Genomic DNA, 115,343 nt, shown 5'->3' on the forward strand with positions numbered 1-115,343 from the left:
GGGAGTGAGGGGGAGAGGGGGACTGCTTGTACACTTTGTCTTCTCGTTCTTTTGTGAGTCTCCATGACTAAACGAAAATTGGTATAACCTCTACCCAACCAATTCAAACCTACAGCCGCAAGTAAAGCAATGAACGGATAGAGGGTGAGGCTGTAGTGAGGTAGGCGAGTTGGGAAAAGAGTGAGTTCGACAAATAAGGTAAGAGGAAAGCCCACAAGGATGAGATGGTAGCGAGGAACGGGACGACGCAGAACGACTCCTAAGCCTAAAAGACTGATAAAGAACCAGGGAAATGCTCGAACGGGTACATTCCAGAAATAAAACTCCAATCCGTTATTATTCCGTTCGCCAGAACTTAAATCAACCACAAAGTGGATGAGTTCTGCAAAACTGTTTTTGCCATAGTGTTGAAAGTTTAGCCAAAGCCAAATGCAAGTGGGAATCAAACCTACGACAAATCCCAAGTACAACATTGGGTTGGTGAGATGACGATGGCGGCGATGCTCCCAAATTAGGTAAGGTAGCAAAGCAACGATGGGTAAGACTATCATGAAGCTTCTGACTAAGAAGCCTAAACCAAAACTTAAACCAGCAAGAAAACTCCAAGCAAAGCGGTATCGGGGATGTAGTTCTGCTTTTAAGAAAGACCAAATAGCCAAAAGTACCAGGAAAATCATAGGTACATCGGGTGTACCCAAGCGACTGTATTGCAACCAAAGGAATTCGACACTTAAAATGGCAGCTGCTAACCAAGCCACTTTTTTCCCTAAGAGAATTCTGCCTATTTCATATAAAAGTAGTATGCTGAGGATGCCTGCGATCGCACTTGGCAGTCGCACGCTGGTTTCATTAATACCGAACAACGTATAAGCACTGGCTATTAACCAGTAGGGACCGGGTGTTTTATGATGGGGCGTTGACCAGGGATGTATCCAGTCCCCTGACTCTACCATGAAACGCGATCGCCAAGCATAAAGCCCTTCATCGTGTGCCATCAAGCTGTCTTGTCCCGAGTTAAACAACAGTATTGGAAGTATCCAAATTAACAAGCTTATATAAGGTAAGCTCGGTAAAATCTCCGTAAAAGCCCTAATTCGATAAATAGACTGTGCTTTATATAACATTTAATCAAAACCAGCCAAATTTTTGTTTGGCTCCTTTAGTTTTTGTATCTATTTATAGAATACGTATTGTGGTATCAAAATTGTTCCAGCCGCAAATAGGGAGTAGAGGGTAGGGGTTAGGGAAAAATACCCAATGCCAATTTTCACCCATTTTGGTGTAAGCATTTCATAAGTAACTACTACCTTGAAAAACATTTATGCCATTAAAACCAGAGCAACGCGATAAGCAAGACAGCACAGATGACAAGCTGTTTTACGAATTCCCCCGCTTCGTCACTCATGTGGATGAAGGCTTTATTCAACAGCTGACTGACTTGTACCGCGAACGACTCAAACCCAGAACCCGCATCTTTGACATGATGAGCAGTTGGGTATCTCATTTACCAGAAGAGATGGAATTTGACCATGTAGAAGGACATGGGCTGAATGCTGAGGAACTAGAACGCAATCGACAATTAAACCATTACTTCGTACAAAATCTCAACGAAAACCCTCAACTTCCTTTACTAGACCGAGATTTTGATGCTGTACTCAACTGTGTTTCCGTTCAGTACTTACAGTATCCAGAGGCAATTTTTTCGGAAATTCACCGCATTCTTAAACCGGGTGGTCTAGCAATTATCAGTTTTTCCAACCGAATGTTTTTCCAAAAAGCAATTCAAGCGTGGCGTGAGGGTAGTGAAGCCAGTCGAGTTGCACTGGTGAAAAGTTACTTCTCTTCTGTACCGGGATTTTCCCCTCCAGAAGTTATTGCACGCCAGTCAACAGCTCCCAATCTACTACAGTGGTTGGGTGTTGGAGGGGGAGACCCATTCTACGCTGTCATAGCACAACGTAACAATTAAAAATGGGCAAGGGGTATTGGGTGTTTGCCCAACCCCTACTCCCTACTTCCTACTCCCTACTCCCTACTTCCTACCTTACGGTAGTTGCGCTCAAAAGTTATTAGAAAGTAAATTTTCCGAGTAAAGACTACAGGAAAGCAGATAATGAATTGCCTGTAGATTAAGCATAGGTCGGAGGCAAATGATGATTTTCCCTCAAGTCCGTAGAGTATTCGTTGCTTTATTGTTATGTTTATTACTAGTAACAACCGGTTGTGCAACGAAAGCACCCAGTCGTTTCGATCAAGTACAGCAAGAAAGTAGCAAGCAAAGAAGCGGTCAAGCTGTTGCTAAAGAAGCAACCCAAGGTAGCGAATTTAACAAATTCTTCCCGTCTGCTGGTGCTGGTTATCAACGAGTCTTTACCCAAGAGAAAAAAGGCTTCGCTGAAGCTAAGTTGAAGCAAGACGGTAAAGATATAGCCATGTTAGCTATTTCTGATACAACGAGTGTTCCAGGCTCGGCTGCTACTTACTCAAATAGCACCACACAAATAGCTGGCTATCCCGCACGGCAATTGGGTAACACTCAAACATCTGTACTGGTAAACAATCGCTACCAAGTCAAAGTGATTTCCCGCGATCCGTCATTTACAGCTAGCGATCGCGAAGCATGGATACAAAAGTTTAACCTGAATGGTTTGGCAAAACTGAAATAAGTGGGCAATGGGCAATGGGCAATGGGCAAGGGGCAATGGGCAATGAATGACTTTAATAATTCCCGATGCCCAATCCCCTATGCCCTATCCCCAAATAGGAATCAAACCTTGAATAACTATATAGCAACAAGGAGTATTTCGTGGCTAAACCTATTTTTGAAATGGTTGACGAACTACCAACTGGCGGTTTGACAGTGTCAATGTTGAACTCCCTGGATTTCGTAGCTCCGGGTCAATGGCACAATGTGGTTGGATTTGTCAATACCATCAAAACTGTAACTGGCGAAACTGATGACAGCCTAATTCAAGCTATTGGTGAAAGAGCAATTTACCTTTACAACGATCGCTCTCAAGGATACCAACGCGCAATGTGGCTCTATCAAACTGTTGACAGTACAGATAGAGCACTTGGTGCAGCAGCATTGGCGAATAAAGTAGGTGAAAAAATTCCTCTTTTTGGCTTTCTTAACAAAGTTACCCCCAAAGCTGATAAAGCCCAAACTATTGATTTGTGTGTTAAGTTAGTTGCCGAGTTAGTCGCTTTCTGTCAAATCAACGGTATTCCCGGAGACAGTATTGGAGATTTTGTTGCTTCTTTGGGTGAATATAGTGGTGAGTCGCTCATCCGCATGGTTGCCTTAGTTTGCGTAGATGGCTTACTACCTCTTGGTCCTGATTTTATCAATCATGCCTTATCCAGCATTAGCCAGACAAACCCTCAAGAATTGGAACAGAATGCGACTTATCAAAACATTCAAGATGCAATTCCTGGTGGTGATTCTCGCGGAAAACTTAACTTTATGGGGGAAAGCTTTGACTCAGTCAAGGGTTGGATGAGCGGTTTGGTTGCTTCTCATGATTTAACACCCCAAAAAGTTGTCCACAACTTGCAAAGCTTCCTTGATGTTGCAGATGATAATCTAGACTATCTAGCTGCATTCCTGGATGTTTCAACCAACTACTACGAGCATACAGGGACGCAAACTTTGGCACGCCGTCTCATTGAACGGGCATTTGCTGAAATTTAATTCTTCCAAGCATTCACCTGAAATCAACCTAATGGCTGGTTTTTCAACACCCATCAGTTACGTATATTGATACAGGTGATGTGCTTGTTCTTTTTCCGTGAAGGCACGGCGCTGCCGTGCCCTTACTTAATTAAGTTGACTCCCTGTACTATTACAGGCAAGTGAGGTTCAAAATTTCGGAAATTTTCCAGGTTCTCAAACTTCCCTGTTGTCGAAGCTGTGTCAAAGGAAGTTGTAATGACGTAAAGAGTTTTGCCGTCAAAAGCAACAAAACCGCGATGTTCTTCATGAGATCCACCTTGTTTTTTCAGCCCTGCAAATCCGTAATACACTCCTTTAAGTGGACCGACTTGCACTGTTTGAGGGGATTGAGATGAGAAGGTAATTTTGTTGCCATACTCCCCCTGACGATCTTTTGCCAAAATACTATATTGGTCAGAAGTCCAAAGTTTCAGTGCTGAGGTTACCTGGTTTTGGTTTTTCTCTTCTTGGTAATCTATTTTGGAATTTTCTGGAATACCAGCCTGTAGCAGCATTTTTTGAAAATTCGGTAGCTTGTCTAAAGCGTATACTCCCATCTCAACCGTACCCAAAACTTTTTCTTGAGAAGATATGCACAGTAAAGGTGCAGTTCCTTCACAAGGTGAAACACTCCAGCCTGATGGAGCACTAGTTTTCCCTAAGATTGTCTTCCAGATATTACCTTGAGTGGGTTGTGAGTTAGCAGCACTCGCTTGTACAACCGGAGGTTGCACCGATTTACGATTGACAGAAAATTTAGATAAAGCTTGTATCAAGCCAAGTGGTGTTAATACTGAAACGACAAGAGCTCCAAGGAGAACGTGATAGAGTCTCAACATAAGTTTTATAAATATAATTTGTAAGATTGCAGATACCATTATCTGCAAGCTTTGTGGATATCTTATGAAGATTCAGCTATTTCTTCTTGTGTTCCGGATTGGTCATTGGTCATTGGTCATTTGTCATTTGTCCTCCTACTCCCTACTCCCTACTCCCTACTCCCTAGGGCAAGTTTTATTAGCAAAATTACATTGATAAATGTAAGGTTCCTGCCAACTTAAGGGAATTTCTAGCAAGTCTCTTGTACCTGTCATACCTTGCCCGATAAATAGTAACAAAGCAATACAATTTAAAATTGTGTGGACTGTGCGCCAACGATTCGATCTATCTTTATAAATATCAGGAACAATTGCTAAAGAAAAAATCATCAGCAAAGCAGCAGTGATTCCATAGTAGTAATGAGACCAGTACCATTCATTGGTGCGGCGAAAGACTCCATCTTGACAGCCAAGAATGACTATACCCGCACCAGTTAAAGTAGCAAATACTCCCCGCCATAACGGTGGTTTGACACGATACAATAAAACTAAACAGGAAATTGTAACCGCAAACATTACAAGAATGAAAGTAATCTGGAACGCATCTTTACTCCACAATTGATTTTTAATAATGTTTTTCCCAATTGGATAAGCAAGCCCTATCAATACTAATCCCACTACTGCGCCTGTTAGCCAATTGCCAAGCTTTCTGTGTTCTACCCCCACTACAGGCGGAATCTTGCTTTTCTGTGAATTTTTAGATTCCAAGCGTCGTTGACGTGTTTGCCATGCAAAGTTAACTACCATGCCAATCAGAGGAAATACGAAAAAGACTGCGATCGCTGGATGGACAAGACCAAGAAAATCTGCTAACTCCATAGAACACCTTTTTACACAAACCTGTTTAGAGCGAACATTGTGATTTCGGTTTTCTTACAATCCTAAAACACAACTTATGGTGTATTTAGCTACTTTAAAGCAAGCTTTCGAGCAACACTCCTCCTGAAATTCATTGCTAAGATCACTTTAAACCGGATTTCCAGCAGTTAAATGAATGCAGGCTGAGAATTTTTTGAAAAATCCCCTGGCTTAAAAGAGTTGATTTCTCATGGCATTTTAATCTAGACAACCCATTTATCTTTTATTTTTGTTACAGAGTCTTCGTAATTTGTTGTAAAATATACATAAATATTTACAATTGTGTTTAACTCAAAAATTCACAAACTTGACCAAGTCGAAAGTCGTACCAGATCCAAAACTTTTTTTATGGAAAAAAGAAGTTGATTCACAAGTATGGGGATTAACTGATCGCTGGTCACTGGTCACTGGTCACTGGTCACTGGTCACTGGTCACTGTTAAGGAATTTCAAAATGATAATTACAAAGTTGAGTAAATACAGCCTCAAACTTGTTCGCCAGAGAGGTTTCCAAGTCCATAGGGCAACATTTTTTCTATTAAGCATCTTTGTCCTATTCGGTATTGTCATTGCAGCATGGTTCGCAGGTGATGATAGAATTAGCCATATTTTTGCCGAGATTCATGAATGGCAAAAGCACCCGCCAATCTGGTTAACAGTGCCAATAGTGCCAAAACAGTATTTACTAGTACCCACTGTGTTGCTATTATTATCTGTCTTGGCAATTATGAAAATTTCTCCCCAACCTCAGGCTTGGTCTCGAAGATTTATAGTAGGAATTTTGCTATGCTTGACTTTGCGTTACGTTCTTTGGCGATCGCTTTCCACTCTAAATTTAGCTAATCCTCTCGTAGGCGTCTTTAGCTTGGGGCTGTTCTTGTTTGAAATGTTCGCGATCCTGAACACCATTATTCAGTTGTTTCTGCTAATGAATTTCAAAGATCGCCGTCAGGAAGCAACGAGAAAATCAGTTGCTGTTGTTGATGAAATTTATAAGCCATCTGTTGATATTTTGATACCAACCTATAGCGAACCTGGTTTTATTTTGCGGCGGACAATTATTGGTTGCCAAGCCCTAGATTACTCTAAGAAAAAAATATATCTTCTGGATGATACCAAGCGTCCGGAAATGCAAAAATTAGCCAAAGAGCTAGGATGTGAATATGTAACACGTCCCGATAATAGATATGCCAAAGCGGGAAATTTAAATCATGCTATCTCTAAAACTAATGGCGAACTGATTGTTGTTTTTGATGCCGATTTTGTCCCGACTACAAATTTTCTTGTCCGCACAGTTGGCTTCTTTCAGGATAAAAATGTAGCACTCGTGCAGACACCTCAAACTTTTTATAATGCCGATCCTATAGGCCGCAACCTTGGCTTAGAAAACATTCTCACTCCAGACGAAGAAGGATTTTATCGGCAAATTCAACCCATTCGTGATGCTGCAGGTGGCGTAGTTTGTTGTGGTACTTCTTTTGTTGTTCGACGGAGTGCATTAGAAAGTGTGGGTGGATTCGTGACAGAATCTTTAAGCGAAGACTATTTCACAGGAATTCGTCTCTCTGCTAAAGGCTATAACGTAATTTATCTCAACGAACAATTGAGTGCAGGTTTAGCTGCGGAAAACATTGCTGCTTACGTGACTCAACGATTGCGTTGGTCGCGAGGTACATTGCAAGCATTTTTTATTAAATCCAATCCTTTAACAATTCCTGGATTGACTCTTATTCAAAGATTGGCTCATTTGGAAGGATTGTTAAACCACTCTAGCAGTATAGCTCGTGTTTACTTCCTCTTGACCCCACTAGCCTATTTATTTTTAGGTGTGATACCCATTCATGCAACCGCCGTTGAAATCATATATTTCTATTTACCTCTTTATATAATAAACCTTGCAGTTTTCTCTTGGTTGAATTATCGATCGCGCTCTGCTTTCCTATCAGATATTTATTCCCTACTTTTGTGTTTTCCCCTGGCATTGAATCAGATAAAAGTGATGATAAATCCTTTTGATACAGGATTTAAAGTCACACCAAAAGGAGAAACAAGTGAAAAATATTACTATAACTGGCAATTAGCAATTCCTTTGATTATTTTATTCATTGCTACCCTTCTTGGCTTGTGTCGAAACTTAGGAATATTTATGTTTGATAGTTCTTGGACTACGACAGTCTCACAAGAACTTGATTTACAAGTCAAAGGGATCGGCATCGGTTGGTATTGGAGTGCTTATAATTTAATAACGATCGGTATTTCTCTCCTGGTTTTACTGGATGCACCCAAATTAGACAGATATGAATGGTTTAATTTGAGACGCGTCGTTCGGTTACAGTTTGGTGAGCAAAGTCTTTGGGGAGTATCCAGAATGATTTCAGAAGGAGGGGTGGAAGTTGCTCTCACTCAAAAACCTCCCTTTAATTTAGTTGAAAATAAACCTGTAAAGTTAGAAATAGCGGAAGAAAACTTACTGCTAGATGCACAGGTTGTTTGCACTGGTTTAAAAGATGAATTTCCGACAGTCAGAGTTATGTTTGAATCAGTCAGTTTGCTCCAACAACGCCAACTTGTAGAAATGTTATTTTGTCGTCCCGGACAGTGGAAGCGCAACAACGTACCTGGAGAGTTAGGTTCGTTGTTGTTGATCTTGAAAATTTTGCTGAAATCGCGATTTCTATTTAATAGAAAACTTGAGCGTACTCCGCTTGCCATTGCTAAAATTTGAAGCAATCCGCTCTGCTGGTAACTCAATGCCATGATCGATGCAGTTACGGACTAAGTGAGTCAAGGGGTCTCGTTCTATTTGATTTAGATTCTCATAGCTCTCAAGTAGAAATGCTTCTATATCATCATCGTCATTTTCTGCTAACTCCATTGCTTTGATATGCTAAAAATTTACTCTTTTGTATTCATTCTAACGTATTGAGTCAGATTCCCGACTTCTTCAAGAAGTCGGGAATCTCAATCCCAATTCCCCAATTCCCCAATCCAAAATCATTTCTTCCCTTTATACCGCCACTTTACCTTCACAAGACGAATTTCATCAAAACTGTAGCGATCGCCAAGATACTCTTTGATAGGTGTGAGAGGAACATCCCCAAGAATTTCTAAAACTTGTATAATTTTTTCCTGCTTCTCTACAGGAACCAATAAATTTAAATCTATTGGCTGCTTCTTCTCAATAAGATTGCAAAGGTGACCGACAATCGTTGTTGGGCGAAGATTGCGTTTTTTCGCAATTTCTTCAAAGCTTAAACCTTGTTGGTGCAATTGCAATGTGTACAGTTCTGTACCTAATGGTAATTCTTCAGAAGGTGTAGAATTCAGTTTCTTTTCCAGCACACCTTGTTTTTGATGATAAGCACGAATTTCTGCCAGAAATTGGTCTCCGTATTGCGAGACTTTATGACTGGCTACCCCAGAGAGCTTACTAAATTCTAATAAACTTTTAGGTTGCATCTGTGCCATCAATTTTAGAGTAGAGTCAGAAAAAATGACGTAAGGCGCAACAGATTGAGAATCTGCTATTTGTTTGCGAAGCGATCGCAATTTATGCAAGAGTAAATCGACCTCTGCTGCTTTTGCATCCCTGTCTGTTAAGGTTACCCTTTGTGCAACTGGAATAGCAAGAGTCACTGTTCGCTGTCGGCGCATTATTTCCCAACTGAGAGCATTCAGTTTTAAGACTGCGTAACCATCGCTTGTTTGTTCTAGAAAACCTTTATGCAACAGAGAACGCCCTAGCATTCGCCATTCATCTAAACCTCTATCTTTACCAATACCATAAGTAGATAGTTTATCATGCTCGTTTTGGATAATTTTCTGGGTTTTTGCACCCCGCAACACATCTATAATATGACCCATCCCATACCTTTCTTTGCATCGAGCCACACAAGATAGAAATTTCATGGCTTCGATAGTCCAATCTTCCTCTGGTTTGGGATACCGACAGTTATCGCAATTTCCACAACTACCAGCAAAACGTTCTCCAAAGTAACCCAATTGAATTGTGCGGCGGCAATCTGTTCCTTCAGCATAATCTATCATTTGCCGCAATTGTTGTTTGGCAATCAATTGTTCTTGAGGCTCGGTTTTTTGATTGATACTCCATTCTATAGTTTTGACATCACTAAAGTTATAAAAAAGCAGACAGCGAGATGTTTCTCCATCTCTTCCTGCTCTACCTGATTCTTGATAATAACTTTCTATATTACGAGGTAAATCAAAGTGAATCACAAACCGGACATCCGGTTTATTTATTCCCATACCAAAGGCAATTGTTGCCACCATAACGCGCACGTCATCGCGAATAAATCGAGTTTGATTTTGACTGCGTTCTTCATCAGTTAATCCAGCATGATATGGTAAAACAGAAACTTTATCGTGTTGGAGTTTAAGAGTGAGTTCATCAACTTTTTTGCGCGTTAAGCAATAGATAATTCCCGAACCATCCGTTTCTCGAATCAGTTCTATCAATTCCGCGTAAGCAGACTTCGTTTTGGAACGGACTTCGTAGTAAAGGTTTGTGCGGTTAAAGCTAGAAATGTGGATACTGGGTTGGTTTAACCCTAGTTGTTGGATTATATCAGCACGGACGCGATCGGTTGCTGTGGCGGTTAGGGCAGAGACAGATATATCTGGGTAGCGTTTGCGTAATAACTTCAGTTGGCGGTACTCTGGGCGAAAGTCATGTCCCCACTCAGAAACACAATGGGCTTCGTCAATTGCAAAGGCAGAAATACCAACTTTGTGATGGACGAGATCGAGTAAAGGCAGAAATCTTTCGCTGACCAAACGTTCTGGGGCAACGTAGAGTAGTTTTATTTTACCCTGGAGCAGTGCTTCTTCACGCGATCGCACTTGATAGGCATTAAGACTGCTGTTCAGAAATGTTGCAAAAACACCGTTATTTCGCAATGCTTCCACTTGATCTTGCATCAAAGCTATGAGTGGCGACACAACAACCGTGACACCTTTTTTCAGGAGTGCGGGAAGTTGAAAACACAATGACTTTCCCCCACCAGTAGGCATAACGATCAGTAAATCCCGATTTTCTAGCGCTTGTTCAATGATTTGCCGTTGTCCGGGACGGAAACTGTCGTAGCCAAAGTAATATTTCAGCGCTTGTTCTAGAGTGGGAGACTGATACATAAGTCACTTTCGTACAAAGAAGGCATCTTGCCTGCACTAAATTGTAACCAATCCTAGCCAAGGAAGAGAAGCTGCAGTATGTATTACCTTGTTTGATTGTCGTGTATTGCGATATGCTTCAATAATACTCGGTTGCTGTGGCCGTTAGCTTATTTCCTGTCCCGAACAATTTTCTCAGAATCCTGAAGCCACAATAATCGTATGAGTAATAACTTCACCGAATCAAGTAAAATCCAAGTATCGACTTGGAAAACTAATCGATGGCAAGGTCGAGCGTCATGCCCCGTTTGGAATCTTCGTTGATATTAATGACGAAAACGTAAGAGGAATTGTTCAAATTACAGACTTTTGCTCGTTAACTGTTTAATCATTTGAATGCAGCACCGACAGTAACAATTTATAAAGCTCCGCAGAAGGGGAAAGGTCAGAAATTTTTGAAGGATGGTTTTCAACCTACCGATTTCCCGTATATGCCTCCTAATGCTGATGGCAAATGCTACTTTGCTGCTCCAAATAGCAGAAGTCTTGCTGAGGAGTACAACAAGTATTACAAGGACGGAGTTTTGGAAGTTACAATTGATCGAGAAATCTATGATGAGTACTTTAAGCCACTTGAAAAACCTTATCAAGGTGGTTCGCAAATAGAACTACCGATTCCTCAAAGCTTATTTCCTGTCCTGAATAAATTTCCCAGAATCCTGAAGCCACAATAATCATATGAGTAACAATTTCTGGAATCAAATAAAATCTAAGTACCGACTTGGAGAATTAATCCATGGCAAGGTCGAGTATCATGCCCCATTTGGAATCTTAGTTGATATTGATGACGAAAACGTAAGAGGAATTGTTCAAATTACAGACTTTGTTGATACGGGAGACATGACACCGGATATGTATCCTGATGTTGGCTCACCGATAGGAGCAGTTGTCATAGGCTATACTGAAGACGAGCGTAACCAAGTTTGGCTGAGTGTAAAGCCTAGCGTATTGCAAAAATCACTTGTACACCTAAAAATTCCGGCTATAAATAAGCACTCATCTCAGTAAACATATTCAACCTGTCCCCACTCAGAAACACAATAGACATCTGGTGAAAAAGATGTAAGGGCGCAATGCCTTGCGCCCCTACCAGTAGGCATAACGATCAGTAAATCCCGATTTAAGAGTGCTTGTTCAATGATTTGCCGCCCATCTGGAAGAGTTGAAATTATTACTCAGCAGTCAGAAAACCTATCTGTCGATCTTGAAATCGTTATTGAGTTTTGCTACTAAAATTGGCATGACCCAAGTGAACGCTGGAGCAGCATTAACCCTAAAATCCCCTCCTGACTCTCTCAGCAAGCGCATACTCAGCGAAACTGAAATAATTCTCCTCACTCATGCCGAAAAAAATCTGGTTCTTGCGTAATTAGCGTGCTAAATTTTTTGAAAAATGAGCTTGAAAGCTTTACGGGACTTCTATTACAGCCATTATTGTCTGCAATGAGCGGATTCGGGCTGAAATTTCGACTGTAAGCGCCTGTAAACCTTGATTTTAAAGCAAAGTTATCGACTGCAATAAAAAATTAGCACGTTAAGTACGAAAGAACCCTTATTTTTGAGATGTTGCTTCTACCATCTGGTTATATTGCTCGATGAGTTTCTGACAATTCCTTCCTGCCTCAACTGCTTTTTTCATTAAGGCTTTACCTTGGGCAAAGTTTTTCACAGCAAAAGCAGAAAGCGCTTCTTGACTCAATTGTGCTGCAGTGCGAGATTCATTTCGTATTTGGGCTTCTAGATCGCTCATATCATTCCTCTTGCTCGGCAATTACCGTTTCCAGATTTTCTACCATTTCATATAGTTTATCCGCTTGACTTTGGAGCAGGCTAGCATCGCTATATTTACGTGTTTCAATCGCGTAGTCCATTTCTGCATACAACTCCCCAACGACTCGTTGCAGCGACAAGTAAGCCTTCATTAAGGCTTCAGTGGTTCTTTTCTCCATTCAAATACTGATTTATAGAGGTAAAATTATAATACCTTGATTGCTGCATTAAGTACTGCATTAAGTACTGCATTAAGTAAAATGCCTGTTATTTCATTTGTCAACGAAAAGGGCGGTGTGGGGAAATCCACTGTTGAATTCGACCAACTTTTTAAGGAAATTATGAAATTACTGAAATGAGTAAAAGAAAACCTTTAGACAACAACGAAGACCTAGCCAAGGATTTTGTGTTTGAATCATCACAATCCCCTACTCCTGACAAAAAACCAAAATCCAAAACCACAATTGAGTCCAAGAATAAAACTGGGTCAATGTCCGAAAAATTCAAAGTAGCACCTAAAGAACCAACTGTCAGGCTAACCGTAGACCTCACTGAAACCCAGCACAGAAAGCTGTCAATCCTTGCTGCAAAGAACGGTAGGAAGAAAGCTGAAATTGTCAGAATGCTCTTAGACGAAGCACTTGCGGATATTGATGATTAATACAAAGTTACCTCACACCAGAAAATTATTACTAATGCGTACAATCTTAATCAATTGACAACTGATATTAAGATGCTCCCATTGCAATCCTAAGTCGCTTAAACTCTGCTATGTAGTACTCAAGCGCACCCGATTTAAAAACACAGGACTACCAACTTTCCCCTATTATTAAGATGTAAAGTAAAGAGCGATCGCCACTTATGCCCAAAGCAATCTGGAATGGAGCTGTTGTAGCCGAAAGTGATGACACTGTAGTTGTGGAAAGCAACCATTACTTCCCCCCAAACGCAGTCAACAAGGAATACCTTAAGGAAAGCGACACCCATACAACCTGCCCCTGGAAAGGTGTTGCTAGTTACTACAGCATTGAAGTTGACGGACAACTCAACAAGGATGCTGCTTGGTACTACCCCAGTGCTAAGGAAAAAGCAAAAAATATTGAAGGTTATATCGCCTTTTGGAGAGGCGTCAAGGTTGAATCATAGTCAAAATACGCAATTTTGACCAAAAATCATTCCAAATAAAAAAGACCTAATCTACTTCTTGTGGGATGGGCATCCTTGCCCGTCCTGATATAATGGACGGGCTGAATTCTATGTAATGTTCCTGACTAAAACTTGTATAAATAATTACAAAAAAACCTCAAGCTTATTCGCTAGCAATAACAATATCGTTAGACTTGATCACAGCATAAGCCTCTTTACCCTCTGTCAGTTCCAACTCATCTGCTGAAACTCTAGTAATAATTGAGGTAAGTTCAACTTTATGAACGATCTCTAGTGTCACCTCAGTATTTACAGCTCCTGTAATAACTCGTTTGACAACTCCTTTTAAAATATTCCGAGAACTGACTTTTAAACGTTTTTTCTGACTTAAAACATCTATCTCAGGGATGGTTTCACTACCCCAGGCATCATCTTTTCCTTTGCGCTGAGTTGGCCGTGATAGGGATACAGAAGGCTGTTGATTGAGACCCCGCACTAATTCTCGTAAGATTTCTGTTTTGGTGCGCTGAGACTGTTGGCAAAATTCATCTAAAATCTTTCTCTCCTCCTCCGAGGTTTGAAACGTAATCCATCCTTGTTCTTTTCTTGGCATAGCTTTACCAAATTAGTTGGTAATCGAGACCGATCTTGATACGATCCTACCAAGCGCAAATACGTTTGAAAATAAAACTTTATTGAGTTAGCACCCATAGCCCCAATTTTTAGTTAATCTAAATTTGCCTAAACTTCATCCATCCCAACTTCCCAAGGAACTCCCTTGTCTACTGGGGGACACAAGCGGATTTTGGCACTATTCGAAAACAGTTTTAATTTTTTAAAAAGATCGGGAACAACATTCGCAATATGCCAGTAACTTTCTAAGTCATAGCAGATAATGAGTAGCGTCAATGTACCAGCATTTATTGTGAAATACCAGTGACAACTCGACAACAAAAATCGCATTATGTGACCGCAAGCTTGGTAAAACTTCTGGCAAATAGCTTCTTCTAGTTGCCTCAGAAGCAACACATCAAGGTGTATGCTTTGGGATGGTTGATCGTCTGGGGGAAGAGGAGGAAGAAAGAATTTACCCATTAAATAAGTCCTCCTAAAAAACAGGATACCTCATCCCTTACTTTGCACTTTAATTTTAGGGAAGTGTTGTTTTCTCTAGGTTTTTTTCCAAATTCATCAGTAAAAGTTTAAATTTAAATTTAAAAGTTTACAATTTAGTACTATAGATGTGTTTAGATCCCCGACTTCTTTAAGAAGTCGGGGATCTAGTCGGGGATCTGGGGAGCATCCCTAGTCTATTCTCTTCTCCAAATACTGACCGATCATAACCTGTTCGCCCGCACGAGAGATAATTGACTGACGCGTGCGGTACTTGGTACCAATAAACTTTAACTCTTCCTCAAAAACTGAACCGTTGTATTCTGTCCTCAAACACAGGGTTTTGGGGTTTGGGAAGTGATACTCTGCGGTAATAGGCTTAGTTGTTGCAAAACCACGATCGCGATACAAAATGTTTCCCAATGCACCAAACAGCGTTGAACCATGAGACTCTTTCCTTCCTGTTACGGAATTGGCACTTTCCCAAGTAACTTCAGTACCACATCTCAAACTTACTGTCTCTGGCAAATCGTGCATTTGAGCTAGTTTTTGCAATTCCTCGCATCCTGCGGTTAAAAACCTTATGGCGATCGTACTTACGACTTCTTTGGTTTCTCCATCTGGGAGTGTGTAGTAACGCCGTTCAGAGCGCCACATCCCCACTGATTCTTGAAAAAATTCAATCAATAGAGATTCATCAGAGCTTTGTGCAAGTTTAAGTAGTGCTGTCACTGGTAGTTTTCCTCTCCAATATAAATGTTTCATCAAGTGTTGGGATTAGATACACTATGTGTGTCCCAAATACCAGATTTCTTGATTTTTTTTAATATTATCTACGGATTTACGAGAATAGCTGATAGCGTTGTTACAATAGCACAAATAAGTATTCCCAGATTTTTAACAACTTTCTTAAGTTAGATTTTCATCACCCCAAGCGTATATTCCACAGTTAGATACCATTTAGCTTGAGAGGAACAGACCGATATGAGGCTAAGTCTTCACTTTAGGTAGATCTGAAAAAATTTTAATAATTGTATAATTTCATTAAGAAACATAAAGTTGATTATGTAAAAAAAACTACAAAAACTATAGTGAAATCACAGGCGCTTAAGAAACCAACATTGAAGCGGCTTGATTAGCATACTACCTAATTTACTTAGTATATAAACTTTTAGAAAAGAAAACTAACGGGTTAAGGAAATTACCCTAGTGGGAGCAATGTCAATGATTTCGGAAGTCCCTAAACGGCTGAAAAAAACACACAAGCAAAATTGTATGCCAGAAAGGCGATCGCAAAAGCCAAACATCACCTCCACTCCAACGCAGGTTGGTAGGAAAAATATTTTGATTGCTTCACTACTGAGTGTAGGACTACTGATAGCAGGTTGTGGTTCATTGCCAAAAGAATCAGCCGAGGCTCAGTCACGACGTCCGGGAAACAATCAAAGAGGGGAAGGCGCAGTACCCGTGGATGTAGCAACCGCTAGGACTGGATTGCTGCGTCAAGAACCAGAGTATACAGGAACGACTGTACCTTTCCGGACTGTATCGCTGCGATCGCGAGTCGAAGGGCAGCTTTTAGCATTAAATGTAGATGTAGGCGATCGCGTCAATCAAGGGCAAGCGATCGGACAAGTAGATGATGCCCTGTTAAGAACCACCCAAAATCAAGCAGAAGCAGAATTAGCAGCTCTCAAATCGGAAGTTGCAAGAGCAAAAGCACAAGTTAGCAATGCGCGTGCTGAAGTCGAAAGATCCAGAGCACAACTACAACAAGCACAAGCAGATTCCACCAGACAGCAGAAGTTATTAAAAGAGGGAGCGATCGCACAACAAGCAGCCGAACAAGCAAGTACTCAAGCTAGGACAACAGCTCAAGTCCTCCGCGCTGCACAAGAGCAAGTGCGTACAGAACAAGAAGCATTAGGCGCAGCGCAAGGTAGAGTTGTCGCACAACAAGCAGTGCTTGCAGAAGCAAAAGAACGGCGTTCCTATGCAAGACTTATCTCTCCAATTACCGGAGTAGTCTTAGAAAAAATTACAGAACCAGGAAATTTTCTTCAAGCTGGCAATGAAGTTTTGAGAATAGGTGACTTCAGCCGCGTAAAAATTGAGGTTCAAGTTTCAGAATTAGAACTGGCAAAAATTCGGGTAGGACAATCTGTAAAAGTGCAATTAGATGCCTTTCCCGATCGAACTTCTGTTGGACAAGTCACGCGTATTTCTCCCGCCGCAGATAGGACAGCTCGTCTAATACCTGTAGAAGTAGTGATACCAAACGGTGAGGGCAGAATTGGCAGTGGATTGTTAGCAAGAGCCAAATTTGAAACTCAAGTACAAGCAAGAGTGCTGATACCTGAGACAGCCCTTCAGGGAAGAGGGGGAGAGGGGGCGAGAGGGAGAGGGGGGGAACAAAATTCCTCATCTCCTAATCCCCAGGGAACAATATTTGTGGTGACGGAAGCAGATAAAAAACCAACAGTGACAGCAAGAGCCGTAACACTAGGGGAAAAAGCTGATGGCAAAGTAGAAATATTATCCGGTTTGCAACCAGGAGAAAGATTTGTAGCTCGCAGTGGCAAACCGTTAAAAGATGGTGCGGCTGTCAGACTTTCTATCCTTTCAGAGAAACAACAGTAAATAGCCCCGAACAAATGAGCATTGGGTTTTTCCCCAGTTCAAAATCCACGCATCCAAAATCCAAAATCTCCACTGATTTATGCAGCAGGTACATCAAAGTAGCGGATTTAGTATTAGCGCCATATCAATCCGTCAGCATATCGGGACACTCATGCTGACGCTAGCAGTTATTGTTTTAGGTGTCTTTTTTATCATCAAGTTGCCAGTGGATTTGCTGCCTTCAATTACCTATCCTCGGATTGGCGTAAGGTTGGAAGCACCTGGAGTTTCACCAGAAGTAGCAATTGATGAAATCACCAGACCTCTAGAAGAAGCTTTTTCTGCCACTGAAGGTGTTATACAAGTCTATTCCCAAACCCGTGAAGGACAGGTCAATGTGGATTTGTACTTTCAGCCTGGGGGAAATATTGACCAAGCCTTAAACGATGCAACAGCAGCTTTCAACAGAGCGAGAAGTGGCTTACCAGACACCATAGAAGAACCTCGTATCTTCAAAGTCGATCCTTCTCAGCTACCTGTTTATGAATTCGCACTCACTTCACCTTCTCTGAGCGGTGTTGACTTGCGGGTTTTTGCTGATGAAGAATTAGCTCGCGAGCTAAGTGTTGTACCGGGGGTAGCAGGAGTCGATGTGTCAGGAGGTCTTCAAGAAGAAGTTAGAGTCAATATTGATTTAGACCGATTGCAGGCTTTAGGTGTAGGTTTAACTAATGTTCTGGATGAACTAAGAGACCGCAACCAAGACATTTCTGGTGGTCGAATCTTGGGGCAAAATACAGAACCGCTCACCCGTACTGTTGGGCGCTTTAAAACAGCCGACGAAATCAAAAACATCTTATTTGAAGTTTCCTCCCCCTCCTCTTCCTCCTCCTCCCCCTCCTCTTCCTCCTCTTCCTCACTCCCCAATAAACGCGTCTACCTGCGAGATTTTGCTGAAGTCGTAGATGGTTCGGAACAACAGCGTATTTTCGTATTGCTCAATCGCCAAGAGTCGGTGAAAGTGAGCGTTCAAAAGCAGCCAGATGCTAACACAATTGAGGTTGTGGATGGAGTCAAAAAGCGACTCGAACAACTCAGGCAATCTGGTCTGATTCAAGAAGGAACAGTTATAACGCCAACTTTAGATGAGTCTCGATTCATTAGCAACTCTATTTCTAACGTCACGAGTTCTGGATTAATTGGATCGTTGCTAGCTGCGATCGCAGTATTACTCTTCCTAGGGTCTTTACGTCAAACTTTTATCATCGTTGTTGCAATTCCCCTAGCGACACTAGCCGCCATTATCTTTATGGGGCTATTTGGCTTATCCCTCAACATTTTTAGCTTGGGTGGTTTAGCACTAGGTGTAGGTATTGTGGTGGATAACTCCATCGTGATGTTGGAGAATATTGCCGAAGGCGCTGGTATGACGCCTGGAAAAAATTCAAAAACTCGCTTGAGTCAAAAGCAACTGATTGACCAATCGGAACAAAGCAGTCGGGAAGTAGAATCGGCGTTGATTGCTTCTACGAGTACCAACTTAGTAGCAGTCTTGCCCTTTTTGCTCATTGGAGGCTTTATCTCATTATTATTTAACGAGTTGATTCTAACAATTAGCTTTTCTGTCGCTGCTTCTATATTGATTGCAGTGACTGTAATACCGATGCTCGCTTCCCGAATGCTAGCATGGCGTTGGTCAAGTCGTCTGACTGAATTTTGGTTTCTTCAAGAATTCAATCGTCGCTTTGAGGCTGCAACTAGAGGATACAGTAGCTTCTTAACTCAAGTTTTGCGCTATCGGTTGTTCGTTATTGGGCTTGCCATCCTAGTCTTTGGTGGTAGTAGTTTGTGGATGGCTCCTCAAATTCCTCAAGAAATTCTACCTCGAATCAATACCGGACAAGCCAGATTATCTGCTCAATTTCCTCCCGGTACGCCGTTAGAAACGAACCGTAAAGTCATGGCTGCAGTTGATGACATTGTTCTCAAGCAACCAGAAACGGAGTATGTTTTCTCGACATCAGGAGGTGCTTTGTTTGGCACTAGTACCAGTGAAAATCCATTGCGGGGTTCTAGCACCATCACCTTAAAATCGGGTACAGATGTAGAAGCTTATGTAGAACGAGTCAGTGCTGAGTTTGAAAAGCTGAATTTAGCAGGAATCCGTTTACGTCTGAGTCCCGGTGAAGTGAGAGGATTAATTCTTAGTAACTCTCCCGCGCGAGGAGCAGATGTCGATGTTATTTTGCAGGGAAATGACGCTGAAAGTTTGCAAAGAGCAGGGCGTCAGGTATTGGCTGCAATGGAAGAGCAAGTGACTTCAGCCAGATTCCGTCCGGACGCAGACCCCCGTCAGCCAGAGATACAGATTCGTCCTGATTGGGAACGAGTAGCGGCTGTAGGGTTGACAACACAAGAGATTGGAGACACGATTCAGACTGCTATTGAAGGAAGTATACCTACGCAATTGCAACGGAGTAACCGTTTGGTGGATGTACGGGTGCAGTTGAATGAAGAATCGGTGCGATCGACTTCCCAATTAGCAAGATTGCCATTATTTGTTGAAAATAATCGTCAAGTGCGCTTGAGTGATGTCGCCAATATTGTAGAAGGTGAAGCACCGGGAGAAATTCAACGGATTAACCAGCGCCAAGTCGTGATTTTGGTAGGAAATTTGACTCAAGGAGCAAATCTTAGTAACGCATTAACACAAGTCAATAACGTATTAAACAGTTTAAAGTTGCCTGAAGGTGTCACTGTATTACCTAGTTCAGCAACAGAAACCAACAAGCAGTTGCAAGACTCCCTCAAATTATTGGGTGGATTGGCTGCTTTTCTTGTATTTGTAGTAATGGCTGTGCAATATAACTCACTTGTAGATCCACTAGTAATTATGTTTACAATCCCGCTAGCACTCGCAGGAGGGATTTTCGGGCTTTACATTACTAAGACAGCAATCGGTGCAACTGTGATAGTCGGTGCAGTGTTACTTGTGGGTATTGTAGTTAACAACGCTATCATTATGGTGGAATTGGCGAATCAAATTCGCGAAAGAGAAGGAGTTGACCGTCAAACCGCTATTTTGAAAGCATCACCCCAACGTTTGCGTCCGGTTTTGATGACCACTATCACAACTGTTTTGGGTATGTTTCCCATGGCATTGGGAATAGGAGAAGGTTCTGAATTTTTGCAACCTTTAGGTGTTGTTGTGTTTGCAGGGTTGTCTTTGGCAACAGTGCTGACATTATTTATCATTCCCTGTTTTTATACTCTGCTACATGATTTGATGGATGGGAAATGGGCAAAGTCTATATTTAGCAGATTGGGTAAATTGAAAACCCGTTTCCAAAAGTTGATGTTTAGAAGGTTTCGTTAGTGGTTAGTGGTTAGTAGGGACGCAAAGACTTGTGGGTGATTGGAAATCACGCCTATACAGGTGAAACCCACTTGCGTGGGTTTTAAAACCTTGACTTTCCGTTAGTCCGCGCAGGCGGACTTCGCCTGTGTAGTAGTGAATTCTATTCGCTCAATACTTTCTTTGAATTTTGAATTGCTTATTGCTATGCTAGTGCAGCAATTTCAAGACTCAGAATCAACAAAACCTTAGTGAGTCTAACGCCTCAACTTAACAAAACCAAACTTTCAGAAAATGTACGGAGTAATGATGCGATCGCAAATGATTGTTTCCCTGGAGCTTTCTCCCAAATTGTTACCAATTTAGTAATGAACTCAATGAGTCACGCCTATCAGCTAGGGGAGGAAGGTCAGTTGTGTTTTGAAGTTATCCATCAAGATGATAGGTTAATCATTCACTACACTGATGATGGATGTGGCATTTCAGAAAAAACGTTAATAAAATTTTTGAACCTTTCTTTACAACTGCTCGAAGTTGTGGAAGAAGTAGGTTAGGATTGCATATCCTATACAATTTAGTCACTCAAAAACTTGAGGGTACTATTTGCTGCGAAAGCGAGCACGTAGAAGTTCTTCCCACATCAATTTAGCACAATATTTATTATTAATTTACCAATCAATAAGACTTTTCAGTAATATGACTGATGTAAGTAAAAACGACAATAGTTTAGTCTATTTAGACGATGATACCTCTCACCAAGAAGTCACTGATGCGTGGAAAGTCATGATTGTGGACGATGATATATACGTTCACCAAGCTACCTATATAGCATTAGAAGATTTTACATTTGAGGGCAAACCTTTAAAACTTATTTCAGCCTTCTCTGGCGTTGAAGCGCAAAAATTGATTCAAGATAACCCCGATACAGCTTTTATTTTATTAGATGTGGTGATGGAAACCCAAGATGCTGGTTTAAAGGTTATACAATATATTCGGGAAGTCTTAAAAAATCAATTAGTCCGTATTATTTTACGCACGGCTCAACCCGGACAAGCCCCAGAAACATCAGTCATCTTAAATTACGATATTAACGACTATAAAACTAAGCTAGAACTTACACAACAAAAGCTCATTACAACCACTATAGTTGCTCTGCGTTCATATCGACAAATTTTCCAAACTCAACAACCTCAATCCAGCACAACGCTAGCTAACATTTTAGTGGTTGATGATAATCTTAGTGACTTACAATTGCTGAGCAAAACTTTATCAAAATCTGGATATAAAGTTCGACCAACACAAAGTGGAAGTTTAGCAATTCGCTCTGCCAATTTATACCAACCAGACCTTATATTGCTAGATATTCATTTGAGAGACCATGATGGTTATACGGTTTGTCAGCAGTTAAAATCTACCGAACCAACAAGTGATATTCCAGTTATTTTTATTAGTGCTTCAAGTGAAATATTTGATAAAATCAAAGCTTTTGAAGTTGGAGGAATTGATTACATCACCAAACCGTTTCAACCAGAGGAGATTATTGCTCGAATTGAAACTCATCTGACAAACCGAAGACTGAAACAACAATTAGAAGAACAAAATCGGCGATTGCAGCAAGAAATTCAGATTCGGACTGCAGCAGAAGAACGTTTGCTGATAGTAGAAAGAGCGATCGCAGCCACTTCTGATGGTATTGTCATTACTACGGCTTCTCCCGATTATGCGTTAGTTTATGTCAATTCAGGGTTTGAAAACCTCACGGGTTACTCTGCTGCAGAAGTTATTGGCAAAAATTGTCGCTTTCTACAGGGAGATGAAACAAATCAACCCGGACTTTTAGAACTTCGCCAAGCTTTGAGAAAAGGGAAAGAGTGTAAGGTTGTCGTGCGGAATTTTCGTAAAGATGGAACTGGCTTTTGGAATGAACTCAAGATTTCTCCAGTTTATGATGCTGCAGGGAACTTGACAAATTTTATCGGCGTAATCACAGATATTTCCGAACGCCTTGCAACTGAACAAGCTCTTGCTGTTGCTAAAGAAGCAGCAGAACAAGGAAGCAAAGCGAAAAGCGCCTTTCTTGCTAACATGAGCCATGAATTAAGAACTCCTTTAAATGCAATCCTTGGTTTTTCTCAATTGATGCTTCGCAGCCCGAACCTTCCTACCGATCAAAAAGAGAATTTACATATTATTCATAGTAGCGGCGAACATTTACTTGCCCTCATCAACCAAATTCTTGATTTTTCTAAAATAGAAGCAGGACGAGTCACCCTTAATTGCAAAATTTTTGATCTTATTGACCTGCTTGATGAAGTTAGACATTTATTTCGCCTCAAAGCAAAAGAAAAAGGCTTGGAATTGATCCTTGATTGTAATGTTGAGGTTCCTCAATATATCCGTACAGATGAAGTCAAATTGCGTCAAGTTTTGATTAACCTGCTATCCAATGCAATCAAGTTTACCGTTCAAGGAAGCGTTACATTCACGGTAGAACTCACTTCCAACTTAGAAACATTAACCAATTCAAATCAAACATTTATAATTTTTTCCATCACAGATACAGGCATTGGTATTGCTCCTAGTGAAATAAATAATCTCTTTCAACCGTTTGTACAAACCTCATCAGGTCAGAAATCTTACGAGGGTACGGGTTTGGGCTTAGCTATTAGCCGCCAATTTGTGCAACTTATGGGAGGTGAGATCGCTGTCCGTAGTACACTTGGGTGTGGCACAACATTTACATTTAAGCTACCCGTGGATGTAAACTTTGAGGCTAACAAACCAGAATCTCAACAGTTGACCCCTCGCGTGATTGCTTTAGAACCGAATCATCCGCCCTATCGCCTCCTCATAGTGGATGACATAGATTACAATCGTCAACTCTTGGTAAAACTCCTTGCACCTCTTGGTTTTGAACTTAAAGAAGCAAATAACGGTCAACAAGCGATTGAAATCTGGGAAGATTGGCAACCTCATTTAATTTGGATGGATTTACGAATGCCCGTTTTAGATGGTTACAAGGCAACCCAGTACATTCGTGCTCAATCCAGAGGATTGTCATGCGCGATTGTTGCTTTGACTGCCAGTACATTACAAGACGTGGAAGCCTCCACTCTTGCTATGGGCTTTAATGCTTTTATCCGCAAACCCGTATCAGAGAAAACTATTTTTGATACTCTCAACAAGTATCTGGGAGTGCATTACATCTACGAACAGACAATATCTGATGCTAACAATTCAATGGAATTAATTGAAATACCAAAACTCTCAGTTCAATGGGTGACTGAGATGAAGCAAGCAATCAACTGCGCCGATTTAGAGTTGATAGATAACCTTATTGCTCAAACCTACGTTGAGAATCCCTCTTTTTCCCAATACCTCCAAGGTCATCTTAACAATTTTGAGTACAAGAAAATTCTCAGTATAATTACAGAAAATCATTCAAAAGAAGAAGAGTTCAACAAATGACTTTTTCTATCTGCTAAAGCTTGCTATATTTAATACCTACACTTTTGAGATGATTTTCAAGGTGCATCACCAGGAACATCTATGAATTTTTCGTTAAACAACAAACAAAAAGCAGAGATTTTAGTAGTATATAATACACCAACTGCTTTGGATTGGTTAGTAAGTGTATTACAGAAAAATAACTACGAAGTTCATCTTGCAAACAATGGCTACTCAGCAATTGAGATTGCTAGAACAAAGATTCCCGATTTAATTCTGCTGGACATTGTCTTATCCGATATGAATGGCTACAGCATTTGTCAGCAACTGAAAGCTTCTCCTCAAACAAGTGAAATTTCCATCATATTTACTAGTGGGTTAAATGAGCGATTAGATATAGCCAAGGCCTTTCAAGTTGGCGGTGCTGACTATATCATTAAACCTTTCCAAGCTGAGGAGGTTTTAGCACGAGTTCATAATCAACTCTCCCAACGTTTTCTTCAGAAGATACTTCAACAACAAACTAAGTTATTGCACCAGCAAAACAAGCAACTTCAAGCAGAAATTACAGAACGCCAACTTCTTCAGCAGAAACTTTTTACATCTGAAAAAAAAATGCGTACTGTTTTAGCTGCGATGACTGATATTGTTATTGTTATTGATATTACAGAAGAACAAATTAATAATATAGAAATTATCCCAACACAAGTAGTAGAAAAACAGAATTCTAATACAGATAGAGTCAGTCAGATATTAGAACAATTTTTTCAAGATGAAACTGCCGAAACTTGGTTAAGTCTGATTCAAAAAGCTCTAGACACAAAGGAGACTGTTAATTTAGATTTCTGCCTTAACGATTTAGAGAAGACAGTGTGGTTGACAGCAGCAATTTCTCCCATGCGCGATCGCTCAGTTATTCTAGTAGCAAGAGATATTAACGACCGCAAACTTGCAGAAGAAGCATTGCGAATAGCAGAAGAACGCTATCACAGCATTGTTGAAAATGCGATCGTCGGTATCTATCAATCAACTCCTGACGGACGCTACATCAGTGCAAACCAAGCACTAGCTAACATGTACGGTTACTCTTGTCCGGAAGAACTGATCGAAAACGTACAATATATTGGTCAGCAGTTATATTTTGATTCCCATCGACGCCAACAATACGTGACTGAGATCGAAACAAATGATGCTGTAACAGGATTCGAGTCAATCATATGCCGTAAAGATGGAACATCCATATGGATTTCAGAAACTGCACGTGGGGTTCGAGATCTAACGGGGAAGTTGCTTTACTACGAAGGTATGGTCACTGAGATTACCGATCGCATGGTAGCACAAGAAGCCTTAAAATTTCAGCAAGCTCAAACTGAAGAACTGCTACTCAACATTTTGCCTCAACCCATTGCCGAACGCCTCCAAGCAGGAGAAAGCCCAATTGCCGATCGATGCGAAGAAGTTAGTGTCTTATTTGCCGATTTGGTAGGGTTTACCTCCTTCTCAACCCAAAAAAATCCAGCAGAAATCGTAGAAGTTTTAAATAAAATTTTTTCTCAATTCGATCGGTTAGCAGAAAAGCACAATTTAGAGAAAATTAAAACAATTGGGGACGCCTACATGGTGGTTGGCGGTTTACCGACACCATGTGGGGATAGTGCTCAAAAAACTGCACAAATGGCACTAGATATGCAAGCTTGTTTAGCTCAATTCAATGCTGAAACAACAGAGACATTTCAAGTGCGAATAGGTATAAACACGGGAGAGGTAGTAGCTGGAGTGATTGGTATGACTAAATTTACTTATGACTTGTGGGGAGATACAGTCAACATTGCATCGCGTATGGAATCCAATGGATTACCTGGTAAGATTCAAGTCAGTGCTGCAACCTATGACCGTTTAAAAGAGCAATTTGAATTTGAAAAGCGTGGAAAAATCGCCATCAAAGGCAAAGGAGAAATGATGACTTACTGGCTTTTGGCAAAAGCAAGAGACGTTGAAACATCCCTATGAATTTTGCTAGCAGTCAAAAATCCAAAGCCACCATTTTGGTAGTTGATGATACACCTGCCAACTTGCGCTTATTAGTTAACGTCTTGCAACAAAATGGCTATAAAGTTCGACCTGTACCGGATGGAAACTTAGCATTACAGGTTGTTCAAACAAGCCCACCCGATTTAATATTACTAGATATTCTCATGCCAGATTTATCAGGGTATGAAGTCTGCCAAAAATTGAAAGCCGATCCAAACACTAAAGATATCCCCATCATTTTCTTAAGTGCTTTGAGTGAAGGGCTTGATAAAGCGAAAGCTTTTCACCTCGGAGGTGCAGACTATATTACAAAACCATTTCAAGTGGAAGAAGTGCTAGCACGGATCGCAAATCAACTGGCTTTACGTAGTTTACAGATACAACTGCAACAAACAAATCAGGAATTATGCCAGCAAAATGCTCAGTTACAATTGCTCCTCACAGCTACTGAAGAAATTAGTTCGGCAACTAGCATTGATTCAGCACTCTCAAACGTTCTTGCTTTAATCTGTCAAACTATTGGTTGGGATTTGGGTGAAGCTTGGATTGTTAATTCTGAAGGAACAGCCCTTGAGTGCAGTCAAGGTTGGTATGCTAGCGATCCTGAATTATCAAAATTTCGTGATGAAAGCCACAAATTAACATTTAGCCCTAATGTAGGGCTTCCCGGTCGAATTTGGGTTTCTAAACAACCCGAGTGGCTTTTTGATGTGTCTGAAGACGAGGATAATCTCTTTTACCACCGTAATCTTGCCGATCAAGTCGGTCTCAAAGCGGCTTTTGGCGTTCCTATTCTTTTTAAGGAAGAGTTTCTGGCAATTCTCGTCTTTCTTTCAAAAAATGCCATAACTCCGCAACCAAGAGTTCTGGAGTTAGTCACTGCGATCGCATCTCAAATTGGGTCATTAATTCAAAGTAAAAAATCTGAGGTTGCACTATACCAAGCCAATCACGAACTAGAACGTTTGATCAATTTAGACGGATTAACTCAAGTTGCCAATCGCCGACGCTTCGACCAAGTTTTAGAATTTGAGTGGTCTAGGCTGCGCCGGGAGCAACTGCCATTATCCCTCATTCTCTGCGATGTAGATTATTTTAAACGCTACAACGACACCTACGGTCACATTGCAGGAGACGTTTGCTTGCAGAAGATTGCCCAAGCGATCGACAATTCTGTTAAGCGTCCCGCCGATTTAGTTGCTCGCTACGGGGGTGAAGAATTTGCCGTTCTTCTACCCAATACAACTCTTGAAGGAGCAATGAAAGTGGCAGAGTTGATTCAGCAACAAATACAAGAACTTTACCTGCTTCATGTTGAATCATATATCAGTCAGTATGTCACATTAAGTCTGGGAATCAGTACTTTGGTTCCCACTCATGAAGAATCAAAGGAAATGTTAATTAGAGTCGCAGATCGAGCACTTTATGAAGCTAAAAAACGGGGTCGCAATTGTATTGTTGCAGAATCAGTGACCAGTGACCAGTGACCAGTGACCAGTGACCAGTGACCAGTGACCAGGTAGAACCTGGGAACGAGAACCGAGCGGAGACACTAAGGCATTGTCCACCCTACACTTTTCCAAGTGTTAAAACTTGCGTTGCTGTAATCTCTAAGCTGGGAAAAGCCACTGATATAATGCGTTCGCGAAGCGGCTGCTTTGCAGCATCGCTACCTTGAAAGACGGCTTCTTCGTATAATCCATCCGTTAAAGTCAACACTGTGATTTTTTCCTTCCCTGGGTCAACAATCCAGTATTCTGCTATACCTCGTGCAGCGTATTCAGAACGCTTGTAACGGTAGTCTCTATCTTCATTGACTTTACCAGGAGAGACAACTTCAACAATCAGTGTTGGGGGTGGCATATCTTGAATAATAGTAGCTCTCCGTCCCCCAATTGCTACTAGTAACTCCTGCGTTAGTATCATCAAGTCAGGTATTCGCACACGTGTGCGCTTTCCCGTGACCACAATTTCCGTATCTTTATGGCGGATCAGCTCGATAGGAACAAATTTAAGAAATACTGAGAGTAGATAAATAGAAATTAAATTATTGCTGTCGCTTTCTGGAGGCATTTCAACAATCTCTCCATCTACTAGTTCATACCGGATATCTGTTCCATTGTCCCAGGCAAGGTACTCTTCAAGAGTTAGCTTTTTAGTTGTGGTTGTCATCTCGCTCGCCTTCACAAACTTATACCATTTTGGATTTTAGATTTTAGATTTTGGATTGAGAAAGCTTTGCTTAGTTTTCATCTCACTCAGCTATCTATCGCATTCTTTTATCAAATTTAGCATTACGAGCCGTAGAAACGGGTTGCGAAATTTTGCGATCGCGTCGGTGACATAGAACGCGCTTTAATAATTGCCGATCCCAACAAAACGTAAGACATTCCACCAACTACCACCAACAATCCTAAAACAAAAACTCCCAAACTGCCTGCAAGCCCTGCACTACTGTTCCACAACCCATGCAACCCTGAGGCACTCAAATATCCTACAAGCAAAATTCGCCAAGCCTGACGTGGTTTGAGAATACTCAAGCCAATACAATAGCCAAACCACCCACTCCAAGCCAAATGCCCTGCGACTTCGCCCAAGATTCTTGGAATCAGCAGTTCCAATCCTGCTAGCAGCCCTGCTTGTTCTCCCATATCTCTCGCAACTTCTGCGACAGTACCAGGCACATATTGACCCAAGGTTTCAAATAGTGTAAAACCCACGGCAGAGGCACTTCCCAGCAAAATTCCATCAAGGGGTTCCCACACACCAATACGTTCCCGTGTTGGAGAAGATACGGTTCTACCTAAAAAATAAAATCCAACGATCGGTAAGGCTTTAAGTAATTCTTCTAATAACCCAGCACCAAAAAAGTAGCGGATAAATAATTGTGGAAAGGGTAGTGTGCTGGGATCGTTTGGCACATTTCCAGGAAGAAGAACCCGAAATACGAATATAAATAAGTGCAGTATGGGGCTTGCCAAAAGGAGTATGGTGAACATCATAGAAGCAATCAGCACCCACCAAGGTTTCGGCTTCCCACACAATCGATAAACAAAGTATAAAACAGCACCAGCTAAATAGGAACCAAGTAAGAATTGATATGTACGTCCTTGTACAAAAAACAACAGCACCACGAAGATGACCGTGATCATTCCCGGTATCAGGTAAGCTTTCCGTGTGAGGTCTTTAGGTGGTGACAGGATAGGAAGCAATTGCGACCAGCTTGCTTCACTGTCTGTATTAGATAATACAACAGATTTGGCGGCTACTTGAGTTGGCGAAATAACAGGCTGTGGTGCTTTTACAGGCGGTTGCTTGTGTTGGTACTCAAAGACAAATTCCGGACCATTGCTACCAAACATAACGCGATCGCCTGCTTGCAATTCCTGACTACCCTGCAAAGTCTCGCCATTCAAAAAAGTTCCATTAGCACTATTCAAATCCCACAGCACATAACTTATCCTGCCATCTGGTGTTTTTGATGGGCGAACAGATGCGTGTCGTCGCGAAACCATTCCATAGAGATTGGAACTGAGTACTATCTGACAGCTGGGGTCGCGCCCAACGATCGCTTCGCCCGTCGTCAACAGCGAGTAAGAATTATTTCCACTCCCGGATACCAAACGCAGAATAGCAATACTCATCTAAGTATATCCTTTACCCGCCTGTTTGAAAATTTGAATTATACAGTACGTATTGTTACTGAAAATAATTAAGTTGCGTAACAACTTAGTCAGCAACACTACATCCTTAATACCATCTCTTTATAGGATATTCCCAAAAAATATAGTTAATTTTTCATTACTTGTCTTGGCGAATGGAATTCGCGTGTATACAGGCAAAACCCACCTACGTGGGTTTCAAAATACTAGTCCGCGTCGGCGGGCGAGGGTTTGTATAGTAGTGAATTATATGAGGCCAAAACTTTTAAAACATCCTCTTAGAAACTTCCAAATCAAAAATTTCCCAAAATTTCTTGTGGGACGGGATGATTTATTTTTGCAGTCTTTCATTTTTGTAGAGACAGGTCACGAGGCGTCTAAAGTTTTATCAATACCAATTTGCGAATATAATTGTACTTCTTTAATCGCCTTGCCAAAATAGCCTCTAACAACAGCCGCCAAGCATTACACGAAAGAATACAAGGATCGACAATTTTAATAAAACTGTTAATGTTTCTACTTTTAAGAGCCACTATAGTCCAATGCAGTTTTAAGTAACTTTTTATATCCCGCAAAGGCAAAATATCTTGACGATACTTTTCATCAACCAAGGCGTGAATTTTTTCCTTCATTAAAATATTAGTATCTAACCTAACTTTTAGAGAAATTTTTTGATCGTAACCCCCAGACCATACAGTACGATAAGCAAGACATTGATTGAGAAAAATCGCATCCCCATGTTGGGCAATACGAATCCAAGAATCAATATCATCACAACTGGTTAATTTGACATCCCACCCTCCAGTTCGCAAGAAAGCCTCACGGCTGCAAGCAACTTGAACGGGTGTACCAAAAGGAACGAGTTCCAGTAACATACCGTAGTGAATATCTGTTTGCGGGATGTAGTATGCTAGTCCCGGACCGACAACAGGCGTGCGGCTCTTTTCAACTCCGTCTATATCTACTTGAGCAGCAATGCAAGAGCAAATGACTGCGCTTTTTTGCAGTGCGATCGCTCTTACCATTTCTTCCAAACAGTTGGGACTCAGGTAATCGTCATCATCCAAAAACTTAATCCAGTCTCCACTGCTTGCCTTGACTCCAGCATTGACTGTTGCCGCATGACCTTGATTCACCTCATTGCGATGATAAACAAGACGTGGTAAATTGTCATGGCATGACAGTTCAACGCTTAAGCTTTTCAAGTAATCTTGGGTGCCATCCAGTGAACAGTCATCGGCAACAACCAGTTCGCAAGGGATGGTCTGGTTGAGCACGGAGTTAATTGCTCGTTGCAACAACGTTAAACGGTTGTAGGTCGTAATAACGACGCTGAATTTCATAGATCGGATTCTCGTGGCTTAGCCCTGTATAGTCCATTTTCTATCTAGCACCGTTATACTTAGTAAGTGCTCCCACTAAAATAACTAGACTGAATGCTAGTTGTCGATTTATTATTGTTGATTGTGAGTTTTTGCACCGAATATGAACGCTCAGGAGATCATCCGCTCTATAGAAGCGGAGCAGCTAAAATCTAATTTGCCCCAAATATTTGTGGGTGACACAGTAAGAGTTGGAGTTAAAATTAAGGAAGGCGACAAGTATCGCGTCCAGCCCTACGAGGGAGTTGTCATTTCTATACGGAATGGTGGCATTAACGAAACTATTACAGTTCGTCGCGTATTCCAAGGTGTAGGCGTCGAACGAGTGTTTCTATTGCATTCCCCACGGATAGACAACATCAAAATACTGCGTCGCGGGAAAGTTAGGCGTGCCAAGCTTTATTATCTACGCGATCGCGTTGGTAAGGCGACCCGGATCAAGCAACGCTTCGATCGTGCTCTGTAATATAAACAGGCAGGAAACTTTGGGAGAAAGCTCAACAAAAAAGCGGCTCGTGCCGCTCTTGAGAGTTTCACCCTTCCAAAGTTAACTGGAAAAGTAGCCAATTTATGTTATCCTAGTGTAAGCTAGAAAAGGTAACTAAATAAGCAGCAGCTTGTGCGCTCTTAGTTCAGTTGGTAGAACGCAGGTCTCCAAAACCTGATGTCGGGGGTTCAAGTCCTCCAGGGCGCGCTGTCAGCTAAGACAATGCCCGAAACTAAAGCAGTATCTGCTAAGTTAGCAGTGTGACTTATAGATTTCGGGTATAGTTTTTGCGTTCGTAGCGAATTGCTTCAAACGAGCTGGCGCTGTTACAAAAGAAAGTAATAGGCAGCGTGTATGTAGTAAATGGGGGAGTCAGCGCTCGTGGCCAAAAAAAATGAAGCAGAAATGACGGAAACAACCAACTCTTTGAAACTTCCGATTTTCTTCCAAGGACTCAAGGAAGAATTTGATAAGGTGGTTTGGCCCAGTCGGCAACAGCTTGTGAGCGAATCAGCCGCTGTTTTGTTAATGATGGCACTCTCAGCATCCCTGATATTTCTAGTAGATAAATTTTTTACTTGGGCAGCACAACAGGTGTTCTGATGACTTATGCAACAGACGGTGAGCGTGATGCAACGCTACAGTCAGATGATACCGCAGATTCAGCGTCGAAAGAAGCTCGCTGGTATGCAGTTCAAGTCGCTTCTGGTTGCGAGAAGCGCGTAAAGACAAATTTAGAGCAGCGCATCCAAACCTTTGATGTAGCTGATAAAATTGTCCAGGTGGAGATCCCACATACACCAGCAGTAAAAATCCGTAAGGATGGTTCTCGCCAGCACACAGAGGAAAAAGTATTTCCCGGCTATGTTCTTGTCAGAATGCTGATGGATGACGACACCTGGCAGGTAGTACGCAACACATCCCACGTGATTAATTTCGTGGGAGCAGAGCAAAAACGTGGAAGTGGCAAAGGTCGCGGTCACGTAAAGCCTGTGCCACTGAGTCATACAGAAGTTGAAAGAATCTTCAAACAGACCAGCGAGCAAGAGGCAGTTGTCAAAATTGACATGGCCGCAGGTGATAAGATAAAAGTGCTTTCAGGTCCGTTTAAAGACTTTGAAGGTGAGGTGATTGAAGTCAGTCCTGAACGGAGTAAGCTTAAAGCTCTGCTTTCGATTTTTGGGCGAGATACACCAGTGGAATTAGAATTTAATCAGGTAGAAAAACAGAGCTAATCAACAAACATGGCGAAAAAAGTAGTTGCGGTCATTAAGTTGGCCCTGAATGCTGGGAAAGCCAACCCAGCACCGCCAGTTGGTCCAGCATTGGGTCAGCATGGCGTGAACATTATGATGTTTTGTAAAGAGTACAACGCCAAGACAGCAGAACAAACTGGAACGGTAATTCCGGTAGAAATTTCGGTATATGAAGACCGGAGTTTTACCTTCGTTCTCAAGACTCCTCCTGCGTCGGTACTCATTACTAAAGCAGCAAAAATTGAAAGAGGCTCAAGCGAACCAAACAAAAAGAAAGTTGGTTCCATTACAACAGAACAGTTGCGTCAAATTGCCCAAACAAAATTGCCCGACCTCAACGCCAACGATATCGACGCGGCGATGAAGATTATTGAAGGCACTGCCAAAAATATGGGTGTGACAGTTAAGGATTAGTTAGTGGTTAGTAGTTAATAGTTAGTGGTAAAGAAAACAACTAACAACTAACAACTAACAACTAACAGCTAAGAAAAATTATCGGGGGAGAGGCGATCGCTTCGTAATAAACCCCAGGAGAGAAAAATGACGAAAAAAGTTTCGCGCCGCTTGCAAGCGCTTCTAGAAAAAGTAGAAGACAAAGATTATCAGCCCTTAGATGCATTAGCTCTGCTCAAGGAAACGGCGACAGCAAAGTTTGCTGAAGCAGCAGAAGCACACATCAGGTTGGGTATTGACCCCAAATATACTGACCAACAACTGCGGACAACAGTGGTATTGCCCAAAGGAACAGGGCAAACAATACGGGTAGCAGTCATTGCCAGAGGGGAAAAAGTTACAGAAGCCAGCAATGCAGGTGCTGATATTGTTGGTTCAGAAGAACTGATAGACGAGATTCAAAAAGGCAGAATGGACTTTGACAAGCTGATAGCGACACCTGATATAATGCCTCAGGTAGCAAAGCTAGGTAAGTTACTCGGTCCTCGCGGTTTGATGCCATCCCCCAAAGGTGGAACAGTCACATTTGATATTGCAAGTGCGATCGGGGAATTTAAAGCAGGTAAATTAGAATTCCGAGCTGACCGTACTGGTATCGTCCATGTTATGTTTGGTAAGGCATCCTTCACACCAGAAGATTTACTGGTAAACTTGAAAGCGTTGCAAGAAACAATCGATCGCAACCGTCCTTCAGGAGCAAAAGGTCGTTACTGGCGAACAATGTACGTATCCGCTACAATGGGACCTTCGATTAAAGTCGATGTCAACGCCCTACGGGATTTGAAACAGGCTGAAGGTGCGTAAGTTAAAAGTTAGTGGTTAGTGGTTAGTGGTTAGTAGAACAAACCTAACAACCAACAACCAAAAATTAACAATTAAATACAGCGACAGCCGGAGACAGCAGGTGCTATTAGCTTAATATCCTGCCTAGGTTTGCGTCCTAATTGCTAAAAGTATACCCTTTGAAAGGGTTTGTGTACTGTGGCATAAAGACGATGAAGTAAAGACGTATTGTTAAAAGCGTATTTACTCTAAAACCCCGGCTGCGAGAGCTGGGGTTTATTGTTTTCTGGGTTAGTGGTTAGTAGGGGCGCGGCGGTCTTGCCCCCGTACAGTGGTTAGTAGAAAAAACCCAACTAACAACCAACAACTAACAAATTTAAGGAGGTGATAAAGATGCCAAGAACGATAGAAGATAAACACGCTATAGTAGCCGATCTCAAAGAAACTTTGAGTCAGTCGCAACTAGCAATAGTCATTGACTATCAAGGGTTAACAGTTGCGGAAATCACAGATTTACGGAGACGCTTGCGTCCTGCTGGAACTGTTTGCAAGGTGACCAAAAACACCCTGATGGGTATTGCCATTAAAGACCAAGAGAAATGGCAACCATTAGAGGAACTGCTCAAAGGTTCTTCTGCCTTTTTGCTAGTCAAAGAGGATTTCTCAGCAGCAATTAAGGCTTATCAAGATTTCCAGAAAGTCACCAAGAAAACAGAAGTTCGTGGCGGCGTCATGGAAGGTCGCCTGCTGAAAGAGCCTGATATCAAAGCTTTGGGAGATTTACCATCCAAAGAGCAACTCATGGCGCAAATTGCTGGAGCGCTCAATGCTTTGACTACCAAGATTGCTGTTGGTATCAACGAAGTCCCAAGTTCTCTCGCACGTGCTTTACAAGCTGTCGCCGATAAGGAAAAAGGCGACGGTGAAACAGAAAGTGCTTCTAGTTAGTGGTTCGTAGTTGGTAGTTAGTAGAAAACAACTAACAACTAACAGCTAATAACTAACAACTAACCAATCAAAATTACAGGAGTTATAACAATGTCTACAGCAACTGATGAAATTTTGGATAAATTAAAAACACTGACTTTGCTGGAAGCAGCTGAGTTAGTCAAGCAAATTGAAGAAGCCTTTGGCGTAAGTGCAGCTGCACCCGCAGGCGGAATGATGATGATGGCTGCGCCCGGTGCTGCTGCTGCTGCTGAACCAGTAGAAGAGAAGACTGAGTTTGACGTTGTTCTCGAAGCAGTTCCTGCTGATAAGAAGATTGCCATACTCAAAGTTGTACGTGAATTGACCGGTTTGGGTCTGAAAGAAGCAAAAGACTTGGTAGAATCTGCGCCTAAGCCAGTTAAGGAAGCGATCGCTAAAGATGCTGCTGAAGCTGCTAAGAAGCAAATCGAAGACGCTGGCGGTAAGGTTAGTATTAAGTAATTTGTAATTCGTAATTCGTAATGGCTGAGTCAATTACAAATTACGAAGCATGAGTTCCAAATTATCCGTAACAAAAGCAGCACCCAAGTTAAAATTTATCATTGGGTGTTGCTTTGTTTTTGCTTCTAAAATAAATTCTTTTGCGTTCTAAGAACGCATTTTGAGACTATGCAAACGAAGTCAAAACTCTCTATCACTCTCAGCCGCCTGTCTCAGTGCTAAAAAAGCTTCTTTTACGGGTTGGCTGATGGCACTCTCTGGTTCTGCGAGCACCAGCTGTTGATACGCTTCTAGAAACTGTACCCGTAACCGATAAAATAAGTACAAAAAGTGCTGTAGAAAGCTGATGCAGTCCAAAATTGCAATCTCTATGCCACCTGTGCTGTCATACATTGTTGCCGCATACTCCCGAACACGCTCCTCAATTACATCTGTTGTAATAAAGATATACTTTTCAACTCGTTTACCTGTGCTGTTGATTTTTTGCAAGGTCAATTTACAGTGTGCCCACCGCCCTTCGCTGGCTGTTTGTGCCAAGCCCGTCCTTACTTGTCGCGCCCGGACAAAAAAGCGCCTAGCTCTTTCTAGACTTGACAAACCCTCTTCCTCTTCCGCGATCGCCACCCGAAATTCTTCACGTGCAAACGGCGTTAGCCCAATCGCTTGAATTAATTCATCTTTGCGATCGCGTAGCACCCGAAAGAAATTTACCACTTCGCCATCAATATCGTTGTAGGTTTCTACAGGCGAAGGCTCTCGGTTTAATAGCACAGCAGCCGATCCGCCAAAGGGTTCGCAGTAGTGGGTTGCTTTAGGCAACAAAGGTAAGAGCCAGTCCAGATGACTATACTTACCGCCATACCAACCAAAGGCAATTTTCTTCGCCATAAAAGCCTACCTTAGACTCAGTAATATATCCGAAAATTAGAATAAAAGTAAAACGTAATTTATAATCCCTTTTGAGTTAAGTGACTTTTTTCTCTAGTGGTTCACCACTAGCATTATCTTTCTTTATATTTGTATAAGCTAAAAAAGCTAGTAGATGTTAATAATACATTCTGATAATACTAATATACTATAGAAATTATAAATGAACGAGGCGACAATTCAATTCCTCGGATCAAATACCAAGATTCAGCCTGAGGATTTCCAAGAAATAAATTCCCAAATCTTGTGGTACGGGCGTCCCCGCCCGTTCTTTCTATACTAGTGACGAAGAGACTTTAGTACCACAAGAGATATTTGAAGACTTTTTTATTTGGAAGTCCCTTAACACAATAAAAGCGCCCCCATTTAAGAGGACGCTTCCATTTACGTAAGAGACGATAGTATCATGTCTCTAAATGAATGATTAACCGTTGATAGCAGGAGCGCTCATTGCAACAGGAGCAACTTCACCAGCAGCTAAATCAAGAGGAAAGTTGTGAGCGTTGCGCTCGTGCATCACTTCCATACCGAGGTTAGCGCGGTTGAGAATGTCTGCCCAGGTGCCAATCGCACGACCTTGCGAGTCAAGTACGGACTGGTTAAAGTTGAAACCGTTGAGGTTGAACGCCATGGTGCTGATGCCCAGTGCGGTGAACCAGATGCCGACTACTGGCCATGCTGCCAAGAAGAAGTGCAAGGAACGGCTGTTGTTGAATGATGCGTATTGGAAAATCAAGCGACCGAAGTAGCCGTGTGCTGCTACGATGTTGTAGGTCTCTTCTTCTTGTCCAAACTTGTAACCGTAGTTCTGTGATTCGGTTTCGGTTGTTTCACGAACCAAGGAGGAGGTTACCAGAGAACCGTGCATTGCGCTAAACAAGCTACCACCGAATACACCTGCTACACCTAACTGGTGGAAGGGGTGCATCAAGATGTTGTGCTCTGCTTGGAACACCAACATGAAGTTGAAAGTTCCAGAGATACCCAAAGGCATACCATCAGAGAAAGAACCTTGACCGATGGGGTAGATCAAGAACACTGCGGTTGCGGAAGCCAAAGGTGCAGAGTAAGCAACGCAGATCCAAGGACGCATACCCAAGCGGTAAGACAATTCCCACTGACGACCCAGATAGCAGAAGCAACCGAGCAAGAAGTGGAAAACCACCAACTGGTAAGGACCACCGTTGTACAACCACTCATCTAAGGAAGCGGCTTCCCAGATGGGGTAGAAGTGAAGACCAATTGCGTTAGAGCTTGGAACAACTGCACCAGAGATGATATTGTTTCCGTAGATCAAAGAACCTGCAACAGGTTCGCGGATACCATCAATGTCTACAGGAGGAGCAGCGATGAAGGCAATGATAAAGCAAATGGTTGCGGAGAGGAGTGTAGGAATCATCAACACGCCGAACCAGCCTACATAAAGGCGGTTTTCGGTAGAGGTGATCCAGTTACAAAACCGCTCCCATACGTTTCCGCTTTCGCGGCGCTGTACAGTTGTGGTCATAATTTTGTTATGAGTGCTTAAGTTTCTTAACTAAGTGCAACACAGGGTAATTACTTTTTTCCCGTGTTATTTTGACTGTACATGAGTTTACTGAATTTTAACTATTAAATGTTATTTAATTTATTTATATATATAATTAGTTTTACTTATAGATTAAACTTGATTTTGATTTGTAAGATGTACGTCAATAGGGTTCACTTAAGGGTCGCGAGGGGAGCACCAAACCCGGTATCTTCAAGATACCGGGTTTCTAAATAACTGCTTAACTGAACTGTAGCGCTCTCAAAATTGTTAAAAATCAAAGTAGATGTACGGTAAACTTCCATCTGGGGCAAGTAGCCAAACGCCGTACAGGCATAAAGGTACAAATACAAGCTTGATGGGCCAGTTGAATTGTAACTTCAAAGTCTGCTTGAAAGCGTAGGCGATCGCCATAACGGTAGCTACAACAGCTAACAGAACCATAAGTTGAAACTGACTGATGTTGAGAACCTCCACGTATACCTTTTCAGCAAATTGGACATCAGATGGGTAACCGAAAAGATGCTGAAAGACAAAAGAAGAGTCATTTAAATTCGGCAAGCGGAACCAAATCCATGATGTGAAAACCATCAGTTGTGTGAGCAGCCAAGCCAAAAATGTACCCAGTGGCTTGTGCCAAAAGTTTTCCAAATTCTCATGGCGATCGCTAATTGCATCAGTTAGACGGTGAACAACCAAAGCTAACCCGTGAAATAAACCCCAAACAACAAAACCCAATGCTGCTCCATGCCAGACACCTGCAATTAACATCACAATAAGTAAATTCATGCAAGTCCGATCTAAACCCTGACGGGAACCTCCCAAAGGGAAGTAGAGGTAATTTCTCAACCAGTCGCCCAAAGTCATGTGCCAGCGCCGCCAAAAATCAGCAATGCTAGTACTGAAATAAGGAGATTTAAAATTTTCTGGTAAAACCAAGCCGAACAGCATAGCACTACCACGGGCGATATCAACATAGCCACTGAAATCTAAGTACAATTGCAAGCCATAAGCAAATGTAGCTAACCATAAATCTAAACTACCCGCCCGTTGTAAATTACCAAAACAGACATCAACAAAAATTCCCAAGTGGTCTGCTAAAATCCGTTTTTTCGCAGCACCTCTAGCAATGAGCCATAATCCTTCTGCAACTAAATCCGGACTTGGAAAGCGAAGATTTTGAAGTTGGTTGCCTAAGGTATGAAAACGAGTAATTGGGCCAGAAATGAGTTTGGCAAAGAAAAACTTATAGACTGTAAATTTTAGAAAATCTTTAGTAGCCGGCGCACCACGATAGACATCAACTAAATAGGAAATACATTCAAAGGTGAAAAAAGAAATTCCTAAAGGAGCAATTAATTTAAAAGAGTCAGCATTAGAATTTGTATTTGCGGAATTCTGAAATAAGAAATTTAAGCTAGGTTGTAAATACTTAAAACTAAATAGTAGCAAAACATTTAAAACTACACCCAACCACAAAAGATTTAAACGACGACGGTTCCAATCAACTTGAGCAAAACGCCAATCTTCATTAGAGACTTGCCAATCCAAATTATGTTGTCCGGGAGAAGTATTTTCACCAATTTCTCGTCCCAAACGAAAGTTAATATAAATTAATGCAAATAATAAAGGAATATACTGCACTTGTGTAGACAACACGGTTGTGCTGGGATTACCTTCGCCTAAAGAAGCATAAAAAACAACACTAGCAATTAGTAAAGTCCACAGTCGTAACTTTTGTTGTCCTACAGACCAGTAGATTCCCAGCACACTGAGTAAAAATAACCCGTATAAAATTGATATTAAATTCATTTTTTGGTTAGTTGTTAGTTGTTAGTTGTTAGTTGTTAGTTGTTAGTTGTTAGTTGTTATTGGTCACTGGTCACTGGTCACTGGTCACCGGTCACTGAGTTGGCCAAGGAATCATTGCGTCTTTGGCTAACTTTTTAGAGACTTCATATGCGCCATAACGATTGAGATGGCTGGGGTCAGAAAAGAAATTATTGGCTTTAGGCCAAAGTTGACTCAAATCCCGGTAGGTGAAGTTTGGGTGTCCGGCTAAGCTCAACATATAGTTCTGAAACTCTTTCTCATGTTTCGATCGCATGGAATCCAGATACTCAGTAGTCAAAGGCATATTCACAAAGACTAGAGAAATTTTATGAGCCTCAGTGAATTCGAGTATCGATCGCAAAGCTGTCTCTTGTTCTCCTTTAAAGCTGAAAGATTTGTAGTCGTTGTCATAACTACCAAGAACTTTTGGGTGTTTGCTGTAGTATTTGCTAGGCTGAAAGCGGATGGACAAAGGTAAAAATCCATCAAAATCAACTGCTTGCTGTAAATTCTCCTCTGGGTCGTCTGTTTTCTTTAATTTTGTGCTAGTTGATACCGAGCTAATGTTTAATCCTGGTAGAGATTTTAGTTGTTGGTTTAAGAGTTGTTTGAGTCGATCTCGTTGTTGGTAGCTAGCGGATAAATTGCCTATTCCTTGATTGAGCCACTCATCAACAGCTTTGTAGCCAATACTACTTTCTTTTTTAGCTATGTTTGTTGTTTCTCTTGGCTGCTTATCAGTAATTTCACTACCATGATTTTTTAAATGTGCTTTTTCTAATACTAGCCGATAACCAGGAGATGCTGCAATTGTCTTAAAAGTCATATCTTCCCGACCACTGTTAAAAGCACGGGAACCATCAGCCCAAAGAATAAGCTTTGGCAGTTGCGATCGCTCAAGAACTTGACGAAGGATAAAATCAACAACTTGTGCTGTAGCACCATTAATACCAAAGTTGAATACGTCAACACCTGAGAAACCTTCCTTTTTTAAAGCTTGAGAAAGAGCTTCTGGATCTATTCCCCTAAGAGCACGGGAAGAACCAATAATCAGCACATCAGGTGGGCTACCTTTTTTTTGCAGACGATGTTTGTAAAGTACGAGTTGTTCATCTAACTGACGGGCATTAAAACTTGGCATTTGCGAACGTGCTGCCAAAAGAATAGCAGTTGCATTTGCTCTTTGCTTCAGGGGAGCAGTTTCTATACTGTTGTCTCGGTCATCGTCGCTTGGTTGGATGAATCCCGACGAATTAAAACCTTCATTTCTACGCGAAGGCTTTTCTTTAGACGTGTTTGCAAAAAAGATTGCACTTTCACCCTGCTCGTTACCATTGTTTTTAGAAATCCTAGAGTTAGCGGGTGCGACACCTGCAACTGAGGGGGTTGGTGGTGTGTTGCGAGCAATGATTCGACCTAAAACCCAATCAGATTGTAATGTGAGAATTAAGCCAAGCACGCCCCAAACCAAAGCAACTCGGATTCCTTGTGAATCGGCTGATTCTTCTTGGAACTGATCTTTGTCAGCAAATAACTGCGTTCCAATAAGGAACTGTCTAACAGAAGTACTCCAATCCCGTGCGACTTCTGCAACAAAAGTTTGAACTTCCTCTAATGTTAAATCCGGGCGCAGAACTGGTTCGCGATCTGTAGCCGGAAGCAGTTCGCCAACATATGCAGAAGTAGCAGCAAATTCTGGAGTTGCTTCCGGTACTAAGCGCTGACGTTCCTCAAAATCAACACCGTAGTTCCAGAAAGGCTCCTTATTACCAGCCCGCCGACCGTAAATCCGTATTCCTACAACACCAGGAATTTTTAACTGATGTACAAACTGGGCAATCTTACTTGCTACTTGTTTGCGTGCAGGACAAACGGGTGCGTCGCACATAACGTGTAACAAATCTTCTTTGCGTCGCGGGAGTACGCGAAGACCACCTGTTTTAAGACGCAAATCTAAGTCAGGATTAAGCAGACGCTCAAGTAAAAAGACAAGCGCAGGTTCATCTCCAGCAGTTGCTAACTCTAAAGCTGATGCAGCAAAGTTTGAATTCTCAGTTGCAGGTAAAGTAGACCAATCTACCCAAGCTGGTTTGTTATCTTTGGCTGTTTTTCGTCCGTATATAGCAGCAGCCACAATACCTTGAGGGGCAATGTCGTGTAAAAGAAATTTGATTTTCTCTAAGCACAATGCTTGTTCTGGGATGACAGCGGTGCCTAATGGGTCGAAAGCTGGGGTGCAAAATATGTGTAACGTTGTTTCTTTTAAAGTGGCTTTTACAGCAACTTTCACCTCTGCCAAAGCCTCATTCAGCAACATTGAAATTGCCTGTATATCCCCCCAACGCGCCCATTCTCGAAGCATCACCTCTGACGGTGTTAAATCTACCCGCAACAGCCAATCTAGGGCAGGTTCACCGCTAACTCGCGAGGCAATCACAGCATCTTTGTAGCCAGAAAGCTTTAGATGCCTTAATTTTTGGGCTATTGGTTCGCCAATTAAAGATGGATCGGGGCTGTAACTCGACTCACAGAATACCCACAGGCGACTTTCTTTCTGCTCGGTTTGTCCTGTTGCCTTCTGCTGAATCACCTTAACCTCTACGGACACACCAAAAGCACTCATGGTTTCGCTGAGGTAACGCGCAATGGCATCTGGCTGTCCTTGGCGTGCTAAACTCTCGTTAGATACAATCAGCGCCCCGCCTGCATTCACTGCTGCTGGTTTTTTAATGCCAGATTTCTCAGCATCTTGTAAGAGCGATTGATGCACCTGTTCGAGGTGCCGATCTAATTGATTGAGATGCACTCTGTGACACCATTCAGGTTTCTTTTCCCCTTTTCTGCGCCCGTAGACAAGAACTTGGTAAATAGCAGGTTGCTCTGCACTTGTTAGCACATCCACATCTGTTTGCTGTAGTGCTTTCAGCAAGTCAGACAAAGTTTGCCACTTTTGAGGACATTCTGGACCTTCACAAAGAATGTGCAGGTCGTTACCTTGCAATCGGATTTTTACCCCGAAAGTGCTAATCCCTGTTGCTTGGCTGACCCATTGCAATAAGGATTGCTGGCTAACTGGTAAGAGTTTTTTCATCTAAAAACCTCCGGGAGCAGAGAAACCGTGTGTTTTGAGACCATTTTGGTCGCCGATTTCTGACAAACTGGTCACTGATTTAATACCTAATTCCCAATTTTGAATTGCTAATCCCTTGTAAACTAGAACCATAGAAGCACAATATGTAACTTTTTTTAACACTTCTGTTATCTTCTTTTCTCACAAAATCGGCAAAGATAGTCTTGTCAGGTCAAGGCAGAGGGCAGAAGGGAAAAATTCCATTTCTGAAAAAAAACGAGGTCTTTGAGGTCTCCTTATCCAATCATCCTTCTGCTTTCTGCCTCTAAAATAGCTGCCTTCTTCATATTGATTGTTTCGTTTCATGGCTTTTCTTCTTTTTACAGGAAAAAATACCAATGCCACCCATAACCTCCAAAGCTTCTTCTGACACTGGATTAGACTTATTCTTCATTACCATTCCTCAGTATGCCCTCTTACAAGTTGGTACAGCGTCTATACTACTGCTGTTACTAGCTTCAAAAACCACCGTAGAAACCCTGTATGCGCTCGGTGAAGCTAGTGAAGAATTGTTTCGAGGCGATCGCCTTCCTATTCTCAACTTCCCAGACCAAAACGAAATCAACAAAAGTTAAAACATATACCAATGTAGTTAAAAATTATGTGGCAAACTCCATGACTAGAAATCTCCAAATTCGATAAATATTATTTATCCTTAACCAACTAAAGGTATGAGTTTTCTTTTATACTCGTCTTCATCTCAGGATGTGAATATCTACCCCGCCTCCGAAGTGTTTCTACGCCATCGCCTCCAAATTGTAGAGGAGTTGTGGGAGTCCGTTCTCCGACAAGAATGCGGTCAAAAGATGGTGGACTTATTACGGCAACTGCGAGATTTATGTTCGCCAGAAGGACAAGCAATAGATAACCAAGCCTCCTCTGTATCTAAGTTAATCGAACAACTCAATATTAATGAAGCAATTCGAGCAGCACGTGCCTTTGCATTGTATTTTCAGCTGATTAATATCATAGAGCAGGATTACGAACAAAGACAGCAACTAAGCCGCTATGAGGTAGATACAGAAGCAAAAATGCAGGAACCTCTACCAAATTTTATTTATTCCTCAAATCAAGAAGAAGCTGAAGCACCACTCAATAGCGGCTTGGGCGCAGATCTCCTTACAAAAAGCTGGCAGGCAACTTCACAAGGAAAACAGAAAGGCACTTTTACACGTTTGTTTCCCCAGCTATTTAAGCTAAATGTACCGCCACAGCAAATTCAACGTTTAATAGCACAGTTAGACGTGCAGTTAGTGTTTACGGCTCACCCAACAGAAATAGTTCGTTATACAATTCGCGACAAACAGCGCCGAGTTGTACAGCTTTTACAACAACTAGATGCCGTGGAAAAGCGCTCTTTTAACGAGCAGTGTGTTGCAGGGAGTCCCTCGGTTTCAAATTCGTTTGTAGAAGACGTGCCGAAAGCATACCTAAAGGGAGGCGCATATTCTTGGGAAGTTGAGGAATTGCAATCCCAATTGCTTGAGGAAATTCGCTTGTGGTGGCGTACCGACGAACTTCATCAGTTTAAACCTTCGGTGTTAGATGAAGTTGACTATGCCTTGCATTACTTCCAAGAAGTTATCTTTGATGCGATTCCGCACCTGTACAAACGTTTCAAATACGCTTTGGCTACTACTTTTCCATGGTTAGAACCACCAACCAGAAACTTTTGCCGCTTTGGCTCTTGGGTGGGTGGCGATCGCGATGGAAATCCATCAGTTACGCCGGAAATCACTTGGCAGACAGCTTGTTACCAGCGCAATATCGTTCTGGAAAGGTATATCAAATCCATCAAGCAGCTGATTAACTTGCTCAGTTTATCGCTACATTGGAGTGATGTGTTGCCAGATTTGCTCGAGTCCTTGGAGTACGAACAATCTCAATTGAGCGAAGTCTACGATAAACTGGCTTTGCGCTATCGCCAAGAACCCTATAGACTCAAATTGTCCTACGTCCAAAAGCGGTTAGAAAATACACGCGATCGCAATTTGGCGCTTAACAAAGGCGAAAAATTAACTAACGACAATTCCCCCGTATATCGATCGGGAGAAGAATTTTTAGCAGAACTGCGCCTCATAGAACGGAACTTGACAGAAACAGGTTTAAGCTGTAGAGAATTAGAAAATCTTATCTGTCAGGTAGAAATTTTTGGCTTTAACTTAACACATCTAGATATTCGTCAAGAATCCACCCGTCACTCAGATACTTTAAATGAAATTTTGGAATACCTCGGAGTTCTAAAAGTTCCTTACAACGAGTTATCTGAAGAAGAAAGAGTGGCTTGGCTGACAGCAGAACTTCAAACCCGTCGCCCATTAATTCCAGCAGAACTGCCATTTTCGGAAAAAACGAACGATGTCATTCAAACTTTACGGGTAGTGCGATCGCTGCAACAGGAATTTGGTCAAGATATCTGTCAAACATATATCATCAGTATGTGTCGTGAAATGAGCGACGTACTAGAAGTGTTGCTACTTGCTAAAGAAGCGGGACTGTTCGATCCCGGTACTGCGATTGGAACCATCCAAGTCGTTCCCCTGTTTGAAACGGTGGAAGATTTGCGTCGTTCAACTAGCGTGATGCGACAACTGTTTACGTTACCCCTCTATCGTGCTTTGTTAGCGGGAGGCTTTGCCGCAACACCAGAGAATCAAGAGAAACTCCCCCCTTCCCCCCCTCTCCCCCTCTCCCCCTCTCCCTCTCCACTCACTCCCAACTTACAAGAGGTGATGCTGGGGTATTCCGATAGCAACAAAGACTCTGGCTTCTTGAGCAGTAACTGGGAAATTCATAAAGCTCAAAAATCCCTACAAACAGTAGCAGAAGCATATGGTGTAGCTTTACGGATTTTCCACGGACGCGGTGGTTCCGTGGGACGTGGCGGTGGTCCAGCATATGAGGCTATATTGGCTCAACCCGGAAACAGTATCAACGGACGGATAAAAATCACGGAACAGGGAGAGGTTTTAGCTTCTAAGTATTCTTTAAGAGACTTAGCACTGTATAACTTGGAAACAATTACGACTGCGGTGATTCAAGCGAGTTTGCTCCGAACCGGGTTTGATGATATTCAACCCTGGAATGAGATTATGGAAGAACTCGCAGCGCGATCGCGTACACACTACCGCGCTCTAATTTACGAGCAGCCTGATTTTATTGACTTCTTCCACCAAGTGACTCCCATTGAGGAGATCAGCCAACTGCAAATTAGTTCGCGTCCCGCACGCCGTCCTTCTGGTAAAAAAGACTTAAGTAGCCTGCGAGCAATTCCTTGGGTATTTAGCTGGACGCAAACCCGATTTTTGCTACCTTCTTGGTATGGTATGGGTACAGCCCTGCAAGAATTTTTAAACGAGGAACCAGAAGAACATCTAAAATTACTACGGTATTTTTACATCAAATGGCCATTCTTTAAAATGGTCATTTCTAAAGCAGAAATGACTTTGGCAAAAGTAGACTTGCAAATGGCGCGACACTATGTAGACGAATTATCAGAACCAGAAGACAAAGTCCGTTTGGCAAAAGTTTTTGAGCAAATTGCCAGCGAGTACTACCTAACACGGGATTTTGTTTTGCAAATTACAGGACATCAACGACTTCTAGACGGAGACCCTACATTGCAACGTTCCGTACAACTGCGTAACGGAACGATTGTACCATTAGGCTTTATACAAGTATCGCTCCTCAAGCGCCTGCGTCAAGCCAGAACTAACGTGACTTCTGGAGTTATTCACTCTCGTTATAGCAAAGGTGAGTTATTGCGGGGAGCATTGTTAACAATCAACGGGATTGCTGCTGGAATGAGAAATACTGGTTGATGTTGGTAGTTAGTGGTTAGTGGTTAGTGGTTAGTAGAATAACAACTAACAACTATCAACTAACAACTATCAATGAAAAGAATCTTAGTCTGTAGTTTTTTAGCTCTACTCTCAGGGTTTTTTGGCGGTTATGTAGGGGGGCAAATTACCCTGAGCCTTCACAATCAGAAGTGCCAAAATCAACCTTGGGGATGGAAACAGGTGTGTGGTGCTTGGACAACTCCAACCGCAATGTGGCAAGGAAGCACGACTGGACTGTGGACGGGGACTATCTTAGGCGCTTTCGTTGGGGGTTTAGTGACTAAGCAAAAGAGTTAGTGGTTAGTGGTTAGTGGTTAGTGGTTCTACTCACAACCAACAACTAACAACTAACAACCAACTACTAACCATTACTCAGTCGGAGTAGCAGGTGTTTGTGGATAACCCAAAGTTTTCCAAGAGTTTGTGCTAGTATCAAAACAACGCCAAACTCCTGTAGAACTATCCCGGTAGCAGAAAAGGGAGCGATCGCCAGCGTTAAAGTTATCAGTTAAAAAGTATACAATCCCTCTGAAAGGATAGATTTTGCGGCTCAGCCGCTTGGCCACTGCTTGGTTGGGACATTCTACGACAAATACTGGTTGTCCGTCCAAGTGAGCTAAGGAGAAAATACACATCCGCAGAATCGCTCGCAACCAACTTTCCGAGTTATCAAAATAATCATTGATGATTTTGTTGGTTAGAGCTTTTTCTAAGGTACGGTCTTTTTTATAAGGAGTGTGAGGGTCTGACATAGCGCAACCTATTGCTTTACCGTTGGTTTGAGATTAAACCAAAAGCTCCAAAAGTGACAAGCGTATAGTAATCGTTTGAGAAAAAATCCGAAAATATACTTAATTATAAGAAAAAGTATTAACCTCAGTGAAAGCGAATTTTCCTTGAAAATGCGTAAAATGTAGACAACAAAAAGCTACACTGTCTCAAAAGCGGCTCATTTTTAGTATATTGGTGGCAACAATACTTGGTAAAATTTACGAAGTAACTGTGCTCCGATTTGCGATGACAACTGAAATTAACCAAAACGATCAAACGACCAAAGGTGCTGATGCAATTGATGAAGCGATCGCACGAGGAATTGATTTCGATGGTTCTCCCATTCCTCCTGCTAAACTAGATCTTTATCAGAAGGTCATGGAACTAGAAGCAAACAGACAGCGCAGTGGGGTATCAAATACAATGCGATCGCGCATTGTGAGAATTGGAGCAAAACACATTCCCCAAGCCGAACTTAATCAAATGCTAGAAGATGCGAGTTTTGCCCCTTTGAAAGAGAAAGAAATTGCTTTTTATTATGGTAAATAGTTAATTGTTAGTAGTTAGTGGTTATTGGTTAGTGGTTTTTCAACTAACAACTAACAACTAACAACTAACAACTTTTCCAAAAATCTGTAATTTTATACCCCAGTTCCTCTATCATTTGCCGCAGCAGGGGTAAACTCAGTCCGATAACATTGCTGTGGCAACCTTCAATTTTTTCCACAAATAAGCTACCATAACCTTCAAGTGCAAATGCGCCAGCACATTTGAGCGGTTCTCCCGTAGCAACATAAGCATCAATAGTGCTGGAGTCGAGTTGTGCAAAGTAAACTCTTGTAACCTGGCACTTCACCAAACTAAGATTTTGAGAGAGATCGATTAAAGCATGACCGGTGTAAAGATCGCCAAAACTGCTTTGCATATTTTGCCAGCGTTGGCATGCTTCTTCTACATCTGCAGGTTTGCCATGAATTTCGCCCCCTACAGATAAAACAGAATCACAACCCATGACTAAAGCTGATTTGAACTGAGGAGCTACAGTTTCTGCCTTCTTTTGGGCTAAAGTTTGCACGAGTTGTGCAGGATCGTCCAATTGAACTTGAGACTCATCAAAATCACTGGGACAAACTATAGGTTCAATTCCAACTGTCTGGAGAAGACGGCGTCTTGCAGGAGACGCAGAAGCTAATATAAAAGGTGGAGTGTTCATAAAAAAATTGTTAGTTGTTAGTGGTTAGTTGTTGGTTGTTCTACTAACCACTGTACGGGTGCGGCGGCCTTGCGCCCGTACTAGTATTAATATACAGAAAAAGAATTTACAGCTTCTTCTATGAATTTTTGGACTCTGCGCCAACGTTTTTCAGGAACGGAAGCGTTGAAGGTAAAAAGTTTACCCCGGCTGACGGCAATATTGGAAAGATTGTGACGTTGTTGATTTCCGGGAAATTTAACCAAATACTCCAATTTATAGTAAGTTTTGCCGTTATATTCTCGTTCTTGAGCATTGACTAATTCAGCTTCACGCCCCGATCCTTCAGGCGCAAGGGCATTTTTCCCTAATTTGTAACCTACTTCCCCTGGGGTTCCCAGTTCTTTTAGAGTTTTACCCTCTGAAACAGGGCTAATAACCACGGAGACATTTTCACTTGTTTCAATGATGTCATGGAAAACCACGTCAGGTCCATTGGCGACTTTAACTTGCACCCAGCCGTTAGGATATAAAAACTCATAGCCATCAGTCGTGTCAACATAGCTTTTGAGACCAGATGCGATCGCGACATCAGAATGACTTAGACTGAAACTAAACACCAATAGCATAATGAATGCAATTCGTTTCCACATGGACAATATTCCTTTGGACTTGCTGCCAGAATAGGCAAGTATAATTTCTCGTACCCATTGTCGCACTAAGAGTGACGCCTAGGAACAAGGAGACAAGGGGAAGAGAGGAGAAGTCGGAAATATCTAACGTGAGTCGGAAGGTTTCTGAAATTTTGTTGCTCACACTAATAGACAGTAAATAGAGTTTATTAGCAGAGAATATGGCTCCCACAGTACTTATTACAGGTAGTTCTCAAGGTATAGGAAAAGCAACCGCGCTTCTGTTTGCTCGCAAGGGATACGATATTGTGCTGACTGCACGTCGTATTGAGCTTTTAGAAAGTGTGGCGCAGGAAATACAAACCCTTGGTCACCAAAAACCACTAATAGTTTCTTGTGATGTGACAGATCCATCACAAGTCAATACATTAGTGGAAAAAGCTTTAGATCGTTTTGGGTATATTGATGTATTGATAAACAATGCAGGTAGATTTGCAGAAGGACCTGTAGAAGCTTTTTCACTGAGTGATTGGCGCGAAATTATAGATTTGAATTTGTGGGGATATATTCATACAATTAACGCCCTTTTGCCTCATTTTCTCCAACGAAAAAAAGGAAATATCGTGAATCTTAGCTCTATTGGTGGCAAAGCTGCAACACCATACGTAGTACCATACTGTACTAGTAAATTTGCTGTTACGGGGTTTACGGAATCATTACACGCAGAATTAAAACCTAAAGGTATTCACGTTTGTGGTATTTACCCAAATTTAATTAAAAGTAGCTTAATGGAGAGAACTGTTTTTCGAGGTAACGACGAACAGGATGCTCAAAGTCGTCGAGAACAACTTGAAAATATCTTAAAATTTCCTAGTGTGGAGAAGCCTGAGGATGTAGCCAATGCTATTTGGGATGCTGTTCACAACCATAAATCTGAAGTCTTGGTAGGTTCGGCAAATGTTTCCCAAGGATTCAATAAATTATTTCCTAGCTTGCTACAGTGGGCTTCTCGACAAGCTTTGAAGAATAAGGATAATTAATAGAAGCAGTTTAACATATTCGCGGAATTCCCCATCCGCCATGCGGTGGGGATGGATAGCGCACAAAAACCTACTGGGTGAGTACCTCTAGTTTTTGTAATTTGTCTTCTAACGAACGAACAAACTCGCGAAACACATCAACCTGAGTTCTACCTGTCAAGTCACAGTACGTATTTAGAATTTTCTTTTCTTGCTCGGTAACTCGAAAAGTCAGCATATGTTTATTTGACATTTTCTTTATTTCCTATTTGCACTGTCTATCTATATGATATACAATAAAAGACAAGGAGGCAAGAAAATATGTCATTCAAAAGTAAAGAGCAAAAAGCGCTAGATCAGGATAAAAATAAAGATACGTATATCTCGACGGTTGTACAGCATTTAAAACTATCAAGTCTTGGATCTGCTGTAGTATCTGACATATTGTTACACGCAAACAGTCTATACAACACCTTGACTTTCAATTTGAGGCAAGGATTTTTTGTACACAAAACTCTGAATTTTTCATCTCTAACCATTGATTCACAAACCGACTTCAAAGAAAACTACCATTACAAAATGCTGCATTCTCAAGCAGCACAGTCTGTGTGTCATAAGGTAGCTGAGAATTTTAAATCATTCAAGCAGCTTTTGGATAAACATTTTAGCGAGGGAACAAAGAAACCTAACTTACCAGGTTATCGTCAAAAAGGTGAGATGTTTGAAGTGACGTATCCCAGTCAATCAGTCAATATATCACAAGAGCATAGCATTATATTTGCTACTGTTTCTACTGGCATTATGTTCAAGAAGCATCACAAAGAAGATGTTATGGGAACAAGTTTAAATGAAAGATTGAAATTCAGGGTTCCTGATGACGTTGACCCCAAACGCCTTGTTGAGCTAGTAATTACATCAAAGTATAGAGAGATTTATCTACATTGGGTATGTAGAAAGGAAAAAGAAATTATTACTGAATTAGATAAGTCAAGTGTTTTAGGAATTGACATCGGGTTAAACAACTTTGTTACTTGTATTCCGAATACGGGTCAAGAAGGATTTATCATAAATGGGCGACCGTTAAAGGCAATAAATCAGTTTTATAACAAGACTGTATCCAAGCTGAAAAAGGATAAAGATGAGAATTTCTGGAGTGGCAGTTTAGCTAGAGCAACACAAGCCAGAAACAACCAAGTACGTGATTTTATTAAGAAGTCAGCACGCGCAATAATCAACAAATGCCTAGAATCAAAGATAGGTAAAATTGTATTTGGTTGGAACCAAGGAATCAAGAATGAAATAGATAACGGACGTGTCAATAATCAAAATTTTGTGCAGGTTCCCTTTACTGCACTACGTGACACGCTCAAGTATCTATGTGAAAGACACGGTATAGAATTCGTAGTTGTTGAAGAATCCTACACATCAAAAATGTCATTTTTTGATGGTGATGAATTACCCGTTTACGGTCAAGAAACCGAAGAACAGAAGAATCTTAAGCCTTCTGGGAAAAGAACAAAACGCGGGGAATACAAAACAGGAAATAACACAATTATCAACGCGGATGCCAATGGTGCGTCCAATATTTTGAGAAAGGCAAAAATTGATACATCAAAAATTACTTTTCGGGTGTGTCAAATTCTCAAGAAAATCAATATTTGGATAGGTAAAAAATTACCATCACGTAAAGGTACGGCAGCAGGCTTGTCTTGTTGTTCGACTATAGGACTCACTGAACCGGGTCAGTAAATTAGAAACCCCATCCGCCATGCGGTGGGGTGGTTCATCTGTATTCAAATCCCCTACTTTGAAGTATGGGGATTAACTGGCTACTGGTCACTGGTCACTGGTCACTGGTCACTGTTAAAGGTTGACCGTCACCCTTAAATGCACTTCTGACTCTTTCTTTAAGAATGAGACGACCCTTTTTGATAACTATAAGCTCGTAAGGATTTATGGCGTGTGCTAACTCCTCTTTAATCGCAATATAAGTTTCACCATTTGCTTGAGTCACAGGTATGGTTGTTTTACCACCCTCTGTTTTGGAAAGCCGAACGTAGTATCCAAGAGAACCTGCTTTCTCTCCCCTACAAATGTATACCAAATATTTGGTTGTTTCAAAACTACGTTTTGGTAGCAATCTGGAAGACGGACAAACTTGTTGATGGGCTGGTAAAGATAGGACATTATTTGAGTTATTTGTCAGTTCTGCTTGTTCTGTCATATTTTCTTGCGCTTTGGCATCAAGTATCGGCAATAGTAACGATGCGATCGCTACTATTGCTAACTTAAATATACTTACGTATTTCAATTGACTTTCAAATAACTTCATATTTTTCCAACTAGAAACAGTAAAATCCGCAACAGTTTTGTGAAAGTGGTATCTGACTTCAGTGTTTTAACGGATGCAAATCTTTAATTATTATCAAATAAAAAAAATCCAGAACAGTGTAATGTCCTGGAAATTTATATTTTCTTTAAGAAAAATTCTTAATAAATAATTTTTGTGTTAAGAAAATCTACTTAGCTTGACTCACGTTCTTTTTTAGGATTTCAAGAGTTTTCATCAGCTTTCGCCGCTTAACGTAGCAATTGATCGTATGCTCAGGCAGAATTTTTAATTAAAGCTGGATTTTGGGTAGTTTGTGTGGATGAAAAGACTTCTATCCAAGCTAGAGTTGGTTTACATCCTAACAAAGCTGCTGGTGTTAAACAACCAGTTCACTTTGCAGCAAGATACGGAAGAATTGGAGCAACACATCTTTTTGCGGCTTTGAGTGTTGCTGAGGGTCTGATTTATGGTTGTTGTCGTCTAGCAAAAACGTTCCTTGATTTTCAAGGATTTCTACTGGAGGTATTGATTCCGGAAGCCATTCGTCGGGGTGTGCGCCATATTTATTTGATTCTCGACAACGGCTCTACCCATGCCCCCTAGAAGGCTACTTGTGCATTGCAGGCAGCGGCAGACACTGCGCGGGAGCCGCCTATTCGTTTCCAGTTGCTGGGCTACGGGTTGGGCATTACATGGGCTTGCTCAATTGGGTGAAAACTAGAATAAACAGCGGATTTCAACTTAGCGCGGTTTTGTCAATTAGATCCTACCTTCCGCACCCTAAAGTGTCACACTACGAATTTTGAACGTTTGAGGATTTGGGGTTAGCGATCGCCATCGCAATTTCCCCATTTTTGTATAAAATACAGCCTTTATAGTTAGTAAAAATCCGAAAAAACCGATTGTGACAGTAGGGGGTGCGGAAGGGGGGTTAGATCATCTAGCTTAATCGCCTAAGCCAAACTACTACAGTATATGCAACTAGCGTCAGGTGGGAGAGCGATCACCTCCTTAGACCTGCCTCTTACCCCCATGTCTTCATAATGCTTTTTCACCAAATGCCAAAGCAGTTGTGAAAAGAACTGTTCTAGAAAGCAGTTGTATCTGCCTTGAGTGATATTGGTTCCCAAGCTTCTTTCTCTCAACCATTACAAACCACTCATCTCCGGGTTAATTGTGATTTCATATACTTTAATGCTACTGAGGTCTGTTTTGATCGCTCTTTCAGCTTGGCTTCATATCTGCCTAATTGCTTCAATCAATTGTTAGTCCAACTTGCCTAAACCAAGTAAGCTTGTCCCAGTAACCACGTTGAAAGCGGATTTTTCCATCTACGACATGGAAGAAACCACAACCTCTTAAAGTGTACTTTTTCCCTATAGTGTTTGATTCGCTCCCATTCCCAACAAACGTTCCACCACCAGACCACTCTAGAATCGCCCACTCCCCATCCTCAAATAAGTTTTCGATGTGAGTGTAGGTGTCTGGCGTTGAACGAAAAAAGTTGACAAAATCCTCATGAATAGCGCTTTTTCCTTCAAGAGGAGTCCCAATGGCAACCTGAATGTTCACGGCGTCCTCGTGATAAAGTGCGGCGGCGGCATCTGCATCGCGAGCGTTCAGGGCATCTACCCAAGTACTAATGACTTGCTTTGGTGTGACCATGTGTATTTTTCAACGTGCGTTACAACACTCCTTATTCCCCCAAGTCGATGAGAATAGCACAAAGGAATCCTTATTTATTAAACTTTACCACTTCTCTGACTTCCTCTTATTCTTCATACTCTGTATCTATATCTACATCAAGAGTATCTTCGTCTATCCGCACGTACAGAATATTCGGATGGCAGCAAACTTGGCAATCTTCTACGTAAGATTGCTGTCCACCCGCACTCAGGTCTACAAAAGTTGTGTTCGGTTCGCCACAGAAGGCACAATAGTATTCAGCTGTTGTCTGCATTAACTTGGTGGCTGTAGTATCTTTCTAAAATTATCTTAAGTCATGAGCTATATCTAGCAAAATCTAATACCTTCCTATCTAAAATCATTAAATTGAACAAAGAAGTTCTTGGAGCAGAACCCCGGTGGGAAAGTGAATCGATTATTCAAAATCCTGATTCGGTCAAATTAATCGTTGAGGTTGTTTCAACGAATTGGCGTGACGATTACTACGACAAATATCGAGATGATGAGGAAATGGGTATCGAAGAATATTGGATTCTCGATTATGCAGCACTAGGGGGAAGAAAGTTCATTGGCTCCCCCAAGCAACCCACAATTTTTGTTTGTAATTTGGTTGATGGAGAATATCAGATGACGACCTTTACAGGAAGCACTCGTATTATTTCCCCAATCTTCCCCCAATTCAACTTGACTGCACAACAGATTTTCGATCTCGCTTCATAACAACTTTACGATTTTCTTGGCGTCCTTGGCGTCTTGGCGGTTTTTTAATAGGTAATCTTCTGGCGGAAAGGGAGTAGTTGTTGATTAATTTAAGTATTAAAGTACAAATTTATCCGCGTCCATCCGCATTCAATACTACTCGGATAAGAATTTTGTGGGTTGGGCTTTCCCCTTGGGGAAACTCAACAATGTCCTGTAAATGTTGGGTTTCGTTCCTCAACCCAACCTACTAGGTATGACGTTTCCTCATCTACAGAGGTACAAGTTATCCGCGTCCATCCGCGTTCATCTGCGGTTAATTATCTTGATAACCAGTGGCATCTCCCAGATGTTTCAGTAGTGTAGACTGAGACAGTGGCCCTTGCAAGTGATTCCAAGGGAGTATTTGCTCTGTTGACCAGTTGGCATGAACGTAAAAATCTAGGTCGGGAATTTTTCCCTTCAGTTGTTTGAAAGCACGCTTGTAGCTACCTAAAGAATACCCAAAAGTTCGCGTGAGTTCCAGCATCTCGGACAGCCGGCGATCGCCTCTCGACAATAAAGTTTGAATAATTGACCAGTTGTAGCTTTCAGGGCGAAAGTCTATCCCTTGGGATTTAAATTGCTTTTGTAGAAACTGCAGTCGTTTTTCTGCTTGAGGATTGACTCCAAGCCATTGAAATGGTGTGTGTGCTTTAGGTACAAAAGTACTACATCCCAGTGTTAGGCGCAGTCCCGGAGCAGCTTTTTTAATTTCCCGCATCATCGCGACTGTTGCATCCAAATCTTCTGGTTCTTCACCGGGAATTCCTACCATCCCATAAAGTTTTAAACCAGATAATCCTCCCGCTTTAGCATTGATTGCTGCCTGCACAATTTCGTCATTTTGCAACTTTTTATTTACAATACGTCGCACTTTTTCTGAACCACTTTCGACAGCAATAGTCAACGATCTTGTGTCTCGTTTTGCTAAAGTTTGTGCTAACCGAACTGTAACTGTATTGGTTCGTACCGACGCAATACTGAGACGCACGGCATCGTACTTTGGCTGACTGATGTAATCTAGCAAAGCCTCAAACTCTGGATGCTGGGTAACTGAAGCTCCAAGCAATCCCAGACGGTTAGTCACTAATAACCCTTTTTCAATTGCTGGAATTAATGAGCTTTCAAGATTAGCAGTTCTAAAAGGGAGTGTGAGATAACTTGCCAAACAGAAACGGCACATTTCGGGACAACTTCTTACCACTTCTACCATGTAGATATTTTCCCAAGCTGCTTTTTCTGTGACTACTGTAGATGCTGAGAGGATATTTCCCCGGTACGTTTGTTTGTGTACTACACTGGGAATTTCTGCAGAAGTGGGTTTAATAGATTTGATTGTTCCATTTGAGGGATGATACTCCACCTCATACAAGCTAGGAACATAAATACCGGGAACTTGTGCTAAGGCTTTAAGTTGGGTTTGTCTATCTGCGTTTCTAACTTCTTTATATGCTTCAATAAAATTCGAGAGTAAATTTTCACCATCCCCTAGCAAGATGACATCAAAGAAATTTGCGAAAGGTTCGGGGTTGGCTGTTAGCACGGGACCACCACCAAAAACAATAGGGTCGCGATCGCCTCTAAAATTTCCTCTAATGGGAATTGCTAGAGATTCTAGCAAGTTCAATATATTGACATAATCCAACTCCCACGACATTGAAAAACCCACTAATTCAGGAGTTCTGGGAAGTTGTTCGCGAGTATCAGTGAATAAACGGCTCACCTGTACATCCGAACGCATAGCCAGATTCGCCCATACCACTTGATATCCAAGGCTTGTAATGCCCACGCTGTACTCGTTTGGAAAGGCAAATATAGTAGGAATAGCGTCCGGATTGGAAGTCGCTCTTTCAAACAAAAGGCGTTCCGTAGAAAATACAGAAGATGTCACAGGTGTTTCGTTAATAACAGGTTTATCTATATTTAATTTTAAGCCATAGAATTATCAGGTTAAAAACTAAAGTCACGCTGTTAGCAAGAATAATTGGTAAGGATTTGAGAGCAATGCCGTAGAGCACCCATAAGAATACCCCCGTGTTGAAGGCAATCAGCATGATGTAGGAAACATCTTTTGCTGATTTGGTTTGCCATGTTTTCACCATTTGTGGAAAGAAGGAAAATGTTGTAATCGTTGCAGCCACCAAGCCTAAAATCATAATAGAATCCATGAAATGCACCCTCCTGACAACTCTTTTATTTTAGACCCTTGTCCTTCGCTCTCTTGTGATAAAATTTAGCCCAAGCATAACGCTCTAAATCTTTCTTAAGTAAGTATTCAACAGTATTTTGTCTGTGCTTATCACTTGCTATTGTTTTCAAAACTTGCTTAATTTCATCATCGATTTCTTCAGGTTTAGCTCCTAGATCTATGGCTTCTTTAAAAAACAAGTCACCACTTAGATAATTACTTCTATCATAAGAAATAATTCCCAACAAAATGTAAGCTTGATAATTTTCAGAATGATACTCTATTGCTTTTTTAGCAGAAAATTCGGCATTGATTAAATCAAGAATATCCCTAAAAGCAGCACCTTTAGCAACTAGAATATCTGATTTGAGATGATTGTCTGAAATTTTTTCTAATTGTATGTTTGTTAGTAGATTTAAGGCTCTTTGTGGTTCACCTGCTTTACGCCAGTAATTGCCAGCAGTTGGAATATATGATTGTTTTTGAGTGCGATGAAATTCTTTTTCATAAAATTCTGCTTCTAGCCTGTAATACGCGATCGCAATCTTTCCTCGACTGGATAAAAGGTCTCTCTCGACAAGATGTGCTACCGATATTGCATCAAGACGCTCTTTTGACTCCAGTTTCAACATTATCTTATAAAAGATTTCCAAAGATAATTGATTCTTCGAGTCTGAAATGCCAAACTTTCTCTTCAATTGTATAAAATGATGTTTTTGATAAAAATTAATAATATCACTGCGATTATTATTGACCAACCAATCAATTTCCGAATCACTTAAAGTCTCTCCTAATGTAACTCTAGACTTTAGATTGCGAGCATACTTTTCGTTAGCAATGGCAATAGTTTCGTAAAGGCGCTGCTCTTTTAAAAACTCAATATTTTCTTCTTGTAAAGCATTGTCTGTATCAATTAATTTTAAAACCTTATATAAGTGGCTGGAGGGTGAAAACTCATCAATACAATCTGCTTTATACTTAGTTTTTAAAATAGCAAACTCTTGTTTTTTTTCCAATTCATTAGCTATAGCTATTGTTTCAGTCAACCCATGCTGCTCCAACCAATTCACTTCTGAGTAAATCAGGTTTTCTTTGGCATCAATTTTTTGTAAAATCAGATACAATAAACTAGCTGTAGAGACATCTGTATATTTATTTGCTTGGTACTTTTCCTTGAGTTGGTCAAATATAGCCTCTCTTTCTGCTTCTTGTTGCTTAAAAATTGCTAGAGTTTCAGCTAATTCATGATGAATCAACCATTCAACTTCACAATCTTCTAGCCGTGATTTTGTGTCTAGTTTTTTAAGAATTGTATGTAATGGATTATAGGGAGATGAATCATAATGTTTGGTTGCGTGGTATTTCTCTTTTAACGCAATAAACTGCTCCTGCAGTTCCATCTCCTCAATCATTATGACTGTAGCAACAAGCTGATTTGCCTTTAACCATTCAATCTCTTTATAGCTCAGATGATTTTCTGAGTTTAGTTTCCACAGAATTGCAAATAGAGGGCTTGAAATATCATTCTTAAAACTATTCCAGTAGCTGGGAATTTTGTACTGAGACTTGAGGTGATAAAATTCATTTTCAAGTTTTATGATTTCTTCTGCTTTACGCTGCTCCTCTTTCAAAATACTATCTACAGTTTCAAAAAGCTTATGCTCTTTTAACCAATCCAACTCAATTTGAGTTAGTTTAATTCCTATATCAATTTTTTGTAGAATAAGATACAGTAAGCTAGAAGGCGCAGAATCTTGATATGCAGTTGCTTTATATTTAGATTTCAAGTTTTTAAAGTGTTTTACCCGATTCTGAAATTCTTCTTCCATATTAATATCTAGTACAATATACTTTATATTTTTGTTACTAATGCTACTATAGCACCACTAGTATCAAAATGGTAGAGTGTGTAAGATCCCCGACTTCTCAAAGAAGTCGGGGATCTTAGGACCTACGGGGGACACCTGTACTACAAAACTTTGCACTGTCCGTAATGCTGCAATAGGCGATCGCACAGCACAATTGCCACCATTGCTTCCACCATAGGTACAGCACGAGGTAACACACACGGATCGTGGCGTCCTTTTCCTGCTAAAACTGTCTCTTCTCCTTCATTGGTTACCGTTTTTTGTTCTTTTCTAATAGTTGCTGTCGGCTTAAAAGCAACACGCAAAATAATATTCTCACCGTTGGAAATTCCTCCCTGAATTCCCCCAGAACGGTTTGTGGTGGTGCGAATTTCACCGCTTTCATCAATATAAAATTCGTCGTTATGCTCAAAACCCGTTAACAACGTTCCTGCAAAACCAGAACCAATTTCAAACCCTTTGCTAGCAGGAAGGGACATCACAGCTTTCGCAAGCTCGGCTTCCAACTTATCAAAAACTGGATCGCCCAAGCCTTTGGGGACATTTCGCGCCACGCATTCCACAACTCCACCGATAGAATCTCCTTGTCTACCAGTTTGCTCGATCAGTTCAATCATCCGGTCTGCACACTCAGCATCAGGACAACGAACAATGTTGCTCTCAACTTGTTCTAAGGTAACAGTGTTTGGGTCGATCGCGCCTTCTAAATCTTTGATGCGCTTGACGTAACCTATCACTTCCACGTTAGCGACTTGACGCAGAATTTTTTTCGCGATCGCACCTGCAGCGACGCGTCCAATCGTTTCTCGTGCTGAGGATCTACCTCCACCTTGCCAATTGCGGATGCCATATTTTGCATCATAAGTTGCATCAGCGTGAGACGGGCGATACTTAACAGCCATCTCATCGTAATCTTGAGAGCGGGTATCTTTGTTACGCACCAAAATTCCTATTGGCGTTCCCAGAGTTTTACCCTCAAACACTCCAGACAGAATTTCACAAGAGTCAGCTTCCTTGCGAGGAGTTGTAATCTTACTTTGTCCGGGACGCCGCCTGTCTAGTTCTACTTGAATTTCCTCTGTAGAAATTTCCAGTCGTGGAGGACAACCATCTATAACGACTCCCACACCGCCTCCGTGGGATTCACCAAAAGTCGTTACGCGAAACAAATGCCCAAAAGTATTGCCCATGATGTTGATAATGTACCATCAAGCCTATGGTTTTTACCTACACGTATTCTCTCACTACCAACAAAGAATTGCCACGATCGCCATCTATCTATTTCTTTGACTTTTTTTGCGAATTGTTGTAATTTTAGATTTTGGAGATCTCCGTGCTTGAGATAGCAAGTGGTGAGTCCAGTCCTGTAGGCTGGTTTCCCGCGCCCTAACTCTGAATGATACAAAGATATATCGAAAATCAAGCAAAAAATTATTCACGATCGCTTATAGCGTACCAGTCAGTTGTATGGATGTAATTGCCTTGACTAGTATTGCTAAGGCGAGCGAGCGAAATGGGTCATGAGAGAGAAAAAACAGATTGTTTCATGAATTAACTAATGGTATTCCAGTACAAAAAGTTTTAATATTTCAATTTTTATTCTCCTGCTTGTTTTTTAAGAAACTGAATTAAATCATCAGATAGCCATAAACCAGCATCTTGTATGGCTTGAATGGGTTCTGAAATCTCTGGAATTAAACCTTTTTGCTTTGCTAGGATTAAGCATTCCTAGAGTGCCCATAAATGGAATATTTAAGGTTTTAGCTACCCGTCTGGCAGCAGCATCATCAATAATTGCCCTATAACTGAGATTTTCTAGAGCAAAGTTTAGAACTTCAGATTCTCCGCGATCTAATCCCCAAGCTAGAATTAAAGATGAGATACTGGGGGAAGGAATTTGCTTTGCCCAAGATGCATTCGGTAATTGTTGTGATGCTATATCAGTTTTTCCTATTTTAACGATTTCATCCCAAACCCCTGATGGAATAATGATTTCAGTAAATACTTGTGGTAGCAAGTAGGCAAGTTGACTTTTAAATAAGACAATTAAGGGAGAAGTATTGATAACAACTTTATTCATCGAAAGAAGCAATTTCTTCAGCTAATTCTTGAGAAGTATATTGAAAAGGAGAAACCTTATAGAAAAGGAGAATATTTATAAAATCCGCTCTATTTAAACCAGCAATTTCTGCTGCTTTTCCTTGAGAAATTTCTCCAAGTTCATACCATTTGACAGCAGCAGCTATTCTCATTTGTTGAGCAAATTCATTGGGATCTTTTCTGAGAGCAGAAAAAACGCTGTCTGGAAATTCCATAGATACAGTTTTCATACTAATATAATATTGCCTGTTACTAAAAACTTTTGCTCTATTATATCATCAAATAGAATATCAAATAAAGCTTCTCCTAGCAATCTTGACTGGTTATAGTCATTGAAATGTTGATCGCGAATCATTTGGAGGAGTTTTTACACTCGGTCAAAGAGAATTCGCTGTTCGCGACAAGTGCGATCGTAAGTTGCATCTAAATCAATAGGTAAGCAAAACCCACCACGCAACCAAAGCGGTAAAGTTGGTAGCGAATCACCAATATTAAAACTTTCGTACCAAATATCCAAGCTTGATTCCTCAGAACGTTCCACAACTCTGTAAGCAACCGCATACAAGGTTGAGTTACGAGAAGAAATTGTACTATCACTTGAATTTTGAGGAGAGAGCGGACGTAATTGAGTTATCAATGCATCATGTAAATTGGCATTTCTGGTAGTAACCACATCGATCGCTACAAGTCCAACACCTTGTTGAAGGTAAGTTTGACATTTTGCAACGAATGCTTTCTGATGGCTCGATCAATCTTTATTAGCTGGACTTACAAGCTCAATTGCTCCTGCTAAAATTGGACTTGCTTCAGTGTTAAATGAAAAGCTGATAATACTATAGCATTTCCTAATCTACTGAGTACAAATTTATCCGCGTCCATCTGCGTTCATCTGCGGTTAATTACTTCTTTTTGTACCTCACGGAAGAATGTTGCTCTCAACTTGTTCTAAACTAACAGTGTTTGGCTCATAGGCGATTACAAATTTCAAAGGGATGGGAATTATTATTAGAGTGGAACGTAGTATATATTACGTGCGATCGCAAATTAAAATTTTTGTTTGACGTGCCAGGGTTATGCCCATAAATTTAGCTAAGTGCTAACTCAAAAAAATAGGTCGGAACTTTTCAGTATGAATGAGAGCTTGACTCAAAAAATTCGGAATGATTTTGATCGCATTGCTCTGCACGATCAACAGGGGTGGGATCATAACAATCACTATCACCGTTTTCTACTTAAACAATTACCAAACCGTTGTCAAACTGTTCTTGATGTCGGTTGTGGAACAGGTGAGTTTTCACGTCTTCTGGCTAACCGTGCCGATCAAGTTATTGCTATCGACTTATCTCCAAACATGATCGAGGTTGCCAAGGAGCGTTCAAGCCAGTTTTCAAATATTGATTTTCAAGTTGCTGATGTTTTGAAGTGCCAGTTTCCAGCCGAAAAGTTTGATGCTATTGTGGCGATCGCCACACTTCACCATTTGCCAGTCGAAAGCTTGCTGCCTAATCTGAAAGCTGCCTTAAAACCTAGTGGTAGGTTGGTGATTTTGGATTTACTAGAACAGTCGAATCTGCTAGATAAGTTGAGCGATTTTGTCGCTGTTCCCCTCAACTGGCTATTTCAGATGCTTCTGAATAGGCATATTCAACAATCACCCGAAGCAGCAGCAGCGATGAGAGAGCATCTTCGCACAGACAAGTACTTTACCCTTTCACAAGCACGGCAAATTTACACACACTCAATGAGGGGAGCGAAAGTTAGAAAACACTTGTTTTGGCGATATTCAGTAATTTGGGAGAAGTCGGCGGCGGCATAATCGGGATAAGAAGAATCCTTACGAATCTCCCTCTCAGAGAGCCTTCGTAACAAGTTAAAATAACATTGCTTTTGTCAATTAGAAATTATGCTGAAAAGTGAGTAAAAAAATCGAATGATAATTAGAAAATTAACCAAACATGATGCAGAAGATTATAGGAATATCAGATTAGAAGCTTTATATAACAATCCAGATTCATTTGGCACAATGTATCATGAAGAAGCAATTAAGACGATAGATAAATTTAGGGATAGAATATCAGTAGATAACAATAACTTTATATTGGGCTGCTCTGAGGATAAAGAGTTAATTGGAATAGTCGCATTTCATCAAGAAGAAAGAATAAAAGTAAGGCATAAAGCATATATTCGTAGTATGTTTGTTAAACAAGAATATCGAGGAAAAGGTATAGGTAAATTACTACTGAATGAATTAATTGAAAGAGCAAAGGCTATTAATGAGATAGAAATATTATTACTTGATGTTGTTACAAATAATATATCAGCAAAACAACTTTATTTATCATTTGGCTTTAAAATATATGGAATAGAGAAAATGGCGTATAAATTTAGTAATCAATATTTTGATATGGAATCTATGTCTTTACAGATTAAATAAGAAGAAGGGACTTTCAAGCGAACACGATCTGGCACTTCGTTCCAATGGACAAAGAGGCTCCGCCTCGAAAATGGCATTACCAGGCGGAGCCTGGGAACGAGAGATGGCTACTGAATTTTGGCTCTAATCCAAAATCTACCGACCGACACCTATATATTGGAAGCCAGCTTGGGTTGAATACTTAATGTTTTGTCTCATTTCTTGTCACAACTTAGATTTACCCCTTTGCAACCAAACTGTTTGAAGGTACTTGCAGAGCAAGCTTCAAAATCGTTTGTTCAATATACCAGAGTTCATGGATGTCTGATTCATATTGACATTATCGACCACCAGGTTTGGATTCAACGAGATGGAACTGAAGACGGTATTGCTAACGATCTAATTGCTGCTGGAGTTCCCACAAAAGATATTGTTATTGGTTTCCATCCTCCTGAACTCCGACCTTATACTAAATATGCTATCGCTATGTAAGGAGGTAGCAATTTACAGCTATTTTCAGGTAAATAGACCACAGTCGTAGAGGCGCAATGCCTTGCGCCCTTACAAGTGGTGTGGTTCATTTAGGTGAAAACTGCTGTAATTGCAAGACTTAACGAGCAAACGCTAGCGTATGTTACCTTTCTAATTGCTTTTAAATATAACAATATCTATAGTGAATCTCTGAAAATGACGAATATGGCTTTACTCTTCTATTAACGCTAAACCAAAATAATTTATGAGAAATCATAAAGAGGCGTTTCTAGTGAGAGGTTGTTTTAAGATGGAGAAGTATTACCTTATTGAGCGCCAATCTGGTGAGAGCAGATAGTCTAGTAGGGCATAATTACTAAAACCCGGATGAGTGTTTTTCTTCAAAGCCTCTTTCTGTAAAGCTTTAACAAGAAATAAAGATTCGGCTTTTAAAGATTATGGTCTACTAGGCAAGTAGAGCAGTTTTAACACTTGCGTAAAAAAGACCTCCTCAAGCAGTAATCCTACTAGAAGCCAATTGCTGAGGGGGTCTAAGATGAATGTGCCAAAGCAGCCAGAGGTGAAAGGTTATTGGCAACCGGGGCATCAGCTATATCACGCTAAATACACCATCGAAAAAGATTTAGGATGTGGGGGATTTGGCATCACTTACCTAGAGCGCCGGTCCACTAATATACGTTGACAAAAACGATATTATGAGTGTAATGGGAAAACGCTGATTTTGGACTAAATATTTGGGTTCGGTTTTTAGCGATTCTCCTTCTCCTGTCGGAGACGCTGCGCGAACGCATTAAAACATAACGCCAAAATCGCCGATTTTAATAACCCCCATATTTTGCGTTTTACGTCAAGCACTTCTACTGGACCGGCGCTCTAGCTAGAGACAAAAAATCTCAGCAGGTAGTTATTAAAACTTTGAATAAGAATGGAATGAAGGTGAGTGCGATCGCGTAACTGGGGACGCGTGGGAATTGGTAGTACATTGTAGTATATAAGAGATTGATCGTCTCATCTGAGAATCCTTCGTCATCTAACACTCCGATTGCTCCAGTAGGGAATATCTATTCTGCTATCTTCCCTCTGCATGGAGTTTTACGCAAAAGACATGGGTTTTTACAAAACTTTACATAATTCCACTTTCTCATGCTTGAGCATAATTTAAGGGACTTCCAAATAAAAAAATAATCAACTTTCTCTTGTGGTACGGGCTTCTAGCCCGTCACCAACACAGAACGGGCGCTGCTCTCCGTCCCACAAGATGGATAATTTATTTCTTGGACATCCTTAAGAAGAACGCCAATTCTCGATTTGCAAATTTGGTACTCTTTGAAATTCTCTCTCGTTGGATGTTACCAGAATATGATTATGAGTTAGTGCTGTTGCTGCAATCAGTACATCATATGCACCGATAGGAGTACCTGCTGTTTTCAGAATGCTTCTAATCTGAGCAGCTTGTTCGGCTTCTGACGCAGCAAAAGATAATATTGTAATTGAACTTAAGAAAGCTTCGATCGCCGATTGAATTTTAAGAGCCTTTTGGGGATTAATTGCTAATCCATATTTCACTTCCATTAGTGTTAAGGATGAAATAAAAATATCAGCAGGAGAAGTAGATTTTAATCGCTTAAGAGTGTTTTCTTCTCCCTTAATAAAATCACTAATTACGCAAGTATCTAGTAAATAACTCATCCTTAAAATTCGACTTCGTTAGGTGATAGCAGTTCATCTCGATAGGACTCAAAAATTATAGTCTCTGCTACACCTTGATACTGCATAATAATTTCCGACCAATGGATTGGTTTTGTTTCTAAGAAAGTTACAAAAACGCGGCTTTCACTAATGCCTTGTGGTATTTCAGTAAGTTCAATTTTGCCGTTTTTGTAAATTCCTTCTATAGTTTGCAGCATGATTGTTTTCCTCCTAGCTAAATTATAGTTGCTTTTTCTAAAGAATCATTGACAATTGCCTGATTCTTTGCAAAATATAGGTGATAGCTCATATGTATTAGGATAAAATAAAGGAAAAAAATTTTGTTGTTGTCATGAGTAAAAGGACTCAACTGCTCGAAGCAATTGTAGCCCTGCCAGAGGAGCTAGTTGACCAGGCTTTGACCTATGTGCAGATGTTGCAAAATCCGATTCAGATTACACCGGGAGTTTGCTCCGGGCAGGCGCGGATTCGGAATACGCGAATTCCGGTATTGACTTTGGTAGCATATCGTCAACAGGGTGCGCCGGACGAGGAATTATTGGCAAACTATCCTGGCTTGACTGCTGCCGATCTGGATGCGGCTTGGGATTATTATGAGCAAAATCGCGAGCAGATTGATCGAGAGATTGCCCAAGATGAGTCAATCTCCATAGTAAAATGAGGAAGTAATTTGGATTTTCGATTCCCTCCCCTTATAAACTACGGTGTACACAGAAGTCCTAAAATCCTTGCCTGGTAAGATAAAAGCCTTAGTAGGTAAGGTTTTGAGTTCAGCCTGCTGATTCTCAATAGTGCCAGCTTAATGATAGAGGTTAAACGGAAAATCAAGGATTTCAAAAAATCATTTTCCGTTCTTTTCCGTCCATTTGATTCCTAACTCGACTTGTGTGTACACCGTAGCCCCTTATAAAGGGGAGGGCTAGGGTGAAGTAAAACTAAAGCTAGAACATCAGTTTGTTAACCATTTTGAACTTGTTTATACCTAGATCTTGGCTCTAATCCAAAATCCAAAATCTAAAATCCAAAATCCAAAATCCAAGCATCTACCGACCAACACCAATATATTGGAACCCAGCCCGAATCATTGTTTCGGGATCGAGATAGTTACGACCATCAATCATCACTGGATGACTCATCAGTTGAGCCATTTTGGCGTAATCTAAGTTCTTGAATTGTTCCCATTCAGTAACCAACACCAATGCATCACAACCATCAGCCAGTCTTTCCGCATCAGTTTCCACCAACACGCCAGTCAAACCATGACGCATACCTGTTTGGGAAACAATGGGGTCATATGCTTTAACTTTTGCTCCCAAGCGGTTCAACTGCTCAATAATATTGAGGGCGGGCGCATCACGCATATCATCTGTATCCGGCTTAAAGGTTAAACCCAATAATCCAACAGATTTACCCTTGAGGATTTTCAGGGCTTGCTGCAGTTTTTCAATTGCAATTAAACGCTGACGTTCGTTAACGCTCACAGCTGCTTTCATTAACTGAGCTTCATAACCGTAGTCATCAGCAGTATGAATGAGCGCTGCAACGTCTTTGGGGAAACAAGAACCACCCCAACCAATACCAGCATTCAAGAATTTGTTACCGATACGGGAGTCTAAACCGATACCCTTAGCCACTTGAGTCACGTCAGCACCAACGCGATCGCAAATGTTAGCAACTTCGTTAATAAAACTAATCTTGGTTGCTAAGAAAGCGTTAGCGGCATATTTAATCATTTCTGCCGAACTCAAATCTGTTGCCAATACTGGTACTGGAGGTAGAGATTGATTTTCAGCAAACTTACGCTCAACAATGGGAGCATAGAGTTGCTTCATCAAAGCGATCGCTCTAGCACTGTTGCCTCCCAACACAATACGGTCTGGATTAAAAGTATCATAGACTGCCGAACCTTCCCGTAGAAATTCTGGGTTACTAACGACATCAAACTCAGCTGTAATCTCAGGTAATTTCTCTAATTCTGAAGCCCCACCTGCAGTCACAAGTGTTTTTTGACGTTCGGCAATGCCATCCAAAACAATCATCCGCACCCAGTCTCCAGAACCAATAGGCACTGTGGACTTGTTAACAATGACCTTATAACCACCATCTAAGTGAGCACCAATACCACGAGCAACAGCTTCAACGTAGCGAGTATCGCTCTCACCAGTTGGTAGAGGTGGTGTTCCGACTGCAATAAACAGAATTTCCCCGTGAGCAACGCCCGCAGCCAAATCTGTTGTAAATTCAATTTTTTCTGCATTAATCGCAGATTGCATAATTTCTGATAGTCCAGGCTCAAATATTGGTGATTGCCCGGACTTCATGATTTTAACTTTTTCTTCGTTATTGTCTACACAAATAACATCATGACCAATGTGAGCTAAGCACGCACCTGTCACCAAACCAACGTAACCAGTACCTATAACACAAACACGCATTCGTTCTATTCCTCGTTTTATGGGATGGTTGTTTGAAAAAACTTTCAGTAAGAGCAAAGAGCTATAGTTTATAGTTCCCAAAGCCAAGAGTATTCTGACTATTGGCTATTAACCATTTTTGATCCGCTCGCGAAAATCTTCTATAGTCAGTTTTAAACCCTCTTGCAAAGGAACGCTAGGTTCCCAATTTAACCAAGTTTTTGCTCTTGTAATATCAGGGCGGCGACGACGTGGATCGTCTGAAGGTAATGGCTCAAACTGAATTTCTGCGTCAGGATTAACCAGGTTTTGCACTGCTTGTGCTAACTGTAAAATTGTATACTCATCAGGATTTCCTAAATTTACCGGACCGACGTATTCGTTATTCATCAGACGCATTAGACCGTCTACCAAGTCGGATACATAGCAAAAACTGCGGGTTTGCGAACCCTCTCCATAAACAGTCAGAGGAGTACCCCGCAACGCTTGAACCACAAAGTTGCTAACTACCCGACCGTCGTTTTCCAGCATTCGAGGTCCGTAGGTGTTAAATATTCTTGCCACTCGGACATCAACTTTACTTTGTCTGTAATAATCAAAAGTCAGAGTTTCAGCAATGCGCTTTCCTTCGTCATAGCAAGAGCGAATTCCAATAGGATTCACGTTACCCCAGTACTCTTCATTTTGGGGATGAACGTTTGGATCGCCGTATACTTCACTCGTTGAAGCTAACAAAAATCTTGCTTTAACGCGCTTAGCCAATCCCAGCATATTCAACGTACCCATGACGTTAGTTTTCACTGTTTTTACGGGATTGTACTGGTAATGTACTGGGGAAGCAGGACAAGCCAGATGGTAGATTTGATCGACTTCCAATCTAATTGGCTCGGTAATATCATGACGGATCATCTCAAAATATGGGTGATCCAGCCACTTTAAAATGTTGCGTTTGTGTCCTGTATAAAAATTGTCTAAGCAAATGACTTCATGTCCATCGGTTATTAGCCGATCGATGAGATGGGAGCCAATAAATCCAGCACCGCCCGTTACCAAAATTCTCATAGTTTCCCAGTTACTAACAAATGTTTGCTTTCTTCGCTTGCGCTTGTACTTAGATTACCCAGGCTTTAAACAAAAATACAGCAGAATAAATATATTTTGTTAGAGATTTACGGATAGATTTAGCTAGTTACCCCTGGATTTTGCTTTGCAATCTTGGTACTCACGATTCTTCACAAATCATAAAAAAAATAACAGACATTCTCTGCCTGTTGTTAGTTTTCAACTGAGACTTTACGAAATCTTTAAGAAAATTAAGTTTTTTAACAATCATCTAGAGCGCTGGTGCAGTAGTCAAAAAAGGGGCAAAAAACCCGGTTTCTCTCCCTTGCAAAGCTTGATATCTCGTAGGCTCAACTTAAAGAAACCGGATTTTTGGTATTACTGTACGGGCGCTCTAGTAACCAATTATGGTGAGAACGTACCAAATCAGGAATTTTGTGTTTTTAATTTTTCCTTAGCGTACAATTTTCCTTTGTCGGCACAGTCCCACCATAACCAGAGTTGCGCCATCCTCAGAAAACAGCGAAGCAAGGCAGATAGCGAAGTGGTTTTCGTTACCCTCCTTTAAACGAACTTAGAGAGATGATTCTCATAATCTTCCCTCAATCAACATGGAAGCACCATAGCGATACCTGGATACACATTTTATTTGGTGTTTGGATGGTTAGGTAACCGTGTAATGCTGACTCCAAGTGCGATCCACCCATATAACTCACACCTACAACCAAGGTATTGCCTATTGAGGTTGTGTTTTTTGAAGATGTTAGGTTTCCTTGCGTCAACCCAACCTACGGAACAATCATGGCTATAGGTATTAAGTTATATTTCGCTTACAACATCTAATACGTAGGTGATTGTGTGGTTTCGTACATTTATACGTACTTGGCAATTTCCATTATTTAATGTATTCGACGTAAAGCGCGTACTTGCGCTTTCATACTTTATGTAGTATTTATGTAGTATTAGTATTGAAGCTATGTAAAATACACGGCGGAAAGTCGAAATGGCAATCTTACCCTCGACAGGTTTTAAAAGTTGGATGATACTGGATAACAACTATCTACCCATCCAACCCATCACCTGAAGCTCTATTGGGAGTTTCTAGATGATCGAGGTTGCTTAGTGGACTGAGGTAAAATTTGGAGATTTACAAAGATTTGTAGCATGGTTAAGAAGACCTGTTGGTGCAGTAGAGTTGATCGCGCTTCAACAACCAAAGCGCTCTCAGAAAACAGTTAATACGATTTTGTCAGCAGTCTACGTTTTTTATGAGTATCAGATGTGTCTCGGAAACGTAGTAGAACTGCAGATTTACAAATACGTAAAAGACCACCGTACTTATAAGCCATTTCTACATGGGATTGGTAAGAGTAAACAAAGCGCGAAAAGCTAGATTGAAACTAAAATCTGGGAAAGAAAACATTAAAACTCTGACTCCAGAACAAGTACAGCAAGTAACTACTAGGGCTTTCTTACTTAAAAAATACTTTAATATTTACGTTGTAGACAGCGTCTATAACGTAAAACTTCCCGTAGGCAAGAGTTTCAGCCATTTCAACAGGTGAGAGTACATATAAATGCGCGAACCCACAATTGAGTTCTTAGCTCAAGGGAGTAAAGTAATGAATATTAGTATCTCTCAGCAGTGAGGAGAAGTTCTACTCATGGTCTCAAATGCAGAGCCGCCTCGTTCTGAAAATAGCGATCAAACTTGGGAATATTTACCCGCCACTTCCCACGATGTAGATCAAATTGCCTTTAGTCCTGATGGAAAAATATTAGCCAGCTACTATGGTAGATCGGTTGAAAGTGTCAAACTGTGGGATGTTGCGAGTGGAAAACAACTTTATGCTGCTAAGTGGGTAGACCTTCAAGACCTTGCTGGGGGGAACGAAGGGCTTGATTTTATGAATTACCAACCCTTATTTTTTAGCCCAAACGGCAAAGCGTTAACCTGGAAGGGCTTTGTTTGGGATTTGGCATTGGGCAAAGTAGTTAACGTAAAAGCACTAAAGTCACCTTTTAAACGTTTCCAGTGGCACAATGTTGCTGTTAGTCCAGATTTGCAAATAGCAGTCTCAACCGATCATGATGCCGGCATCATAAAGCTTTGGGAAACATCAACTGGAACGGAAATTTATACTTTCTTCCTTGAGAACAAAGTAAGGGATATTTATGTCAACCAGTTTAGCCCGGATGGCAAAATCTTTGCTAGCTTGATCTGGTTCTGGGATTATGGTGATGTTAGTCCTAACAGACGTGGCGAAGAGACAATAAAGTTATGGGAGGTCGAAACGGGGACAGAGCTTTGTAGTATTCCACTGCCAGGTGTAACAGGAGAAACTAAGTACCGTGGTACCCTTGCTTTTAGCTCAGATGGTCGTATTTTAGCAAGTAATTGTGGCGATACTTGGAGAAGAGTTATTGTTTTGTCAGAGACAGCTACGGGTAAAGAAATTTGCAGGTTTCAAGGATTCAGAAGGAAAAACTTCGCAGGTTTAGACAAAATTGTATCCCTTGCTTTCAGCCCTGACGATCAATTTTTAGCCAGTGGTGACTCAACTGGCACAATAACGCTATGGCAGATAAAAAAGGGATGGTTACAACCACTAACAGCTAAAAAAATTCAGACTTTTATCGATAATGCTTTCAATGAGCCTGTCAAAACCCTTGCGTTTAGTCCTGATAGGCAAACTTTGGCAAGTGGACTTGGCGACAATAATGGTGGAATTCTCCTATGGGATGTGAAAAGTGGGAAAAAACTTAAAACGTTTCCTGGTCATCCAGTATCAGATCGTAGAGTCTGCTCCTCTGGTCTCGTGGATCGTGACCAAATAGCTGTTAGTCCTGACGGAAAGATGATTGCCAGTATTGATGACTCCAATGACATGATTAAACTCTGGAACATACAAAGTGGCTCTTTCCTCCGTTACCTCAAATATGAATCTCATAGATTTGCAGTTTGGAGAAGAGTTGTCATCATTGGAAAACTTGCTTTTAGTCAAGATGGCAAGTTTTTAGTTGGTGTTCATGACAGTTGTGGTCCTCATATTACCCCATCAAAAATTGTTATATGGGAAGTTGCGACAGGTAGGGAAATTCAATCGATACAGTATAATGTTCAAGCAAATTGGGGTTCAAGAACTGTCAATCAATATGGGGATCTATTAGCAGTTATTGAAAGATCTAGGAAGTTGCAGATTAAAGTTTTGCAAGTTCGTACTGGTCAAATTATTTGTACGCTGACTGGTAACTTAAGTGATGACTACGGATACCCAAACCAAATTATCTTCAGTCCAGACAAGCGCCTCGTAGCTACTCGCTATAGTATGTCTAAGTTTGCAATCTGGAATATTGCAACTGGCAGGTTGATTCGTACTATCAATACTGAAGACCTTGAAGGCGATACCGACTCTGAAGATCCCGATCCAGTACTGTTTAGCCCAGATGGCAAAATTTTAGCGATCGCAGGAATCGAAAACATCACTTTATGGCAAGTTAGTTCTGGAGAACAAATACGCACTATTAATCGTTACCATAATGGTTGGGGAAGTTGCTTAGCTTTTAGCCCCAACGGACAAACTCTGGCGTTTACTGAGAACACCGGGTATAGTGGATATGCTATCAAACTTTGGGATCTGAAAACTGGCAGCGAGATTTATCTCTCCAAAAACCCCTTAAATAGGGTTATTTCGCTTAATTTCAGTGGAAATGGACAAGTTTTAGTGAGTAGTTACGGAGATGGCACGATCGTGGTGTGGCAGCAAAAGTAAAGTACCAAGAGCTAAAGAGTCTTCAGCGCAACATCACACACCACCCGAAAACCGAGGTCATTGTACTTACAGTCTGGGAGGCTCCTAAGGCGGTCGGCAGAACGGCAGTTTTCAGGAAGGTTGTTCCACGAACCACCGCGCAGCACTCGGGGTTGATGATCGTATTCATTCCCTATCCACGCGCTTCCGTCTGTGGGTGAACCTTTGTAGTTTTCATGCCACTCATCACCACACCATTCCCATACATTGCCATGCATATCGTATAAGCCAAAAGCATTGGGTTGAAAGTTTCCTACTGGCGTGGTTTGTTCTCGATACTCCCCTTTGGCTTCATTAGCAAAGGTGTTCTTTGCATCATAATTAGCAAACTGATCCGTAATTGTCTGACCAAAGTGAAATGGTGTCTTCGTTCCTGCCCTACAAACATATTCCCATTCTGCCTCACTCGGTAATCTATAAGTGCGTCCTGTCTTTTGGCTCAGCCTTTTGCAAAATTCTACTGCATTTTTCCAGGACACTCGTTCTACAGGATGTTTTGCTCCCCTGAAGCCGGATGGATTGTTATCCATCACCTGTTTGTACTGTTCTTGGCTAACAAGGTATTTGCCTATAAAGAAGAGTTGAACAGTGACTTTATGTTGAGGACGTTCATCGTCCTTACTACCTTTCTCATCTGTTGAAGCACCCATAGTAAAATGACCTTCAGGGATAGCAAGCATTTCCAAGGTGATACCATTTCCTAGGTCTTCAGTAAAATATTTGGCTTGACCTATTTCTCGCTTAACTTCGCGACCACTAGTATTAACAGTCACTACGTCAAACTGAAAAACCTGTAGTTTATTTTCCTGGGTAGGTGCAGATTGAGAACCACCTGACCTCCCTCCGTTTGGCAAACGTACAGGTTCAGGAATTGGAGACTGTCTTTGTCGCTGGTCAATTCTGGAGAATGCCTCAATTGCCTGCATATCTGAACCTCTAGCAGCCACATTCACTCGAATCCATAGCTGTCTAGCTAATTCCCAATCTTCCTGAACTTCTGCTTGATAAGCGTCAAGTTTCATCGTGGCGATATCATGAAGAGTGGCTTGATCGGGTAACAAAATTAGGTGTAGCTTTACGGCAGGTTCGGCTGTAGCATAAGGATTTTGTTGAGGTTTGCGATGCTGTTGGTTGATTGTTGGAACTCTCGACTGTAAATATCGATCCAGCCTTTCGACTGTAGCGCAATTCCCTTCGCCGGTTATCCTCAACCCCTCTAACAACCCTTGAGTGAATGAGCCGTGCCGCAAGTGCTCAATTTCATAAGATTTTTGACCGGAACCACAAGAGTAAAAGGTAACGACTCCCTGATGTTCTCTGCCAATACCTTCTCCTCCCTTACTTCCTTGATCTCGGCAGGCATCCAAAAACAACACTACATTATCTGCCCCACTGCGACGTAGTCTTTGGGTAACGAAATCAACAGGAATTGCCGTATGTTCTACATCTCCTGGATCGCTATCCAAAAGCATAAGATAGTCGCGATCGCTTTCACGACAACCGTGTCCGGCAAAGAAAAACCAAAGGTTATCAGCTGCTGCCAATAGTGGTCTTTCAAAGTTTGCCCGTAAGAATCGCCACAAGTTACCGTAGGTAGGGTAAGTGGGAATGGGTGCAGAACCCGGAATTGCTTGTGAGTCCTCTGTAAACAAAAACACTCTGTCAAACCGTGCTTCCTCTCGAAACCAATCACACATTGCCTCAGCATCTAGTTTGGCGTAGTTTAGCCGCTGAAGGTTGTTGTATTGATTAATTCCAATAGCGATCGCCCAATTTCTAGCCATTTCTGTGCTTGCATTTGAAAGTCATAACTTTTGTTTTCTAATTTGCCAGCGCTTTCCCCATTAAAAGTTTACATACATTCTGCTAGTAGTAATGCTCTGTCATACAGTAGTAATATCTAATATTAAAGTCAAAAAGTTACCTATTATGGTTAAGACCTCAAATTGTTATTAGGGTTCCTCAGTACTTTTTGAGCAGATCAAAATTTACATTGAGCAAACTGGTACATTTAAGACTAAGGTAGTAGTTGGTGCTTTGGCACACTACCTGGGATGTGTTTAAAATTTACTGCTAAGCCAAAGGGGAGAGGAGTTGGAGGCAAGAATAGCGGAACTGGAAGCTTTGATGAAAAAGTCAGTAAAATCAAGAGCAGTTTAAACTATTAATTATATGTCAGAAGAAATTTCTAGTCCAGACACAATCTGGATTCTTACCGAAGAAACATCTGAAACTGAAACTAGCCGTGAAATTACAACTATTACAGGTGAAAGAAGTAGTGAAGATACAGGAGGACTACTCAGTACTGAAACTAATGAAGAAATAGTTGTTACTAGAAAAAAAGATGAAATAGTAATTACTAGACGCAGAGTAGAAGTAAATAAACTCAAGCAGGAAATGAAGGGATTTTTGCAAGCAATGAGAGAAATGCTTGATGAAGCGGAACAGCCGAGTTCAAAAATGCAGCTAGATGAAGTCGAGTTATCTGTAGAAATTAACGGCGAAGGAAAAATCAGCCTGCTTGGATTTGGTGGTCAAGCAGGGGGCAAAGGTACGATGAAATTTAAGTTCAAGCGCAGATAATTGTCACTTTGATCTGGGTAGGAATTCGCGTAAAGCACGCGAAAGCTGTTCTCAGAGAAAAAGTAGCTGAAAAGTCGCGCCATTATCAGGCTTTGATTGCTAATCACTGATCGCTGGTCACTGATTATACAATCCCTTCAGACATGGCTGCTGTGGTTGTCGGAACACCAGCAGGTACAACTGCTGTTTGAATGCGTTGGGGTTCTCCTAGCATCACGATGGAACAGGTGAGTTGATTTGCCAGTTGAGTCGTGACATCACTAATTGCTAACCTATCGGGGCTAGTACGATTGCGGATAAAAGGCAATACGACTAAATCAAATAATCTTGCTGCCTGCAAAATTGCTTGGGCAGTATTCTCATGAGCTATAATCTGAATTTCTGGTGGATTTGGTGTCCCAAGTTTAGATACAGTGAGCGAGAGTTGCGATCGCCGCCAAGCAATTTTATTTGAACTGGTACGACGTTCGCAGACATTTAGCAGTGTCACTTGTGCCTGATTGGCTTCTGCTAAAATTTGAGCAAATTGTACAGATTGCAATGAAGGTGACGTCAAATTTTCTAATGGAACCAAAATCCGTTGAATTTTACTCGGTGAATCCACCAAACGAGTTACAGCTACCGGGCAATGAGAAGACCACAGAACGTTATCTATCACATTACCAAATAAACGTGCTTTTAACCCAGTCCGTTTACCCCAACCCATGACAATCAAACTTGCCTTTTGTTCTCGAGAAGCCCGACTAATTCCTTGAGCAAACGCATCATCTATTCGCATCAACGGCTGAGCTTCTACACCCAAAACTTTACTCAGTGCTGTTGCTTTTGCTAGCAAGCGTTGACTCCGTTCAACAGAGGCTTCCAACTGAGGTGAATCCATATGGGCAAAAGCAGTTGCGATCGCTAGGGGAATAATTCTACCATTTGTCTGTCGTGCTAACAATCCAGCCATCTCAATGAGATGTTGCTGTGTTTGGGGATTATACACGGGGACTATGATAGTGTACTGGTTGTCCCGTTCCTCTGGCTTTTGATAAGGAGGCGCTATGGCTTGGTGCTCTTTACACGGTGGAGAAGTTAACCCTACAGCGGCTCGACTCGTTATCAACGGTCCCAATATTGAAGTCACCAGCATTAAAATAATAATACTGTTTAGAGTTTGAATATTTAGCAATTTAGCTTGATACCCAACCAACCCTGCTGCTAAAGTCGTACCCACTTGCGGTATTGACAGTGACCACATTGCGAACACTTCCTGCCAAGTGTAGCGGTAAGTGACCTTTGCTAAAAAAGCCGCGATAAATTTACTTGTAATTAAACCAACAACAATTAGAACCGTTAATAATAAAGTCTTAAAAGTGGTTGCCAAAGAAGGTAAATCCATCAGCAAACCGAGATTAACAAAGAAGATAGGAATAAAAAATACATTGCCAACGAATAATACTTTATCTTTAGCTGGCCCTTCTCCTACTGTTTCATTAACAGCCAAACCAGCTAAAAAAGCTCCAAAAATCTTGTCTATTCCAATGATTTGTGCTCCTACGGAAGTCACAAATACAGAAAGAAGCACAAATAAAAATTGATTTCCTTCTTCGTCTCCCGAACGGCGAAAAAATTCTTTACCTACCCAATCAAAGCCTACTAAAACTACAATTGAGTAGACAATTAAAGAACTAATTAATCCAACCAGTGCATTGTAGCTAAATTGTTCAGATTTATGAACGACTAAGCTAATCGCCAATATAACCAAAGCACCAATATCAGTCAGAATAGTGGCTCCGATAGTAACAGCCACAGCTTCATTATTGACAACACCCAAGCGAGCAATCATGGGATATGCAACCAGAGTGTGGGAAGCCAATAAAGAGCCAATCAAAATAGCAGCATTCCAGTCAAAGTTAAAAATCCGCCCTATAGCAGTTCCTACTAATAAAGGAACTATAAATGTAAAAAATCCAAATCCAAACGAACGATTTTTTACACGACAAAATTGTTGTATATCTACTTGTAACCCAGCCACAAACATTAGGTAAACTAACCCAATGTCCGACAGTAAATTTACGAGGACAGAATCTTTACTCAAGACATCGAAGCCATTCGATCCAAGGACTAACCCTGCAAGAAGCAACCCTACTAATCCTGGCAATCGCAGCCGTTCAAACAGGATTGGTACAACTAAAATGACTACCAACAGAATAGCAATGGGAACAATAGGTTCCTTGCTAAGAACTTGGACAGATGGTTCCAAAGCAAGAACTTGTGACATGAGTTCCATAGGTAGGACGCAGAAATGGCGATAGTGGGGCTTCGATTGAAGGTCTCTTAATTATTAAAACTTAACAAAGTGCAAATTTACCCTGAAAAAAATAAAAATTTTCTTTACACTACCCAAACGACTATCTTAGAACTAACTACCTATGGGTGGATTTGGCTTAAGATAAATCGCAGGCGATCGTAATCTTCTTTAAGCAGTACACTGAGAGTACGTCCCGCTTTTACAAGCCATTGTCTGTCGGCTTTGCGTAGCTGATAGACATCTCTAATAGCTGCTGCAGTTAAAGATTCTACTGGAGCACCACTGATAGAAAGCAATGTCTGTAAAAAATCTAGTTCTTCTGTGAATTTAATTATTGTTTCTGGCTCACAGCGGTAAACTGCTTGATGAATTTGTGGTGGACGAGGCGGTAGATATTGATAAATTCTACCGTTAACAAACGTATCATTTCCAGGTTGTTCAAACCCAACAATTGCAGATCGAAACTCGGTTTTGAGCATAGCAAAAATTTGAGGTTGCTCTTCCCTCAAGTCCTGTAGTGACAAACCCAAAGCCATCGCCCGATGCACCGAATCTATGGGCATAGTTGTCACATGATAGACAATTGCATAAATTTGATTCCCGGACTCTTCATCCAGAGAACGAACCCAGCTACCAAAAGGAGGCATTGAGGGAAAGCTTAAATCCTCTGGTTCCAAACACTGGGCTAAAAACTCGCAAGTTGCAGTTTCGATCACCTCAGCAATATGGTTAGGATGACGATTGCTTCTATCAAACTGTGGTAGGGGAAGGCGCATAATTAGTCATTAGTCATTAGTCATTGGTCATTGGTCATTGGTCATTAGTCACTTATTTTCTTACAAAGGACGAATGACAAATGACTAATGACCAATAACTATTTCTTTTTCCGTGCTGTTGTTTCTAAGAGTTCTAACTCTGAGAGGCGGAATGTAACTAATTTATCCCAATTACCACCTTCAAATAGAACCGCTACTTTTCCATCGCTCACCCGTTGCACGAGACCTTCATAACGATAGTAAGTATCTGCGGGATTCTTGACACGAATAGTTGCTCCAGGTAGAATCATTGTCGTTTTAACCCTTGCTTGCTCCTATCTCTAGCTTACTACGAGTTCTTGGTCATTGGTCACTGGTCACTGGTCACTGGTCACTGGTCACTTAATACTTTTGTCGTTGGCGGAAATTTGCTACCGACTCGACAAGTCCTAAAGCAATAAAGTTTTTCAGCATGGCAGAACGTCCATAACTCATCCAAGGGAGGGGTATTCCCGCAACTGGTGCTAAACCAACAGTCATGCCAATATTCACAACCATTTGGAACACAATCATGGATAAAACGCCTATAGCTAGCAACGAACCAAAGTTATCTTTAGAAGTTTGGGCAATATGTAGCAGGCGCTGACACACCAAACAAAAGGCAAATAGAATGACCAAACAGCCAATAAAACCAAATTCCTCACCTACCGCCGAGAAAATAAAGTCTGTATGCTGTTCGGGAACGAAATTTAACTGAGTCATGGGACCTTTAAAAAGACCCCATCCCCACCATTCGCCTGCACCAATAGCAATACGGGATTGGATGAGGTGATATCCTGCGCCTAAAGGATCGTGTTCGGGGTTGACAAATACTGTTAATCTATCTTTTTGATACTCTTTTAGTACGTGATTCCACGCGAATACGCCCAATTCCCCACCCAAAAGATTAAGGGATAAAGCACCGATACCGTTAAGCCCGTATCGACGCCAAGGAAGAGTTAAAAAGCCTAGCAATCCCATGGCAAATGACCACAGCAATCCCAAGGGGGTCAAAGTGAAGTCACCAAATAACGCAATGGAGAAAGGCCAGTGTATGCCGAAGAAAATAGCTGCAAAAATAGGAGAAACTAGCAGTATTAACCAACCTGGGTTAGCGTTTGCCCAATACAACATCCCCAATACGATCGCACCAAATACGAGTGATGTTGCCAAATCTGGCTGCAAAAACACCAATGCCCAAGGCACTGCGGTAATTCCCAAAGCTCTAGTAACATTATCTAAATTGGAAGCAGTGCGTTTGTGTAACATCACTGCCAAGGTAATGATTAAACCTATTTTGGCGAATTCTGAAGGTTGTACGTTAAAACCTGCAACGCTAATCCATCTTTGTGCGCCTTTAGCACTGTGACCAATCAACATGACCGCAATTAAGCTTGCGTTCGTTATGGCGTATGTTATCCAATGCCACTGAATCAAGTTCTCGTAACGGCATCTGGAAATGAAAATGGCTAGGATGAGACCAATACCACCCATAAGCCAATGCCACCACCAGTCCGTAAGACCCTGGTTCAATTCTGTACTGCGGATCATGACACCGCCAAATACGGTAAGCGCGACTGGTAATATAAATAACAACAAATCTACTTGCTGCCAAGGTTTAAACCAATACTTCCAGCGAACTCTGGGAAGCGAACGTTTTAACAACATAATGGGATTTTTAAATTCATTAAATATCTGAAATAGGTATTCAGTGTTTCTGTTGCTTCAACCAGACAAAATTTTGAGAATTCTAGGTCAAAGCAGCAACTGATACTTTGCCTGCAATAGCAAGTGCGATCGCTTTCAAAGCTTTAGCGCTAGCTGAGTCTGGGTCGGAAACAACGATGGGAACACCACTATCGCCACCAATTCTGGTAGAAATTTCCATAGGTACGCATCCTAGTAATGGTACGCCCAATTCACTTGCGGTTTTAGAACCACCTCCGGAACCAAAAATGTCATACTGTTTATCTGGCATATCTGGTGGAATAAAGTAGCTCATATTTTCTACTATTCCCAAAATTGGCACGTTCATTTGCTGGAACATCCGCAAACCTTTGCGAGCATCCAACAGTGCCACAGTTTGTGGGGTAGTGACAATAACTGCTCCTGCCATTGGAACTGCCTGTGCTAATGTTAGCTGAGCATCCCCCGTTCCGGGAGGCATATCCACAATCAAATAGTCTAACTCTTCCCACTGAACTTGGTAGAGAAACTGGCGAATCACTCCATTCAGCATCGGTCCGCGCCAAATGACAGGCTGATCTCGGTCAATCAGAAATCCCATGGAGACGAGTTTGACACCATGATTGAAAGCAGGTTCTAGAATTTCGCCTTTGGGTGTTGACTTTACAACCATCTCAGCATCAGCAAGCCCTAGCATCGTGGGATCGTTAGGACCGTAGATATCGGCATCAAGCAAACCAACTTTTGCTCCTGTTTGTGCTAGCGCAACTGCTACGTTAACGGCAACTGTACTTTTACCGACTCCACCTTTACCACTAGAAACCGCAACAATATTTTTTACACCGGAAATCCCGTTGCGGTCCGGTAAACTTTTTTGTTGAGGTGTTTCTGCTGTCACTTCTACAGAAACATTTGTCACGCCTGGTAACTGCTTAACAGCTTTTTGACAATCTTCAACAATAAATTCACGTAAAGGACATGCAGGAGTTGTCAGTACCAAAGTAAAGCTCACCTGACCACCATCAATTTTGATATTGCGAATCATATTCAGTTCAACCAGACTTTTGCGGAGTTCTGGATCTTGTACCGGGCGCAATACTTCTAAAACTGAATGAGAATCGAGCACATCATACATAGTTTTTTTTGCCTTAATACCGAACAATTCTTTACAAAAACTTATTCGTAATCTATCAAAATAATACGGGAGGACGAGAACCCCTCAGTTTTAACGAGGGGATGAAGTCCGACAAGGGAGGACTTTAGTCCGATGTCTCTCTTACCCAGTCCTCAATTACTTCACTAATACTAATACCTCTTGCATCAGCCATAGACTTTAATTTTGTCCACGCTGTTGGAGTTAGAACCACTGTGTGACGTTCTTTCACTTCGTCATAAAGTATTGGTATATTTTTTTGCCCTTTTATACCTTTTTTACTTGACATATTTAGCAATGACGTGTAAGCTAAGAACATGATAGCAAAGCAATAGGAGGTGAGTCAACTGTACCGAACAATTTCAGTTAAAGCAAGATTTACAGACATTGAAGAAGCATTTTGGCTAAATCAATGCGAACACTCTAACAGTTTGATTAACTGTGCGATTTACCATGTTCGTCAAACTCATTATGCAAGGCTCGAAGAGTCAGGTAATGCGTTGACAACTTATTGGCGTGGGGATGAATTACGCCACGGTTGGAAGACTTATAAATGCTTTACAACTTACCCTGAACTGGATAAAGTTCTTAAGGACAATCCACACTACAAAGCTCTTGCTGCTCAGTCAGCACAGCAAACATTGAAAACTGTAGGAGAGTCAATTACTAGTTACAACGGATTAGTTAATGCATATTACAAGGGAGAGGTTGATAAACCATCTTTGCCAAAATATAGAAAAAGTGGTGGACTGGCGGCAGTAACTTTTCCACATCAAGCATTAATCTACAAAGATGGTTGTTTTTATCCGTCAATTAGTAGAGAAATTAAGCCACATCTGCTCAGTGAAATTGCTTTACCCTTACCAGAATTTATTGATTCGGATTGGGTGAAGGAAGTGACAATTCGTCCGTATTATGGGATCTTGTGGATAGATTGGGTGATAGATGACGGTAAGCTGCCAATTGAGATTAATCCGAACCTTGATTACAATAGCGCTTGGTCGTTTGACCATGGTGGAACTAATTGGTTAACAGGTGTTTCAACTCTTGGTAAAAGCTTAATCATTGATGGTAAAAAACTAAAATCAATGAATCAAGGTTATTGTCGTCTTGTTGCCAAATACAAGCAGGGTAAGTCAGATTTTTACTGGGACTCTAACCTTGATAGAGTGCAACGCCAACGCAACAACCAGATGCGAGATGCCATTAACAAAGCTGCCCGATTCATTATTAATCGATGCCTTGCTGATGGTGTTGGAAATCTGATTATTGGCTGGAATGAGGGACAAAAGAATGGTTCTAACATGAACAAATGTGGAAACCAAAATTTTGTACCCATTCCAACAGGTAGGTTAATTGAACGCCTTAAACAACTTTGTCCTGAATACGGAATTGTTTTAACTGTTACTGAGGAAGCATATACTTCAAAAGCGTCATTTCTTGATGATGACTTCTTACCTAAATACGGTGAAAAACCCGACGGATGGAAGGCATCAGGTGAGAGAATTGAGCGTGGTCTTTACAAAACCAAGAAAGGTTTTTTAATCAATGGTGACTGCAACGGTGCAGCCAACATAATGGCTAAAGTAGCCACACAGCTAGGACTTGTCCTAGTCAAGGTGGGTAGGGCGTGCTTGACTACGCCACATCGGTATGATTTGTTCCGCGATCTCAAGAATTCATTTCGTACAACGTTACGAAGTGTCTCTTCAGAGCACGGACGAAGATCCATTTAGAATCCCTCGTGTTTTAAACCGATGGAGAAGTCAATTGAAATCTTAACTTTATTGGGGAGTAGATAGTAGTTGGTGATTAGTGGTTGGTTGTTGGTTGTTGGTTGTTAGTATTTTTATACCACTAGGCAGTGACCAGTGAACAGTGATTAGTGACTGATAATAACTAACCACTAACAACTAACCACTAACAACTAACCACTAACCAAAACAACTATCCTTGATAGATTTTCGTTGCCCTGAAACCTCAGCCGCCTCAACTAAAGCTCTAGCGACACGATCTGCGTAAGGACGGGAAAATGACCAAATTAGAGGTGATAGCCAACCACGCAATGTCACAGAGTAAGATAAACAAGTACCACAGACTGTGGACTCAACTTTGTAAGTAAGCCGTTCCTCAACTCCAGGAATGGCTAACACTCGTATACTCAATAATTCTCTGGGGTTAACACTTTCAACAAAAATCCGGATGGGAATGGGAGATAAGCGCGTAACTGCTTGATAAATTAACCCTGGTTTAGGAACTAATCCATAGGGTACGTTAGTACTTTTAAGCAGTGGATGCCAGGAAACATCTGCTATATCGACGACTTTTTGCCATAATTCATCTACAGAAGCAGAACTAATCTCCCGATACGTTCGTACCAGAGAAGCGCAAAACAGACGACGTTTGCGATGGACGAATTTGGATAAACAACTTAGCATCTTCCTATTCCTCCTCCTCGCTGCACGCTACAACTGGTAACTTTGACACAGTGAACATCTGTTCTGTCGTTAAACTTCGCATTCAACTTTCTCAAAATTTCCCCATACATAGCAAGTCATCTGAAGGATGAAGTATGAAAGACAAAGGGGTTTGCCGAATTGTTGAAACAATACTTAAACTTTACGCACCCACAAAGTAAGTTGAGAAAAATAAACAAACATACAAGCAAACACGCATTTGAGAGAAAATAACTAAACTGTAGTCATGCCAAACACTTGTATAGAGTTTATGTTGACCAACGCCCAAATCCCAACTTTGCTAGCAGAACCCACACAAACCCTGCCAACTGACGCTAAAACCAGAGTCAGTCAGTTCATGAAACAGTTGCAAGACCAAATTTCTCAAACGTTGGCAGAACTCGATGGCATGGGACAATTTCATGAGGACTCCTGGGAACGCCCAGAAGGAGGTGGCGGACGCTCTCGTGTCATGCGTGAGGGCGCAATATTTGAACAAGGTGGTGTCAATTTTTCGGAAGTTTGGGGTTCTCAATTGCCGCCTTCTATCATAACTCAACGTCCAGAAGCGGCAGGGCATGGTTTTTATGCCACAGGTACCTCAATGGTGTTACATCCCCGCAATCCTTATGTGCCAACAGTCCATTTAAATTATCGCTACTTTGAAGCAGGACCGGTTTGGTGGTTTGGAGGTGGAGCAGATCTCACACCATACTATCCTTTTGCTGAAGATGCATCTCATTTTCACAAAACACTGAAGCAGGCTTGCGATGCCAATCGCCCAGAGTATTATCCGGTGTTTAAGCGCTGGTGTGATGAATATTTCTACTTAAAACACCGTCAAGAGACGCGGGGCGTTGGCGGATTATTTTTTGATTACCAAGATGGACAAGGGGCTTTGTATCACGGACCCCATCAAGATAGTGCAGCGGCTGTTTACAGCAAGGGAATCGGAGAATTGGCTCCACGCAGTTGGGAACAACTGTTTGCTTTTGTACAAGATTGTGGTAATGCTTTTCTACCATCTTATATGCCAATTGTGGATCGGCGACACAAGATGGAATATAGCGATCGCCAACGAAATTTTCAACTCTATCGCCGGGGTAGGTATGTAGAATTCAATTTGGTGTACGACAGAGGCACAATTTTCGGACTGCAAACCAACGGACGCACCGAATCTATCCTGATGTCACTTCCACCCTTAGTGCGGTGGGAATACGGCTATCAACCCGAACCCAATTCTCATGAAGCCGAGTTGTACGAAACCTTCCTCAAACCCCAAGATTGGGCAAACCTTGACCAGTGACCAGTGACCAGTGACCAGTGACCAGTGACCAGTGGCCAGGGGGAATCACTCATTCCCAATCGCCACTCCCCAATCTCCAATCTCCAATCTCCAATCCAAAATCCAAAATCCAAAATCCAAAATCCAAAATCCAAAATCCAAAATCCCCAACCCCCAATCCCCACTCCCTACTCCCAATTAAGTGAGTTAAACTACTAAAGGTAAGCACCTAGCAAAAATAATGACAGCAATATCTGTAGCTTTGTCATCTAGCGCTAGAGCCAGAAATAGTCCACTTTACTTGTAATTAGAGGATGTTTGAGGAGTGCTAAGGGGAGACTCAGTGATTTATATCGATCAACAAACTTATACAACCCAGGATGGAAATACAGTGATCGTTCTGACGCCATCAGGACGACTCGATATCACTACAGCTTGGCAATTTCGCTTGAAGTTGCAAGAATGTATTTCCAAGCTCAGCCGCCATGTGGTAGTTAATCTCGGTCAGGTGAATTTTATTGATAGTTCCGGGTTAACATCCTTGGTAGCAGGAATGCGCGATGCTGATAAAGTCAAAGGTAGTTTTCGGATCTGTAATGTCCATCCAGAAGCCAAACTCGTGTTTGAAGTCACTATGATGGACACTGTTTTTGAAATCTTTGAAACAGAAGAGGAAGCCTTAGAAGGCATACCTCGCAGCATTGCTAGCTAAATTTTGGATCTTAGATTCCAATCCCAAATCTCAAATCGGTCAATCCAAAATCCAAAATCTAAAATTCAAAATTGGTTAATCCAACAATCCAAAATCCAAAATCCAAAATTAATATTGTTCTCGCTTAGTATAGCGATAAGGTCCTAAAATTGCACCCCAAGTTGCTTTTCCAGTTATCGGGTCAATACCTTTGTCGAAACTCATAAATTTATCTTGAGTAGATTCAAAGCCCAAAGAAACTTGTATATTACTACCACCATAAGTAAAACTGCAAAGAGTGTTGATTGGTGGAGTGGCAGCAAACTTATAGCTGTCAGAGACTAAAGTCTCTTGGCTGACATCAAGTACACAGCTTGGTAGCAATTCTAGTTGGTCAGGAGTCAATGTATTTAGTAAATCGGGATTACACCCAGCACCTAGTAGAGCACTGGGATTTTTAGGCATATAATATTGCGCTTTTAGGGGTGCATGAGCATTTTGTCCTTCGGTAAGACGTAAAATTCGCTGACGGTAAGGTTTATCCAGTTGGACAATATTGGCTTGTTCAGCAAAGATGGTCACACTATCTTCTTCAAAGAGAGGCACTCTTCTATGCCACAAACGCAAATGAACGTACCAAGCAGGATCTGCAAGAGCTTGTTCTCGATTATCAAATTCACCAACAAGGTAGCGAGCAAGGGTCAGTAGTTGTTGCGAGAGAATCATGGCGTGTAAAAGCAAGCAGCTATCGATCCAGAATTCTAGACGAGTTTGATACAAAGAGAAAACCCGAACTTGGCAAAGTTGCCTTAAAGCGAGAGAATAAAAATACGTCGCCCTTATAATTATGCTTTGTGAATAACGTCCGTACTGTCTCTGATACTAAGCGAACTTTCTATAACCTTCATACCCGCCCGATAAATACTATCTACCGTCGGGTTGTGGAAGAGTTAATGGTGGAAATGCATTTACTGTCAGTAAATGTAGATTTTGGCTATGAGCCAATTTATGCCCTGGGCGTCGTTACTGCCTTTGAGCGTTTTATGCAAGGCTACCAGCCAGAACGGGATCAGGAGTCGATTTTTAACGCTCTTGTTCGAGCATTAGAAGAAGATCCACAGCGTTACAGACAAGATGCTCAAAGATTACAATCTGTAGCGAAAAACTTACCACCCTCCGAATTAATTGCGTGGTTAAGTCAACAAACGCATTTGGATAGAGATGCCGATCTTCAGTCCTCTCTGCAAGCAATTTCCAAAAACCCAAACTTTAAGTACAATCGCTTGTTTGCGATTGGAGTTTTTTCTTTACTAGAATTGTCAGACCCAGAACTTGTAAAAGACCAAAAGCAACTCACTGAAGCACTGAAAACAATTGCTGATGGACTCCATTTATCTGATGACAAACTCAGTAAAGATTTGGAAGTTTACCGTTCCAACTTAGATAAAGTGTCTCAAGCACTAGCAGTTATGTCGGATTTGCTGTCAGCAGATCGTAAAAGACGAGAACAAAGAAGTCAGCAGTCTAGTACTAGTTAGTGGTTAGTGGTTGGTAGTTAGTGGTTAGTGGTTGGTGGTTCTTAGCTACTAACAACTAACAACTAACAACTAACAACTAACAACTAACCACTAACAACTACCCTCCTAACAAATGGTAGAGTAAGCTACTAAGAATAGAGAGCGTAAGAGCTCCTAAAATAGCGCTCCAAGCACCGTAACGCAAGCGAAAACCCTGTACTAACCAAGCGGCAATCCCAAAACTGACCACAGTGATAACAAATGTGAAGAAGCTGGATAACAAGTTAAAAGTCAGAAAGTTGGGGATGGCAAATACAAGGCGTAAAAGCGGTCTTACAACTGCTGTCACAATTCCCAAAACGGCGGCGGAAATGAAAGCTTTTTCTGGTGAGTCGATTTCGACTCCAAACGGCAGTTTGCTAACTATAAATAAGCCAATGGCTGTTACCAACCAAACAAGTAATAATGCCCCGATATTCATTGCCAAAACCTCTCAGCAAATGTAAATGGCGATGCTCCCAAAGGGAGAGCCGCCCAAAGAGCGAACGCATTGCAAAGAATTCAATCTATTGCTTAATCAAGCCTGACACGAAACGGAGAACTTGTAAGTTATCAGAAATCTTTCTTTAAAGTAATACTGGATATTTTTAGGTTTAGTGGCACAACGTTGCCAACAAATATAAGAAACCGGGTTTCTTCAAGAAACCCGGTTTCTTAATAGCCGATCTGAATTATACTGCACTGTGTTTAATCTCACCTGTTAGGAGCAGAATTTGGTTTTCCACCTGTAGGTGCTTGAGGTAAGGAAGGAGAATTTCCTGATGGATTCACGGGAGTACTACCTTGTCCGGGAGAAATTTGATTGGGTGCAGGTGGAGGATTGAACAGATCTGGGGGAATGGTATTTGGTAAAGGTGCTCCTCCTGGTGCATTGGGATTATTTGGAAAAGAGGGAGAAGTGGGCAAAGAGGGGTCTGTAAATTGGCCTGAAGAACTGGGAATAATTCCCAAAGAAACGCGATCGCCTCCTACAGATCGCAATAAATCCAACATTTCGATCACATCGTTATAAGTTGCAGACCGTGAGGCATTGAGTACGAAAACACCTTGAGGATTCTTTTTGATATAGTCCTCTAAAGTAGACCTGAGTTGTTCCCGATTAATTGGCTGTTTTTCCACGTAAGTTTGACCAACAGCATCAATAGTCACAGGTAATATTTCTCGTCCCACTTGTGATACGACATTAGCAGCAGATGTACCTGTTTTAGCTTTGGGCAAATCGATGTTAATTGCCTGCTGTCGAGTAAATTGTAAAGCCGCCAAAATAAAGAACGTCAAAATACAAAAAATGACATCAATGAGAGGAAGGATTTGAATTTGAGCTTCTTCTACAGGGCTATGTAAGTTAATTTTCATTTTATAAATCTCGTGCTTATTGGGGCTTTTTGTCAGCTATCGTTTGGTCTAGGTAGATCCGACTGTGGTGGTGGTTCGGGAGTTTCACTAAACCCTCTACCTTTTTTTCGGGGGGAGTTCAAGCTATCCTGAGAATCTCGAATGATAGTTTGAGGTAGTGCCAAAGTGTCAGGTGTCGTTTCTGTGTAGTTAGGAGGTGACTGACGGTACAGCAACTCCAAATCATTACCTGCTTTGTGAAAAACTTTGACTTGATTGACCACAAGACCTTGGAAGAGACGATAAAACACTAAAGTTGCGATAGCAACAATCAAACCAAATGCCGTGCTAATAAGGGCTTGACCGATACCTGCAGGTACATTTGCAGTCGCTTCAGTACCCAAATCCCCAATTCGTAAATCACCAAGAGATTGAATCAACCCCAAAACCGTGCCTAATAATCCTAATAGGGGTGCAAGGGCTATCACGGCTTCCAACATTTTTTCTCCCCGTCGCATCCCAGCCAATTCATCTTCAGCTGTTGCTTCTAACGCCAGTCGGAAAGTTTCTGCATCGCTGTTTAGGAAGCGCAAGGGAGCATAGAGAAACCTCCCTATGGGCTGATCGATTCTCTTTTTGGCAATTTCACGTGCTGTTCCCCAATCGGTTTCGGCTGCATCCAATACGCGCTCGACGATTTGTCTTTCTTGGTTCAATATCCGCAACCAGAACCACAAACGCTCAAAAATGACACTTAAAGATAGAATCGATAGGGCAAGCAATGGCCACATTGCCGGACCGCCCTTTTTAAACAAATCTAAGATATCCACAGTTTTCGCCTCCTCCATCCAAAGATAATGTATCTATCCCAAAGCACTTTTATTTTAGAGATTAATGTACAAATTCAATAACTTGTTGTTAACATCAGTAATTAGTAGTCATATGCCATGTAGCATATTCCAGACCAAGTAGGGCGGTTATTCCCACAGGAAGTTTAGGGCATATCCTGCCAGAATTAAAGGTAACTGGAGGATAAAAAAATGAACTTTTCCATTCAATCAATTTATAGCTGGTATCGCAACACACTACGTAATCCTAAGTATCGTTGGTGGATTGTTTTAGGAACAATACTTTACGTTGTCAGCCCATTTGATATTGCTCCTGACTTCATTCCGGTTTTGGGAGAACTGGATGATGTAGTGATTTTAACCCTACTGGTTTCCGAGGTATCCCAAATATTGATAGAAAGCTTTAAAGCCCGTCAGGTTAAAGATGGCGTTCAAGCAGCTAGTACGCCAGAAAATTCTACTTCCACTGCAGAAACCATTGATATCGATGCTGTTTCTGTTAAATAGTGCCTGTTATAGGGTAAAATTTTATAACCCTTCCTTGGACTTCTGCTTGGAAAAGCATTTATCGGGGAGGGATATTTTTTTGTCACTGGACGACAAGGCATTATCGCTATAGATTATGCAAGAGTATAATCATGGAGATGCCCATCGCCCTATGAACAAGCGCCAAATTATCGGACTATTGCCTGCGGGTGGACAAGCAAAGCGAATTTCTCCTTTACCAGTGAGTAAAGAGTTATATCCCATTGGCTTTCAAGACTTTGGGAACCAACAGGATTGGCGACCAAAAGTCGTTTCTCAATACTTGCTAGAAAAAATGCAACTAGCAAGTATTGACAAGGCATATTTTATACTGCGCCCTGGTAAGTGGGATATTCCGGCATATTTTGGTGATGGCACGATACTTTCCATGAACTTGGGTTACTTGATAATGGGTTTACCATATGGAGTCCCTTTTACCTTGGATCAAGCGTATCCGTTTGTTCAAGACGCCATAATTGCTCTAGGCTTTCCTGATATTTTGTTTCAACCGGAAGACGCTTTTACACGCATACTCTCGCGTTTGGAAATGAGCGGTGCGGATGTCGTCTTAGGATTATTTCCAACTCATCAACCTCATAAAGCGGGAATGGTTGACTTTGACGATATGGGTAGAGTTTATCTTATAGTCGAAAAACCCAAGCGATCGCAATTGCGTTATATGTGGGGTATTGCAGTTTGGACACCAGCTTTCACGTTATTTTTACACGAGTACCTTATACCTCTTAAGGCGAAAAGTAACCTTTTGTCACAGCTACCAGAAATACCTATTGGCGATATTATTCAATCTGCTATTGAAAAAGGTTTTCACGTGGAAGCAGAAGTCTTTTCCGATGGAACGTATTTAGATATAGGAACACCAGAGGATTTAGTCAAAGCCGTACATAAATTTAGCACTTTTAAGTAACTGGAATAAAGGCTGGGCATGGGGCAAAGCAAAAACTTGAGAGTATTTCCCCCTTTTTAAGGGGGTTAGGGGGATCGATAAGTTGAAAAATCGGCTTCAACCAACAATTAAAACCTGATACGAGTAAGTTATATTTTTCTTCCGCAAGTGGATAAGCACAGTAGAGGCGGCTTTAATAAAACCGCCTCACATTTTATGACAGAAGAAGTTGCTGTAATTGATCTAGGGAGTTTACGGTTTTGACTGCCCGTTGAATGCTCTTTAACTGTTGCAGCTCGGTAATCTGAGAGATTTGTGGTATCAATTGTAATCCCTCAGTCCCAAATTTGATTTCTAAATCTAGTTCAATCCCAGATATAATTCCTTTACGTTCTCCACGTGCTTCCCCACGTGCTTCCCCACGTGCTTCCCCACGGACTTCACCCTCTGTTAATATTTGTTGATACCAGGGAGATTCTCTTAAAACCGCCATATCCCACCTCATGATTTGTTGTACTACCGCACTATCTAATACGAAGCTAGCAAAAAATGCTAGCACTGTTTCTAACTGGTTTAATTGCTCGTTGTCGCGCAATTGTCGCAACGCTTGTTGAATTGTCGATTCTTCTGCCCCGCCCTTGAGAATTGGCACAAATGGCAGCAATGCAGGTAGCGGTTGCTCGAACACTATCTCGACATCAACTTCCCACAGATTAATCACGCGATAGTCTTGTCGAGCTTGTAATCCGGCAAAGTTCGACTCATAACGATTCACAATTGCAGTCTCGTCTTCTGTGTTTTTGAGAATGTTAATCAGTACGGGATAGATGAGTAAGTTATATTTTTCTTCCGCAAGTGCTGTATAAGCTCGTATCCGCTTTGGCATATTGGACTTGTAGCGCAGTTGTATCTCATTGAGTACGAGAAATTCTCCGAGTTCTGGGCTTTCAGCACGAATTAACACGTCGTTTTCGCGGCTAATCCACTGAAATTCTGAGTTAAGAATTTCTTTAGTCACGATGTTGGGGAATTGCGTTACCCATTTAACCCAATTGTCAGGTGTCAGGCTGATTAACTTCTTGGTGCTGATGTCAGCGGATTTAGGCATGGAGAGAACAGATTTGTGGTTTCAGTTACTGAATTGGACATTTTATCAGTAAAAGTGCTGAGAAAATCGGTGAAATTCATTTTTGTCTTAGTTTGAATCTCAACAAGAATTTGTTCAGTATCCGATTAGATAAATGTGTTCATGCCCAAAATTCAAAGTATTGAAACGTTAATCAATCTTTGAACGATGCGTGGATCTGACTAAACCTACGTTATTTGAAGAGGACATCGCGTTGGGCAAAATAGATGCACGCAATCCTCAATTAATTGCGTCATTAATTGAGATGGTACGCTCAATTCCTAATGGTGTTGGCATAGTAACGATGAGAACACCAAATGATTTGGTCAAAGCGGTGCATAAATTTAGCACTTTTACAAATGGGTAAGTACAGTAGAGGCGGCTTTGACAAAACCGCCCATCCCACATTTTATGACAGAAGAAGTTGCTGCAATTGATCTAGGGAGTTTACAGTTTTAATTGCCTGTTGAATACTCTTTAAGTGTTGCAACTCGGTAATCTGAGAGATTTGTGGCATCAATTGCAACCCTTCAGTCCCAAATTTGATTTCCAATCCTAGTTCAATCCCAGAGATGATTCCTTTACGTTCCCCACGTGCTTCCCCACGTGCTTCCCCACGTACTTCACCCTCTGTTAATATTTGTTGATACCAGGGAGATTCTCTTAAAACCGCCATATCCCACCTCATGATTTGTTGTACTACCGCACTATCTAATACGAAGCTAGCAAAAAATGCTAGCACTGTTTCTAACTGGTTTAATTGCTCGTTGTCGCACAATTATCCCAACTTATATGGTCTAAAAATACATATCCATCAAAGCAACTAGCAGACAATTTTGCTCCAAATTCTACCGATGACCTAGCTTTCCCTCGGACAATTGGACGGATATGTGGTTGGGTTAAACTGACAATGCGATCGTCAATACTCTGTTTTTTATTTTCATATAACCAGAGTTGTTGACGATAGACGAATGCCACCACGAGCAAGAGCTTATATTGTCTGTTACTTAAATTTTCGCTTACTGGCTCCTGAAATGATTAGCTGTTCAATGTGAGATAAATTTCTTTTGATATATTGAAGTTGTTTTTTGATTGCTTTTCGCCTGTCTTTTTAGGAGACACGACGTTTTTTTGCCACCTCCAGATAATCCTTTCTTGCTACCTCTCGATATGTTCTTAGTGTTTTATCTAATTGACCCAACGTCTGTTCATAAAGTAAATCTATAATTTTTTCCGTCTGCGATCTCACACTTGATTTAGTAGCTCTAAATCTGTCGGATAGCTGATATCACCCGGCGCACAAGTGGCATCTAATATTAATTTTCCCCGATTTTCTGGTGTATTACCTTCTTTTCCTAATTCTTCTATTTTTTTTTCAGCCTCTGGAGAAGATGTTAGCTCTAGCGTCTTCTTCACCATTTGTTGATTCACTTTGTTGACTAGGTCAACACTGATTCTTGACCGAAAATGTACTAACATTGATGCATCAAATGGAGTTTTATTGCTATAAGACGACATCCCTATAAAGTACTGTAGATAAGGGTTATCTCTAATTTGTTCTACTGTTTCTCTGTCACTTATCCCTAGCTTTTCTTTAATTATTAATGCGCCTAATGCCATCCGAAAAGATTTTGCGGGTGCTCCCATCTCTGGAGAGAAAGATGAAGAATATTCCTCTTCAAATTCTGCCCAAGGTATTAAAGAAGCCATAATTATCCAACGATTATCTTCTGATAATTTGCCATCGAACGGCAGTTCAAAGTTTTCTGGTGGAGTTGAAGTTTGTCCTTGTTTTCGGTACCTGGTTACTAACAGCATACTTGATGCTGCTCGTCACGGTGATGTAAGGATTTTTTGCTATTTTACCCTTCTCTTTTGCACCTGAATATACTTATAGGGTCTGAGAATCTAGAGACTGTCTCCTTTCTTTTTTTTTCAGCAAGCCCTAAGTATTGAATTTAATAACGATAAACCACCAACTTTTACATTGGTGGTCTTTTATTTATAATTTAAAAAAAACTTACCAATTAGTAGAATAACTGATTCTTGTTAAAGTTACTTTACCTTTAATCAGACTCCTCCTCTGAATCTTCTTTAAGAAGTGGCGGGATGCTAACGGCTAGTGGAAGAAGGGCTAAGAACCAAGGTTGACCCGTAGCAATAGCCGTAAAGCTAGCAATTATCCCAAATCCTGCTCCGACTTTAGATGGTGTGATTTTCATTTCTTCTGCTCCTAATAGAGGGAAAAGTTAAGGTAATTAGGTAAAAGTTAAGGTAATTTCTCCAAATAATCTTATCGATAGGAGGGCGAAGAACCGTTCGCCCCTACGATGAAATGATGATTGTACGGTAATTTTTATTCCGGTAATCTCCTAAAATCTAGATATTTCTGGTTTATTGGACGAGATAAGTTCATCGACACCAACTGCCTTTTAAATATCTTTAAGACTTGATAGGAGCTTAAACCCAGTTGAGAGGTTAAAGCTATTCAAAGCATCTACGAGGCACTCCCAAACAGAGATGAGTCGGTGAATCTGGCTCGCTCCTAACTAACTAGGCAAATGTACTTTGACTGCTTGAAAGCTAACAGTTGGCTAGTTACTTGACGCTAAATTTGGAATATCTAAGCTCTATATATTTAATACTACAGGGAGAAGCGATTTAGCAATTCCATCTCTGGCTTTATTACTGTAGTAAATTCATAATCTATCTTAGGATGGATGTATATTAACTCGAGAAAGCTTGGTACCGCATGGCTATGTCCTTACCCAAACCCACTTGTGCACAGGTTGAACGTACTATCACTCAACAACTACAAGCCTTCTTTCGAGAACACATAGGTCAACGCCCTTCCAAAGTTGTTTGCCAAATCCTTAACGATGGAGTTGTAGTGATTTTGCACGATACGTTGGCTCCTGCAGAACGAACCTTGCTTGATGCAGACCGAACAGAATCAGCGAAGCAATTCCGCTCGGAGTTACATGAGCTACTGAAGCCGCGCATCAAAGAATTGATTGAACCAATCGTTGCAACATCTGTGACTGCTGTGTTGGTTGACTCGGACTTAGACACTGGTATTTCTATACTGACAGCAATTTTAGAAGATTTACCACAAGTTCGCGATCCTGAATCAATTCCCAAAAAGCCAAAGGGGTAAGAAATTGTTTCCCAAACCCCTCGAATTACAAAAATTAAGCTGCCAAATCTTGCCCAAATTCGGTCAAGAAGCGGAAAGCCTTGACAACATAGCTCGCGCATTCCCTTGGCGAGGTGTTGTAAAACGATCGCCATGCACTAGCTTTATCTTCATCATAGCGATCGCGTCTGTCGCGATGTTTTTCCAACCATGTCAACCGTACCGCGTGACCGATTAATACATCCAACACTATGTATTCTTCGATTTGCAAGCTGGGATTACTAGATGCGATCGCGCCCAATTCCATCAATGTCTCAATACATACCTGCCTGTACTCAGGAGCCTCTATTTTATTCAACAGATGCTCAATTTGCAGGGCAAAGTTCTTTTCCCCTGGAGTCATTTCTGACAAAATTTCTTCACTATCCAAACGATTGCGTCGCTCTAATTTATCGCCAATAACCAATCCTTTACAGTGTCCCATAACCAACCAGACCTGTTTAAAAAAGTCTTTAGGCACGCGTCCGGTGGTTCCTTCTGCTTGACGGAAACGCCGCCAACCTCCTAGTGGTATATCTTCTACATCATCGACTAAAGTAGGTAGCACCACCCAGTCAATATCACTTTCTTTTTGTTTAACGTGTAATGACTCTTGCTGGCGTAATAAATTGCTCATACTGGAGTATTCATACAACACCTGACGCACTCGCGCTATCACCTCAAACGGCGAAAGCTGCATTAAGTGTTGATATGCTTCATCCTGAGTGACATATAAATCCCGTGCTAGTTCGCTAGTAATTAGTAATATAATATACCCTACTCTCAGTGTTAGTAGCCCTTGAAAAAGTTCTGGTTCGGCTTTAATCAAAGCACTCAAATAAATAAGAATTTCTTGAGTGAGAACGCGATCGCGAATATCCTCACGACAAAAGTCATTAATTTTCTCAACAATTTCACTATGGGACAGTGGAAGCGCTATGAGTGAATCTTCACTGTAAGCCTTACCGACTGCAATTTGCTTGCCACGGACTAAAATACTCGTTACTACATCCGACAAGCCAATATCGCTCATTTGCCGCAATCCTGCAGCGCGACGGACAACTGCCCAAATTCCCGCATCCCCGGCTTTTGTGTAAACTTCATCTAGTAAATCGCCCACCGTCACGGGTCGTCCCGGTCCGCCAAAACCAGTTTCAAACTCCAGTCCTTGCAAACGAGTCAAAGTCTGTAACAGCTCGATCTGTTCGTAAAGATTTTCTGACGATCGCAACGAAACAAGCAACAACCCAAGATTTGTTTCGCACTCCACTTGAAACTCTCGGATATGACCCAACTGCCAGTTTTTCTGTGGATTGTAAACCAAATAAGAGCAGCGAGGCGCAGCATTTTGTACTGACGATTGAGCAAACTCGAAGTCTTGGAGAACGTCAATTCTTTGTGTTGCAGCTGTTAGCATCAACTGATTGAGCCGCCCTAATTTTACCCGGACACCATTACAAATACCGTCCTTAAGTTCTTGCATAAGCGACAGTAATGCTTCACTCCCTGTTTCTAACATGGTGTGAGTCAACATCAGAGTTAAAGTGGGACGCCCCAACTCAGTACAGTATTTTTGAATGTATGCCAGTTCACTTCTTATTTGATCCACCAAAAAATGGTAATCAAGAGTTAAGTAGAACACTTGAGAGTCTGAGAACGAGGGTAAAAAGACAACCGTTTCACCACGAATGCGAAAAATTTTAGATGTTGTCAAACTCCTCAACCGTCTCACTGGACGCCCCGTTAAACCTAATTTATCGTTACGTCCAATTTGAGTGTACATCGCTGAAAGGTCAATAGCTTGCCTGATTTGAATTGGTTCTACTTGCTTGGGTGTTTGCGTCTCAATGCCATGAACTGCCAGTTTTGCTTGTAAATCTTCATCTTCTGCAATTAGGGCAATTTGAACCAAAGGTTTCTGGTTTTTTCCAATATACAAATACCTTCCTAACGGATCGATATCACCAACAGCTATTAATCCCTCACTCAACATTTGACCGAGAAAATACAAACTTTGCGCCCACACGAGGGGTATATTCTCATTAGGTAAACGCAACTGACTGTGAGGTGCTTGCTTTTCTGCTTCTATTAACTCCTCTGGCACATAATATAATTCTGGTAACAGACGCAAGCCATCTCGTTCAACTAATAAAGACTCCAAACGTTCTTGATAGTATTTAGCTTGCTCTTGTTCGCCACGAAACAAGCTATCTAAAAAGAGATAGGTAAAAAATAAAGGCCATTCGCACTCAATATTTTCAAACTGTTTAAGTTCAAAAGGTTCATAGTGCAAGCGATTCGTGTCTTCTAAAACGGTTTGGTGTCCATCCCTCAAAAATCGCTTGCAGCCGTATGTTCCTTCAAGTTTGTTGATAATGTCGTTGTAAGTCCGCTCTCGCAACGGCGCATCTTCCACCGCAAAAGCTGGAAAACTAATTATGCTTAGCAAGGCACCATCAATTTCTTTTGAAGCCGATTCTCTAGGTAACAGAGATTCTAAAGTAATCCTAGCGCGGGCGACTTCATCAGGCAAAGCATGAATGACAGATGCTTGGCAACCATGGACGCCAAATAAATCTAAACCGTTGATCGCTTCCAAGGCAGCTTTTGCCATCCCTATCGAACTGGCATTTAATTCCGCATTACCATGATTAATCTTGTTACCCCGCTCCCAAATACCATAGTCTGGAGTACGATAAGCTCGACCGATATAATACACCAAATTTTGGACGAAATTCACTTCATCAAAAGTGTAAATAATTTGCAATCCAGAAGCAGTCATCTGTGCCAACATCAACAAAAAGATTGATGTTGCGTCCAGTTGCAAATGTCCCCATTCATCATCACCAACAACAATGTCACCAGTTGCCGTGTTGTATTTAGCGTGTAAAGCATCTAACGGGGCTTGAGTGTGCTTAAATTGCTCGACTTTGGCACTTTGCCTCATCATGGCAAACAGCAGTCCGCGCATCAATTTAACAACACTGTGTTCTAACTCATAAGTCCGTCCCTTGCTTTCATCAACTTTTCGGTATGCTAGCGCCAAACCCCAGACTGCCAGAATGCTGTAAACGTTATCGCGTACCCAGGCATCAGTATAGTCGCCGTGGGCTGTTATTGCTGTACTCGCTGGCAGCAAACCAGTCATTGGGTTCTGACGGGCAAGGATAATTGTCTTGATTTTTTGATAATAAGAATCAAGGCGAGTTTGCAGTTGAGCAGCTGTTTTCATACGAATCTTATCCAGGTTTTCGGAATAGCACCATTAGGCTGTGAAGTCAATTATGTCACCAACCCAAAACCAGTTCTGAAGCAGACTGTTAGGTTGTACGCTCGTCAGTTGACGGCGGGTTTTTTCTCTTTGATTCATTGATTTTATCTGATTGAGAAAAATATACTCTAAATTTAAGATTTTTTCAAATCTTTATCAGCAAGCAGACGATTTTATCTTTATCTTTATACTGACTCTGTTATCTATAGATCGGGACAAAATTATCAGTAAATACAAACTTTTGTAGAAACAAAATAGACAAGTTAGAAGTCCATCAAACCTAACAATCGATTAACTATATATAAAGGAGAAGTGAACTATGTCTTTACGTTATAACCAAAACCAATCACCACTCGTAAAAGTTGTCTACACCCAAGTTAAAGTTAACGGTAAGCTTGAGCTCGTTCCACTAGAGTTATATGCCGATGGTTCTCTGAAACGTTCTGGCGAATAACAGTGACCAGTGACCAGTGACCAGCGATCAGTAGTTAAAGAAATATTTTTGAACTGTTGACTACTGTTAACTATTGAAGACAATTTTATATTCCTCCTCGCTTACCCCCTACTGCTAACTGCTTAGGGGGTTTTTTTAATTAAAATGATGGCAGTGTTTCAAAAAGGACAAGAAGAGCATCTCAAAATTGCAAAAACCTTGCTTACCCTCATCCGCTAACCCCTTCTCCCAGTTTGGGAGAGGGGATGGGGGTGAGGGTAAAAATGTTTCCCGTGGACTCATTGGTAATAAAAAATTTTGTTTTTGTAACTTCCGGAAAAGATTGAACGTTACTTGAAGGTGTTAACACTCACTCAAGCTAATTGAAAAGATCGTTTATAATTAAGTTGGTGTAACATTCATCATCAAGATTTTCACCTCAACTAGCGGACTATTATAGTTGATTTCATTTGGTAGTGAGGGATTTCCGTAGATTGTTCATCCTAAGACGAAAAGCCGCAGTATTGAAGGCTTCACATCAACAAAAAACCTGAAAACCTGTGGCGAAAACTTTAGATCTTGGACAAAACAGTGATTTGTGAACAGCAAACAAAGATATTTGGGATTAATAACACTACTCACCTATGGCGTAGATACAAATCTCACCAATACCAGATGGTTGTTACTAAATCTCGCGATTAAATGCTTATAGCAGCTTCTGTTCTTGTTGGCAATGCATTTTCTAAATTGTAGCCTACAATACAAATCACTGATTGAAATCTAATTCGTTATGCTGACGCATGCCGAACTTTTTTTCGACTCCCTCAATGAAAAGTCATGGAGTTCCGTATGATTACACAATCTTTATTTTTATGCTCAAACAAAGGCTACTTCCTGCTTAGTAAGGATTTTAACATTAAAAAAATGTCAAAAAAATTTACTTACGGGCTTGACACAGAGAGCCACAGTAGTAGAATCTACTCAGATGAGCAGACATCAGGGCAGTAAGAAATTTAGTTGTCTGGATATCACAAGTTTCCTATACTGAACTTTCAGCATCTACCGGATCACACTGTTCCGGGTTAGTATTATAACTTAGCGATTCCATTTTATTTTGGTAATCGATGTTGATTTTCTAAGGGTTTATGGACCAGAGCCCACAAGACGACGGTAGTACCAACCTCCTCTGAGCTGGCGAGTTTGTCTCCCAGCACGGGGGAGACAATAGGAGGTTTTATGATGCTCACTGAGGATATTCGCAATTTAGCCATTGACATTGCAGACCTCAACCAACTTAAGTTGGATTTGAATGGTTTGCAACCTGTTGACGCTGGGGACTACATCGCACAATTGCCCCAGAAGAAAAGGGCGATCGCATTTCGCTTACTCAACAAATGTCAGGCGATTGATGTATTTGAATATTTACCTCCAGACGTGCAGGAGGATTTGATAAATTCCCTGCACGATATTCAAGTTGCCCAGATTGTTGAAGCAATGAGTCCCGATGAACGGGCAGAATTGTTTGATGAACTGCCAGCCGGAGTTGTCAAACGGCTGTTACAAACACTCAGTCCAGAACAACGTCAAGCCACGGCAACAATTCTCGGCTATTCCGAAGGCACTGCGGGACGCGTCATGACAACAGAATACGTGCGCTTGCGGGAAGGATTGACAATCGGGGAAGCCCTCAGCAAAATCCGTCTTCAAGACAAAGACAAAGAGACTATCTACTACGCCTATGTGACTGACGATAATCGCAAGCTCGTAAGTGTTGTCTCCTTACGCCAGTTAATATTTACTTTCCCTGATGTCTTAATACGAGAAATAGCTAGCGATCGAGTTGTCAGAGTCAAGACAGAAACATCTCAAGGAGAAGTCGCCCGCATTATGAAGCGGTATGACTTAATTGCCATTCCTGTCGTCGATCGAGAAGACAGACTTGTAGGAATTGTCACGATTGATGATGTCATAGACATTTTGGAAGAAGAAGCTACAGAAGACATTCAAAAATTGGCAGGTGTTAGTGGTGGCGACGAAGACGCATTGTCCCCTCCCCATGTGACTATTCGCAAGCGATTGCCTTGGCTCTTAGCAAATATCGTTTTGTACATTGGTGCAGCCAGTGCCATCTCACCTTTTCAGGGAGTCATTTCACAGGTGCCGGTTTTGGCAATCATCATGCCAATTTTGGCCAATAGCAGTGGCAATGTAGCCTTTCAAGTCGTATCAGTGACAGTCAGGGGTATTGGCGTAGGAGAGGTCACACCGAAAGACACAATACCGCTTCTACGTAAAGAAGTTATGGCAGGTGCGGGTACAGCCATAGCATTAGGTCTAGCCCTTGGCACACTCTCCCTAATTTGGTCGCCTCCCCAAGATCGTTGGGTATCGGTAATTGCAGGAATGGTAATGGTGGCGAATGTCCTCCTAGCTGCCACCTTAGGAACGCTATTACCCATGGGGTTGAAGCGAATCAATCTCGATCCTGCCCTAATTAGCGGTCCGCTTATGACGACTACTTTGGATGCTCTTGGGTTTTTTACATTCCTATCGATGATCTCATTTGCTTTAAACGTCTTTAAGGGGTAGGGAGTGGGGAGTGGGGAGTAGGGAGTAGGGGAGTAGAGAAAGAGGACTCTACCTTATCTTTCGTGTCCTTCAATTCCCAATCCCCAATCCCCAATCCAAAATCCAAAATCCAAAATCCAAAATCCAAAATCCAAAATCCCTATCCCCTACAGAACTTACGCTCATTATCATGCTCTGGATCTTGCCAAGAATAAGCGAAATGGCTAACTCCTCTTAATTGTGGAGTCGCTTGGCGAAGTGCTTGCATTTGCGCTTCTAAAGGTGGACGGTTGCTCACAGATTCTCCCCATTTACCAGCTAAAGCCGGAATAACTGCAGTGCTAGGTGGTGCTACGTTTAAAACTCGTTGTACTTGAGCCACAATACAATCAGTATTAGAACAATTTGCATAAGACATGGGATGCCACTCTAAAGAACCTGAGAACTTATCCCAAGGTTGCAACCGGGAGTCATATCCCCTGCCTACCATTTGGTTGCCATCGGGAAAGAAAACAGCTCCTGCAGGCATTCCCATCTTTTGTGCTGGATGAGCAGCTAAATTGACAAAATCTAGGATGCCTTGCATGGCGTGGGCAACAGATAACTGCCACAACTCTGACTGTAATTGTGGTTGCCTTTGGTCTGGAGGAATGATAGACTTTTGCTCTGTTGCTGAAGTTCGACCCTGCCACAAGGGTTCTCCTTCTTGAGGATAGAGTTGATCGACTTCAGCAATGTCGCCTGCGGTGACATATCCTTTGCTTAAAAAACGCCGAATTAAATCCAGCCCTTTGTAATTCAGCGCCCGTTGAAATAAGGCTTGTTGAGTAGCATCACTGTACAACCATAAATCTGTGACTTTGGTTGCGATCGAATCACTTCCAGCCTGTCGCGGGTAGCGTACATAGTCAAAGAGCACTCCATCTGGACGACGGCGCAGTACCTCCTGTAACATTTGGTAATAATCGCGTTTCGCTTGTAAATTATAGGGGTCAATAAACACTTGAGAATTATTATCTACAACATATAAGCTCGTTTGACCCTTACCATTACGAGCTATTGCTCCTTCCCGATCTGGACGCTGGGCGTAAGTATAGCCAAAATTAGTTGTAAACATCCAAGCATAAACCTTAAGACCCCGTTCTCGCCCTTTTTGAATAGCTTCAGCAAACAGGTCTGTTTTTTCTGTCCCTGGCGTGCGAACAACGGAAGGCCAAATTGTAGGGTTAGCTCCTGTTGGCAGTAGTACCTGCCCATCATAAAAGACTTCCAAATATACTTGGTTATAACCCTTGTTAACAATCCGATCCATGACTTGGTCGATAGCTCCAGGGCGGGCATCACAAGGATATAAACGCAACCAAATTGCTTGGATTTGCGGCCAATTGCGATTTCGGCATTCCTGTAAATCCCGTGCTTGTTTTTGCACCAATTGCTGGTAGCGCTTTTGGGCTACTTGTTTACCGTTGAGTGCTGACAAACGTAAGTTTTCTTTTTCTTTTGCTACTTCTGGCGGTAGCTGACAATATTCGGTTAATTGCGCCTTTGCAGATTGATTGTCAATCCAAGGCATCAGCAAACCGCTAGTGAAAAGAGCAGCAGCTAACAGGCGTTGCCACAAAAACATTGGTTTTACAACATTCAATGAACGTTTAGACATACGTAGAACAATAATTACAAAACAATCATCAACCCCAACTTGTATTCATTCAGATAAGGAGATGTATATTGAATGCCATAGTATAAGGTTTAGAAGTCCATGTGCCATAGACTTCTAAACCTTGATTTCTGTTGCCAAATTGTACAATTTAGTTTTAAGTACATAACTCAGTTAAATATAATACTCAAATTACAATTTCTGGCAAACGTAATTTGATTCAATAATCAAATAATACTCAGTAATTTTATTGTATAGGATGTTATCAAAAATACTTAATATCAACAATCATATTTTAAGATCCCCGACTTCTCCAAGAAGTCGGGGATCTAACCCCTTACAGAGGAAAGCATAACTATACGATAAATCGCACTTATGCGCCACGCCGGAGTGCTGACTCAACCTGCTGAAACTCTTGTTCCAAACGGTCTTTAAGTTTTTTTGGTACAGGGCGGTTGGGATAGGAACTGTAGTGTCCCGCTAGGGAGTTAAGAGCTGTTCGCATGGTTGTAAAGGAATTCAGACCAGAGACAGAAGGAACACGCTGATAGCGGGCGGAAAAGTCGTTTATCTTTTTACGTGCTTCTGCTTGAACTGCTGTTTTGTCTGGTGCATCTTCTGTTAAATCTAAGGCAGTTCTTAAGGTACTAACTACAGTTAAGGTGTCTTGAAAGTAATCCCCTGTTAAAGCACCCACTTCGTTAGTAGAACAACCCACAAGACCAACAACGACTACCAAAATCAGGGCAAGTAGACGTGACCAATAGCGCTTCATATGCAAAAAGTAAAACAATACCTAAATCAACGTCCATCCTATCCTGGAATGGTATCTTGGGGAGCAAGTGATTGGTTAGTTGTTAGTGGTTAGTGGTTAGTTGTTAATTGTTCTACCCACAAAATAACTACTAACTACCAACCACTAACTGATAAAGCGTATCTCTCTGCTGGTAAGGACGATTTGTGGATGCGATCGCAGTTTGTAAAGTTTCGACTTCCATATTCGTACCACCTTGAGCACCTGCCATTGAGGTGATATGTTCTTCCATTAATGTGCCGCCGATATCGTTACAACCCCACTTTAAAGCTTCTGTTGCACCACTTAATCCCAGTTTTACCCAACTCGGTTGATGATTTGGTATCCAATTTCCCAAGAAAATCCTAGCTACAGCAGTTAGTAACAACGCATCTGCCAAAATAGGCTGATCTCGTCCCACACGGCGACGTAAGGATTTGGGAGCTTCTTTACCAACAAACGGCAACAGTATAAATTCGGTTATGAAAGCAGGATATTCCCGGTTTATAGAAGTTTGTTGGAGATGTCGCAATTTTTCCAAATGTCTTATTTGTTGCTCTGGTGTTTCAATATGACCTGATAACATTGTGCTGGTAGTATGTAAACCTAGTTTGTGCGCTGTTGTCACAATTTCCAGCCAAGTAGCCGTATCTATTTTCTCTGGACAAAGAATACGTCTGACTTCGTCATCTAGGACTTCAGCCGCCGTTCCCGGCATGGAATTCACACCCGATTCGTGCAAAGCTAGAATAACATCAGCGTACTCTAGCCCATCTTCTCTAGCTATAAATTGCACTTCTTGAGGAGAAAAAGCGTGCAGGTGTATTGTGGGAAATTTTTCCTTAATAGTTGCTACAAGCTTAAGGTAATAAGGCAAAGATTTACCATTCACTTTAGCTTGCAGGTTCAACCCCCCCTGCATACAAATTTCCGTTGCTCCTCGCCTTATACCATCTGTTGTCTTTTCCAAAATCTGTGTCCAATCTAACCAGTAAGCCCCCTCTTCGGTTTCATCTCGGCGAAAAGCACAGAAGCTACAATGCTGCTCGCAAATATTGGTAAAGTTAATATTGCGGTTAATAACGTAAGTCACAATGTCCCCTGCTTGCTGTTGACGCAACTTGTCAGATGTAGCGCGAATGCCAGCAATTACAGTCGGATCTGTTTGTTTTAACAATACCAGTCCTTCTTCAGGAGACAAATCATACCCCCTAAGGGTACGGTCAAGGATAGCATCAACAGTTACAGTAACCACAGGTCAGTAGAAGCCAACGACGTTTAACATTTTTGTTATTCAAGCATGACATATTTTCAGTGACCAGTTAGTCAGTGACCAGTGACCAGTGACCAGTATAAAAAGGACTATTTACTGACAAAAATTCCTGGGAAATAGAATTTTTGAAGAAATTATAAGGAAGTAAGCCGAAAACCCCGAAGTGAAAACTACAAAGCCAAAAAGATTTGTAGTTTGAACGTCCTTGAGGTCGGGGATGAAGGCGAGCAGAAGTCCTTTAGGACTCTGTAGCATTTGATTTTTGTGGTTCTGGTAAAGAATCTATCCATTCCTCTATCAAACTAGACATTGTTCTATCTAACTGAACAGATAATAAAAGTAACTTATGGTATCTACGTTCACTTAACCGAAAACTTAATCGCTTATCTTACGCTAGATACCCACAGCAATCATTCACAATGGGGGCATAAAAATTAATCTTCCCTACTCCCTACCCCCTACTCCCTACCCCCTACTCCCTACCCCCTACTCCCTACTCCCTATTTTCAATGAGTATCATCCAACCTAATTCACTTTTGTTAGTACCGACAGGTCCTTTGAGGATTTCTGAATTGCCACCCAAAAGCTCGTGCATAGGAGGTGAAGTAGTTCTCTTTTCCCTAGTTATCCCAACTTATAACGAAGCGGCAAATATCAAAAAAATGATTGGGGTATTGAGTAGATTGCTAGATGAATCTATACCCGGTCACTACGAACTTATTGTAGTCGATGATAATAGTCCAGATGGTACATGGGATATCGCACAGTCTTTGATGCGAGAATATCCCCAACTCCGAGTGATGCGACGTCAGCACGAACAAGGTCTTTCTAGTGCAGTGGTTCGTGGGTGGCAGGCAGCACAAGGTAATATTTTAGGGGTGATTGATGGTGATTTGCAACATCCTCCCCATGTTCTCTTGGAACTGTTAAATGTTATTGAACGAGGAGCTGATTTGGCAGTAGCTAGCCGTCATGTAGACGGTGGAGGGGTTAGTAGCTGGAGTTTTATCAGGCGTTTCTTATCCCGTGGTGCTCAAGTCTTGGGATTAATTATTTTACCAGGTGTCCTTGGTAGGGTTTCCGATCCAATGAGTGGTTATTTTCTAGTACGCCGACATTGCATTGTCGGTCAAACTTTGAATCCCGTTGGTTATAAAATCCTTTTGGAAGTTATTGGGCGGGGCAGTATAAACCAAATTGGTGAAGTAGGATATGTATTTTGTGAGCGCAAACAGGGTGAAAGTAAAGTGACATGGAAGCATTATTTTGACTACTTGCATCATTTGATACGCTTGCGCCTGTCTACAGGAAAGTTGGGACGATTTAGTCAACGCTTGGGTTTTCCTATCGGTCGCCTTGTTCGCTTTGGTTTAGTAGGGTTTAGTGGCGTTTTTGTAGATATGACTGTGCTTTATTTACTCAGTGATTCTACGACTTTAGATTTGCCCCTACTTCTGAGCAAAATCATTGCAGGTGAAATTGCAATTTCTAATAACTTTTTGTGGAATGACATTTGGACTTTTAGTGATGTCTCAAGTCAACAAAATCAATGGCATCAACGCATTTTACGGTTTTTGAAATTCAATCTTATTTGTCTCGCTGGTTTAACATTAAATGTGTTGGTCTTACAGCTAGTATTCACCTTTATTATTCCCAATCGCTACATTGCTAATTTGATTGCAATTGCTGTTTCTACCATTTGGAACTTTTGGGTCAACCTAAAGTTGAGTTGGCGAGTGACGCAGGTGAAGTAGTTCTGAAGCGCAGGCAAGATACCTACTCCACCCCATGGATTGGAACTTCCTGACTAATGACTATCAGTGGAGGTACTAACGCCAAGAGTATTAGCGGAAGTTGCATGAGGCTCAACTAAAGCAACAGCTTGTTTAAGTGCCTCTACACGATCTACAAACATATAATGCTGTGGTACAAACCTCAAAATTCCAAACTTTTCTAAGCGCTGTTTGACTTTGCCATTTGCACCAACTATTAATACTTGACGACCTTGTTCACTAGCATCCTTGATGGCGTTTTCAATTGCCAAAGAAGCAGTCACGCCTAACATTGGTACATCGCTCAAATCCACTATCAACACATCAGAGTCTGCCATTGCTGAATGTTCGCGGGCGATCGCTTTGGATACCCCAAAGATCATCGGTCCACTCAGGTAAAATAGCAGGACACGTCCATTAGCTCGATCTAACAATTTTTTCTCTTCGTCATTCAAGACAATTGCATCATCAGCGTCGCTAATTGTCTTCACTTCCTGAGCTTGTAATTCAGACAGGCGATCGATAGTTAAGATATTAGCAATGAATACTCCCACGCCGACAGCAACAATCAAGTCAACAAATACGGTTAAGAACAATACACCGTACATGATGATTGTACCTTTCAGCGACACCTTATGAGCGCGTTTCAGGAAACTCCAGTCAAGAATGTCAATCCCCACCTTAAGAGCAATACCAGCCAACACCGCCATTGGTATGGGTTGAGTGATACCCGCAGCCCACAAAACTACAATTAATAAAATTAGTGCGCGAGTTAAACCAGATAAAGCTGTACTAGCACCAGTTTGGATATTAACTACCGTTCCCATCGTGGCACCAGCACCCGGTAGCCCACCACAGAAACCAGATACTAGGTTACCGATACCTTGACCAATCAATTCTTTGTCAGATTTGTGTTCGGTGCGAGTCAGACTGTCTGCAATGACTGCCGTTAGGAGAGTATCAATACAACCCAACATCCCCAGCATTGCACCATTAACAATCATCCTTGTCATTTCGGATGGGGTAAAAGTAGGTATTTGAAATGTTGGCAGTCCGACTGGAATTTCACCAATTCGTCTAATATCCGTACCGCCAAAGATAATTAGAGAAACTATGGTTCCTACAATTAATGCTACAAGTTGCGGGGGAGCAAAGCGCTTGAGTTTGGCTGGCATGAAGAAAATAATTGCCAGTGTCAGCAAGCCTAAAGCTGTTTCAGCAGGATTAATCTTAGTTAGTAACTGAGGCAGATTTTGCACCATCCCCAGTACGCCACCTTTAGGATTTGGCTGCCCGACAAAAGGCGCAATCTGCAAAATAATCAGAATCACCCCAATCCCAGACATAAAGCCAGAAATCACACTGTAAGGCATGAGGGTAATGTATTTACCCAACTTAAATATCCCAAAGAAGATTTGGAATATTCCCGCTAGCATGACTACGGTAAATGCCATGGCCAAGCCGTTTTCAGGGTTACTGGCAGTCATGGAACTGACAATTGCAGTCATAACTACAGTCATTGGTCCGGTTGGCTCAGAAATTAGGGTTGGTGTACCACCAAATAAAGCTGCGAAAAAGCCGACGGAAACTGCACCATAAAGACCCGCTACAGGTCCAGCACCGGAGGCGACACCGAATGCCAGCGCTAGAGGTAACGAAACGATCGCAGCAGTTACACCACCGAATAAATCGCCTCGTAAGTTTCTAAAATGGATAGTATTAGTCAATGACATACTGGGGTTTTGGTTACAAAAAAAGCAAAATTTCGATTTGTAAAAATTGCCAGCTACTTTGATTAAGTTTCATGTTTTTTGGGCATGAAAAACTAGACAAAGAAAACTTTAATTCTTTGCAAAGCAGCAGACTGTAGCGCCTTTCTACATGGCGAGTCGCTGAATACAAATCCCCAATAGAAAAGGCTTAGGTTAAAGACAGTTCAAAAATTTGATTGGAAAAACTTACATAAATTGTAAGTTTTATCGATCTCCAACCTTAATGAGATTAACAATAGCTTACAGCTTAATACGTCAATGTTGTTTATTCACAAGCCTTAATATTAAATAAATATTAAATTGTTTTCATAGATAAAAGGTTATATCAGGGCAAACGCAACTCATATATTGACAGTCTGACATGGCATTGCAAGAGAAGTATGCTAGAAAGACAACCGGAGGTTATAAGTAACATAAAGAACAAACTATTTTTAAGTGGAGTGGTGACATAATATGAACTGCATAACGGATTGGTACAGGAACAAAGTGCTATGGGTTGTGAGTTATAAGTTATGAGCAGATCGCAAATGATTTATGTATTTAAGATTCAAAACTCAAAACTCAAAACTCAAAACTCTACCACTATTGTTGGTTTGGCTAGTCATTGGTCTTGGCTTGCGCCTAATGAACTTGACTGCCAAACCTCCTTGGACTGATGAATTTTCTACTTTAGTATTCAGCTTGGGTAATAGTTTTTTACCAGTCCCTTTAGATCAACCGATTCCTACCGATATCTTGTTGCGATCGCTGCAACCCCAGCTTGGTGTAGGGGTCAAAGATGTACTGACGCACTTATTGAGCGAAAGCAATCATCCACCGCTTTACTTTATCCTGACTCACTACTGGACAAAATTATTTCCCACTCAAGACGGTTTGGTTTCTCTGTGGGGAGCACGCTCGCTTGCTGCTTTTTTGGGTGCATTGTCTGTCCCTGCAATTTATGCCTTATCTCGGCTTGCTTTTCGTTCCCGTTTAGTGAGTCATCTAGCTACAGCGATCGCGGCTACCTCTCCCTATGCCATTTTTCTGGCACAGGAAGCCCGTCATTATACTTTAGTAATTTTATGGGTTATTGCTTCTCTCGCCTGCCTGGTTACTGCAACACGACATATTAAAGATCGCACTCAGATACCCGTATGGATTGCTTTTGCTTGGACAGGAATTAATGCTTTGGGTATTGCCTCCCATTACTTTTTTACACTGACTCTTTGTGCTGAAGCTTTTGTCTTACTTTTCCTGGCTTTGCAGCAGTGGAGACAAAGAGATGGGGAGATGGGGAGATGGGGAGATGGGGAGATGGGAAGAATTCTACCCCCTCACCTCCTCACCCCCTCACCCCCTCTTAAAACTTGGTTCCGAATTTATGTTGTTGCTGCTGGTACATTTGTTTCAGGCTTGGTTTGGTTGCCCGTGTTTTTACAGAATAGCTATGGTAATAAATTAACTGAGTGGATTCAAAGCCCGCAACATGGAATGGCTTGGATAAATCCTATATTTCAAACTTTAGCTGCATGGATTACCATGATTTGTTTGTTACCCGTGGAAGCGGCAAATCTTGTTGTAATAATTATCTCTGGGATTATCATGCTGATTTTCTTTGTTTGGGTTGTACCGATTTTGCTTGATGGTTTAAAGTTTCAACTCAAACAACCACAAAACTCTCCGACGACACAGGTTTTTACAGTGTTTGTTGTTGGAGCGATCGCTTTATTTTTCATAATTACCTATTTTTTTGGTATTGATTTAACACGAGGTGCTCGTTATAACTTTGTCTACTTTCCGGCGGTGATAGTTTTACTTGGAGCAAGTCTTGCAGTGTGTTGGCGTACTCCCCCTCAAGAAAAAGTGAGATGGGGAGTCAGTGGAAAACAAGCCGTAGCGATCGTTTTGGTGATGGGATTGGTAAGCGCGATCGCTGTAACTTCCAATCTCGGTTACCAAAAGTACTATCGCCCTGATTTATTTGTACAAATGATCCAACAAACTTCTCGCCTACCCATATTAATTGCGACGACTCAAAAAACTCACGTGCATATTGGGGAGATGATGGGAGTAGCAAGGGAGTTTAAAATTCAAAGTTTAAAATTCAAAGTTCAAAATTCAGATCTGACAAATCCACTGTTTTTGCTAGCACATCAAGATGAAGAGCCAAAAACTTCTACCAATGCTCTACAAAATACTTTAAAGGTACTATCGCGACCATTAGATTTATGGTTGGTGAATTTTTATGCACCGCTACCAGAAGAAGTAAAAAATTGTGCTGTTGACAGTCGATCTTTGCCAACAATTAATGGCTACGAATACAAACTTTATCATTGTTAGTAGATAGTGGTTAGTAGGGGCGCAAGGCCGCCGCGCCCCTACAGTGGTTAATAGATATTAACAACTAACAACCAACAACTAACAACTAACCAATTTTACTCTTTTGGAATTCCCACAGGGGATAATCCAGCTATGACTCGTAAGTTTTGACTGCGGAGCAATTCGATAAAGTCTAGCCCGGTACGTCCTTCAATTTTGGCTACAGCCTCAATTGCAGATAACAAATGCTCGGCTGCTTCGGCTTCCGAGTAACCCCGTCGCGCTGCTATGCGAATAGCGGCTTCATCAGCACTAATCTCAGATTCTTGAGAACGATTCACTCGCCATATGCGAAGCAGCGCCAGCCCAGTTAATCCACAAGCTACAACTACACCGACTGCATCTGCTTGGGCTGATTCTACAAATCCTCCCAAAAGACCGGCTACGGCTATACCTTGATAAATATCGGGCTTAAACCATTTGACTCCTATTAACCAACTCACTGTTCGCAACAGTAACAAGTCACGTTGTGGTTTTGTCAAGCGACGCCATAAATCGAAGTTAATGTGTATTGGTCTGTCTTGATTCCAAGGCAATGGTAAGGAAGCGTCTATCACCTTTTGCTGTTCTGGCTTGCTTACAATTTTTGTTAGCATCCGCCCAGAAGCAGGCATGATATCTATTAAACGGCGTATTTCAACATTTGGTTCCATCTTAAGCTATCCGCTACCAGCTTTCACCTCAAATGAAGCTTTTAATATAAGGTAAGATTACATTATTTCTTTACATAATAGGGAAGTACGAGCCAAAACACTCTTGATAGTCATTTTTACTGAAAAACTGATGGCTAATATTTTAGGCGTGTCATGGCACGTCTCTACAAGTATTGACTAATACTAATAATTATGGACGCTTTTACTCCTATTCCTCCCAATTGGACAAATCAGGCAACTCATGCTTATGAATTTTGCTGCCCCAAATGTCGCTCAAGTAGTTTGGAAGCTGTACAAGTTTGGATAAACCGTCGAGCGCCTGTCTTAACCGAACAAAATCGACGCAAATGGCAGGAGTTTTACCAGTGCTACTGTGGTTCTGTTTGGTGGGCTTGGAGTAGCGATCGCCCTCCAAGTGATTTATCGTCAGAGAATGGTAGCTACTAACTAAATAAAAAAAGTAGGGGCGCAATGCCTTGCGCCCCTACTAACTTTTCCCTGACTCACTAAGAGTCAGTCTTTGCTGAGGATAAGTTTTAGAAAGTAAAGGTAGTACGCAATGTACCTACATAAATTGTATCGTTGTCGTTGTTGTGTTCTGGGTTAAAGATAACCAGTACACCAGGAGTAATGGAAATGTTGTTAGAGAGTTGTAGTCTGTACAACGCTTCTAAATGATATGATGTATCCTCATCTTCACGACGAACACCATTTGTCTGAACAAAATCGTTGTCAGATACTTTGGGTGGTTGACCGAAGATAATGCCCAATAAGTTACCTTCTCTACCAAAATCTTTGAAAGCTAGGGTAGCAGCCCAGTAATTAAAGTCTGCTTCATCACCTTCACGAAGACCGCTCTTGGCTTCTGCTTCACTATAACCATACCATCCACCGATGGTTATGTTCTTACCCAATCTAAAAGCAGCTTGTACACCGTAGTGGTTAGAGGTGAGTGCAACGTTATTACCGAAGGGTTGGTTTGCATAGACACTTCCTGTGGATGAGAACAGATTGATCCCGTTCTCACTATTTTGGTAAGTGCGGGCGTAGGTCAAACCAACGCTCAATGCTTGACTGGGTTGGAACGATAGCTGACCGAGAGCTGTGTATGAGCCATTAAAAATACCTCTACCTAAGCCTGGATTGCTTGCTCCTCCTGATGAGCCTCCTCCGAGATAAGATGCTGACAAGGAGATAGGTCCTCTTGGATTAACTGTGATGGTTGCACCTGCACCACCTTGACCTTGACGATAGATCGGGCTAAAGCGACCGTAACGACCAATCGCACCTCTTGCATCACTCGCAAGATCGGGGTTAAAGTTATTAATGTTGTCGTATAACTCACCACTGTTAGCATCAATCTTGACGCGCAATATCTCACCCAGATTGAAGGTGTAGTTGAGTTTATCTAGCTCGATATCATTGTTATTATTGTCATCAAAAGACAGACGAGTCATGTTAGTACCCGTGACGGCGGTACCGTATGGGGTAATGTTCCGTGCTTGCAAGCGGGTGACTAACAGGTCGTTTCCAGTGAAACTGGTGTTTAATCTGAGACGAACGCGATCGGCAAAAATTGGGTTTGGCTCTAAATCATCATCGGCATTGTTGGCTGCGTTGGCATCACTATCTGGGTCTGTAACACCAGAGGAAACTGCTCTCTCATCCCCAAAAACTTCAGATAAGTTGAAGATGGCTTCCCCAACCAGTTTGGTGGTGGTAGAGAATTGATTGGCTTCTAGTTCGGCGGTGCGAGCTTCTAGAGCATCTACACGACCGCGCAAAGTAGCTAATTCAGCAGAAAATTCTTCTTGCAAGCGCTGTAAAGTAGCCAGGTCTTCTTTCCGAACCAAGTCAGCAGTGGCTGTTGCAATCAGTTCGTTAACTCTGTCTAAACAAGCATTTAAACCTGCGGCAAACTCATAACGGGTCATAGCACGGTTACCGCGATAGGTTCCATTGGGGTAACCTGCAATACAACCGTAACGCTCAACCAAGGATTGCAATGCTTGGAATGCCCAGTCAGTAGGTTGTACGTCAGAAAATTGAGAAACGGATGTAACCTGACCTAGACTTTCGTTTTGTTGTTCTAATTGAGCTACAGAAGTTACTTTATCGGTAACTTCTCCGGCTATGGCACTGTTGGCTGTGAAAAATGTTGCAGCAAGAACAACCGGGCTTAACTTCAGAACTTTCCAGGATAGTTTTGTCATAGTTTTTGTCTCACTCACACCTACTAACTCAACCGTCATATAATTCCCGACAAGATAAAATTCTGGGAATTTACTACCGATATTCAGTCAGAATTGTACCAGATGTTCGTGGTGATTAGAAGTTGCTGGAACACCACTTTGATATATTTATTTCTTATCTTGAAAATGCAAAATCACGCGGCGCTTGTGACGTAACAGAGTTCCTTCTTCTTCAAACTGCTGAAGAAGCCGCGTAACTGTTACTCTTGTTGTATTTAATACTTCTGCCATCTCTTGATGGGTCACGTTGAGTTCTATTAACTTACCTTGTTCTACGTCGCGACCAAATTTTTCACTTAGCCAAACAAGGAATTGCCACAAGCGTAAAGAAATGGGTTTGCGATGTACTATACTTAAAAGCTCTTCTGCTTGTTGAATGTGAGAGAGCAAAGCGTTAATATCTTGATTCCATAAATGAGGTGGAACAATGCTTGCTTCTACACTAGTCAAACATTCTATCTGATACGGTTTAACTCTAGATAAAGGATGACCAACAAGCTCCCCACTTCCCCAGTAACCTAAAGTGATAAATGTGCCATCTTCACTCCAGGTTAATGTGCGAACTGCCCCTCGCTCAATTCGCCACAGAACGTCATTACGTGCTGGAATAATTTCACGCCGCGTGAACAAGCGTTGCGGTAGCTGACCTTTGGAGGTGGGGCTAGGCGGCTGAATACTGTTTGGCGTGTGACTTGTGGAATACATCATGCTCGTGGGGTGATTTAGTAGAGTAGGATAATTTAACTAAGCGAAGAGCCATTAGAAATACCCTGAAAAATAGGGCATTGGGTATTGGGCATTGGGCATGGGAAAAGAAATATTTTTATTGCCTAGCTG

The 115,343-nt window shown here is 41.4% G+C and carries 105 protein-coding genes, 1 tRNA gene, 4 pseudogenes and 1 other annotated feature; of the genes and pseudogenes, 51 read left to right on the plus strand and 59 right to left on the minus strand.

Annotation, left to right across the window (positions count from 1 at the left end):
• Positions 1-1,124: pseudogene (locus WA1_RS30015) on the minus strand (ArnT family glycosyltransferase); the annotation flags it as partial.
• Between the two features lie 197 nt (positions 1,125-1,321).
• Here WA1_RS30015 and WA1_RS30020 point away from each other — a divergent pair.
• The 3 genes from WA1_RS30020 (at position 1,322) to WA1_RS30030 (ending at position 3,694) form a co-directional block, all read left to right on the plus strand.
• Complete coding sequence (locus tag WA1_RS30020; RefSeq protein WP_017740620.1) at positions 1,322-1,969, plus strand: class I SAM-dependent methyltransferase; 648 nt, start codon at positions 1,322-1,324, stop codon at positions 1,967-1,969.
• A gap of 184 nt (positions 1,970-2,153) precedes the next feature.
• Positions 2,154-2,666, plus strand: a complete 513-nt coding sequence (locus WA1_RS30025) for a hypothetical protein (RefSeq protein WP_017740619.1) — start codon at positions 2,154-2,156, stop codon at positions 2,664-2,666.
• 140 nt (positions 2,667-2,806) lie between these two features.
• Entirely contained in the window at positions 2,807-3,694 is an 888-nt protein-coding gene (locus WA1_RS30030; RefSeq protein WP_017740618.1) for a hypothetical protein, read from the plus strand.
• A gap of 122 nt (positions 3,695-3,816) precedes the next feature.
• Here WA1_RS30030 and WA1_RS30035 read toward each other — a convergent pair whose 3' ends face one another.
• Both WA1_RS30035 and WA1_RS30040 read right to left on the minus strand, forming a co-directional pair.
• Entirely contained in the window at positions 3,817-4,554 is a 738-nt protein-coding gene (locus WA1_RS30035) for a hypothetical protein (RefSeq protein WP_026134381.1), read from the minus strand.
• A 156-nt stretch (positions 4,555-4,710) separates the two neighbouring features.
• Positions 4,711-5,412, minus strand: coding sequence for a DUF4079 domain-containing protein (locus tag WA1_RS30040; RefSeq protein WP_017740616.1), 702 nt, complete (start codon positions 5,410-5,412; stop codon positions 4,711-4,713).
• Positions 5,413-5,904: 492 nt separating this feature from the next.
• Here WA1_RS30040 and WA1_RS30045 point away from each other — a divergent pair, with 492 nt between their 5' ends.
• Positions 5,905-8,175, plus strand: a complete 2,271-nt coding sequence (locus WA1_RS30045) for a glycosyltransferase (protein ID WP_017740615.1) — start codon at positions 5,905-5,907, stop codon at positions 8,173-8,175.
• Here the strand turns inward: WA1_RS30045 and WA1_RS55600 are convergent.
• Together WA1_RS55600 and recQ are read right to left on the minus strand one after the other, a co-directional pair.
• Positions 8,125-8,325, minus strand: a complete 201-nt coding sequence (locus WA1_RS55600; protein WP_026134380.1) for a hypothetical protein — start codon at positions 8,323-8,325, stop codon at positions 8,125-8,127. The genes WA1_RS30045 and WA1_RS55600 overlap by 51 nt on opposite strands.
• A 119-nt stretch (positions 8,326-8,444) precedes the next feature.
• Entirely contained in the window at positions 8,445-10,601 is a 2,157-nt protein-coding gene (gene recQ, locus WA1_RS30050; RefSeq protein ID WP_017740614.1) for a DNA helicase RecQ, read from the minus strand.
• Positions 10,602-10,972: 371 nt separating this feature from the next.
• On the opposite strand from recQ, the gene WA1_RS30055 reads away from it, so the two are divergent.
• From WA1_RS30055 to WA1_RS60395, 3 genes are all read left to right on the plus strand, one after another.
• Positions 10,973-11,314: a hypothetical protein gene (locus tag WA1_RS30055; RefSeq protein ID WP_017740613.1), complete on the plus strand. Its 342-nt coding sequence runs from the start codon at positions 10,973-10,975 to the stop codon at positions 11,312-11,314.
• Between the two features lie 4 nt (positions 11,315-11,318).
• Complete coding sequence (locus WA1_RS30060; RefSeq protein WP_017740612.1) at positions 11,319-11,648, plus strand: S1 RNA-binding domain-containing protein; 330 nt, start codon at positions 11,319-11,321, stop codon at positions 11,646-11,648.
• A 232-nt stretch (positions 11,649-11,880) separates the two neighbouring features.
• The gene (locus WA1_RS60395; protein ID WP_272819258.1) at positions 11,881-12,009 is read left to right on the plus strand and encodes a hypothetical protein; all 129 of its coding nucleotides are present in this window, start codon (positions 11,881-11,883) and stop codon (positions 12,007-12,009) included.
• A 183-nt stretch (positions 12,010-12,192) separates the two neighbouring features.
• Here the strand turns inward: WA1_RS60395 and WA1_RS30065 are convergent, their stop codons facing one another.
• Both WA1_RS30065 and WA1_RS30070 read right to left on the minus strand, forming a co-directional pair.
• Positions 12,193-12,390 (minus strand): hypothetical protein, encoded by a 198-nt coding sequence (locus tag WA1_RS30065; protein WP_017740610.1) that lies wholly within the window; start codon positions 12,388-12,390, stop codon positions 12,193-12,195.
• 1 nt (position 12,391) lies between these two features.
• The gene (locus WA1_RS30070; RefSeq protein ID WP_017740609.1) at positions 12,392-12,589 is read right to left on the minus strand and encodes a hypothetical protein; all 198 of its coding nucleotides are present in this window, start codon (positions 12,587-12,589) and stop codon (positions 12,392-12,394) included.
• A gap of 176 nt (positions 12,590-12,765) precedes the next feature.
• On the opposite strand from WA1_RS30070, the gene WA1_RS30075 reads away from it, so the two are divergent.
• Entirely contained in the window at positions 12,766-13,071 is a 306-nt protein-coding gene (locus WA1_RS30075; RefSeq protein ID WP_017740607.1) for a hypothetical protein, read from the plus strand.
• A gap of 200 nt (positions 13,072-13,271) precedes the next feature.
• Positions 13,272-13,556 (plus strand): DUF427 domain-containing protein, encoded by a 285-nt coding sequence (locus tag WA1_RS30080; protein ID WP_017740606.1) that lies wholly within the window; start codon positions 13,272-13,274, stop codon positions 13,554-13,556.
• 163 nt (positions 13,557-13,719) lie between these two features.
• On the opposite strand, the gene WA1_RS30085 is transcribed toward WA1_RS30080, so the two are convergent.
• The 3 genes from WA1_RS30085 to WA1_RS30095 all read right to left on the minus strand — a co-directional run bounded on the left by WA1_RS30085 (position 13,720) and on the right by WA1_RS30095 (position 15,401).
• Positions 13,720-14,169 (minus strand): TOBE domain-containing protein, encoded by a 450-nt coding sequence (locus tag WA1_RS30085; protein WP_017740605.1) that lies wholly within the window; start codon positions 14,167-14,169, stop codon positions 13,720-13,722.
• Between the two features lie 128 nt (positions 14,170-14,297).
• Positions 14,298-14,651 carry a hypothetical protein gene (locus WA1_RS30090; protein WP_017740604.1) on the minus strand — a complete coding sequence of 118 codons (354 nt, stop codon included), beginning with the start codon at positions 14,649-14,651 and terminating at the stop codon, positions 14,298-14,300.
• Between the two features lie 210 nt (positions 14,652-14,861).
• Complete coding sequence (locus WA1_RS30095; RefSeq protein ID WP_017740603.1) at positions 14,862-15,401, minus strand: phycobiliprotein lyase; 540 nt, start codon at positions 15,399-15,401, stop codon at positions 14,862-14,864.
• A 543-nt stretch (positions 15,402-15,944) separates the two neighbouring features.
• Between WA1_RS30095 and WA1_RS30100 the strand changes: the two genes are divergently transcribed.
• The 6 genes from WA1_RS30100 (at position 15,945) to WA1_RS60400 (ending at position 27,608) form a co-directional block, all read left to right on the plus strand.
• Complete coding sequence (locus tag WA1_RS30100; protein WP_017740602.1) at positions 15,945-17,309, plus strand: efflux RND transporter periplasmic adaptor subunit; 1,365 nt, start codon at positions 15,945-15,947, stop codon at positions 17,307-17,309.
• 79 nt (positions 17,310-17,388) lie between these two features.
• Positions 17,389-20,664, plus strand: a complete 3,276-nt coding sequence (locus WA1_RS30105; protein WP_026134379.1) for an efflux RND transporter permease subunit — start codon at positions 17,389-17,391, stop codon at positions 20,662-20,664.
• Between the two features lie 230 nt (positions 20,665-20,894).
• On the plus strand, positions 20,895-21,197 hold the full coding sequence (locus tag WA1_RS30110) for an ATP-binding protein (protein WP_026134378.1): 303 nt from the start codon (positions 20,895-20,897) through the stop codon (positions 21,195-21,197).
• A gap of 142 nt (positions 21,198-21,339) precedes the next feature.
• The gene (locus tag WA1_RS30115; RefSeq protein ID WP_017740600.1) at positions 21,340-24,111 is read left to right on the plus strand and encodes a response regulator; all 2,772 of its coding nucleotides are present in this window, start codon (positions 21,340-21,342) and stop codon (positions 24,109-24,111) included.
• A gap of 81 nt (positions 24,112-24,192) precedes the next feature.
• Positions 24,193-26,100 (plus strand): adenylate/guanylate cyclase domain-containing protein, encoded by a 1,908-nt coding sequence (locus WA1_RS30120; RefSeq protein WP_017740599.1) that lies wholly within the window; start codon positions 24,193-24,195, stop codon positions 26,098-26,100.
• Positions 26,097-27,608 carry a diguanylate cyclase domain-containing protein gene (locus WA1_RS60400; protein ID WP_017740598.1) on the plus strand — a complete coding sequence of 504 codons (1,512 nt, stop codon included), beginning with the start codon at positions 26,097-26,099 and terminating at the stop codon, positions 27,606-27,608. The genes WA1_RS30120 and WA1_RS60400 overlap by 4 nt, the downstream gene beginning before the upstream one ends.
• Positions 27,609-27,690: 82 nt before the next feature.
• Here WA1_RS60400 and WA1_RS30130 read toward each other — a convergent pair whose 3' ends face one another.
• The 3 genes from WA1_RS30130 to WA1_RS30140 all read right to left on the minus strand — a co-directional run bounded on the left by WA1_RS30130 (position 27,691) and on the right by WA1_RS30140 (position 31,126).
• Entirely contained in the window at positions 27,691-28,293 is a 603-nt protein-coding gene (locus WA1_RS30130; protein ID WP_017740597.1) for a Uma2 family endonuclease, read from the minus strand.
• Positions 28,294-28,415: 122 nt separating this feature from the next.
• Complete coding sequence (locus WA1_RS30135; protein ID WP_017740596.1) at positions 28,416-29,765, minus strand: PrsW family glutamic-type intramembrane protease; 1,350 nt, start codon at positions 29,763-29,765, stop codon at positions 28,416-28,418.
• A gap of 395 nt (positions 29,766-30,160) precedes the next feature.
• The gene (locus WA1_RS30140; protein WP_017740595.1) at positions 30,161-31,126 is read right to left on the minus strand and encodes a glycosyltransferase family 2 protein; all 966 of its coding nucleotides are present in this window, start codon (positions 31,124-31,126) and stop codon (positions 30,161-30,163) included.
• Positions 31,127-31,268: 142 nt separating this feature from the next.
• Here WA1_RS30140 and rplS point away from each other — a divergent pair, with 142 nt between their 5' ends.
• The 8 genes from rplS to rplL all read left to right on the plus strand — a co-directional run bounded on the left by rplS (position 31,269) and on the right by rplL (position 35,575).
• A complete protein-coding gene (rplS, locus tag WA1_RS30145; RefSeq protein WP_017740594.1) occupies positions 31,269-31,631 on the plus strand; it encodes a 50S ribosomal protein L19 in 363 nt (120 codons plus the stop codon).
• A 155-nt stretch (positions 31,632-31,786) separates the two neighbouring features.
• A tRNA-Trp gene (locus tag WA1_RS30150) sits at positions 31,787-31,859 on the plus strand.
• A gap of 174 nt (positions 31,860-32,033) precedes the next feature.
• Positions 32,034-32,255, plus strand: a complete 222-nt coding sequence (secE, locus tag WA1_RS30155; RefSeq protein WP_026134377.1) for a preprotein translocase subunit SecE — start codon at positions 32,034-32,036, stop codon at positions 32,253-32,255.
• Positions 32,255-32,887 (plus strand): transcription termination/antitermination protein NusG, encoded by a 633-nt coding sequence (gene nusG / locus WA1_RS30160; RefSeq protein WP_017740592.1) that lies wholly within the window; start codon positions 32,255-32,257, stop codon positions 32,885-32,887. The genes secE and nusG overlap by 1 nt, the downstream gene beginning before the upstream one ends.
• Positions 32,888-32,896: 9 nt before the next feature.
• Positions 32,897-33,322, plus strand: coding sequence for a 50S ribosomal protein L11 (gene rplK, locus WA1_RS30165; RefSeq protein WP_017740591.1), 426 nt, complete (start codon positions 32,897-32,899; stop codon positions 33,320-33,322).
• A 126-nt stretch (positions 33,323-33,448) separates the two neighbouring features.
• The gene (gene rplA / locus WA1_RS30170; RefSeq protein WP_017740590.1) at positions 33,449-34,165 is read left to right on the plus strand and encodes a 50S ribosomal protein L1; all 717 of its coding nucleotides are present in this window, start codon (positions 33,449-33,451) and stop codon (positions 34,163-34,165) included.
• Between the two features lie 69 nt (positions 34,166-34,234).
• Positions 34,235-34,434 (plus strand) — a sequence feature (ribosomal protein L10 leader region).
• Positions 34,435-34,537: 103 nt separating this feature from the next.
• Positions 34,538-35,092 (plus strand): 50S ribosomal protein L10, encoded by a 555-nt coding sequence (gene rplJ / locus WA1_RS30175; protein ID WP_017740589.1) that lies wholly within the window; start codon positions 34,538-34,540, stop codon positions 35,090-35,092.
• 90 nt (positions 35,093-35,182) lie between these two features.
• Positions 35,183-35,575 (plus strand): 50S ribosomal protein L7/L12, encoded by a 393-nt coding sequence (rplL, locus tag WA1_RS30180; RefSeq protein WP_017740588.1) that lies wholly within the window; start codon positions 35,183-35,185, stop codon positions 35,573-35,575.
• Between the two features lie 180 nt (positions 35,576-35,755).
• Here the strand turns inward: rplL and WA1_RS60405 are convergent, their stop codons facing one another.
• From WA1_RS60405 to WA1_RS30200, 4 genes are all read right to left on the minus strand, one after another.
• On the minus strand, positions 35,756-36,463 hold the full coding sequence (locus WA1_RS60405) for a DNA adenine methylase (protein ID WP_017740587.1): 708 nt from the start codon (positions 36,461-36,463) through the stop codon (positions 35,756-35,758).
• 463 nt (positions 36,464-36,926) lie between these two features.
• Positions 36,927-38,009: a photosystem II q(b) protein gene (gene psbA / locus WA1_RS30190; RefSeq protein ID WP_017740586.1), complete on the minus strand. Its 1,083-nt coding sequence runs from the start codon at positions 38,007-38,009 to the stop codon at positions 36,927-36,929.
• Between the two features lie 291 nt (positions 38,010-38,300).
• Positions 38,301-39,842, minus strand: a complete 1,542-nt coding sequence (locus WA1_RS30195; RefSeq protein WP_017740585.1) for an MBOAT family O-acyltransferase — start codon at positions 39,840-39,842, stop codon at positions 38,301-38,303.
• A gap of 91 nt (positions 39,843-39,933) precedes the next feature.
• Positions 39,934-42,954: a DUF1574 family protein gene (locus WA1_RS30200; RefSeq protein ID WP_017740584.1), complete on the minus strand. Its 3,021-nt coding sequence runs from the start codon at positions 42,952-42,954 to the stop codon at positions 39,934-39,936.
• 377 nt (positions 42,955-43,331) lie between these two features.
• Here WA1_RS30200 and WA1_RS30205 point away from each other — a divergent pair, with 377 nt between their 5' ends.
• The 3 genes from WA1_RS30205 (at position 43,332) to WA1_RS30215 (ending at position 47,132) form a co-directional block, all read left to right on the plus strand.
• Entirely contained in the window at positions 43,332-43,568 is a 237-nt protein-coding gene (locus WA1_RS30205; protein ID WP_017740582.1) for a hypothetical protein, read from the plus strand.
• Between the two features lie 96 nt (positions 43,569-43,664).
• Positions 43,665-46,814, plus strand: a complete 3,150-nt coding sequence (ppc, locus tag WA1_RS30210; protein WP_017740581.1) for a phosphoenolpyruvate carboxylase — start codon at positions 43,665-43,667, stop codon at positions 46,812-46,814.
• A 72-nt stretch (positions 46,815-46,886) separates the two neighbouring features.
• Positions 46,887-47,132: a hypothetical protein gene (locus tag WA1_RS30215; protein ID WP_017740580.1), complete on the plus strand. Its 246-nt coding sequence runs from the start codon at positions 46,887-46,889 to the stop codon at positions 47,130-47,132.
• Between the two features lie 71 nt (positions 47,133-47,203).
• On the opposite strand, the gene WA1_RS30220 is transcribed toward WA1_RS30215, so the two are convergent.
• Positions 47,204-47,587, minus strand: a complete 384-nt coding sequence (locus tag WA1_RS30220; protein WP_017740579.1) for a hypothetical protein — start codon at positions 47,585-47,587, stop codon at positions 47,204-47,206.
• Between the two features lie 265 nt (positions 47,588-47,852).
• Here WA1_RS30220 and WA1_RS30225 point away from each other — a divergent pair, with 265 nt between their 5' ends.
• Entirely contained in the window at positions 47,853-48,155 is a 303-nt protein-coding gene (locus tag WA1_RS30225; protein WP_026134376.1) for a small RNA NsiR4-regulated ssr1528 family protein, read from the plus strand.
• Between the two features lie 64 nt (positions 48,156-48,219).
• Here the strand turns inward: WA1_RS30225 and WA1_RS30230 are convergent, their stop codons facing one another.
• Entirely contained in the window at positions 48,220-48,819 is a 600-nt protein-coding gene (locus WA1_RS30230) for a Maf family protein (protein WP_017740577.1), read from the minus strand.
• Positions 48,820-48,905: 86 nt separating this feature from the next.
• Complete coding sequence (gene psbP, locus WA1_RS30235; protein ID WP_017740576.1) at positions 48,906-49,451, minus strand: photosystem II reaction center PsbP; 546 nt, start codon at positions 49,449-49,451, stop codon at positions 48,906-48,908.
• Between the two features lie 200 nt (positions 49,452-49,651).
• Here psbP and WA1_RS30240 point away from each other — a divergent pair, with 200 nt between their 5' ends.
• Entirely contained in the window at positions 49,652-50,470 is an 819-nt protein-coding gene (locus WA1_RS30240; RefSeq protein ID WP_017740575.1) for an SDR family NAD(P)-dependent oxidoreductase, read from the plus strand.
• Between the two features lie 70 nt (positions 50,471-50,540).
• On the opposite strand, the gene WA1_RS58270 is transcribed toward WA1_RS30240, so the two are convergent.
• Entirely contained in the window at positions 50,541-50,702 is a 162-nt protein-coding gene (locus WA1_RS58270; RefSeq protein ID WP_017739705.1) for a hypothetical protein, read from the minus strand.
• A gap of 68 nt (positions 50,703-50,770) precedes the next feature.
• Between WA1_RS58270 and WA1_RS30245 the strand changes: the two genes are divergently transcribed.
• Complete coding sequence (locus tag WA1_RS30245) at positions 50,771-52,198, plus strand: RNA-guided endonuclease InsQ/TnpB family protein (protein ID WP_017740574.1); 1,428 nt, start codon at positions 50,771-50,773, stop codon at positions 52,196-52,198.
• Positions 52,199-52,292: 94 nt separating this feature from the next.
• Here WA1_RS30245 and WA1_RS30250 read toward each other — a convergent pair whose 3' ends face one another.
• Positions 52,293-52,781, minus strand: coding sequence for a hypothetical protein (locus WA1_RS30250; protein WP_017740573.1), 489 nt, complete (start codon positions 52,779-52,781; stop codon positions 52,293-52,295).
• 315 nt (positions 52,782-53,096) lie between these two features.
• Here WA1_RS30250 and WA1_RS30255 point away from each other — a divergent pair, with 315 nt between their 5' ends.
• Positions 53,097-53,384 carry a hypothetical protein gene (locus tag WA1_RS30255; protein WP_017740572.1) on the plus strand — a complete coding sequence of 96 codons (288 nt, stop codon included), beginning with the start codon at positions 53,097-53,099 and terminating at the stop codon, positions 53,382-53,384.
• A gap of 651 nt (positions 53,385-54,035) precedes the next feature.
• On the opposite strand, the gene WA1_RS30260 is transcribed toward WA1_RS30255, so the two are convergent.
• Together WA1_RS30260 and WA1_RS30265 are read right to left on the minus strand one after the other, a co-directional pair.
• Positions 54,036-54,446: a nuclear transport factor 2 family protein gene (locus WA1_RS30260; protein ID WP_017740571.1), complete on the minus strand. Its 411-nt coding sequence runs from the start codon at positions 54,444-54,446 to the stop codon at positions 54,036-54,038.
• A 106-nt stretch (positions 54,447-54,552) separates the two neighbouring features.
• Positions 54,553-54,741 carry a CPXCG motif-containing cysteine-rich protein gene (locus WA1_RS30265; protein ID WP_017740570.1) on the minus strand — a complete coding sequence of 63 codons (189 nt, stop codon included), beginning with the start codon at positions 54,739-54,741 and terminating at the stop codon, positions 54,553-54,555.
• A gap of 83 nt (positions 54,742-54,824) precedes the next feature.
• On the opposite strand from WA1_RS30265, the pseudogene WA1_RS30270 reads away from it, so the two are divergent.
• Positions 54,825-55,187, plus strand: a pseudogene (locus WA1_RS30270) (Uma2 family endonuclease); the annotation flags it as partial.
• A gap of 295 nt (positions 55,188-55,482) precedes the next feature.
• On the opposite strand, the gene WA1_RS30275 reads toward WA1_RS30270, so the two are convergent.
• From WA1_RS30275 to WA1_RS30305, 7 genes are all read right to left on the minus strand, one after another.
• Complete coding sequence (locus WA1_RS30275) at positions 55,483-57,099, minus strand: B12-binding domain-containing radical SAM protein (RefSeq protein WP_017740568.1); 1,617 nt, start codon at positions 57,097-57,099, stop codon at positions 55,483-55,485.
• Positions 57,100-57,121: 22 nt separating this feature from the next.
• Positions 57,122-57,376, minus strand: a complete 255-nt coding sequence (locus WA1_RS30280) for a SemiSWEET transporter (RefSeq protein ID WP_017740567.1) — start codon at positions 57,374-57,376, stop codon at positions 57,122-57,124.
• 25 nt (positions 57,377-57,401) lie between these two features.
• Complete coding sequence (locus tag WA1_RS30285; protein WP_017740566.1) at positions 57,402-59,225, minus strand: hypothetical protein; 1,824 nt, start codon at positions 59,223-59,225, stop codon at positions 57,402-57,404.
• Between the two features lie 140 nt (positions 59,226-59,365).
• The gene (gene aroC, locus WA1_RS30290; protein ID WP_017740565.1) at positions 59,366-60,454 is read right to left on the minus strand and encodes a chorismate synthase; all 1,089 of its coding nucleotides are present in this window, start codon (positions 60,452-60,454) and stop codon (positions 59,366-59,368) included.
• 446 nt (positions 60,455-60,900) lie between these two features.
• Positions 60,901-61,344, minus strand: coding sequence for a PIN domain-containing protein (locus tag WA1_RS62105; protein ID WP_272819259.1), 444 nt, complete (start codon positions 61,342-61,344; stop codon positions 60,901-60,903).
• Positions 61,337-61,594 (minus strand): UPF0175 family protein, encoded by a 258-nt coding sequence (locus WA1_RS30300; RefSeq protein ID WP_017740564.1) that lies wholly within the window; start codon positions 61,592-61,594, stop codon positions 61,337-61,339. Before WA1_RS30300 ends, WA1_RS62105 begins: the two co-directional genes overlap by 8 nt.
• A gap of 137 nt (positions 61,595-61,731) precedes the next feature.
• The gene (locus WA1_RS30305; RefSeq protein WP_017740562.1) at positions 61,732-62,037 is read right to left on the minus strand and encodes a hypothetical protein; all 306 of its coding nucleotides are present in this window, start codon (positions 62,035-62,037) and stop codon (positions 61,732-61,734) included.
• Between the two features lie 456 nt (positions 62,038-62,493).
• Here WA1_RS30305 and WA1_RS30310 point away from each other — a divergent pair, with 456 nt between their 5' ends.
• The 3 genes from WA1_RS30310 (at position 62,494) to WA1_RS60415 (ending at position 64,269) form a co-directional block, all read left to right on the plus strand.
• Positions 62,494-63,180: a class I SAM-dependent methyltransferase gene (locus tag WA1_RS30310; RefSeq protein WP_017740561.1), complete on the plus strand. Its 687-nt coding sequence runs from the start codon at positions 62,494-62,496 to the stop codon at positions 63,178-63,180.
• A gap of 114 nt (positions 63,181-63,294) precedes the next feature.
• Complete coding sequence (locus WA1_RS30315; protein ID WP_017740560.1) at positions 63,295-63,798, plus strand: GNAT family N-acetyltransferase; 504 nt, start codon at positions 63,295-63,297, stop codon at positions 63,796-63,798.
• A 225-nt stretch (positions 63,799-64,023) separates the two neighbouring features.
• The gene (locus WA1_RS60415; protein ID WP_336389815.1) at positions 64,024-64,269 is read left to right on the plus strand and encodes an element excision factor XisI family protein; all 246 of its coding nucleotides are present in this window, start codon (positions 64,024-64,026) and stop codon (positions 64,267-64,269) included.
• Positions 64,270-65,553: 1,284 nt separating this feature from the next.
• Here the strand turns inward: WA1_RS60415 and WA1_RS30325 are convergent.
• Positions 65,554-65,958: a type II toxin-antitoxin system VapC family toxin gene (locus WA1_RS30325; protein ID WP_017740558.1), complete on the minus strand. Its 405-nt coding sequence runs from the start codon at positions 65,956-65,958 to the stop codon at positions 65,554-65,556.
• 2 nt (positions 65,959-65,960) lie between these two features.
• Complete coding sequence (locus WA1_RS30330) at positions 65,961-66,176, minus strand: hypothetical protein (protein ID WP_017740557.1); 216 nt, start codon at positions 66,174-66,176, stop codon at positions 65,961-65,963.
• A gap of 134 nt (positions 66,177-66,310) precedes the next feature.
• Between WA1_RS30330 and WA1_RS30335 the strand changes: the two genes are divergently transcribed.
• Positions 66,311-66,640, plus strand: a complete 330-nt coding sequence (locus WA1_RS30335) for a DUF433 domain-containing protein (protein WP_017740556.1) — start codon at positions 66,311-66,313, stop codon at positions 66,638-66,640.
• Positions 66,641-67,022: 382 nt separating this feature from the next.
• Here WA1_RS30335 and WA1_RS30340 read toward each other — a convergent pair whose 3' ends face one another.
• Together WA1_RS30340 and WA1_RS30345 are read right to left on the minus strand one after the other, a co-directional pair.
• A complete protein-coding gene (locus WA1_RS30340; protein WP_017740555.1) occupies positions 67,023-68,414 on the minus strand; it encodes a UDP-glucose dehydrogenase family protein in 1,392 nt (463 codons plus the stop codon).
• A gap of 108 nt (positions 68,415-68,522) precedes the next feature.
• Entirely contained in the window at positions 68,523-69,455 is a 933-nt protein-coding gene (locus tag WA1_RS30345) for a UDP-glucuronic acid decarboxylase family protein (protein WP_017740554.1), read from the minus strand.
• 1,664 nt (positions 69,456-71,119) lie between these two features.
• Here WA1_RS30345 and WA1_RS30355 point away from each other — a divergent pair.
• Entirely contained in the window at positions 71,120-73,228 is a 2,109-nt protein-coding gene (locus tag WA1_RS30355) for a WD40 repeat domain-containing protein (protein WP_017740552.1), read from the plus strand.
• Between the two features lie 11 nt (positions 73,229-73,239).
• Here the strand turns inward: WA1_RS30355 and WA1_RS30360 are convergent, their stop codons facing one another.
• The gene (locus tag WA1_RS30360; RefSeq protein ID WP_017740551.1) at positions 73,240-75,051 is read right to left on the minus strand and encodes an SUMF1/EgtB/PvdO family nonheme iron enzyme; all 1,812 of its coding nucleotides are present in this window, start codon (positions 75,049-75,051) and stop codon (positions 73,240-73,242) included.
• A gap of 388 nt (positions 75,052-75,439) precedes the next feature.
• Between WA1_RS30360 and WA1_RS30365 the strand changes: the two genes are divergently transcribed.
• Complete coding sequence (locus WA1_RS30365) at positions 75,440-75,850, plus strand: Pepco domain-containing protein (protein WP_017740550.1); 411 nt, start codon at positions 75,440-75,442, stop codon at positions 75,848-75,850.
• A gap of 124 nt (positions 75,851-75,974) precedes the next feature.
• Here WA1_RS30365 and WA1_RS30370 read toward each other — a convergent pair whose 3' ends face one another.
• The 6 genes from WA1_RS30370 to WA1_RS60420 form a co-directional block, all read right to left on the minus strand.
• Entirely contained in the window at positions 75,975-78,125 is a 2,151-nt protein-coding gene (locus WA1_RS30370; protein ID WP_017740549.1) for a cation:proton antiporter domain-containing protein, read from the minus strand.
• Positions 78,126-78,265: 140 nt separating this feature from the next.
• Positions 78,266-78,922 carry a hypothetical protein gene (locus tag WA1_RS30375; protein ID WP_017740548.1) on the minus strand — a complete coding sequence of 219 codons (657 nt, stop codon included), beginning with the start codon at positions 78,920-78,922 and terminating at the stop codon, positions 78,266-78,268.
• A gap of 98 nt (positions 78,923-79,020) precedes the next feature.
• Entirely contained in the window at positions 79,021-79,212 is a 192-nt protein-coding gene (locus tag WA1_RS30380) for an NAD(P)H dehydrogenase subunit NdhS (RefSeq protein ID WP_017740547.1), read from the minus strand.
• A 91-nt stretch (positions 79,213-79,303) separates the two neighbouring features.
• Entirely contained in the window at positions 79,304-80,608 is a 1,305-nt protein-coding gene (rodA, locus tag WA1_RS30385; protein ID WP_017740546.1) for a rod shape-determining protein RodA, read from the minus strand.
• Between the two features lie 82 nt (positions 80,609-80,690).
• Positions 80,691-81,761, minus strand: coding sequence for an Mrp/NBP35 family ATP-binding protein (locus tag WA1_RS30390; RefSeq protein WP_017740545.1), 1,071 nt, complete (start codon positions 81,759-81,761; stop codon positions 80,691-80,693).
• A 124-nt stretch (positions 81,762-81,885) separates the two neighbouring features.
• Complete coding sequence (locus WA1_RS60420; RefSeq protein ID WP_026134374.1) at positions 81,886-82,068, minus strand: hypothetical protein; 183 nt, start codon at positions 82,066-82,068, stop codon at positions 81,886-81,888.
• Between the two features lie 58 nt (positions 82,069-82,126).
• Here WA1_RS60420 and WA1_RS30400 point away from each other — a divergent pair, with 58 nt between their 5' ends.
• Entirely contained in the window at positions 82,127-83,515 is a 1,389-nt protein-coding gene (locus WA1_RS30400; protein WP_026134373.1) for an RNA-guided endonuclease InsQ/TnpB family protein, read from the plus strand.
• Between the two features lie 198 nt (positions 83,516-83,713).
• On the opposite strand, the gene WA1_RS30405 is transcribed toward WA1_RS30400, so the two are convergent.
• Complete coding sequence (locus WA1_RS30405) at positions 83,714-84,217, minus strand: SRPBCC family protein (protein ID WP_017740542.1); 504 nt, start codon at positions 84,215-84,217, stop codon at positions 83,714-83,716.
• Between the two features lie 289 nt (positions 84,218-84,506).
• Between WA1_RS30405 and hemF the strand changes: the two genes are divergently transcribed.
• The 3 genes from hemF (at position 84,507) to WA1_RS30415 (ending at position 86,232) form a co-directional block, all read left to right on the plus strand.
• Positions 84,507-85,541, plus strand: a complete 1,035-nt coding sequence (gene hemF, locus WA1_RS30410; RefSeq protein WP_026134372.1) for an oxygen-dependent coproporphyrinogen oxidase — start codon at positions 84,507-84,509, stop codon at positions 85,539-85,541.
• A 24-nt stretch (positions 85,542-85,565) separates the two neighbouring features.
• Positions 85,566-85,739 (plus strand): hypothetical protein, encoded by a 174-nt coding sequence (locus WA1_RS57395; protein ID WP_158516718.1) that lies wholly within the window; start codon positions 85,566-85,568, stop codon positions 85,737-85,739.
• Positions 85,740-85,863: 124 nt separating this feature from the next.
• On the plus strand, positions 85,864-86,232 hold the full coding sequence (locus WA1_RS30415) for an STAS domain-containing protein (RefSeq protein WP_017740539.1): 369 nt from the start codon (positions 85,864-85,866) through the stop codon (positions 86,230-86,232).
• A 108-nt stretch (positions 86,233-86,340) separates the two neighbouring features.
• Here the strand turns inward: WA1_RS30415 and WA1_RS30420 are convergent, their stop codons facing one another.
• The gene (locus WA1_RS30420; RefSeq protein WP_017740538.1) at positions 86,341-86,937 is read right to left on the minus strand and encodes a chromophore lyase CpcT/CpeT; all 597 of its coding nucleotides are present in this window, start codon (positions 86,935-86,937) and stop codon (positions 86,341-86,343) included.
• Positions 86,938-87,065: 128 nt separating this feature from the next.
• Here WA1_RS30420 and psb29 point away from each other — a divergent pair, with 128 nt between their 5' ends.
• Positions 87,066-87,749 carry a photosystem II biogenesis protein Psp29 gene (gene psb29 / locus WA1_RS30425; protein ID WP_026134371.1) on the plus strand — a complete coding sequence of 228 codons (684 nt, stop codon included), beginning with the start codon at positions 87,066-87,068 and terminating at the stop codon, positions 87,747-87,749.
• A 97-nt stretch (positions 87,750-87,846) separates the two neighbouring features.
• Here the strand turns inward: psb29 and WA1_RS30430 are convergent, their stop codons facing one another.
• The 3 genes from WA1_RS30430 to WA1_RS30440 form a co-directional block, all read right to left on the minus strand.
• Positions 87,847-88,209, minus strand: a complete 363-nt coding sequence (locus WA1_RS30430; RefSeq protein ID WP_017740536.1) for a phage holin family protein — start codon at positions 88,207-88,209, stop codon at positions 87,847-87,849.
• A gap of 272 nt (positions 88,210-88,481) precedes the next feature.
• The gene (locus WA1_RS30435; RefSeq protein WP_017740535.1) at positions 88,482-89,144 is read right to left on the minus strand and encodes an ExbD/TolR family protein; all 663 of its coding nucleotides are present in this window, start codon (positions 89,142-89,144) and stop codon (positions 88,482-88,484) included.
• A 32-nt stretch (positions 89,145-89,176) separates the two neighbouring features.
• Positions 89,177-89,953 (minus strand): MotA/TolQ/ExbB proton channel family protein, encoded by a 777-nt coding sequence (locus WA1_RS30440; protein ID WP_017740534.1) that lies wholly within the window; start codon positions 89,951-89,953, stop codon positions 89,177-89,179.
• A gap of 210 nt (positions 89,954-90,163) precedes the next feature.
• On the opposite strand from WA1_RS30440, the gene WA1_RS30445 reads away from it, so the two are divergent.
• Together WA1_RS30445 and WA1_RS30450 are read left to right on the plus strand one after the other, a co-directional pair.
• Positions 90,164-90,478, plus strand: a complete 315-nt coding sequence (locus tag WA1_RS30445; RefSeq protein WP_017740533.1) for a YkvA family protein — start codon at positions 90,164-90,166, stop codon at positions 90,476-90,478.
• A gap of 151 nt (positions 90,479-90,629) precedes the next feature.
• Positions 90,630-91,421 (plus strand): sugar phosphate nucleotidyltransferase, encoded by a 792-nt coding sequence (locus tag WA1_RS30450; RefSeq protein WP_017740532.1) that lies wholly within the window; start codon positions 90,630-90,632, stop codon positions 91,419-91,421.
• Between the two features lie 193 nt (positions 91,422-91,614).
• On the opposite strand, the gene WA1_RS30455 is transcribed toward WA1_RS30450, so the two are convergent.
• Entirely contained in the window at positions 91,615-92,508 is an 894-nt protein-coding gene (locus WA1_RS30455; RefSeq protein WP_017740531.1) for an RpnC/YadD family protein, read from the minus strand.
• A gap of 190 nt (positions 92,509-92,698) precedes the next feature.
• On the opposite strand from WA1_RS30455, the gene WA1_RS30460 reads away from it, so the two are divergent.
• Positions 92,699-92,893 (plus strand): hypothetical protein, encoded by a 195-nt coding sequence (locus tag WA1_RS30460; protein ID WP_017740530.1) that lies wholly within the window; start codon positions 92,699-92,701, stop codon positions 92,891-92,893.
• Positions 92,894-92,935: 42 nt separating this feature from the next.
• Here the strand turns inward: WA1_RS30460 and WA1_RS55610 are convergent.
• The 3 genes and pseudogenes from WA1_RS55610 to WA1_RS57400 all read right to left on the minus strand — a co-directional run.
• Positions 92,936-93,295: pseudogene (locus tag WA1_RS55610) on the minus strand (transposase); the annotation flags it as partial.
• 8 nt (positions 93,296-93,303) lie between these two features.
• A pseudogene (locus WA1_RS53475) lies at positions 93,304-94,344 on the minus strand (IS5 family transposase); the annotation flags it as partial.
• A 248-nt stretch (positions 94,345-94,592) separates the two neighbouring features.
• A complete protein-coding gene (locus tag WA1_RS57400; protein WP_017740527.1) occupies positions 94,593-94,748 on the minus strand; it encodes a hypothetical protein in 156 nt (51 codons plus the stop codon).
• A gap of 530 nt (positions 94,749-95,278) precedes the next feature.
• On the opposite strand from WA1_RS57400, the gene WA1_RS30475 reads away from it, so the two are divergent.
• Entirely contained in the window at positions 95,279-95,683 is a 405-nt protein-coding gene (locus WA1_RS30475) for a Na-translocating system protein MpsC family protein (protein WP_051076995.1), read from the plus strand.
• 34 nt (positions 95,684-95,717) lie between these two features.
• Here the strand turns inward: WA1_RS30475 and WA1_RS30480 are convergent, their stop codons facing one another.
• On the minus strand, positions 95,718-98,933 hold the full coding sequence (locus WA1_RS30480) for a glycoside hydrolase family 15 protein (RefSeq protein ID WP_017740525.1): 3,216 nt from the start codon (positions 98,931-98,933) through the stop codon (positions 95,718-95,720).
• Between the two features lie 358 nt (positions 98,934-99,291).
• On the opposite strand from WA1_RS30480, the gene WA1_RS60425 reads away from it, so the two are divergent.
• Complete coding sequence (locus WA1_RS60425) at positions 99,292-99,426, plus strand: hypothetical protein (protein WP_017740524.1); 135 nt, start codon at positions 99,292-99,294, stop codon at positions 99,424-99,426.
• A gap of 1,218 nt (positions 99,427-100,644) precedes the next feature.
• A complete protein-coding gene (gene mgtE, locus WA1_RS30485; protein ID WP_017740523.1) occupies positions 100,645-101,994 on the plus strand; it encodes a magnesium transporter in 1,350 nt (449 codons plus the stop codon).
• Positions 101,995-102,133: 139 nt separating this feature from the next.
• Here the strand turns inward: mgtE and WA1_RS30490 are convergent, their stop codons facing one another.
• From WA1_RS30490 to cofH, 3 genes are all read right to left on the minus strand, one after another.
• On the minus strand, positions 102,134-103,633 hold the full coding sequence (locus WA1_RS30490; RefSeq protein WP_026134370.1) for a family 10 glycosylhydrolase: 1,500 nt from the start codon (positions 103,631-103,633) through the stop codon (positions 102,134-102,136).
• Positions 103,634-104,003: 370 nt separating this feature from the next.
• Entirely contained in the window at positions 104,004-104,405 is a 402-nt protein-coding gene (gene psb27 / locus WA1_RS30495) for a photosystem II protein Psb27 (protein ID WP_017740521.1), read from the minus strand.
• 130 nt (positions 104,406-104,535) lie between these two features.
• The gene (gene cofH / locus WA1_RS30500) at positions 104,536-105,678 is read right to left on the minus strand and encodes a 7,8-didemethyl-8-hydroxy-5-deazariboflavin synthase subunit CofH (protein ID WP_017740519.1); all 1,143 of its coding nucleotides are present in this window, start codon (positions 105,676-105,678) and stop codon (positions 104,536-104,538) included.
• A 527-nt stretch (positions 105,679-106,205) separates the two neighbouring features.
• Between cofH and WA1_RS30505 the strand changes: the two genes are divergently transcribed.
• Positions 106,206-107,450: a glycosyltransferase gene (locus WA1_RS30505; protein ID WP_017740518.1), complete on the plus strand. Its 1,245-nt coding sequence runs from the start codon at positions 106,206-106,208 to the stop codon at positions 107,448-107,450.
• A 53-nt stretch (positions 107,451-107,503) separates the two neighbouring features.
• On the opposite strand, the gene bicA is transcribed toward WA1_RS30505, so the two are convergent.
• Positions 107,504-109,201, minus strand: coding sequence for a bicarbonate transporter BicA (gene bicA / locus WA1_RS30510; protein WP_017740517.1), 1,698 nt, complete (start codon positions 109,199-109,201; stop codon positions 107,504-107,506).
• A gap of 573 nt (positions 109,202-109,774) precedes the next feature.
• On the opposite strand from bicA, the gene WA1_RS30515 reads away from it, so the two are divergent.
• Positions 109,775-111,562, plus strand: coding sequence for a glycosyltransferase family 39 protein (locus WA1_RS30515; RefSeq protein ID WP_017740516.1), 1,788 nt, complete (start codon positions 109,775-109,777; stop codon positions 111,560-111,562).
• Between the two features lie 95 nt (positions 111,563-111,657).
• On the opposite strand, the gene WA1_RS30520 is transcribed toward WA1_RS30515, so the two are convergent.
• On the minus strand, positions 111,658-112,254 hold the full coding sequence (locus WA1_RS30520) for a DUF3318 domain-containing protein (protein ID WP_017740515.1): 597 nt from the start codon (positions 112,252-112,254) through the stop codon (positions 111,658-111,660).
• A gap of 192 nt (positions 112,255-112,446) precedes the next feature.
• Here WA1_RS30520 and WA1_RS30525 point away from each other — a divergent pair, with 192 nt between their 5' ends.
• Complete coding sequence (locus tag WA1_RS30525) at positions 112,447-112,701, plus strand: hypothetical protein (protein ID WP_017740514.1); 255 nt, start codon at positions 112,447-112,449, stop codon at positions 112,699-112,701.
• Positions 112,702-112,790: 89 nt separating this feature from the next.
• On the opposite strand, the gene WA1_RS30530 is transcribed toward WA1_RS30525, so the two are convergent.
• Positions 112,791-114,467, minus strand: coding sequence for an iron uptake porin (locus WA1_RS30530; protein WP_026134369.1), 1,677 nt, complete (start codon positions 114,465-114,467; stop codon positions 112,791-112,793).
• A 147-nt stretch (positions 114,468-114,614) separates the two neighbouring features.
• Entirely contained in the window at positions 114,615-115,214 is a 600-nt protein-coding gene (locus WA1_RS30535; protein ID WP_026134368.1) for a Crp/Fnr family transcriptional regulator, read from the minus strand.
• Positions 115,215-115,343 lie beyond the last annotated feature (129 nt).

The organism is Scytonema hofmannii PCC 7110 (genome assembly GCF_000346485.2).
In the GTDB taxonomy this organism is placed as follows: domain Bacteria; phylum Cyanobacteriota; class Cyanobacteriia; order Cyanobacteriales; family Nostocaceae; genus Scytonema; species Scytonema hofmannii.

Coding starts and splice junctions, on each gene's coding strand:
- WA1_RS30280 (WP_017740567.1), bottom strand. CDS start 57,376: ATGGATTCTATTATGATTTTAGGCTTGGTGGCTGCAACGATTACAACA.
- WA1_RS30060 (WP_017740612.1), top strand. CDS start 11,319: ATGAGTAACAATTTCTGGAATCAAATAAAATCTAAGTACCGACTTGGA.
- WA1_RS30205 (WP_017740582.1), top strand. CDS start 43,332: ATGCCACCCATAACCTCCAAAGCTTCTTCTGACACTGGATTAGACTTA.
- WA1_RS30405 (WP_017740542.1), bottom strand. CDS start 84,217: ATGCTAAGTTGTTTATCCAAATTCGTCCATCGCAAACGTCGTCTGTTT.
- psb27 (WP_017740521.1), bottom strand. CDS start 104,405: ATGAAGCGCTATTGGTCACGTCTACTTGCCCTGATTTTGGTAGTCGTT.
- WA1_RS30430 (WP_017740536.1), bottom strand. CDS start 88,209: ATGAATATCGGGGCATTATTACTTGTTTGGTTGGTAACAGCCATTGGC.
- hemF (WP_026134372.1), top strand. CDS start 84,507: ATGTTGACCAACGCCCAAATCCCAACTTTGCTAGCAGAACCCACACAA.
- ppc (WP_017740581.1), top strand. CDS start 43,665: ATGAGTTTTCTTTTATACTCGTCTTCATCTCAGGATGTGAATATCTAC.
- WA1_RS30285 (WP_017740566.1), bottom strand. CDS start 59,225: ATGGAAGAAGAATTTCAGAATCGGGTAAAACACTTTAAAAACTTGAAA.
- WA1_RS30020 (WP_017740620.1), top strand. CDS start 1,322: ATGCCATTAAAACCAGAGCAACGCGATAAGCAAGACAGCACAGATGAC.
- WA1_RS30330 (WP_017740557.1), bottom strand. CDS start 66,176: ATGCTGCAAACTATAGAAGGAATTTACAAAAACGGCAAAATTGAACTT.
- WA1_RS30360 (WP_017740551.1), bottom strand. CDS start 75,051: ATGGCTAGAAATTGGGCGATCGCTATTGGAATTAATCAATACAACAAC.
- WA1_RS55600 (WP_026134380.1), bottom strand. CDS start 8,325: ATGGAGTTAGCAGAAAATGACGATGATGATATAGAAGCATTTCTACTT.
- WA1_RS60405 (WP_017740587.1), bottom strand. CDS start 36,463: ATGGCGAAGAAAATTGCCTTTGGTTGGTATGGCGGTAAGTATAGTCAT.
- WA1_RS30310 (WP_017740561.1), top strand. CDS start 62,494: ATGAATGAGAGCTTGACTCAAAAAATTCGGAATGATTTTGATCGCATT.
- WA1_RS30340 (WP_017740555.1), bottom strand. CDS start 68,414: ATGCGTGTTTGTGTTATAGGTACTGGTTACGTTGGTTTGGTGACAGGT.
- rplJ (WP_017740589.1), top strand. CDS start 34,538: ATGCCAAGAACGATAGAAGATAAACACGCTATAGTAGCCGATCTCAAA.
- WA1_RS30075 (WP_017740607.1), top strand. CDS start 12,766: ATGAGTAAAAGAAAACCTTTAGACAACAACGAAGACCTAGCCAAGGAT.
- WA1_RS30435 (WP_017740535.1), bottom strand. CDS start 89,144: ATGAAAATTAACTTACATAGCCCTGTAGAAGAAGCTCAAATTCAAATC.
- rodA (WP_017740546.1), bottom strand. CDS start 80,608: ATGTTGTTAAAACGTTCGCTTCCCAGAGTTCGCTGGAAGTATTGGTTT.
- WA1_RS30390 (WP_017740545.1), bottom strand. CDS start 81,761: ATGTATGATGTGCTCGATTCTCATTCAGTTTTAGAAGTATTGCGCCCG.
- psbP (WP_017740576.1), bottom strand. CDS start 49,451: ATGTGGAAACGAATTGCATTCATTATGCTATTGGTGTTTAGTTTCAGT.
- WA1_RS58270 (WP_017739705.1), bottom strand. CDS start 50,702: ATGTCAAATAAACATATGCTGACTTTTCGAGTTACCGAGCAAGAAAAG.
- WA1_RS30040 (WP_017740616.1), bottom strand. CDS start 5,412: ATGGAGTTAGCAGATTTTCTTGGTCTTGTCCATCCAGCGATCGCAGTC.
- WA1_RS30035 (WP_026134381.1), bottom strand. CDS start 4,554: ATGTTGAGACTCTATCACGTTCTCCTTGGAGCTCTTGTCGTTTCAGTA.
- WA1_RS30380 (WP_017740547.1), bottom strand. CDS start 79,212: ATGATTCTACCTGGAGCAACTATTCGTGTCAAGAATCCCGCAGATACT.
- WA1_RS30335 (WP_017740556.1), top strand. CDS start 66,311: ATGAGTAAAAGGACTCAACTGCTCGAAGCAATTGTAGCCCTGCCAGAG.
- WA1_RS30420 (WP_017740538.1), bottom strand. CDS start 86,937: ATGATTCTCTCGCAACAACTACTGACCCTTGCTCGCTACCTTGTTGGT.
- WA1_RS30530 (WP_026134369.1), bottom strand. CDS start 114,467: ATGACAAAACTATCCTGGAAAGTTCTGAAGTTAAGCCCGGTTGTTCTT.
- WA1_RS30315 (WP_017740560.1), top strand. CDS start 63,295: ATGATAATTAGAAAATTAACCAAACATGATGCAGAAGATTATAGGAAT.
- WA1_RS30345 (WP_017740554.1), bottom strand. CDS start 69,455: ATGAGAATTTTGGTAACGGGCGGTGCTGGATTTATTGGCTCCCATCTC.
- WA1_RS30200 (WP_017740584.1), bottom strand. CDS start 42,954: ATGAAAAAACTCTTACCAGTTAGCCAGCAATCCTTATTGCAATGGGTC.
- WA1_RS57400 (WP_017740527.1), bottom strand. CDS start 94,748: ATGAAAATCACACCATCTAAAGTCGGAGCAGGATTTGGGATAATTGCT.
- WA1_RS30505 (WP_017740518.1), top strand. CDS start 106,206: ATGAGTATCATCCAACCTAATTCACTTTTGTTAGTACCGACAGGTCCT.
- WA1_RS30220 (WP_017740579.1), bottom strand. CDS start 47,587: ATGTCAGACCCTCACACTCCTTATAAAAAAGACCGTACCTTAGAAAAA.
- WA1_RS30115 (WP_017740600.1), top strand. CDS start 21,340: ATGACTGATGTAAGTAAAAACGACAATAGTTTAGTCTATTTAGACGAT.
- WA1_RS30455 (WP_017740531.1), bottom strand. CDS start 92,508: ATGCCTAAATCCGCTGACATCAGCACCAAGAAGTTAATCAGCCTGACA.
- nusG (WP_017740592.1), top strand. CDS start 32,255: ATGACTTATGCAACAGACGGTGAGCGTGATGCAACGCTACAGTCAGAT.
- WA1_RS30070 (WP_017740609.1), bottom strand. CDS start 12,589: ATGGAGAAAAGAACCACTGAAGCCTTAATGAAGGCTTACTTGTCGCTG.
- WA1_RS30080 (WP_017740606.1), top strand. CDS start 13,272: ATGCCCAAAGCAATCTGGAATGGAGCTGTTGTAGCCGAAAGTGATGAC.
- WA1_RS62105 (WP_272819259.1), bottom strand. CDS start 61,344: ATGAATAAAGTTGTTATCAATACTTCTCCCTTAATTGTCTTATTTAAA.
- WA1_RS30450 (WP_017740532.1), top strand. CDS start 90,630: ATGAACAAGCGCCAAATTATCGGACTATTGCCTGCGGGTGGACAAGCA.
- WA1_RS30245 (WP_017740574.1), top strand. CDS start 50,771: ATGTCATTCAAAAGTAAAGAGCAAAAAGCGCTAGATCAGGATAAAAAT.
- WA1_RS30120 (WP_017740599.1), top strand. CDS start 24,193: ATGAATTTTTCGTTAAACAACAAACAAAAAGCAGAGATTTTAGTAGTA.
- WA1_RS30520 (WP_017740515.1), bottom strand. CDS start 112,254: ATGGAACCAAATGTTGAAATACGCCGTTTAATAGATATCATGCCTGCT.
- WA1_RS30090 (WP_017740604.1), bottom strand. CDS start 14,651: ATGGGTAAATTCTTTCTTCCTCCTCTTCCCCCAGACGATCAACCATCC.
- WA1_RS30480 (WP_017740525.1), bottom strand. CDS start 98,933: ATGAAAACAGCTGCTCAACTGCAAACTCGCCTTGATTCTTATTATCAA.
- WA1_RS30065 (WP_017740610.1), bottom strand. CDS start 12,390: ATGAGCGATCTAGAAGCCCAAATACGAAATGAATCTCGCACTGCAGCA.
- WA1_RS30225 (WP_026134376.1), top strand. CDS start 47,853: ATGACAACTGAAATTAACCAAAACGATCAAACGACCAAAGGTGCTGAT.
- WA1_RS30355 (WP_017740552.1), top strand. CDS start 71,120: ATGGTCTCAAATGCAGAGCCGCCTCGTTCTGAAAATAGCGATCAAACT.
- WA1_RS60420 (WP_026134374.1), bottom strand. CDS start 82,068: ATGTCAAGTAAAAAAGGTATAAAAGGGCAAAAAAATATACCAATACTT.
- mgtE (WP_017740523.1), top strand. CDS start 100,645: ATGCTCACTGAGGATATTCGCAATTTAGCCATTGACATTGCAGACCTC.
- WA1_RS30085 (WP_017740605.1), bottom strand. CDS start 14,169: ATGCCAAGAAAAGAACAAGGATGGATTACGTTTCAAACCTCGGAGGAG.
- WA1_RS30100 (WP_017740602.1), top strand. CDS start 15,945: ATGCCAGAAAGGCGATCGCAAAAGCCAAACATCACCTCCACTCCAACG.
- WA1_RS30515 (WP_017740516.1), top strand. CDS start 109,775: ATGTATTTAAGATTCAAAACTCAAAACTCAAAACTCAAAACTCTACCA.
- rplK (WP_017740591.1), top strand. CDS start 32,897: ATGGCGAAAAAAGTAGTTGCGGTCATTAAGTTGGCCCTGAATGCTGGG.
- WA1_RS30240 (WP_017740575.1), top strand. CDS start 49,652: ATGGCTCCCACAGTACTTATTACAGGTAGTTCTCAAGGTATAGGAAAA.
- WA1_RS30265 (WP_017740570.1), bottom strand. CDS start 54,741: ATGCAGACAACAGCTGAATACTATTGTGCCTTCTGTGGCGAACCGAAC.
- WA1_RS30130 (WP_017740597.1), bottom strand. CDS start 28,293: ATGACAACCACAACTAAAAAGCTAACTCTTGAAGAGTACCTTGCCTGG.
- WA1_RS30025 (WP_017740619.1), top strand. CDS start 2,154: ATGATTTTCCCTCAAGTCCGTAGAGTATTCGTTGCTTTATTGTTATGT.
- rplL (WP_017740588.1), top strand. CDS start 35,183: ATGTCTACAGCAACTGATGAAATTTTGGATAAATTAAAAACACTGACT.
- bicA (WP_017740517.1), bottom strand. CDS start 109,201: ATGTCATTGACTAATACTATCCATTTTAGAAACTTACGAGGCGATTTA.
- aroC (WP_017740565.1), bottom strand. CDS start 60,454: ATGGGCAATACTTTTGGGCATTTGTTTCGCGTAACGACTTTTGGTGAA.
- WA1_RS30140 (WP_017740595.1), bottom strand. CDS start 31,126: ATGAAATTCAGCGTCGTTATTACGACCTACAACCGTTTAACGTTGTTG.
- WA1_RS30105 (WP_026134379.1), top strand. CDS start 17,389: ATGCAGCAGGTACATCAAAGTAGCGGATTTAGTATTAGCGCCATATCA.
- WA1_RS30525 (WP_017740514.1), top strand. CDS start 112,447: ATGGACGCTTTTACTCCTATTCCTCCCAATTGGACAAATCAGGCAACT.
- rplS (WP_017740594.1), top strand. CDS start 31,269: ATGAACGCTCAGGAGATCATCCGCTCTATAGAAGCGGAGCAGCTAAAA.
- WA1_RS60400 (WP_017740598.1), top strand. CDS start 26,097: ATGAATTTTGCTAGCAGTCAAAAATCCAAAGCCACCATTTTGGTAGTT.
- WA1_RS30215 (WP_017740580.1), top strand. CDS start 46,887: ATGAAAAGAATCTTAGTCTGTAGTTTTTTAGCTCTACTCTCAGGGTTT.
- WA1_RS30195 (WP_017740585.1), bottom strand. CDS start 39,842: ATGAATTTAATATCAATTTTATACGGGTTATTTTTACTCAGTGTGCTG.
- WA1_RS30230 (WP_017740577.1), bottom strand. CDS start 48,819: ATGAACACTCCACCTTTTATATTAGCTTCTGCGTCTCCTGCAAGACGC.
- WA1_RS30300 (WP_017740564.1), bottom strand. CDS start 61,594: ATGAAAACTGTATCTATGGAATTTCCAGACAGCGTTTTTTCTGCTCTC.
- WA1_RS30135 (WP_017740596.1), bottom strand. CDS start 29,765: ATGAGTATTGCTATTCTGCGTTTGGTATCCGGGAGTGGAAATAATTCT.
- WA1_RS30535 (WP_026134368.1), bottom strand. CDS start 115,214: ATGATGTATTCCACAAGTCACACGCCAAACAGTATTCAGCCGCCTAGC.
- WA1_RS30490 (WP_026134370.1), bottom strand. CDS start 103,633: ATGTCTAAACGTTCATTGAATGTTGTAAAACCAATGTTTTTGTGGCAA.
- WA1_RS30370 (WP_017740549.1), bottom strand. CDS start 78,125: ATGGAACTCATGTCACAAGTTCTTGCTTTGGAACCATCTGTCCAAGTT.
- WA1_RS30445 (WP_017740533.1), top strand. CDS start 90,164: ATGAACTTTTCCATTCAATCAATTTATAGCTGGTATCGCAACACACTA.
- WA1_RS30475 (WP_051076995.1), top strand. CDS start 95,279: ATGGCTATGTCCTTACCCAAACCCACTTGTGCACAGGTTGAACGTACT.
- WA1_RS30250 (WP_017740573.1), bottom strand. CDS start 52,781: ATGAAGTTATTTGAAAGTCAATTGAAATACGTAAGTATATTTAAGTTA.
- psbA (WP_017740586.1), bottom strand. CDS start 38,009: ATGACCACAACTGTACAGCGCCGCGAAAGCGGAAACGTATGGGAGCGG.
- WA1_RS60425 (WP_017740524.1), top strand. CDS start 99,292: ATGTCTTTACGTTATAACCAAAACCAATCACCACTCGTAAAAGTTGTC.
- WA1_RS60395 (WP_272819258.1), top strand. CDS start 11,881: ATGACCCAAGTGAACGCTGGAGCAGCATTAACCCTAAAATCCCCTCCT.
- WA1_RS30260 (WP_017740571.1), bottom strand. CDS start 54,446: ATGGTCACACCAAAGCAAGTCATTAGTACTTGGGTAGATGCCCTGAAC.
- rplA (WP_017740590.1), top strand. CDS start 33,449: ATGACGAAAAAAGTTTCGCGCCGCTTGCAAGCGCTTCTAGAAAAAGTA.
- recQ (WP_017740614.1), bottom strand. CDS start 10,601: ATGTATCAGTCTCCCACTCTAGAACAAGCGCTGAAATATTACTTTGGC.
- WA1_RS30365 (WP_017740550.1), top strand. CDS start 75,440: ATGTCAGAAGAAATTTCTAGTCCAGACACAATCTGGATTCTTACCGAA.
- WA1_RS30325 (WP_017740558.1), bottom strand. CDS start 65,958: ATGAGTTATTTACTAGATACTTGCGTAATTAGTGATTTTATTAAGGGA.
- WA1_RS30375 (WP_017740548.1), bottom strand. CDS start 78,922: ATGCGCCTTCCCCTACCACAGTTTGATAGAAGCAATCGTCATCCTAAC.
- WA1_RS30045 (WP_017740615.1), top strand. CDS start 5,905: ATGATAATTACAAAGTTGAGTAAATACAGCCTCAAACTTGTTCGCCAG.